At 65.5% G+C, this 114084-nt stretch carries 102 protein-coding genes, 7 tRNA genes, 2 pseudogenes and 1 riboswitch (2 of these 112 running past the window's edge); of the genes and pseudogenes, 49 read left to right on the forward strand and 62 right to left on the reverse strand.

Annotated features, from left to right (window positions below; all coding sequences use genetic code 11):
- Nucleotides 1-1159, reverse strand: the 5' portion of a protein-coding gene (locus tag AC57BR_RS10260) for an aldehyde dehydrogenase family protein (RefSeq protein WP_496360162.1). The gene continues 359 nt to the left of window position 1, outside the view; 1159 of the gene's 1518 nt are visible here — the first part of the coding sequence; the start codon lies at nt 1157-1159; the stop codon falls past the left edge of the window.
- Nucleotides 1160-1588: 429 nt separating this feature from the next.
- Here AC57BR_RS10260 and AC57BR_RS10265 point away from each other — a divergent pair, with 429 nt between their 5' ends.
- From AC57BR_RS10265 to AC57BR_RS10290, 6 genes are all read left to right on the forward strand, one after another.
- Nucleotides 1589-2398, forward strand: coding sequence for an IclR family transcriptional regulator (locus AC57BR_RS10265; protein WP_496360164.1), 810 nt, complete (start codon nt 1589-1591; stop codon nt 2396-2398).
- Nucleotides 2399-2875: 477 nt separating this feature from the next.
- The gene (locus AC57BR_RS10270; protein ID WP_496360166.1) at nt 2876-3700 is read left to right on the forward strand and encodes an SDR family NAD(P)-dependent oxidoreductase; all 825 of its coding nucleotides are present in this window, start codon (nt 2876-2878) and stop codon (nt 3698-3700) included.
- Nucleotides 3701-3736: 36 nt separating this feature from the next.
- Nucleotides 3737-5188: an aldehyde dehydrogenase family protein gene (locus tag AC57BR_RS10275; RefSeq protein ID WP_496360168.1), complete on the forward strand. Its 1452-nt coding sequence runs from the start codon at nt 3737-3739 to the stop codon at nt 5186-5188.
- 31 nt (nt 5189-5219) lie between these two features.
- Complete coding sequence (locus AC57BR_RS10280; RefSeq protein WP_496360170.1) at nt 5220-6011, forward strand: HpcH/HpaI aldolase family protein; 792 nt, start codon at nt 5220-5222, stop codon at nt 6009-6011.
- Nucleotides 6012-6035: 24 nt separating this feature from the next.
- Entirely contained in the window at nt 6036-7022 is a 987-nt protein-coding gene (locus AC57BR_RS10285; RefSeq protein WP_496360172.1) for a ketopantoate reductase family protein, read from the forward strand.
- 162 nt (nt 7023-7184) lie between these two features.
- Nucleotides 7185-7424 (forward strand): hypothetical protein, encoded by a 240-nt coding sequence (locus tag AC57BR_RS10290; protein WP_496360175.1) that lies wholly within the window; start codon nt 7185-7187, stop codon nt 7422-7424.
- A 367-nt stretch (nt 7425-7791) separates the two neighbouring features.
- On the opposite strand, the gene AC57BR_RS10295 is transcribed toward AC57BR_RS10290, so the two are convergent.
- From AC57BR_RS10295 to AC57BR_RS10325, 7 genes are all read right to left on the reverse strand, one after another.
- On the reverse strand, nt 7792-8451 hold the full coding sequence (locus AC57BR_RS10295; protein ID WP_496360176.1) for an SDR family NAD(P)-dependent oxidoreductase: 660 nt from the start codon (nt 8449-8451) through the stop codon (nt 7792-7794).
- A 119-nt stretch (nt 8452-8570) separates the two neighbouring features.
- A complete protein-coding gene (locus tag AC57BR_RS10300) occupies nt 8571-9587 on the reverse strand; it encodes a zinc-dependent alcohol dehydrogenase family protein (RefSeq protein ID WP_496360178.1) in 1017 nt (338 codons plus the stop codon).
- A gap of 144 nt (nt 9588-9731) precedes the next feature.
- Nucleotides 9732-10472 (reverse strand): SDR family NAD(P)-dependent oxidoreductase, encoded by a 741-nt coding sequence (locus tag AC57BR_RS10305; RefSeq protein ID WP_496360179.1) that lies wholly within the window; start codon nt 10470-10472, stop codon nt 9732-9734.
- 122 nt (nt 10473-10594) lie between these two features.
- Nucleotides 10595-12112, reverse strand: a complete 1518-nt coding sequence (locus AC57BR_RS10310; protein ID WP_496360162.1) for an aldehyde dehydrogenase family protein — start codon at nt 12110-12112, stop codon at nt 10595-10597.
- Nucleotides 12113-12348: 236 nt separating this feature from the next.
- Nucleotides 12349-13182, reverse strand: a complete 834-nt coding sequence (locus tag AC57BR_RS10315) for an ABC transporter ATP-binding protein (RefSeq protein WP_496360182.1) — start codon at nt 13180-13182, stop codon at nt 12349-12351.
- A gap of 158 nt (nt 13183-13340) precedes the next feature.
- The gene (locus tag AC57BR_RS10320) at nt 13341-14312 is read right to left on the reverse strand and encodes an ABC transporter substrate-binding protein (protein ID WP_496360184.1); all 972 of its coding nucleotides are present in this window, start codon (nt 14310-14312) and stop codon (nt 13341-13343) included.
- A 143-nt stretch (nt 14313-14455) separates the two neighbouring features.
- The gene (locus AC57BR_RS10325; RefSeq protein WP_496360186.1) at nt 14456-15169 is read right to left on the reverse strand and encodes an ABC transporter permease; all 714 of its coding nucleotides are present in this window, start codon (nt 15167-15169) and stop codon (nt 14456-14458) included.
- A gap of 549 nt (nt 15170-15718) precedes the next feature.
- On the opposite strand from AC57BR_RS10325, the pseudogene AC57BR_RS10330 reads away from it, so the two are divergent.
- Both AC57BR_RS10330 and AC57BR_RS10335 read left to right on the forward strand, forming a co-directional pair.
- A pseudogene (locus tag AC57BR_RS10330) lies at nt 15719-16329 on the forward strand (aldo/keto reductase); the annotation flags it as partial.
- 130 nt (nt 16330-16459) lie between these two features.
- Nucleotides 16460-17332 carry a helix-turn-helix transcriptional regulator gene (locus tag AC57BR_RS10335; RefSeq protein ID WP_496360188.1) on the forward strand — a complete coding sequence of 291 codons (873 nt, stop codon included), beginning with the start codon at nt 16460-16462 and terminating at the stop codon, nt 17330-17332.
- Between the two features lie 1363 nt (nt 17333-18695).
- On the opposite strand, the gene AC57BR_RS10340 is transcribed toward AC57BR_RS10335, so the two are convergent.
- Nucleotides 18696-20018, reverse strand: coding sequence for a serine hydrolase domain-containing protein (locus AC57BR_RS10340; RefSeq protein ID WP_496360190.1), 1323 nt, complete (start codon nt 20016-20018; stop codon nt 18696-18698).
- Nucleotides 20019-20218: 200 nt separating this feature from the next.
- On the opposite strand from AC57BR_RS10340, the pseudogene AC57BR_RS10345 reads away from it, so the two are divergent.
- Nucleotides 20219-20429 (forward strand): annotated as a pseudogene (locus AC57BR_RS10345) (LLM class flavin-dependent oxidoreductase); the annotation flags it as partial.
- Between the two features lie 228 nt (nt 20430-20657).
- On the opposite strand, the gene AC57BR_RS10350 reads toward AC57BR_RS10345, so the two are convergent.
- Together AC57BR_RS10350 and AC57BR_RS10355 are read right to left on the reverse strand one after the other, a co-directional pair.
- Nucleotides 20658-21092 (reverse strand): Dabb family protein, encoded by a 435-nt coding sequence (locus AC57BR_RS10350; RefSeq protein ID WP_496360192.1) that lies wholly within the window; start codon nt 21090-21092, stop codon nt 20658-20660.
- A gap of 272 nt (nt 21093-21364) precedes the next feature.
- Nucleotides 21365-22045: a TetR/AcrR family transcriptional regulator gene (locus AC57BR_RS10355; protein WP_496360194.1), complete on the reverse strand. Its 681-nt coding sequence runs from the start codon at nt 22043-22045 to the stop codon at nt 21365-21367.
- A gap of 470 nt (nt 22046-22515) precedes the next feature.
- Between AC57BR_RS10355 and AC57BR_RS10360 the strand changes: the two genes are divergently transcribed.
- From AC57BR_RS10360 to AC57BR_RS10420, 13 genes are all read left to right on the forward strand, one after another.
- Nucleotides 22516-24909: a GH116 family glycosyl-hydrolase gene (locus tag AC57BR_RS10360; protein WP_496360196.1), complete on the forward strand. Its 2394-nt coding sequence runs from the start codon at nt 22516-22518 to the stop codon at nt 24907-24909.
- 425 nt (nt 24910-25334) lie between these two features.
- A complete protein-coding gene (locus AC57BR_RS10365) occupies nt 25335-26417 on the forward strand; it encodes a Gfo/Idh/MocA family protein (protein ID WP_496360198.1) in 1083 nt (360 codons plus the stop codon).
- Entirely contained in the window at nt 26414-27202 is a 789-nt protein-coding gene (locus AC57BR_RS10370; RefSeq protein ID WP_496360200.1) for a hypothetical protein, read from the forward strand. Before AC57BR_RS10365 ends, AC57BR_RS10370 begins: the two co-directional genes overlap by 4 nt.
- 67 nt (nt 27203-27269) lie before the next feature.
- Nucleotides 27270-28598, forward strand: a complete 1329-nt coding sequence (locus AC57BR_RS10375; RefSeq protein WP_496360202.1) for an ABC transporter substrate-binding protein — start codon at nt 27270-27272, stop codon at nt 28596-28598.
- A 9-nt stretch (nt 28599-28607) separates the two neighbouring features.
- On the forward strand, nt 28608-29567 hold the full coding sequence (locus AC57BR_RS10380; protein WP_496360204.1) for a carbohydrate ABC transporter permease: 960 nt from the start codon (nt 28608-28610) through the stop codon (nt 29565-29567).
- Nucleotides 29567-30451 (forward strand): carbohydrate ABC transporter permease, encoded by an 885-nt coding sequence (locus tag AC57BR_RS10385; RefSeq protein WP_496360206.1) that lies wholly within the window; start codon nt 29567-29569, stop codon nt 30449-30451. Before AC57BR_RS10380 ends, AC57BR_RS10385 begins: the two co-directional genes overlap by 1 nt.
- 42 nt (nt 30452-30493) lie before the next feature.
- Nucleotides 30494-31237, forward strand: coding sequence for a sugar phosphate isomerase/epimerase family protein (locus AC57BR_RS10390; RefSeq protein ID WP_496360208.1), 744 nt, complete (start codon nt 30494-30496; stop codon nt 31235-31237).
- A gap of 327 nt (nt 31238-31564) precedes the next feature.
- A complete protein-coding gene (locus tag AC57BR_RS10395) occupies nt 31565-32485 on the forward strand; it encodes an alpha/beta hydrolase (protein ID WP_496360210.1) in 921 nt (306 codons plus the stop codon).
- Nucleotides 32486-32719: 234 nt separating this feature from the next.
- A complete protein-coding gene (locus tag AC57BR_RS10400; RefSeq protein ID WP_496360212.1) occupies nt 32720-32998 on the forward strand; it encodes a hypothetical protein in 279 nt (92 codons plus the stop codon).
- Between the two features lie 144 nt (nt 32999-33142).
- Nucleotides 33143-34339, forward strand: a complete 1197-nt coding sequence (locus AC57BR_RS10405) for a Gfo/Idh/MocA family protein (RefSeq protein ID WP_496360540.1) — start codon at nt 33143-33145, stop codon at nt 34337-34339.
- A gap of 1 nt (nt 34340) precedes the next feature.
- Nucleotides 34341-35342 carry a sugar phosphate isomerase/epimerase family protein gene (locus AC57BR_RS10410; RefSeq protein WP_496360214.1) on the forward strand — a complete coding sequence of 334 codons (1002 nt, stop codon included), beginning with the start codon at nt 34341-34343 and terminating at the stop codon, nt 35340-35342.
- Between the two features lie 184 nt (nt 35343-35526).
- Nucleotides 35527-36321 carry a polyphosphate--glucose phosphotransferase gene (gene ppgK / locus AC57BR_RS10415; protein ID WP_496360216.1) on the forward strand — a complete coding sequence of 265 codons (795 nt, stop codon included), beginning with the start codon at nt 35527-35529 and terminating at the stop codon, nt 36319-36321.
- 657 nt (nt 36322-36978) lie between these two features.
- The gene (locus tag AC57BR_RS10420) at nt 36979-37119 is read left to right on the forward strand and encodes a hypothetical protein (protein ID WP_496360218.1); all 141 of its coding nucleotides are present in this window, start codon (nt 36979-36981) and stop codon (nt 37117-37119) included.
- Between the two features lie 79 nt (nt 37120-37198).
- Here AC57BR_RS10420 and AC57BR_RS10425 read toward each other — a convergent pair.
- A tRNA-Leu gene (locus tag AC57BR_RS10425) sits at nt 37199-37280 on the reverse strand.
- A 205-nt stretch (nt 37281-37485) separates the two neighbouring features.
- Here AC57BR_RS10425 and AC57BR_RS10430 point away from each other — a divergent pair.
- On the forward strand, nt 37486-38091 hold the full coding sequence (locus tag AC57BR_RS10430) for an ANTAR domain-containing response regulator (RefSeq protein WP_496360220.1): 606 nt from the start codon (nt 37486-37488) through the stop codon (nt 38089-38091).
- A gap of 148 nt (nt 38092-38239) precedes the next feature.
- Here the strand turns inward: AC57BR_RS10430 and pyk are convergent, their stop codons facing one another.
- From pyk to AC57BR_RS10490, 12 genes are all read right to left on the reverse strand, one after another.
- Complete coding sequence (gene pyk, locus AC57BR_RS10435) at nt 38240-39757, reverse strand: pyruvate kinase (protein WP_496360222.1); 1518 nt, start codon at nt 39755-39757, stop codon at nt 38240-38242.
- Between the two features lie 69 nt (nt 39758-39826).
- Nucleotides 39827-41284, reverse strand: a complete 1458-nt coding sequence (locus AC57BR_RS10440) for a glutamate synthase subunit beta (RefSeq protein WP_496360224.1) — start codon at nt 41282-41284, stop codon at nt 39827-39829.
- Nucleotides 41277-45893, reverse strand: a complete 4617-nt coding sequence (gene gltB / locus AC57BR_RS10445) for a glutamate synthase large subunit (RefSeq protein ID WP_496360226.1) — start codon at nt 45891-45893, stop codon at nt 41277-41279. Before gltB ends, AC57BR_RS10440 begins: the two co-directional genes overlap by 8 nt.
- Nucleotides 45894-46158: 265 nt before the next feature.
- Complete coding sequence (gene lgt, locus AC57BR_RS10450; protein WP_496360228.1) at nt 46159-47466, reverse strand: prolipoprotein diacylglyceryl transferase; 1308 nt, start codon at nt 47464-47466, stop codon at nt 46159-46161.
- Nucleotides 47467-47474: 8 nt separating this feature from the next.
- Nucleotides 47475-48308, reverse strand: coding sequence for a tryptophan synthase subunit alpha (gene trpA, locus AC57BR_RS10455; RefSeq protein WP_496360230.1), 834 nt, complete (start codon nt 48306-48308; stop codon nt 47475-47477).
- Nucleotides 48305-49627: a tryptophan synthase subunit beta gene (gene trpB, locus AC57BR_RS10460; RefSeq protein WP_496360232.1), complete on the reverse strand. Its 1323-nt coding sequence runs from the start codon at nt 49625-49627 to the stop codon at nt 48305-48307. The genes trpA and trpB overlap by 4 nt, the downstream gene beginning before the upstream one ends.
- 93 nt (nt 49628-49720) lie before the next feature.
- Nucleotides 49721-50539: an indole-3-glycerol phosphate synthase TrpC gene (gene trpC, locus AC57BR_RS10465; protein WP_496360234.1), complete on the reverse strand. Its 819-nt coding sequence runs from the start codon at nt 50537-50539 to the stop codon at nt 49721-49723.
- A gap of 2 nt (nt 50540-50541) precedes the next feature.
- A complete protein-coding gene (locus AC57BR_RS10470) occupies nt 50542-50826 on the reverse strand; it encodes an HGxxPAAW family protein (RefSeq protein ID WP_496360236.1) in 285 nt (94 codons plus the stop codon).
- A gap of 97 nt (nt 50827-50923) precedes the next feature.
- Nucleotides 50924-51559: a Trp biosynthesis-associated membrane protein gene (locus AC57BR_RS10475; protein WP_496360238.1), complete on the reverse strand. Its 636-nt coding sequence runs from the start codon at nt 51557-51559 to the stop codon at nt 50924-50926.
- Complete coding sequence (locus AC57BR_RS10480) at nt 51559-53136, reverse strand: anthranilate synthase component I (protein ID WP_496360240.1); 1578 nt, start codon at nt 53134-53136, stop codon at nt 51559-51561. The genes AC57BR_RS10475 and AC57BR_RS10480 overlap by 1 nt, the downstream gene beginning before the upstream one ends.
- 89 nt (nt 53137-53225) lie before the next feature.
- The gene (hisI, locus tag AC57BR_RS10485) at nt 53226-53669 is read right to left on the reverse strand and encodes a phosphoribosyl-AMP cyclohydrolase (protein ID WP_496360242.1); all 444 of its coding nucleotides are present in this window, start codon (nt 53667-53669) and stop codon (nt 53226-53228) included.
- A 165-nt stretch (nt 53670-53834) separates the two neighbouring features.
- Complete coding sequence (locus AC57BR_RS10490) at nt 53835-54575, reverse strand: hypothetical protein (RefSeq protein ID WP_496360244.1); 741 nt, start codon at nt 54573-54575, stop codon at nt 53835-53837.
- 278 nt (nt 54576-54853) lie between these two features.
- Here AC57BR_RS10490 and AC57BR_RS10495 point away from each other — a divergent pair, with 278 nt between their 5' ends.
- On the forward strand, nt 54854-55498 hold the full coding sequence (locus tag AC57BR_RS10495; protein ID WP_377953523.1) for a TIGR03085 family metal-binding protein: 645 nt from the start codon (nt 54854-54856) through the stop codon (nt 55496-55498).
- A 92-nt stretch (nt 55499-55590) separates the two neighbouring features.
- Here AC57BR_RS10495 and hisF read toward each other — a convergent pair whose 3' ends face one another.
- The 15 genes from hisF to AC57BR_RS10570 form a co-directional block, all read right to left on the reverse strand.
- Nucleotides 55591-56367, reverse strand: coding sequence for an imidazole glycerol phosphate synthase subunit HisF (gene hisF / locus AC57BR_RS10500; RefSeq protein WP_307027100.1), 777 nt, complete (start codon nt 56365-56367; stop codon nt 55591-55593).
- A 48-nt stretch (nt 56368-56415) separates the two neighbouring features.
- Nucleotides 56416-57276: an ATP phosphoribosyltransferase gene (gene hisG, locus AC57BR_RS10505; protein ID WP_496360247.1), complete on the reverse strand. Its 861-nt coding sequence runs from the start codon at nt 57274-57276 to the stop codon at nt 56416-56418.
- 58 nt (nt 57277-57334) lie between these two features.
- Nucleotides 57335-57598 carry a phosphoribosyl-ATP diphosphatase gene (locus AC57BR_RS10510; protein ID WP_003801526.1) on the reverse strand — a complete coding sequence of 88 codons (264 nt, stop codon included), beginning with the start codon at nt 57596-57598 and terminating at the stop codon, nt 57335-57337.
- Nucleotides 57599-57751: 153 nt separating this feature from the next.
- Nucleotides 57752-58234 (reverse strand): 6,7-dimethyl-8-ribityllumazine synthase, encoded by a 483-nt coding sequence (gene ribH, locus AC57BR_RS10515; protein WP_496360249.1) that lies wholly within the window; start codon nt 58232-58234, stop codon nt 57752-57754.
- A 19-nt stretch (nt 58235-58253) separates the two neighbouring features.
- Entirely contained in the window at nt 58254-58955 is a 702-nt protein-coding gene (ribA, locus tag AC57BR_RS10520) for a GTP cyclohydrolase II (protein ID WP_496360251.1), read from the reverse strand.
- A complete protein-coding gene (ribB, locus tag AC57BR_RS10525) occupies nt 58952-59650 on the reverse strand; it encodes a 3,4-dihydroxy-2-butanone-4-phosphate synthase (protein WP_496360543.1) in 699 nt (232 codons plus the stop codon). The genes ribA and ribB overlap by 4 nt, the downstream gene beginning before the upstream one ends.
- Nucleotides 59651-59676: 26 nt before the next feature.
- Nucleotides 59677-60345: a riboflavin synthase gene (locus tag AC57BR_RS10530; RefSeq protein WP_496360253.1), complete on the reverse strand. Its 669-nt coding sequence runs from the start codon at nt 60343-60345 to the stop codon at nt 59677-59679.
- Nucleotides 60345-61472, reverse strand: a complete 1128-nt coding sequence (gene ribD, locus AC57BR_RS10535) for a bifunctional diaminohydroxyphosphoribosylaminopyrimidine deaminase/5-amino-6-(5-phosphoribosylamino)uracil reductase RibD (RefSeq protein WP_496360545.1) — start codon at nt 61470-61472, stop codon at nt 60345-60347. Before ribD ends, AC57BR_RS10530 begins: the two co-directional genes overlap by 1 nt.
- A gap of 50 nt (nt 61473-61522) precedes the next feature.
- A complete protein-coding gene (pnuC, locus tag AC57BR_RS10540) occupies nt 61523-62233 on the reverse strand; it encodes a nicotinamide riboside transporter PnuC (RefSeq protein ID WP_496360255.1) in 711 nt (236 codons plus the stop codon).
- Between the two features lie 95 nt (nt 62234-62328).
- Nucleotides 62329-62477, reverse strand: a riboswitch (FMN riboswitch).
- A gap of 121 nt (nt 62478-62598) precedes the next feature.
- Nucleotides 62599-63255: a ribulose-phosphate 3-epimerase gene (gene rpe, locus AC57BR_RS10545; protein WP_496360257.1), complete on the reverse strand. Its 657-nt coding sequence runs from the start codon at nt 63253-63255 to the stop codon at nt 62599-62601.
- A gap of 69 nt (nt 63256-63324) precedes the next feature.
- Nucleotides 63325-64926 (reverse strand): RsmB/NOP family class I SAM-dependent RNA methyltransferase, encoded by a 1602-nt coding sequence (locus AC57BR_RS10550; RefSeq protein WP_496360259.1) that lies wholly within the window; start codon nt 64924-64926, stop codon nt 63325-63327.
- Nucleotides 64923-65843, reverse strand: coding sequence for a methionyl-tRNA formyltransferase (gene fmt, locus AC57BR_RS10555; RefSeq protein ID WP_496360261.1), 921 nt, complete (start codon nt 65841-65843; stop codon nt 64923-64925). Before fmt ends, AC57BR_RS10550 begins: the two co-directional genes overlap by 4 nt.
- Nucleotides 65840-66442, reverse strand: coding sequence for a peptide deformylase (gene def / locus AC57BR_RS10560; protein WP_496360263.1), 603 nt, complete (start codon nt 66440-66442; stop codon nt 65840-65842). The genes fmt and def overlap by 4 nt, the downstream gene beginning before the upstream one ends.
- A gap of 117 nt (nt 66443-66559) precedes the next feature.
- Complete coding sequence (locus AC57BR_RS10565) at nt 66560-67405, reverse strand: cytochrome (protein WP_496360265.1); 846 nt, start codon at nt 67403-67405, stop codon at nt 66560-66562.
- Nucleotides 67406-67501: 96 nt separating this feature from the next.
- Nucleotides 67502-67573: transfer RNA gene (locus AC57BR_RS10570), tRNA-Val, on the reverse strand.
- A gap of 308 nt (nt 67574-67881) precedes the next feature.
- Here AC57BR_RS10570 and AC57BR_RS10575 point away from each other — a divergent pair.
- From AC57BR_RS10575 to AC57BR_RS10600, 6 genes are all read left to right on the forward strand, one after another.
- A tRNA-Gly gene (locus AC57BR_RS10575) sits at nt 67882-67954 on the forward strand.
- Between the two features lie 46 nt (nt 67955-68000).
- Nucleotides 68001-68071 (forward strand) — tRNA-Cys (locus tag AC57BR_RS10580).
- Between the two features lie 38 nt (nt 68072-68109).
- Nucleotides 68110-68184 (forward strand) — tRNA-Val (locus tag AC57BR_RS10585).
- A gap of 57 nt (nt 68185-68241) precedes the next feature.
- A tRNA-Gly gene (locus tag AC57BR_RS10590) sits at nt 68242-68314 on the forward strand.
- Between the two features lie 51 nt (nt 68315-68365).
- A tRNA-Val gene (locus AC57BR_RS10595) sits at nt 68366-68437 on the forward strand.
- Between the two features lie 151 nt (nt 68438-68588).
- Nucleotides 68589-68825, forward strand: a complete 237-nt coding sequence (locus AC57BR_RS10600; protein WP_496360267.1) for an antitoxin — start codon at nt 68589-68591, stop codon at nt 68823-68825.
- Between the two features lie 142 nt (nt 68826-68967).
- On the opposite strand, the gene zapE is transcribed toward AC57BR_RS10600, so the two are convergent.
- The gene (zapE, locus tag AC57BR_RS10605) at nt 68968-70005 is read right to left on the reverse strand and encodes a cell division protein ZapE (protein ID WP_496360270.1); all 1038 of its coding nucleotides are present in this window, start codon (nt 70003-70005) and stop codon (nt 68968-68970) included.
- Between the two features lie 218 nt (nt 70006-70223).
- Between zapE and AC57BR_RS10610 the strand changes: the two genes are divergently transcribed.
- The 3 genes from AC57BR_RS10610 to ybaK are packed head-to-tail and all read left to right on the forward strand — an operon-like array spanning nt 70224 to nt 72174.
- Nucleotides 70224-71147, forward strand: coding sequence for a sulfurtransferase (locus AC57BR_RS10610; protein ID WP_496360272.1), 924 nt, complete (start codon nt 70224-70226; stop codon nt 71145-71147).
- Nucleotides 71148-71197: 50 nt separating this feature from the next.
- A complete protein-coding gene (locus AC57BR_RS10615) occupies nt 71198-71656 on the forward strand; it encodes a SufE family protein (RefSeq protein ID WP_496360274.1) in 459 nt (152 codons plus the stop codon).
- Nucleotides 71657-71670: 14 nt separating this feature from the next.
- Nucleotides 71671-72174 carry a Cys-tRNA(Pro) deacylase gene (gene ybaK / locus AC57BR_RS10620; protein ID WP_496360276.1) on the forward strand — a complete coding sequence of 168 codons (504 nt, stop codon included), beginning with the start codon at nt 71671-71673 and terminating at the stop codon, nt 72172-72174.
- On the opposite strand, the gene AC57BR_RS10625 is transcribed toward ybaK, so the two are convergent.
- A complete protein-coding gene (locus tag AC57BR_RS10625; protein WP_496360278.1) occupies nt 72162-73448 on the reverse strand; it encodes an alpha/beta hydrolase family protein in 1287 nt (428 codons plus the stop codon). The genes ybaK and AC57BR_RS10625 overlap by 13 nt on opposite strands.
- A 102-nt stretch (nt 73449-73550) precedes the next feature.
- Here AC57BR_RS10625 and AC57BR_RS10630 point away from each other — a divergent pair, with 102 nt between their 5' ends.
- From AC57BR_RS10630 to AC57BR_RS10685, 12 genes are all read left to right on the forward strand, one after another.
- Nucleotides 73551-74042: a hypothetical protein gene (locus AC57BR_RS10630; RefSeq protein ID WP_496360280.1), complete on the forward strand. Its 492-nt coding sequence runs from the start codon at nt 73551-73553 to the stop codon at nt 74040-74042.
- Nucleotides 74043-74056: 14 nt separating this feature from the next.
- Entirely contained in the window at nt 74057-74515 is a 459-nt protein-coding gene (msrB, locus tag AC57BR_RS10635; RefSeq protein WP_496360282.1) for a peptide-methionine (R)-S-oxide reductase MsrB, read from the forward strand.
- 144 nt (nt 74516-74659) lie between these two features.
- Nucleotides 74660-76063: a DUF6421 family protein gene (locus tag AC57BR_RS10640; RefSeq protein WP_496360284.1), complete on the forward strand. Its 1404-nt coding sequence runs from the start codon at nt 74660-74662 to the stop codon at nt 76061-76063.
- Complete coding sequence (locus AC57BR_RS10645; protein WP_496360286.1) at nt 76060-76926, forward strand: SDR family NAD(P)-dependent oxidoreductase; 867 nt, start codon at nt 76060-76062, stop codon at nt 76924-76926. Before AC57BR_RS10640 ends, AC57BR_RS10645 begins: the two co-directional genes overlap by 4 nt.
- Before the next feature lie 21 nt (nt 76927-76947).
- On the forward strand, nt 76948-78060 hold the full coding sequence (locus AC57BR_RS10650) for a threonine aldolase family protein (RefSeq protein ID WP_496360547.1): 1113 nt from the start codon (nt 76948-76950) through the stop codon (nt 78058-78060).
- A gap of 68 nt (nt 78061-78128) precedes the next feature.
- Nucleotides 78129-78821, forward strand: coding sequence for a DUF3000 domain-containing protein (locus tag AC57BR_RS10655; RefSeq protein ID WP_496360549.1), 693 nt, complete (start codon nt 78129-78131; stop codon nt 78819-78821).
- A 225-nt stretch (nt 78822-79046) separates the two neighbouring features.
- Nucleotides 79047-79901, forward strand: a complete 855-nt coding sequence (efeU, locus tag AC57BR_RS10660; RefSeq protein ID WP_496360288.1) for an iron uptake transporter permease EfeU — start codon at nt 79047-79049, stop codon at nt 79899-79901.
- Nucleotides 79902-80011: 110 nt separating this feature from the next.
- On the forward strand, nt 80012-81208 hold the full coding sequence (efeO, locus tag AC57BR_RS10665; protein WP_496360290.1) for an iron uptake system protein EfeO: 1197 nt from the start codon (nt 80012-80014) through the stop codon (nt 81206-81208).
- Nucleotides 81205-82572, forward strand: a complete 1368-nt coding sequence (efeB, locus tag AC57BR_RS10670; protein ID WP_496360292.1) for an iron uptake transporter deferrochelatase/peroxidase subunit — start codon at nt 81205-81207, stop codon at nt 82570-82572. Before efeO ends, efeB begins: the two co-directional genes overlap by 4 nt.
- 157 nt (nt 82573-82729) lie before the next feature.
- Nucleotides 82730-84064 carry an HRDC domain-containing protein gene (locus tag AC57BR_RS10675; RefSeq protein ID WP_496360294.1) on the forward strand — a complete coding sequence of 445 codons (1335 nt, stop codon included), beginning with the start codon at nt 82730-82732 and terminating at the stop codon, nt 84062-84064.
- Between the two features lie 366 nt (nt 84065-84430).
- Complete coding sequence (locus tag AC57BR_RS10680) at nt 84431-86185, forward strand: HNH endonuclease signature motif containing protein (RefSeq protein WP_496360296.1); 1755 nt, start codon at nt 84431-84433, stop codon at nt 86183-86185.
- A 169-nt stretch (nt 86186-86354) separates the two neighbouring features.
- On the forward strand, nt 86355-88523 hold the full coding sequence (locus tag AC57BR_RS10685; RefSeq protein ID WP_496360298.1) for a 3-hydroxyacyl-CoA dehydrogenase NAD-binding domain-containing protein: 2169 nt from the start codon (nt 86355-86357) through the stop codon (nt 88521-88523).
- Nucleotides 88524-88644: 121 nt separating this feature from the next.
- On the opposite strand, the gene AC57BR_RS10690 is transcribed toward AC57BR_RS10685, so the two are convergent.
- From AC57BR_RS10690 to AC57BR_RS10745, 12 genes are all read right to left on the reverse strand, one after another.
- Nucleotides 88645-90216, reverse strand: a complete 1572-nt coding sequence (locus tag AC57BR_RS10690) for an ABC transporter ATP-binding protein (protein WP_496360300.1) — start codon at nt 90214-90216, stop codon at nt 88645-88647.
- A complete protein-coding gene (locus AC57BR_RS10695) occupies nt 90213-91001 on the reverse strand; it encodes an energy-coupling factor transporter transmembrane component T family protein (RefSeq protein ID WP_496360302.1) in 789 nt (262 codons plus the stop codon). The genes AC57BR_RS10690 and AC57BR_RS10695 overlap by 4 nt, the downstream gene beginning before the upstream one ends.
- A 19-nt stretch (nt 91002-91020) precedes the next feature.
- On the reverse strand, nt 91021-91842 hold the full coding sequence (locus tag AC57BR_RS10700; RefSeq protein ID WP_496360304.1) for an ECF transporter S component: 822 nt from the start codon (nt 91840-91842) through the stop codon (nt 91021-91023).
- A gap of 124 nt (nt 91843-91966) precedes the next feature.
- On the reverse strand, nt 91967-92998 hold the full coding sequence (locus tag AC57BR_RS10705) for a nucleoside hydrolase (protein WP_496360306.1): 1032 nt from the start codon (nt 92996-92998) through the stop codon (nt 91967-91969).
- Nucleotides 92998-93975, reverse strand: a complete 978-nt coding sequence (locus tag AC57BR_RS10710) for an aldo/keto reductase (protein WP_496360308.1) — start codon at nt 93973-93975, stop codon at nt 92998-93000. Before AC57BR_RS10710 ends, AC57BR_RS10705 begins: the two co-directional genes overlap by 1 nt.
- Before the next feature lie 41 nt (nt 93976-94016).
- On the reverse strand, nt 94017-94235 hold the full coding sequence (locus tag AC57BR_RS10715; RefSeq protein ID WP_307101406.1) for a helix-hairpin-helix domain-containing protein: 219 nt from the start codon (nt 94233-94235) through the stop codon (nt 94017-94019).
- Between the two features lie 83 nt (nt 94236-94318).
- Nucleotides 94319-94879, reverse strand: coding sequence for a hypothetical protein (locus AC57BR_RS10720; RefSeq protein ID WP_496360310.1), 561 nt, complete (start codon nt 94877-94879; stop codon nt 94319-94321).
- Entirely contained in the window at nt 94876-95421 is a 546-nt protein-coding gene (locus tag AC57BR_RS10725; RefSeq protein WP_496360312.1) for a DUF402 domain-containing protein, read from the reverse strand. Before AC57BR_RS10725 ends, AC57BR_RS10720 begins: the two co-directional genes overlap by 4 nt.
- Nucleotides 95418-97391, reverse strand: coding sequence for a 1-deoxy-D-xylulose-5-phosphate synthase (gene dxs, locus AC57BR_RS10730; protein ID WP_496360314.1), 1974 nt, complete (start codon nt 97389-97391; stop codon nt 95418-95420). The genes AC57BR_RS10725 and dxs overlap by 4 nt, the downstream gene beginning before the upstream one ends.
- 139 nt (nt 97392-97530) lie before the next feature.
- Nucleotides 97531-100356: an aconitate hydratase gene (locus AC57BR_RS10735; RefSeq protein WP_496360316.1), complete on the reverse strand. Its 2826-nt coding sequence runs from the start codon at nt 100354-100356 to the stop codon at nt 97531-97533.
- 149 nt (nt 100357-100505) lie between these two features.
- On the reverse strand, nt 100506-101867 hold the full coding sequence (locus AC57BR_RS10740) for a class I SAM-dependent RNA methyltransferase (protein ID WP_496360318.1): 1362 nt from the start codon (nt 101865-101867) through the stop codon (nt 100506-100508).
- Nucleotides 101864-103840 (reverse strand): APC family permease, encoded by a 1977-nt coding sequence (locus AC57BR_RS10745; protein ID WP_496360551.1) that lies wholly within the window; start codon nt 103838-103840, stop codon nt 101864-101866. Before AC57BR_RS10745 ends, AC57BR_RS10740 begins: the two co-directional genes overlap by 4 nt.
- A 94-nt stretch (nt 103841-103934) precedes the next feature.
- On the opposite strand from AC57BR_RS10745, the gene AC57BR_RS10750 reads away from it, so the two are divergent.
- Complete coding sequence (locus tag AC57BR_RS10750; protein WP_003801606.1) at nt 103935-104606, forward strand: potassium channel family protein; 672 nt, start codon at nt 103935-103937, stop codon at nt 104604-104606.
- The gene (locus AC57BR_RS10755) at nt 104607-105437 is read left to right on the forward strand and encodes a potassium channel family protein (protein WP_496360321.1); all 831 of its coding nucleotides are present in this window, start codon (nt 104607-104609) and stop codon (nt 105435-105437) included.
- Here the strand turns inward: AC57BR_RS10755 and AC57BR_RS10760 are convergent.
- The 4 genes from AC57BR_RS10760 to dut all read right to left on the reverse strand — a co-directional run bounded on the left by AC57BR_RS10760 (nt 105407) and on the right by dut (nt 107852).
- Nucleotides 105407-106162, reverse strand: a complete 756-nt coding sequence (locus tag AC57BR_RS10760) for a DUF3159 domain-containing protein (RefSeq protein ID WP_496360323.1) — start codon at nt 106160-106162, stop codon at nt 105407-105409. The genes AC57BR_RS10755 and AC57BR_RS10760 overlap by 31 nt on opposite strands.
- The gene (locus tag AC57BR_RS10765; RefSeq protein WP_496360325.1) at nt 106159-106488 is read right to left on the reverse strand and encodes a single stranded DNA-binding domain-containing protein; all 330 of its coding nucleotides are present in this window, start codon (nt 106486-106488) and stop codon (nt 106159-106161) included. The genes AC57BR_RS10760 and AC57BR_RS10765 overlap by 4 nt, the downstream gene beginning before the upstream one ends.
- On the reverse strand, nt 106481-107194 hold the full coding sequence (locus AC57BR_RS10770; protein WP_496360327.1) for a DUF3710 domain-containing protein: 714 nt from the start codon (nt 107192-107194) through the stop codon (nt 106481-106483). Before AC57BR_RS10770 ends, AC57BR_RS10765 begins: the two co-directional genes overlap by 8 nt.
- 73 nt (nt 107195-107267) lie before the next feature.
- Nucleotides 107268-107852 carry a dUTP diphosphatase gene (gene dut, locus AC57BR_RS10775; RefSeq protein WP_496360329.1) on the reverse strand — a complete coding sequence of 195 codons (585 nt, stop codon included), beginning with the start codon at nt 107850-107852 and terminating at the stop codon, nt 107268-107270.
- A 59-nt stretch (nt 107853-107911) separates the two neighbouring features.
- On the opposite strand from dut, the gene AC57BR_RS10780 reads away from it, so the two are divergent.
- The gene (locus tag AC57BR_RS10780) at nt 107912-108400 is read left to right on the forward strand and encodes a DUF3093 domain-containing protein (RefSeq protein WP_496360331.1); all 489 of its coding nucleotides are present in this window, start codon (nt 107912-107914) and stop codon (nt 108398-108400) included.
- Nucleotides 108401-108425: 25 nt separating this feature from the next.
- Here AC57BR_RS10780 and AC57BR_RS10785 read toward each other — a convergent pair whose 3' ends face one another.
- A complete protein-coding gene (locus tag AC57BR_RS10785) occupies nt 108426-108725 on the reverse strand; it encodes a DUF4193 domain-containing protein (RefSeq protein ID WP_496360333.1) in 300 nt (99 codons plus the stop codon).
- 259 nt (nt 108726-108984) lie between these two features.
- Between AC57BR_RS10785 and sepH the strand changes: the two genes are divergently transcribed.
- A complete protein-coding gene (gene sepH, locus AC57BR_RS10790) occupies nt 108985-110511 on the forward strand; it encodes a septation protein SepH (RefSeq protein WP_496360335.1) in 1527 nt (508 codons plus the stop codon).
- Nucleotides 110512-110514: 3 nt separating this feature from the next.
- Here sepH and AC57BR_RS10795 read toward each other — a convergent pair whose 3' ends face one another.
- From AC57BR_RS10795 to AC57BR_RS10810, 4 genes are all read right to left on the reverse strand, one after another.
- Nucleotides 110515-111282, reverse strand: a complete 768-nt coding sequence (locus AC57BR_RS10795) for a thymidine kinase (protein ID WP_496360337.1) — start codon at nt 111280-111282, stop codon at nt 110515-110517.
- On the reverse strand, nt 111275-112558 hold the full coding sequence (locus AC57BR_RS10800) for an alkaline phosphatase family protein (protein ID WP_496360339.1): 1284 nt from the start codon (nt 112556-112558) through the stop codon (nt 111275-111277). The genes AC57BR_RS10795 and AC57BR_RS10800 overlap by 8 nt, the downstream gene beginning before the upstream one ends.
- 1 nt (nt 112559) lies before the next feature.
- Nucleotides 112560-113300 (reverse strand): DUF5998 family protein, encoded by a 741-nt coding sequence (locus AC57BR_RS10805; protein WP_496360341.1) that lies wholly within the window; start codon nt 113298-113300, stop codon nt 112560-112562.
- Nucleotides 113301-113378: 78 nt separating this feature from the next.
- Nucleotides 113379-114084: the 3' portion of a bifunctional acetate--CoA ligase family protein/GNAT family N-acetyltransferase gene (locus AC57BR_RS10810; RefSeq protein ID WP_496360343.1), read on the reverse strand. 1985 nt of this gene lie beyond the right edge of the window; 706 of the gene's 2691 nt are visible here — the last part of the coding sequence; the start codon falls outside the window, past its right edge — the gene reads right to left on this strand; its stop codon occupies nt 113379-113381.

The following is a 114084-nucleotide window of genomic DNA, read 5'->3' on the forward strand; positions in this document are numbered from 1 at the left end:
CCAGGACGGTGGGCTGGTAGAACGCGCCGTTCGCGAGGTCGCCGTCCTCTGCCGGGCCGCCGCCGGCCAGGGCGACCGCGCCGGCGCTGAGCGCGCTTTTGACCAGGGCGTCAACCCGGGCGCGGTGCTGGCGGTTGATGAGCGTGCCCATCTGGGAGGATTCCTTGGTTGGCAGTCCGACGCGGACCGTTTTGGCTTTTTGCCCGAGCCGTTCGGTGACCTCGGCGTACATCGAGGCCGGGACGAAGATCCGGGAACCGGTCACGCAGCTTTGGCCGCTCTTGGCGAAGTTTGAATGCAGCAGCGACGGGATCGCGATGTCCAGATCGGCGTCCGGGAGCAGGATCGCCGGGCTCTTGCCGCCCAGTTCCAGGAACGTCGGCACGATGTTGGTTGCCGATTGGTGGATGATGGCCCGTCCCGAGCCCGGTCCGCCGGTGAAGGCGATCATTCCGATGTCAGGGTGCTCGGTGAGCAGGGGCCCGACCTTGTCTCCGCGGCCGGTGACCACGTTGATGACACCGGCGGGAAGACCGGCTTCCAGGGCGAGTTCGACCATGCGGTAATTCAGCAGCGGGGCTACCTCGGGTGCCTTGATGACAATGCAGTTCCCGGCAACGAGGGCCGGGCCCGCCTTCAGGGCGACGAAGTTCGCGTTGCCGTTGTAGGGGCTGACCCCGGCCACGACCCCGAAAGGCTCATCGAGCCCGTAGGAGAGCCGGCCGGGCAATTGCGCGAACGTGCGGCCTTCGATTTTGTCGGCGATCCCTGCGTAATAGCGAAGCACCCGGGCGCTGTTATCGATGTCGGCCATGGCCTCGCGGCGCAAGTGGCCCACATCGGAGACCTCGAGATCGGCCAGTTCCTCGCGGTGCGCGCTGATCGCATCCGCCCAGGCCGTAAGCATCCTCGCCCGGACCTCGGGCGCGGTACGGCGCCACACCTTCTCATACGCCGTCTTCGCACCGGCGACCACAGCATCAATATCAGCAGGGCCGGCCTCGTGCAGGGAACCGATCACCCGACCCGTGGCAGGATTCAGGAGCTCCATCTCATACCCACCCGACGGGACCACCACCCCGGCCGCGGAAATAAACCCGACCCGGCGCCCTCCCCCACCCACGCTCACATCAAACTCCTCCGACACCTTCGTACTCATACTCAAAAACTCCTTCAAAAAGGGGATCATCCCAAGGTTTAGCAAGGAATGGTCTTGCGTGGCTCCGGACATCAGTTGGTTCCCAGAGGGCTTCTCACCAAGACGTCCATGAAGTGGTCTTTTTTGCTGCTCCCGACCTGCCGATTCAGCCGCATACAAGGCATGCAAGCCGTTCCTCAGCCGTGGCGGCACTCCATCGGTCCGGACACACTTTCTAGGCTTCGGCTGACCGGGTGTTTTACATGTAAAAGATGCTTCCATATATGAAGGCCCTCGTCAATGGTGCGGTGGCGGCCAGGCTTACTTATCCGTGCTTGCGAACTCCCTGTCGAAGTATAAGAAATCCTGTAGAATGGGACTTTATTCACCGCTCGAAATGATGCGGCAGACCAAAGGCTTGCTGCATCGAGAACGATAAGGACTCGCGTCATGAGTGGACCCAGTTCGGTCAGTGGCCCCGGCGAAGTGACCGAGACTGCCGACAGCGTGGGCAGCCTTGCCCGAATGCTGCAAGTCCTGGAGCTGTTCAGCGAAGCTGGCCCCGTCTGGTCGACGGCCGATCTTATCGAGGCGATGGAGACGTCCAGGTCCACGGGCTACCGCTATATCAAGACCCTGCATGACGCCGGCCTGCTCACGACGGTGCGCAACGGCTACTACACCCTAGGCCCGCGAATCATCGAGATGGACCTGCAGATCCGGCAAACCGATCCGCTGCTACTGGCGAGCCATGGGGTTCTTGACGATCTGGTGGAGAATGTCGGCCACTCTGCCCTTTTGCTGACGGCATTTCGGGATTCCGTCCTGTGCATCGGTGAATCGCGCGCCCGGACGAGCCCCGAAAACAGGTTCAGCCGCGGGCAGCGGCGCCCCATGTTCCAAGGTGCAGGATCGAAGGTCATCCTGGCCCACCTCCCTCATCACCGACTTAAGGCCATCTACCCCCGCCATCAGGATGAGATTGAGCGCACCGGACTGGGCGCCACCTGGGGTGAATTCCGCAAGACCCTCGGAGAGATCAAAAAAGACGGATACCTGCTGACCAGGGGCGAATTTAATCCAGGAGTTTATGGCGTCGCGGCGCCCATCCTCACCGACCAGAAGACCGCGGTCGGCAGCGTCGGCGTCGCTTGGGATGAAAACATCCGGGACATCAACGTCGACCAAGCAATACAGGCCGTCAAGCAAGCGGCAGCCACCATCTCCCAACGCCTCGCTGAGAACCAGGGCAGGTCATAACCCGCGCAGTCCGACTCGCCGCCATCCACTGGTCTTCATCATGCGCAAGTGCCCGCGGCGGCTTCCTCGCACCGACTTTCGGGATATTTCCGGAACCGTCGTCCCCGCATTCTCCAACTGAGGCTGATACCGGGCGCCACAAGCTACCAGCGCCCAATTCTTCTGATCGGGCCGGAGGCTGCTGGCGCCTCCCCTGTGTAGGCCAACTGTCGGCCTCGCCCCTTGGATCCGGGATCATTGGGCCAAAAGCAGAGCTTGGGCGGCCATGCCGGATTCCCACTTCCAGAAGGGGTGACGCCCTGAACCCTCCTTGTAGCATCTCTTGACTGAATCCCAAATTACGGGATATTGTTAGCCAAACGCACTCTTGCTCCTCCTGCAGAACTCAGCGGCCTAGCGCGACGTAGGGCCCGCCGTGGCACCGGCGCCCACCGCTTTCTGCAATCCATAATGACAACGACGCCACAAGGACCAACTATGACGACGACACCCCTGACTCACACCCCCCATGACTCCGGCGTCCCGGCGTCGGCACGGGACTTCAGCGTAGAAGGGCGGGTAGTCGTTGTCACCGGCGCCGCCCAAGGCATCGGGCGAGAGCTGGCACGCCAGTACGCCGCCGCCGGGGCGGTTTCCGTTGTGGCCGACCTGGATATTGAGAAGGCTGAATCGGTCGTCAAAGAAATCCACGATGCCGGCGGCACAGGCTTGGCCGTCAAGGTCAACGTCGCCGACGAACCGTCCGTCACAGCAATGGTTAACGCCGTGATCGAAACCTGGGGCCGGATCGATGTACTGATCAACAACGCCTCCATCTTCGCCACGCTGGACAAGGTCCCGTTCGACCAGATCCCCCTGGCACAGTGGGAAAACGTCCTTAAGGTGAACATCACCGGCACCTACCTGTGCGCGCGTGCGGTCGCTGACCATATGCGCAAGGCGGGCTTCGGGCGGATCATCAACGTCTCATCCGACGCGGTCACGCGCGGCACGGTCAACTACCTGCATTACGTCACGTCAAAGTCGGCAGTAATCGGCATGACCAACTCCTTGGCCCGCGAACTGGGCCCCTACGGCATCACCGTGAATTGCATCCGGCCCGGCAGCGTCGCCACCGAAGTCGAACGCACCGTCAATCCCACACAAGAGGTCCGCGAACGCGCCGCTTCCCTGCAGTGCATCCCCCGCGGCATGGTCCCCACCGACCTGGTCGGCATCATGATCTTCCTTGCAACACCGGCATCATCATTTATCACCGGCCAGACCATCGCCTGCGACGGCGGCTACACCCACAGCAGCTAACCCTAAAAGCACAGCCAGCCACAGGAGAACCCGCTCATGAAGCAATACCCGCACCTTTACATTGATGGTCAGTGGACCGAACCGGCAGGCTCCCGGGTAGTGGAGCTGATCGATCCCACCCGCGAGGAGCCCTTCGCCCAGATCACCCTGGGAACGGCCGAGGACGTGGACCGCGCGGTGGCAGCGGCGCAGAAGGCATTCGAGACTTTCTCCACCACTACCGTGGAAGAACGCATCGCGCTGATCGACCGGATCATTGACGTTTACCAATCCCGGATTGATGAGTTCTCCGAGCTAATCGCCCGCGAAGAGGGCATCCCGGTTAACAACCGGGCCCAGGTCACCGGCCCGGCCGAACACATGCGGGTCGCGCGGGACATCCTGCGCGAGTACCCGTTCGAGACCCGTATCGGCGGCGCCATCGTCCGCCGGGAACCCATCGGCGTCTGCGCCCTGATCTCCCCCTGGAACTGGCCCATCCAAACCGGCGTCATCAAACTCATCTACGCCCTGGCCGCCGGGTGCACCATCGTGGCCAAGCCCAGCATCAACTCCGCCGCCAGCGGTGCACTCCTTGCCCAGGTGCTGCACGATGCCAAGATCCCGGCGGGTGTGTTCAACCTCGTCAACGGCACCGGCCGCGAGGTAGGGGATGCTCTGTCCCGCCACCCCGGCGTGGATATGATCTCCTTTACCGGTTCCACCGGCGCCGGCCAACAGGTAGGAGCAGCCGCTGCGGAAACCGTCAAACGGGTCAGCCTTGAACTCGGCGGAAAATCCGCCAACATCGTGCTCCCCGACGCCGACCTCGAAAAAGCCGCCCGCTGGAACATCCAACGCGCCTTCTTCAACGCCGGCCAGTCCTGCCACGCCCCCACCCGCATGCTGGTCCACGAAAGCCAGATCGACCAGATCGCCCCGTTCCTCGTCGACGAAGCACGACGGTTCCGGCTCGGTGATCCGCTCGACACCACCACCACCATGGGCCCGGTCGTCACCGCCGCCCAGTACAAATCCATCCGCGACCTCATCCAAAGCGGCATCAACGAAGGCGCCCAGCTCGTCACCGGTGGCCTCGACCGGCCCGAAGGCCTCGACGTGGGCTACTTCATCCAGCCCACCGTGTTCACCGGCGTCACCCCCGAAATGACCATCGCCCGCGAGGAAATCTTCGGACCAGTCCTCGCCGTCATCCCTTACAAGGATGAGGAAGAAGCCCTTCGCATCGCCAACGACTCCCCCTACGGGCTCGGCGGCTACGTCTTCGGCGAAGCCCGCGACAACGCCCGCCGCGTCGCCAGCCGCCTCCGTGCCGGGCGAGTGAGCTACAACGGCGCAGCCACCGACTCCTACACCCCCATGGGTGGATACAAGCAGTCCGGCATCGGCCGCTCCATGGGTCGGTTCGGGCTCGAGGAATACCTGGAAATCAAGTCTGTCTACGGCTTCGAGGACGAAGCCCAAGCATTGCCGACTCTCTTCGGCTGAAAAAATTAGAGTCGATCAGGAGACGCAAAAAATGAACACCGCAACTGCACCCGTCCTGCGAAACCACGTCAAGGACAAGCTGGCCAAAGGCGAAACCGTATACTCCATGACCGTCCGGTTGGTACGGACCGTGGATATCGCCTCCATCGCCCACACGGCAGGATTCGACTCCGTCTACATCGACATGGAGCACAGCAGCTTTTCCCTGGAAGCCGCAGGGCAGATCTGCATGGCCTGCAACCACCTCGGCGTTACGCCCCTGGTCCGTGTTCCCGGCCTGGACCCGGCCTACATCGCCAGGGTCATGGACTCCGGCGCCATGGGCATCATTGTGCCGGATGTGGAATCGGCCGACCAGGCCCGTGCCCTCGTCCGGGCAGTCAAACATGCACCCCTTGGGGGACGCTCTCTCGCCGGTGCCGCACCCCAACTGAACTACCGGACATACCCGCCCGCCGACGTCGTTCGGGTGCTTGACGAATCCTCCATGGTCGTGGCGATGATCGAATCCCAGACAGGCCTCGACGCGGTCGAAGACATCGCCGCCGTGGACGGGCTCGACATGATCCTGGTCGGAGCGAACGACCTCAGCGTCGGGCTCGGCATCGCGGGGCAAATGGATCACCCCAAAGTGCACGACGCCTACCTGCGGGTCCTTAAGGCCTGCCAGGCGAATGGGGTTTCGGTGGGAATCGGTGGCCTCGGCGGTTGGCCGGACCTGATCCGCCAGTACCTCGAGCTCGGTGCCGGCTACGTATCCACCGGCAACGACATCACTTTCCTCAGCACCGCAGCCAAGCAAAAACGTCAGCAGTTTGCCTAGTCGCGACATCACGGAACAGAGAACATGAAAATCTGCATATACGGAGCGGGAGCTGTCGGCGGGCACATTGCCGGGCGGCTCGCTGGCACTGAAGCCGAGGTCTCGCTGATCGCCCGAGGTGAACAGCTTGCCGCCATCCAGCAAAACGGGCTGCGGGTAGAGACCCGCGACGGAACGCTCCTGTCCCACCCCGTAGCCACCGACCGACCCGCCGACCTTGGCCCCCAAGACATTGTCATCGTCACAGTCAAGGCCCCCGCCCTGCCCACTATCGCCGAGGGCATCAAATCCCTACTTCATGACGACAGCCTCGTGCTGTTCGTCATGAACGGCATCCCCTGGTGGTACTTCCACTCCCACGGCGGAGAGCTGGACGGCACCCAGTTGCGGCGGCTGGATCCCAAGGGAACGCTATGGGACCTCATCGGGCCGGAACGGGCAGTGGGTGCCGTCGCCTACACCGCCTGCACCGTCATCGAACCCGGAGTGGTACGTGCAGAAAACGCACGCAACCGCCTCATCATCGGCCGTCCCGACGGAATTACGGACCCCAGGCTGGGTGCGCTGGCGTCGCTGCTGAATCCCACCGGGCTCGAGGTCAGCGTCACAACCAAGATCCGGGACGCCATCTGGGCCAAACTGGTCATGAACCTGATCGGGGGGTCGCTGGCCACCCTGAGTGCCTCCCCGATGAAGGATGTTCTCAACAAACCCGCGATTGCCGGCACCGCCAAGGCAATGGCAGATGAGGGCGTCGCTGTCGCCCGTGCCCTTGGTTGTGATCCGGGTGATCCGGACGAAGGGTTGGCAAAGCTCGCCACCTCGCGTCACCTGCAAAGCATCGCGCAGGACTTGCTGGCCGGTCGGTCCATGGAAATCGACGGGCTGTTCCGCGTCCCGCTCGACCTCGCCGAACTGGCCCAAGTCCCAACCCCAAACCTTGACCTGATCATCGAACTTGCCACACAGCGCGCACGGGCTGCAGGCCTCTACAACGACACGAGCAGGTGAAAGTGGCGGATGCCAAGCAAGAAATTTCTGGCAACTGTTGGCATCCCGCCGCGCCGGTCGCAAGTCAGCACTATCAAGGACTGTCGAGGGAGAACGTCTCCCGGCCCGCAAGGGAGGGGCGTCCCGCCTGAAAAGATTCAGCCACTGACTCAAGGGACAACAATGGCTCCTGAAGATGAGCAAAAGGACCGGAACGGCAGCAGGTGGAAGCTGGCACCGGGCGAATACATCGAAGTACAGGCACCGCGGTTCGGGACGCGACGGGGTCCCATCGAAGCAGTCATGCGAGACAAGTCCGGCTTCTGGCTGGCGGCTGATGGGGTGGAACCGCGCGTCTTCGTTCCGCTCGGGGAAAAGGAACTAACTATTCGATCCGCACCGCCGACGGATGGCACCGGCTGACGTGTGCGGCTAAGACTTTGCCAGAGCAAGAACAACTTGGCCTCCCGACAACAGTCTTGCCGGGGCCGGCCGTACCTCGCGACCGGCCGGCCTCCGGCGATCTATTTCAGGACCGGAGCCTGGTCCGGAATCCATCCGCCAGGTGCAGGGAGAAGGGAAGACAGCAAAGTGGAAATATCGAGGCAGGCCGCCACGAGCGAACCACCGCCGTTTGATATGTACAGAGCCCAGTTTTGCGATGGAGGCGGAAACAGGGACTGTCCGTTCTGCACGGGCCCGGAAACTGATTAGCGCTCAGCCCAACAAACCGTCTGCCTGGATAGCAATGTCCCGTACTGCAGCCTGTCCCGTGCGACGGCTCTGCTGTTCAGTGTTCGCCTACCGTCTTGCGGAGAATTCCAGGCTCTGTGTGCAGTTCCCAGAGCTGATCCGCCAGGGCGTCTGGAGCGAAAGCCGGGTCACCGCCACCGATTGCCCCGGGGATGATGAGCTGCCTAACCTGGATACCCTCAGACTTTAGCGCCGTGTGCAGCATTGACGCGTAAGCCGACTCACCTGCGAAGGCAGTTGAGGTTCCTGCCACGCGTTCGTTGGGGGTGACGGCACTGGAGCCATTGACAAAGAGTATGGTTCCTCGGCCCAACTCCCGCATTCCGCCAAGGACCTGCTGGACGGCTGCGGCCGGGCCGAGAATTGAAAAAGCGACAGCTGCTGCAAGGTCGTCAGCTGTCGTTTCCAGCACAGGGCGCAGGAACTCCTTCCTCGGAACCGGGCTGTACTGCAGCACTTCGATCGGGTCCAGCTCAGCTGCCGCCCGTTCCAGAGCAGCGTTCAGCGACTGGCGATCCTCCACGTCGGCGGTGAAGCCCTGTGCCTTGATCCCCTCATTGGCGAGGTCGCGCGTGAGGAGATCAACATGCTCCTGCGTGCGCGAAATCAAGGCGACGTCGAAGCCGCCGCGCCCGAAACGCTTCGCCGTGGCGGCGCCCAGTCCCCTGCCTGCACCGATGATTGCGATAGTTGTCATTTTGTCATCCGTTCCTTTGGCTTTGGGCACGCTAGGTCACCAGATTCGAGCAGCACAGCCGCGCGCCCTATTCCCCCGTATGCCGACCAGGCCAACGTCTGTCTCGTTCTCGTCAGGTGCTAGGGGCGCAGGAGCACCTTGATGGCGCGGCGTTCGTCCATGGCTTTGTAGCCTTCGGCTGCCTGGTCAAGCGGCAGTTCGAGGTCAAAGACTTTTCCGGGGTTGATCCGCCCCGTGAGGATGAGGTCGATCAGCTCGGGAAGGTACTCCCGGACGGGAGCGGGCCCGCCGTGGAGGTGGACGTGTGAGAAGAACATTTCCAGGCCTGGCAGTGCGACATCGTGGGCAACGCCGACGTACCCGACGTGGCCGCCCCGGCGTGTTGCGCGGATGGCCTGCATCATGGATTCCTGAGTTCCCACGGCTTCCAGGACCGAATGCGCGCCCAGGCCGCCGGTGAGTTCCTTGATCTTCTCCACGCCTTCGTCGCCGCGCTCCTCCACGATGTCCGTGGCACCGAATTCGCGGGCAAGCGCCTGCCGGTCAGCGTGGCGGGACATGGCGATGATGCGCTCAGCACCCATGTGCTTGGCTGCCACGACACCCAGGAGTCCCACGGCGCCGTCGCCCACTACCGCTACAGTCTTGCCGGGTCCGACTTCCGCGGCCTTGGCGGCGAACCAACCCGTGCCCAGCACATCGGAGGCGGCGAGCAGTGACGGGATCTTATCAGCGTCGGGGTGGCCAGGAGTGGCTACCAAGGTGCCATCGGCCAGGGGAACGCGCATGTACTCCGCCTGCGCGCCACCCACGCCTTGCCGGTGCACACACCCGCTTTGGTAGCCGGAACGGCAAATTTCGCAGGTGTTGTCCGAAGCGAAGAAGGACCCGACGACGAACTGGCCCACTTGAAGGTTGTGCACGTCCGCGCCGATCTCCTCTACGATGCCCACGTACTCGTGGCCCATCGCGACGGGTTCGGTTACAGTGTCGTCACCGCGGTAGGGCCACAGGTCCGACCCGCACACACAAGCGGCGACGAGTTTGATGACGGCGTCCGTGGGTTCCTGGACGGCGGGCCTGTCGCGGTCCTCGACGCGGACGTCGCCGGGTGCGTGGAGAATGGTTGCGCGCATGCTTGGTTACTCCTTGTGTGCTGGCTGAGATGGTTTTCTCCATCAAACAGGCGCCCGGCATCCGTAGCGAGGGCCCTGATGAAACGGGTTATGGCAGACCCCTTTGGAGGGGCCTGCCATCCCATGGAATCGTCGCGATAACGATTAGTGGAAGGACCTGCCGCCATCTGTTGCTAGGGCCGATCCCGTGATGTAGGAGGATTCCGGGGTGGACAGGAAGAGAATGGCCCGGGCGATTTCGATTGGGTCGGCCAGACGGTTGAGCGCGTAGTTTCCAACGTTTCCCCTATGTCCATCGGCCATGGCTGTGTCGACCATGCCAGGACATACCGTGTTCGCCCGGACTGCAGGCGCCAGTTCCGCCGCCAGGGCTTTCGTCAGAGCGATGACGCCGCCCTTGGATGCGGCGTAGGCCGTGTAACCGGGCGAGTTCGGAAGCAGCCCCGCCGCCGAGGCGATCGTGACGACTGTTGGGGACTTTTCCTGCAGAAGCCAAGGTATGCAGCTGCGGACTACGTTGTATGTGCCCGTGAGATTGATATCGATCACCCTGCGCCAGTCCTGCGCCGGCACGTCGACCGCGTGCCCACGAAACATAATGCCAGCGGCGTTAACAACACCGTCAATTCCGCTGAGCGCGGCTGCAGCTTCCGCAACGGCACGGGCGACTGCCTCATCGTCGGTAATGTCGACGGGAAAAGCCGCACCCCCGATTTCTTCAGCGGTGTCGTGCAGCTTCTCCTTGTCACGGTCAAGCAGACCAACTGTCGCTCCCTCACGCGCGAACAGCTGGGCGGTACTTTTTCCGATGCCGGAAGCGGCGCCCGTGATAATGATCCGTCGCCCTATCAGCCGCTCACCACGCGGCTCTACAAGCTCACTCATGTCGTACTCTCCCTTGTTTGTAGTTCTTCATTTCCTCGCGCGCTTGAAAGGCCGCCCGGCAGGTGCTCGGCCTTCTCGCCAAAACACGCCCATACCCGCTATAACCGCCGCAAACAGCGCTGTTAGTTGGTGTAGGGGAGTTCGCGTTCGGTGGTGAGGTCCCAGACGACTGCTTTGCGGCGGGTGTACATCGCGACGGAGTCGAAGCCGTTTTCTTTGCCGAAGCCGCTTTGTTTCATGCCGCCGAAGGGGACGGTGGGGTGGAAGGAGCGGTAGGTGTTGATCCATACCGTTCCCGCGATCAGCTCCTTGGCCAAGTGCTGGATGGTCCGTGCGTCGTTGCCCCAGATCTGGGCGCTGAGGCCGAATTCCGAGGCGTTCGCGCGGGCGATGACTTCGTCGGTGTCGGTGTAGGACAGCACGCTTGCCATCGGGCCGAAGGCCTCCGTGAGGGCTGCGGGGTTGTCATCGGTGACATCGGCCAGGACGGTGGGCTGGTAGAACGCGCCGTTCGCGAGGTCGCCGTCCTCTGCCGGGCCGCCGCCGGCCAGGGCGACCGCGCCGGCGCTGAGCGCGCTTTTGACCAGGGCGTCAACCCGGGCGCGGTGCTGGCGGTTGATGAGCGTGCCCATCTGGGAGGATTCCTTGGTTGGCAGTCCGACGCGGACCGTTTTGGCTTTTTGCCCGAGCCGTTCGGTGACCTCGGCGTACATCGAGGCCGGGACGAAGATCCGGGAACCGGTCACGCAGCTTTGGCCGCTCTTGGCGAAGTTTGAATGCAGCAGCGACGGGATCGCGATGTCCAGATCGGCGTCCGGGAGCAGGATCGCCGGGCTCTTGCCGCCCAGTTCCAGGAACGTCGGCACGATGTTGGTTGCCGATTGGTGGATGATGGCCCGTCCCGAGCCCGGTCCGCCGGTGAAGGCGATCATTCCGATGTCAGGGTGCTCGGTGAGCAGGGGCCCGACCTTGTCTCCGCGGCCGGTGACCACGTTGATGACACCGGCGGGAAGACCGGCTTCCAGGGCGAGTTCGACCATGCGGTAATTCAGCAGCGGGGCTACCTCGGGTGCCTTGATGACAATGCAGTTCCCGGCAACGAGGGCCGGGCCCGCCTTCAGGGCGACGAAGTTCGCGTTGCCGTTGTAGGGGCTGACCCCGGCCACGACCCCGAAAGGCTCATCGAGCCCGTAGGAGAGCCGGCCGGGCAATTGCGCGAACGTGCGGCCTTCGATTTTGTCGGCGATCCCTGCGTAATAGCGAAGCACCCGGGCGCTGTTATCGATGTCGGCCATGGCCTCGCGGCGCAAGTGGCCCACATCGGAGACCTCGAGATCGGCCAGTTCCTCGCGGTGCGCGCTGATCGCATCCGCCCAGGCCGTAAGCATCCTCGCCCGGACCTCGGGCGCGGTACGGCGCCACACCTTCTCATACGCCGTCTTCGCACCGGCGACCACAGCATCAATATCAGCAGGGCCGGCCTCGTGCAGGGAACCGATCACCCGACCCGTGGCAGGATTCAGGAGCTCCATCTCATACCCACCCGACGGGACCACCACCCCGGCCGCGGAAATAAACCCGACCCGGCGCCCTCCCCCACCCACGCTCACATCAAACTCCTCCGACACCTTCGTACTCATACTCAAAAACTCCTTCAAAAAAGGGCAAAAGCCCTGACTCATTCGGGGCAATCACAGCCCTGGATTCGTTTCAGTAGCGCCCTGGTGGGCTCTCTCTTCACTGCTGTCGGACACAGGGGGCGAGGCCCCAATACATGGCGCGGCCCTGCAGCACGTGGGCTGGACGGGACCCCAGTGGACAAGGAGCCGATGCGCTAAGACGACGGCGGTGCCTGCGCGGGCCGGACCGCTACTTCCTACTCGTTTCCTCGTTTGGGAATTTCGATGCCGTGAAGTACTCCCATTCGTTCGAAATGGGTGTAGATCCTGTCGACGTAGGTTCCGAAGTCAGGGGATTCCACGAGTGCGAGGGGACGAGGACGCGGGAGATCGACAACGATCTCATCAACAACCTCGCCTGGAGTCGGGCTCATGACGAAGATCCGGTCGGACAGACCGACGGCTTCTTCAACGCTATGAGTGATGAAGAGCACTGTGGGCCTGTTGCGCAGCCACAGGGCCTCGAGGTCGGCCCTGACCTGGAGACGGGTCAGGGCATCGAGTGCCCCGAACGGTTCGTCAAGGAGGAGTACCGATGGTTCGTGGACGATGGTGCGGATGAGTGACACCCGTTGGCGCATACCACCGGAGAGCTGGCGCGGGTATTTATCTACGGCCTTCTCAATGTGAAGCTGTTTGAACAGCTCCGTCGCCCGGGACCGCAGTTCCTTCTTATCCAGTCCACGTATGTCCGCGTGAATCAGGACATTTTCCATTGCAGTTCTGAAATCCAGCAGGAGGTGGTCCTGGAAGGCGATTCCGATGTCGGTGAAGGGCTTGTTTACCGATGTTCCACCGACCCGGATGTCGCCGTCGGATCGACCCAGCAGTCCGGCAACCATGAGCATGAGGGTGCTCTTGCCGCAACCGGACGGGCCGACGATCGAAATGAATTCTCCGGGCTTGATGTCCATTGAAACGGGCTTGAGCGCCTCAAAAGATTTCCCCGACGGGCTGTTGAACGTTTTGGCGACCCCCTTGATTGAAATGGGCAGACCTGCTGCCCTTGTCTGCAGTGCTGTGTCGTTCACTGGTGTGCCTTTCTCGATCCGCGCAGTAACGGATCTGAATCCTCATTGTTGACCGCGACCCTCAGGGTGAGTTCAGACTGTAGGTTGCTGGCCTGCTCCCATGAACCTTGAGCGGGCCCGGGGCTGCGTCGTAGACGTCCCGGGCCCGGTCAAGAGGGCTACTTGCAGCTCTTCAAGTCGCTGGCCGCGGGCAGGAAGTCGTAGGAGACGGATTTGGCCGTGTCCAACGGAGCCGGGAGCAGCTTGGCTTTGGTCAAGATGTCATTGCTTTGCTGCCAGTGCGCCGGCTCAGCGCGCCCGATGGTGGTTGCGTCTGCAGCGCACAGCAGGGGCAGCAGAAACTTGAGTTCTGCCCGTACGGTGCCGTCGACGGAGTCTGGCAGTAGCTGCTTGACGGCCGCCACCGCGTGTTCGGGATTGTCCCGTGCCGAAGCCCAGCCTTTGAGGCTTGCCGAAACGAACTTCTTCACAGCATCAGGGTTCTTCTCGGCAAAGCTCTGGGTCGTGAATATTGAATGGGCGACAGGCGAGACACCATGCTCGGCGAACGGGAAGTTCTTGAAGTTCGCGTGCTGCTGCTCGAGCGAGACGGCGGTGTCCTGACCGCCGACAATGGCGTCCACGTTCCCTTGGAGCAGTGCCGCCGGCATGGAGGCAAAGGGAACGTTCGATACCGTGACATCCTTCTCGGTTAGGCCATTCGCCTCGAGGAACAAGGGGAACAGGAAAGCGTGGGCGCTACCCTGGGGCACCGCGACCGTTTTGCCCTTAAGGTCCTGGACCGACTTGATCCCCGATGAATCCAGGACCTGCATGGCAATGTTGGTCACCTGATTCACAGTTGCGACGATGACAAGCGGGGCGCCCTTTTCAATCTGCTGACTAATAGGCACTGCGTCCGCGATACCGATGTCTGCCTGACCGTTCGCCACGAGTTGTACTGCTGTGCCGGAGCCGGTGCCCTGCTCAATTTTCGCGTCAATTCCAGCTTCTTTGTACAGGCCATCCGCCTGGGCAACGGCGAAGCCTGCGGTGGAAGCTGACCAGGACCAGTGCATCTGGAAGCGGACTTGGTTCGCATTGCTTCCAGTGCCGCTTGCCGAAGGGCTGGCGCAGCCCGAGAGCAGCATTGCTCCTGCGGCGATCGCAGCTGCCAGCAGCTTGGTAATGCCTCTTTGCATAACGATTCCTTTAGATCTTGTTTGTCAATAGCTTGAAAAGCGGTGAGAGCGGACGCCGGGTTAGCCCGCCGTCTTTGGTGAATATGCGCGGTTTAGGCAGCGCGGCGCTGCCACGGCGTCAGCACCCATTCGACCGCCTCCACAAGGTAATTGAGGATCACTCCGATGACGGTCAGGATGACCAGGATGGCGAACATGTACTCGGTGTCCATGGCACCGCTTGCCCGCAGCAAGGCGTAGCCCAGGCCGCTGTTCGAGCCAAGGAACTCGGCGACAAGGGCACCGGTGATGGCGATGGTCGCCGAAGTCTTGATACCGGAGAAGATCACCGGAAGCGCTGCGGGAAAGCGAAGCGTCCAAAACGTTTGCCAGCGGCTTGCCCCCATAGATCGCGTCAGGTACAGGAGCCTGTCATCAAGAATCCGGAACCCACTGATGCTGGCCATCAGCAAGGGAAAGAAGGTTATCAGCACGACCAGGGCAACCTTGGTGTTGAGGCTGAAGCCCAGCCAAACCAACAGCAGTGGAGCTACGGCGATCTTCGGCACCAACTGCAGGACTATCACCGGCGGGTAAACCAGCTGTTTAGCGGTCTTGGACAAGGCAATGACCAAGCCGAGGGGGATGCCGATGACAATGCTGAGCAAAAGCCCAACGACGAGCACAACAAGAGTGGATTGCGTGTGGACCCAAATGCTCCCCGCGTCCGTGAACAGACGCTTGAAGACGGCAAGGGGTCCGGGAAGAAGATAGGCCGGGATCTTGAACAGCTCCACCGCTGCAGCCCAGACCACCAGGATCGCCACGAACACGAGGGGCGGCAACGAGGACCACGCGATCGAGCCGATTCGCCGTCTCGTAGCGGATGCTTCCTGCGGTTTGCGTGGTGCCATTCCCGACGTTGGCAAACCAACGGCGGATGCTGTCTGGCTCGGCCGGTCGGCCGTGAGGTTTTCCCTCGACATGAACCTTCTCCTCCTTGAGCGGAACAAAAATCGCTGCCGGACAACCCTGCTGCCTTCGAGTGCATAAGTTCGCGAATGGGCTAGGGGAAGCGGCGCCCAGGGGACCCCTGGTGCAGTGATGGCCCCGTCTTGAACGCGAGGAACTATGGGGCACATCACACGCGACTGAAGCGACGATATCCTGCATTATGGGAAAACGTCAATACAAAAATCCTGGGATACGGGATCTATTCCACGAGCAATGGTGCGATTTATTTCCCGTCTAGTCCTCTTGACTCGTAGCGCAGGCAGGGCGGGCGAGGCACGTTCCTGCTAGTTCCCGGAGAGCAGGTACGGTGCAGCCGGGCACCGCTCACAGTTACTCCTAGTCGAATAACATACAGAGGAATTTTGCGTACTATTCCCTTTGGACCGACGGACGCACGGGTGCCCAACATCATCGCTGGCATCATGAGGATCAAAGACCGTTCCGATGAGGAAGTCCGCGCGCTGTACACAGCGGCGCGTGATGCTGGCATCGACTTCTTCGACCACGCCGACTTGTACGGCGGGCAGCGTCACGCGTGTGAGCGCCGGTTTGCCTCAGCCCTGAATCTCAGATCCTCGGAGCGCGAGGAGATCACCCTTCAAACCAAGACGGGCATCGCCGCCGAGGAGTGGCATTACAACTCCTCATACGACCACATCGTGACCTCAGTGCAGGAGTCGTTGGAGGCGCTGGGAACCGACTACGTCGATGTCCTGTTGCTGCATCGCCCCGACGCGATAGTAGAGCCTGAAGAGGTTGCCCGCGCGTTCGATGATCTAGAGTCCAGCAGGAAGGTCCGGGCTTTCGGCGTCTCGAACCACACACCCCGCCAGATCGATCTGCTCAAGCCGTGAGGCAATCGATTGTTGCCAACCAGCTGCAGTTGTCGCTCACCCACTCAACCATCATCACCCATGGTCCAACATCAAACATGGCCGGGGAGCCCGACTCGATAACCCGTGACGGTGGCGGGCCACAAGGTGCCCTAACTAAAGGGGAGGCCATGCAGCGTCCAGGACCACGTCCGTTAAGGAGGGCCCTGCTGTAACGGGTTATGGCAGGGCCCTCCTTAGGGTTTGGGTATTCGTCGTAACGTGTCCTTTATGGATAACCGAGCCGAGGTACGGCAGTTCCTCTTCACACGCCGCGGACGCATAACTCCGCAACAGGCAGGGATCGAACCCTACGGAGGACGGCGCCGCGTTCCCGGGCTCCGCCGGGACGAGGTGGCACGCCTCGCCGGCGTCAGCGTGGACTACTACACCCGGCTAGAGCGGGGAAACCTCACAGGTGTTTCAGACAGCGTGCTGGACGCCATCGCGGGGGCGCTTGAGCTGGACCGCGCAGAGCACGACCACCTCTACGACCTTGCCCGGACCGCCAACATGCCCGGCCGGAAGCGCGCCCCCGCGCCTGTAATGGCGGGCGTGCGCCCCGAGCTGCAGTACCTCCTGGACGCCATCGCCACGGCACCGGCCTTCATCGGCAACAACCGGATGGACATCGTGGCAGCCAACGCCCTCGGCTACGCCCTCTACTCGGACATGTACCGCGGCCCGGCCCGCCCGGCCAACCATTCACGGTTCATCTTCCTGGACCCCAGCGCGCACAACTTCTACACGGACTGGGAGCGAGCAGCAAACACAAACGTAGCCATCCTGCGCCGCGAGGCCGGCCGCAACCCGCACGACAAAGGCATCGCCGAACTCATCGGCGAACTGTCCATGCGCAGCGACGAATTCCGGACGCGCTGGGCCTCCCACAACGTCCGGCGCCACTACGCCGGAACAAAGTTCTTCCAGCACCCTGTGGCGGGCCTGCTGGAACTGAACTACCAGGTCTTGGGGCTGGAGGAGGACCCGGGACACTCCCTCACGGTCTACCCGGCCACCCCCGGCAGTCCCTCGGAGGAAGCACTCAAGCTCCTAGCTTCCTGGGCCGCCACCGAAAACATCGTCGAGCTCGCGCAGATATAGGTCGGCGCTGAGCGACCGCGCCACGCCCTTGACCTTCTCGTATATACGGCGGCCCCGTCGTGACAGCACCAGCACAAGCCGCCCCGTCGAGTCTGCCCATAAAGTCACGACCGCTCCTGGTGGTCCGAAACTATGCCTGGATGTCTACTACCCGTCTGACATCCGGTGCGGCCGCCGCCTCGGCCCGGCGCTACGGACCGTCGAAGTTAAGTTCTTGCTTCTTCTCCAGCTGTCCGCCTGAAGCACACCCCAACCTGACGTCGGGCAGGGAGCCGCCGGGCTGTCGAGGTAAGGCCCGCTTCCTTCGTCTCTGACGGCGGCTTTCAAAACTCCTGGACCGCAACATGACAGGGACACCCCGGCGCATAGCCGGATGTCTGCAGAAAAGTCGCCCAAGAAGACAGAGCCGCACCACAGCCTGACCTAAGGGCGCTTCGGCGGCGCATCATTCCGTCATGCAGTCACCCAACAGGCCGTCAATGAACAACCATGAAAGACCAGCCAGGCAGCAATGCCCCGTTTCAGGACATCGCGACAAAAATCCCGCAGCGTCATGCAGCCGACTCCGACGGCAACCATGAACAGCTATCGACGTAAACCCTCGAGCCATGGAAGAAAGGGCGGTGAGCATCATGGGCTACAACGCAGGCGCAAAGCCCAGCCGTCGGGCACTATCGGACAGCCTGTGGGCGTCCATCGCCACCGATTCCCTACCGTTTGAGCGCAAGTCACGTCATCCTCCCCCAGACCCACCATGGATAAGCAGATCAGCCACCTACAGCCGCTAAGGAGGACCCAGGTGAACATCCAGCAATGCAATAAAGAAGCCCACACCGAATTTTTCTCAAGTCATGTTGGCCGATCCATGAACGCCCATGAACTGGTCCTCTCGACCGCCACCGTCATTCCGCCCTGTGTCACGGTATTCCCCGTGCTCAGCCGGAGTCCGCGTACGACCTTCTTGAGCATTACGTGCCCCGGTAAGCCGAGGACTGGGATTTCAACGAACGTCATAGGGTTCGGAGCTCCTTCGGGCATCCCATGGGCGAAGGAATGGAAGCGCGCTGACCGGGACCCTGCAGACAGGAGGGCCGTGGGGCGATGTCACTGGAGTGTGTGTGAACTGCGGAGCTACATGGGCGGCTCTCTCCCATATGAAGCTCAGGGGAGGCCGGCGACTCGATGCTGAGCCCGAAACCTGAGCTGGTTGATCACGGGGAACGACTGACCGGATTCCCGATCTGAGGGATCTGTGCGTTAGAGGAGGCAGGGCGAGGTTGGGCCAGGCTTGCCTGGTTTTTCCCATGGACAGATATCCTCGGTGCCAAGCCCTCGGGCCCGCCGGCGACGCCGTGTCCGAGGTTCACCGCGTGGCTGGACCTGTCGGCGCTGCACCGTAGAGGTCCCCGATGATGGCCTTGGCGATGGTCGACGCCGGATCCCGTCCGTCCGGTGACGGGGCAAGGTTGGTCCACACTACCAAGGTCACATTGTTCTGCGGATCTCTGCCCATGAAGGTGTTGTAGCCGGGGAGTTCGCCGGTGTGTCCGTAGAGCGGGCCGAACTGGGCCAGTGCCATGCCATACCGCGCCGCGTCTGGGTTGTCCGGGTCGATCGGCGCAAGGCTGTCCATGCGCTTCTTTTGAAGGTCCGGGTTGAGCAGTTTGCCATCGGTGAGGGCCTCGGCCAAGGTCATGAGGTCGCCCGCCGTTGAGACTCCCTGCCCGGCGGCCCACGTCCAAGAAGGGTTGGCGTTTGTGTAGTCATTTGGTTTCAAGGAGCCGTCCTGTGCCTTGGCGATCAGGTCCGCGGGAAGCCTGGTCGTGGAAAGGGTGAGGAGGTTGTCCATGTACATGTAGCCGCGGGAGAAAGGTTTGGGAAGGTCCGAAGAGTCCGACGCCGGGAACGATGTTTGTTTCAGGCCGAGTGGTTCCAGGATCCGGTCGCGCACGATCCGGCCGAAGCCCTTGCCATCTACTTTCTCGGCTATGAGCGCCAGCAGAACCGTGTTGGTGTTCGAATAGTGAAAGCCTTCGCCGGGGCCGAAATAAACGGGGAGCGGCAGGGCGATGGCCACGAGTTGCTCAGGCGTCCAGACCCGTTGCGGCGTGATGTCGAGGGCCTTGCTGAGCTCGTACGACTCCGAGTAGTTGTAGATTCCGCTACGCATGGTCAGGAGTTGTTCGATGGTGATGTTGTCGCCGTTCGGTACGTCAGAGCGGTACTTCGAAACGGGATCCTCAAGCTTGAGTTTGCCTTCCTGCACGAGCTGGAGGATGACGGTCCCCGTCCACGTCTTGGTGACGGAGCCGATGCGGATGTGGTCATCGAGTGAGACAGATGTTGACCCGCCTGCGCTCGTCACGCCGTAGGTGAGGCTGATGTCGCCTTGGGTGGTGCGGAGCATCATGGCCGCTCCCGGTACGAGCAGCTCCTTGGCGAGAGTCCGGAAAGTGTCCTGGACCTTGGCTTTGTCCAGTCCGCCCAGAGTCGCCGGTCCTGTTTTTCCTCCCTCGGTCGTGCCGGTAGGTGAAGCGGCCACCGGTGGCGGTGCAGTGGACGACGCGGGGGCCTGCGTGGGCGTGGACGTGCACCCGGAGGTCGCCAACGCAGTTGCGGTTGCGATGCCGAGTGCGAGGAGGCGGGAGGGGACATGCCAATTGTGATTGGGTCTGCTGCTGGTCACGGTTGACTCCCCGGCGACGCTGATAATTGCGCTCAACCTACTCCAGCGGCGTCGCGAGATCTACCCCTTTCCCGAACGTAATGACATGGGGGCAACAGACGATCACCATTTGACCCTCGGCACCCAGAGCCACGCCTTGGGTAGAGCCCATGACCGTCTTCACACGTCCTTTGCGCAAGCTCTGATTCCTCCCTGTTTGGCTGTTTGATCCGGGAGATCCCGCCCAAGGGTCACCAATCCACGTTGCAGATCATCGAACTTGGCGAGCGGCTCGGATTCGACAGTGCCTGGCTGCGCCACCGCCATCTGCAGTTCGAAATCTCCTCCCCCATCGCGATGGTGGCCGCCCGCAGCCAGCGCACCTCCCGGATCGAGCTGGGAACCTTTGTGACCCCGCTGGGCTGGGAAAACCAACGTGGATCTGCTGGCCGGGGGCGAATAGTCCGAGGCTCATAGGGCTGGACCCAATTTGCCTGTGCCACGAGCCGTGGCACATTTGCCGTGAAGGGCGATGGGAGCACAGTGGACCAAGGCCGGCTGACTAACCGTTGGTAGCGGTCAGGGTTACGGAATCACGGTTATCGGGTCTTTAAAATAGGCGGGGAGTAGCTAAAGAAGAGGATCCAAACCAGCGGTGCTTTATGGCCGATTGGTGGTTGGCGCAGGCTGCAAGTCGAAGACGAGAACGCTACTCTCCTGATCGCTGATGTAGTTCGTGATGAAGGACTTGAAAGCGTGGTGCATCGGGTCATACAGCGCCGGATTGGTGATGAATGGTTCGCCGACGTAATAGTTTCGGTCACCCTGCGAGGCGAAGGACACTATGTAGGCCTGATGGAATCCCTGACCTAGTCCTTCGGGGCTGTTCTGTGGCCCGGACTCGATACTCAGGAGGTAGGGGCGTCCATTCCGCTTGGATGTTTGGAGCTCGTGGAACTTTCGCTCGATTTTCTGTAGGTCCTTTCCGTCGATGTCCTCGCGGTAGCGGAACAGCACGATGTGCCGGATAGTTCCGGGCTCATAGTCAGGGCTTGTCAGCGTTATTTCGCGTTCCTTTTCAGCATCATCCGTCATGTGTGTCCTGTTCGTCTGTTTCTTTTAGGCGGGACGGGTGTTCCTTCCCTGCCTGGGTTAGTGAAGCTAGGTCTGTCCGGGCAGAAGTGTGCCGGCCAGGGCGCAGTTCCTTACTCTCTGCGCTGTGCCATTCCTCCTGGCCGGCAGTGTATGGAGTCGAAAGATCCTGTGGCGGAGAACGGGTACTGATGTCTTGTGGGGTCGCGGCAGGACAGAGCCGTTCAGCCGAACCAGTAACGGAAGCGTTCAGGCGGCAAATTTCAGGTGGATGTTCAAGGTGCGGCAGTGCGTGCGGAGTCCACGCGTTCCAGCCATCTCTCTGTCTCGAGCGCGACTTCCTCGATGCTCTTTCCGGTCCAGCGGGAGATTGTGATGTTCACCTGCGCCTGGAAATTGCTGACAAGGTCAAGGTCGGGATTGAGCAGCCACTGGAGCTCCATTCCGTCCATCAGTGCGATCAAAGAGCGCGACTCCAGATCGATTGCATCATCGGGAAGCGGCAGGATGTCGCCGGCGTCCCGGGCAATGCTCAACTGCCGCTTGAAACCGTGGAGCGAATCTTCGTAGCGCTTGACGATAAAGTCGCGGGCGGGATGGTCTGGGTTTGAGGCCTCAGTGCTTAGGGTCAGGAAAAGTTCGATGAACCCGCGGTGCGTCGTGTGGTAGCGCATGAGCGGAATCAGGGCCCGGATGTGTTCAAGACCCGTATGGGGCCCCTGCCAACGGGACGACTCTTCCTGCCAGTGGCGCAAAACCGCTATCAGCAGCCCTTCCTTGCTGCCGAAGTAGCGGATTAGAGCCGCTCCGGTTACGCCAACTTCCTCGGCTATGTGACGCAATGAGCCCGCGTGATACCCATGCCTGGCGAATATGCGTGCAGCAGCGTCGACGATTTCCTGGCGCCGTTGGAGCCCCTTTTTATACGGGCCTCGGCTCATGAGTGAAGCTGACATACCACCTCTTCCCTTCCTCGGTACCCCATCCTATGGCCCTCTTGCCAAATCAGGAACACCTGTTTATGTTTGGCGAAACCGAATCGCTCGGTTTCTTTTTGGGTGGCCTAGCGCACATCCAGTGAGACAGGTGTTCAGATCAATGAGGAGATGTACATGTCCGCTCTCGAACAGTACGAGATAACAGCCCGATGAAAATGCCAACCTTGTTTAAAAGCCATAGCCGACGCCGGCGGCTAACCGCCGTTGCCGTCGCAGCCGGCATAGCCGCCACAACTATCGCACCAGCCCTAGCGTCGCCGCCGCCCGCGCCCGCCGCGCAACCGGCGGGGCACTCGGCCTTGGGTGAAGCCGCATACCAGCGGCCTCTTGGAGTCATTGGGAGCACCCCATGCAGCACTCACGACTGGCAACGCTGTGCAGGCGATACCTCCGATCCCAATACCTCGCCGTTCCAGCTCGGCAACCCCATGGCTCAGCCCGGGCTCGGTATTCCGCTCGGTGGACTCGGAGCAGGCTCGTTCATGATCAACCAGGCCGGGACCTTCGGTCCGTGGAACATGGGCGGATCCACAAACACGAACTACGAGAAGCGCATCCTGCCCCAGGCCGCCATACACATTCGTGAACAGCAGCCAGGCCATACCGCCACGACCAAGACGCTCGCCGTCAACAGCTCCGAGTTCGGGTCCGTCCTCCCTGCCTGGTCGGCCCTGGACGCTGGGAGCGGGACATACAGCGCGCTCTACCCCTTCGGCCGCATCGACTACGCCGACCCCGTACCCTCCACATCCGTGTCAACAACGTTCTGGACACCCATCGTGGCCGGCAACGACGAATCCTCCTCCCAACCCGTGGCCTACTTCGATGTGGAACTCACGAACGAAACGAGCAAGCCGACGAACGTGTCGACCATGTTCACCTTCCCCAACGCTCCAGCTCACGTGGGCAGCACAATACAGAACACGCCCAGCTCCGTGCCCAGCGTCCGCACAGGCTACACCAGCCACGAGACCGAGGATCACCGTAACAAAATCACCGGTATCACGCTGGGGGCTTCCAGCCCTCGCAACACCGCAGACTCGCAGAACAGCGAGTGGACCACTGCTGTGCGAAGGGAACCCGGACAACGGGTCACCTACGCAACGTCCTGGAACGCCGACGGCGACGGCTCTGACATCTACACCCCCTTCAGTGCAACCGGCAGCCTCCCCAACGCTGCCCTCGACGGCAGCGACTCCGCCAGCGCCCTCGCAGTCGAGATGAACCTGCCGGCCCATAAAACGCAAACCGTTCGCTTCGTCCTGGCCTGGGACTTCCCACAGATCACTTTCGGTACTGCGGGCGACACCTCCTGGATGCGGCGCTACACCTCCTTCTACGGAGCGCGTGAAGACGCGCAAAACAACTACGTCGCGGGCAGCTATCCCGGCAACCAGGGCTTTGCCATCGCTGCGCGGAACCTCGCACGCGCGGACGAGGCAAAGGAAGCGGTGGAACGCTGGTGGAAGCCGGTGGCGTTCGATGACGCGGTGTCGCCCGCGGTCCGCATGGCCGCGCTGAATGAACTCAATCAGCTCACGTTCAACGGCTCCTTCTGGGAAGCCGGCCTCGTCTCCAGTCCACACCAGACCGACGTACCCCGGGTAGGCGCGGCGGTCCCTGGCACCCACCTGTTTCACACGCTCACGGGTGGTGGCTGGGCCGACGCGGGGGAGGTCGACGTCCAGGGTCAGATGGCGATTGCCCTGCGTGAGCTGTTTCCCTCCATCGAAGCCGACTCGGTCCGCGCGATGTCCGAGATGATTGCCCAAGACCCCAACGGCCGAGTGCCCGGCAGCCCGGGCTTCAACCCGCCGATCGACGGCTATATCTGGTGGCAGCTGAGCGCGCCGTGGCTGCTGTGGGAGAAATCTACCGGCCCAGCCGCACCCGAAGATACCTTCTTCGACCGTCCGGTCAAGTACCTCCTCCGCGCGTACGGCGCGTATCGCAGCTGGGGCAACGATTCGCTGTTGCGCGACACATACCCGGCGATGCTGCGCGCGTGGACGCACGACGTCCTACCCCGGATATCGCAGGGAGACACGCTTCCCACCGAGCCGGCCGTCTTCGCCAGCACCTATGACGTGATGGGACAATCCGGCGGAGTGCACGGGGTTTACAACTCCGGCCTGTACATCCTGGCCGCGGACATCATGGCATCCGCTACTCAGGACGCCAAACGGCTCGGGATCCCCGCAGCCTCGACGGTCGATGTCGACGCCCTTAACAACACGCGCGCGGCTTCCCAGGCTGCGTACGAGGCCGCCTTCTGGACCGGGAGCTACTACAAGTTCACCGATGCAGGCGAGAGGTCCTCCGACGTCTTCGTCGACGTGCTGTGGCCTCAGCATGTGGCCGAGCAGCTCGGGCTGGCGGACATTAATCCGCCCGAGCACGTGGCCGCACACCTGACCAACACCTTCGACCATCTCACGCAGGTGAAGGACTCCATGGGGCACATGCTCGGAGCGCCGAACCTAGTCCCCATCGGCGGCAAACCCTACCCGTTGCTGCCCAACCGGCCCAGGGAACTCGGTTTTCAGGCTGCAGAGGTCTGGACCGGGACAAACTTCGAGTTCGCCGGAACGCTCATCCGGGAAGGCCGACGGCTCGGACGCCCCGACTTGGTAGCCGATGGCAACGAGCTCGCGGAGGGTCTGGTGCACCAGATATACAACCCCGCCGCGGCCGCGGGTGGCGCCTTCGCCTTCAACACCCCCGAGGCGTGGAACGGCTACGACACCAGCACCTACCGGGCGGCCTACTACGCGCGAGCCCTGGCCGCCTGGGACACGTACGCATCGGCCCGCCGCCAGTGACAGCGCAGGCCTAACGCGCGTGCACCAACTGAGGACGCAGGGTCAGACCGTGACCCTGCGTCCTCATCACGTCCGTGAGTCACGGTTCCGCCATCGGATGCAGTGTGACCGACGCTTCCTCCCGCCAGTGCCGAACGGCCACTCGATGCCTTGGTTCGACCTACTTGAGGACAGCTGCCCACCGAGGACCAGTTGCGCCCCTACCCGCACGCCCACGGTCGAGCCCGAGGGGGCTCGCCGAGTGGCGGCGTAGCAAGTGAAGCTGACAAGCAACCACTTCCCTTCCTCGGTATCCCGTCCTGTTGGCGTCTTGCCAAATCCAAAACACCTGTTTATATTTAGTGAAAAGTAAACGCATGATGTCTTTTCGGGTGGCGTAGCCCACACACGGCGACTCAGGTGTTCAGATCAATGAGGAGATGTACATGTCCGCTGTCGAACAGCAGGAGCCAACAGCGCCACCGCTTTTAGGCGTCGGAATACTGGGAGCAGGCCCCGTGACGCAGGCAATTCACCTTCCCACCCTGGCAAGACTCACCCAAACGTTCTTTGTGGCACATGTGATGGACGTGGACGAAGGCATTGCTGAATCAGTGGCCGGACGTGTAGGCGCACGCTTTTCCACCAGCGTCGAAGCGCTGCTGGCTGACCCTGAGGTCGAAGTAGTGGTGATCTGCAGCCCCCACCAGTTCCACGCCGAGCAAGTCATCGCCGCATGCCGGGCCGGCAAGCGCGCGATCCTGTGTGAAAAGCCCTTTGCCATGAGCGGTGAAGAAGCGGCCCGAATCTCGGAAGTTTCTGCCGAGACCGGTGTGCCGATCATTGTGGGCGCCATGCACACTTTCGACCCGGGGTGGACAGCAGCGGTGGAAGCCTGGGGCGACCTGGCGGAGACAGCACACACCTTGCGGTCATCAATCGTGTTACCTCCAAATCCCCGATTTGAGGATTTCGCCACCGAGGTCGTAGCCCGTCCGGCCACTCCCCCGGCTCCTGACCTTCGCGATCCAGCCGTTTTGGAGGGCTCGATCCGCGGAGGAGTGATGGGTCTGGCGATCCACGATCTTCCGCTGGTGCGCCGCTTCGTCCCGACGTTCACCGATCTCGAGGTACTTCGCGCCGAGGCCTTGGAGCCGTTCGGCTACCTAATACTCGTCCAGGCGGGTGGCCGAACCATTGATCTTCAGGCCGTCATGTCCGACAGCTGGGAACCTGAATGGACCTTCGAAGCGATGAGTGACACGAAATCCCTGAAGGTGACTTTCACGCCCTCCTACGTGCAGGCCGGATCAGCCGTGGCCGAAATATCTGACGGCGAGAAGACCCAAGTCTTTGGCCCTTTTGATGCCAATGGTTACGAGGGGGAATGGCAGTTCCTTGCGCTCCTGGCACGCGGCGAAGCCAGCCCTCCAAGCGCCGACACTCTTATCCAGGACCTGCAATTCGCACTCGCAACAGCCGACGCGGCGGCGTCGGCAGCACTGAAACGACAAGAGGCCGCAGCATGAGAACCACATTCGACGTCCATGCAGACAACGGGGCCGCGCAGACGGGCGCCGTCGCAGCGGTCATTGCGTCCCTGCCCATGTCCCTTGCGCCGGGACAGGCGGACACGGCGGCGCTGCAGGGCGTGTCCGGCACGAATGGTTGGGAGCATCGAGCCGCCGAAACCATCACCAAAGGTGCCGCCGGGGTCGCGGTGATCGCGCCGGAACCAGGCGACACGCAGTCGCTTGAACGACTGGCGGCCAGCAAGTCGGTACCCGTGGTGCTCGGCTTCCGCTGGGCTTCCAACCCTGCGGTAGCCCAGGCAGCGGAGGTCTACAAACAGGCAGCCCCGGACAGCGCCCTCGTTGAAGTAACCGCCTACATACGCCACAGCATTCCCATCGAGCAGGCGAGGGCCGAACTCCTGGTGCTGGCCGGAAGGCTTCTGGGACCCCTGGATGACGTTCGCACCCTCCGCACCAACAAAAACGGTTTTGCCGTTGCTGCCACCTTCACCGGGTCAGGGGCCCCCCTGAGCATAGCCGCGGTAGTCTCAAACGCTTTGAACAACGACGTGCGTGTGCGGATGCTAACCAAGAACGGTTGCGTCGACCTCTTGATCCCGGCTCCTGACACCGCTCGCCCGGCAACGCTGAAGAGAACCGACCCGCAAGGGGCACTCGTCTCCCCAACCATTTACGAGTCATCCCACCGCGCGACCTGGAAGCGCCTGGCAGCTCTCGCTGCCAGCGGTTCCACTTCATCGGACCTCGCGGAATTCCGAGCCGCGACCGCACATCTCTAGCAGTTCCAATTTATCCACCTCAACGAAGAGCAGGGCCCGGGACACCAGGCCAGAAAAGGAAAGAACAATGACGAATCCCAGCAGCACTAACGCCAAGTCAGTTTCACGCCGCGGTTTCCTCGGGCTCACGGCGGCAGTTGCCGCAGTTCCGCTTCTTGCCGCTTGCGGCCCGGGATCCTCCACAGGCGGCGGTTCAGGCGCCGGTGGCACGGTGAAGTTCTGGGACATGCCATGGGGGCCGGCCGCGTACACGGAGGCAGCCAGAAAAATCACGGAATCGTATGCACCTGAGGGCGGAAAAGCGAAGGCCACCTATCAGCAAATCCCGTGGAACAACTACTATCAGACCTTCTCTTCGGCTATCGCTTCCAAGACGGGGCCTGCAGTATCCACCGGCGCCGGATTCCAAGCCTTCCAGTTCGAAGAGCAGAACCAGATCGCCTACGCCGACAAGGTCATCGATGAACTGAAAAAGAACGGTATGTTCGACGATTTCCTTCCCGGCGTGCTCGAGCCCTTTGCGTCCGACAAGGGCTACATCGCCATTCCCTGGCAGCTGGACCCGCGCGTGTTCTGGTACCGAAAGTCACTCTTCGAGCAGGCGGGAGCTGAACTTCCCAAGGACTGGCCCACACTCCTGGAAGCCGGCAAGAAACTCAAAGCAATCGGGGCGTTCGCCTTCGGTACCGGCGCCGGCGCCGGAAACAACATCGGAACCCAATCCGTAGTCCAGATGCTGCTCAACAATGGCGGCGGCTTGTTTACCAAGGACGGCCAGCCGGATGCCCTCAGTGACCGAAACGTCGAGACCGTGGAGTTCATCCGCGAACTTGCGTCCAACGGCATAGTGGACCCGGCCGCTCTGAGCTACAACGAGGACAGCCTCACCAGCCAGTGGAAGAACAAAAAGATCGCCTTCGGCACCCACTCCCCTGGCCTTCCCCAGCGAGCCGGGGATACCTCAGGTGACATCCTGGTCGCGGATCCGCTAACGGGCCCGCACGGTGACAAAGCAACCCTCACCTACGGCAACAACATCATGATGTACAAGAACACCCCGTCGCAGGAGTCTTCTGAGGCATTCGTCGTCTATTACCTGGGCCAGCTAAAGGAACTGTGGAAGCAGGGCGTGATCGGAGCGATGCCGGTGTTCAAATCCATCACCGAACTTCCCGAGTTCCAGAAGGATGCCAACAACGTGAAGATCATCAAAGACTGGCAGCCGATCTCCAAGACGTTCAGCGCCCAAGGCACTCGGCTCTTCGCCTCCCTGGCAGCCGTTGAGGGTGGCCAGTTCCTTGGCCAGTTCACGCAGACGGTGCTCGGTGGCAAGACAGATGCGAAGACCGCACTGCAGGATCTGCAGACCGGCCTCGAATCAGTGACGAAGAAGTAAGGCTGAAACGTGTCGTCATCCACTGCACGCACCGGCCTGGACCGGGCCCGCCGGGGCGTAGCCCCCGGCGGCCCCGGCCTGCCGGGAAACCGCAAGAGCAAGCTCAGCACCCAGACCCGCCGGACCTTCTTTTGGCTGTTGTTGCCCTCAGTGGTGCTGCTGGTACTCATCTATGCCTATCCCCTCATCTACGCCGGAGTACAAGCCACTCATGACGGTTCCCTGATCGAGACCGGCAAGTTCATCGGGGGGGAGAACTTCGCAAACGTGCTCTCATCCGGGGCGTTCTGGAAGGCTGCCCGCTTCACCGTGCTGTTCACTGTTGTGGGAGTGTTCGGCTCCTGGCTTGTCGGAATGGGTCTGGCCCTGCTGTTGCGTACCAAGATCCCGGCAAACGGAGTCTTTAAGGTACTGCTGCTCCTGCCCTGGGTAGTGCCGATCGTGGTCTCCGCGGCTGCCTGGAACTGGCTGGTGGCAACGCCTGACAGCCCGGTCCCTGCGCTGTTCCGAAGCCTCGGCCTGGGTAGCCCCTTATTTCTGGCCGACCCGACCTTGGCCGCTGTTACCGTCATGATCTTCAAGGTGTGGGTCAGCTTCCCGTTCATGATGATGATGACATCCTCGGCCCTGGCATCAGTGGACACTTCCGTCTACGAAGCTGCCAGCATGGACGGCGCCAGCCGGTGGCAGCAGTTCAGCCAGATCACCCTCCCGCTGATCTCCCGCTCGACCTACATCAGTTGGATCCTCATGACGATCTTTTGTGTCAATGACTTCCCCACCATTTACCTCCTCACCGGCGGCGGTCCCGTCGATGCGACTACCTCGCTCGTGGTTTTGGCTTACCGCACCGTCTTTCAGAACTTCCAGACGGGCCCCGGCGTGGCTATCGCCTTCCTCATGACTCTCACCCTCGTCGTGGTGTCGGTCATTCTCTATCGCCAGATCCGAAAGTCGAGCGTCGAATAATGAGTGCAGTACTGCATCCAACCGCCGAAGTTGGCATGGTTCCGGGAGCTACAGGCAAACCCCCTGTACTTCCTGAAGCCGGTATGCGCGGGCGCTGGTGGAGGTTCGCCCTGATCCTTGCCATCACCGCGATCGTCCTGATCCCAATCATGGTCACGATAGTTCTCTCATTGACGCCAGGACGAACTAGTACCGCCACGGGCCTTACCCTGGAGAACTTCGGCTACATCTTCTCCCAAACGCTCGCCACCACCTGGCTGCAGAACAGCCTGGTCACCGCCTTGGCGACGGTCGTCGTATCAGTAGCCGTGGCAGCACCGGCCGGCTATGTCCTCTCCCGCGGCAGGAGCAAAGCAGTCTCCGGCTACTCGCTGCTCCTGTTTGTGATGCAGTCCCTGCCAATCATCACCTCAGTAGTACCGCTGTTCATCCTGTTCGCCGGGATGGGGCTGGTGGACAACCTTCTGGGCCTGACCATCATCTATGTGGGGTCCACGATGACCGTAGCGACATGGATGATGGCCGCATACTTCGACTCGATCCCGATGAGCCTGGAGGAAGCGGCCTGGATCGATGGCTGCTCGGTCTTCGGGTCCTTTACCAAGGTCGTGCTGCGCAACTCCCTGCCAGGAGTGCTCTCCACAGCGATCTTTTCCTTCCTGCTCGCGTGGAACGACTATCTCGTGGCCATCGTGTTCCTTCGATCAACCGAGATCATCACCCTGCCCCTGGGTGTCCAGTCATTTTTCCAGCAGAACCTCACCGACTGGAGTTCAGTCATGGCCCTCGCCGTCGTGATGATGGTCCCGCCGGTCATCCTCTTCGCCACTCTGAACAAATACTTCAGCGTCGGCGGTATCGGCGGTTCCCTCGCCGGACGCTGACACATGCCACAAGACTCGAAGCACAAAGACGTCAAGGAAAACATGTCCTACTCCCTCCAGCTGTACACGCTGCGCCATTCCCTTCAGGAAGACTTGCCAGGCACGATCAGACAAGTCGCCGCTATCGGCTACACGAAAGTGGAACCCTACAACTTCGTGGCCACCGTCAAAGAGCTCGGTGCCGCTTTGAAGGAAAACGGACTCACGGCTCCTTCCGGCCACGCCCCGCTCTTAAGCCAGGACCAGGATGAGATCTTCGCCGCGGCGAAGGAACTGGGCATCACCACAGTTATCGATCCCTTCCTGCCGGCCGAACACTGGCAGGACCCGGAAACTATTCAGGCCACAGCGGAGAAACTCAACGCCGCCGCCCGGAAAGGGGCCGAGTATGGCATCCGCGTTGGGTACCACAACCATGCCTGGGAACTGGAGAGCACTATCGAGGGCGTCACGGCCCTCGACTACTTCTCCAGCCTGCTGCAGCCGGAAGTTGTCCTTGAAATCGACACGTATTGGGCGGCCGTGGCCGGGCAAAACGCCGCTGATCTGCTGACTCGGCTCGGTGACCGGGTGAAGTTCATCCATATCAAGGACGGCCCGATCAGTACCGATACCACGGCCCAGCTGCCTGCCGGCGAGGGAGCAATGGACGTCCCGGCTATCCTCCGGGCAGCCACATCACTCGAAACAGGCGTAGTCGAATTTGATGACTACACCGGCGACCTCTTCGAAGGCATCAGCCAATCCCTGGCATACCTGTCCAGCATCGAAGAACCGAGCGCATAACCGCTACTCCCCTGGCAGGCCTCCCGCACGTCGCCCGGCATCTGGCACATAGGAACCGTTTAGACGAATCAATACACCCTGGGCTCCGTTGGAGGGCCACGAGAACCAGAGACGCGCGGCTCGCCTCATATGACGTGCTGTTTCGAACGGTCGTTCTTGCCGTGCTGAAGTCCAGGTGCTCCGATTTCCAGCACAAGCTTTGCGCATCTGCCCAGTAAACCCTCCCAGATGCCTCAAGGATCCGGCCTTCCTGGGCGGGCCTCGATGAAGGATTTAGCCGACGGATCCGTGCAGCGTTCAGCGCCAGCGCTCGGAAAGGATAAGACCATGACAGACAACACCGTCAACACCAAGAACGGACAACTCCAGGGGCCGCACGGGGAAATCCCGATCCGCATCTACACACCATCAACGTCCCGCCCCGAGCGGGTCGGCATGGTGTGGTGCCACGGCGGATCGTACATCCACGGCGACCTCGACATGGCCGAGAGCGATTGGGTCGCCACCAGCCTGGCCGAGGCCGGGATCTCCGTCGTAGCCGTAGACTACCGACTCGCCCCGGTCCCTCAGTGGGCTCTGGACCTCGGCGCCGAACCGGGCGCCGGTAACGCCTACTACCCCGTAGCGATCAACGAGATAGAGGCTGTTCTCGCTTGGGCAAACAGAGAACTACATTCGCAGAGTCCGGCCGGCTGGGCACTGGGTGGAGCAAGCGCAGGGGGGACCCTCACAGCAGGATTGACTCTGCGTCTGCGCGATCAGGGCCTCGCCATGCCCTCCAGACTGCTGCTCGCCTACCCACTGCTGCACCCGCAGTTGCCGCAGTTCAGCAGCGAACTGGAGGCCAAGCTCGCCGTGACGACCCCGGCCCCCGGCATCCCCCTAACGCCGGAAGGCGTCGAAGGGCTGACTCTGAACTACGTGAACGGAGACCCCAAGCAGTTGGGCGACCCTTATGCATTCCCTGGTGGGCATGATCTATCCGGCTTTCCACCCACGTTCATCCTTAATTCCGACGTGGACACCATCCGCGCATCCGGCGACGCCTTTGCCGCCGAACTCGCCGGCGCGGGCGTGGACATGTTGACCGTCAGGGAACACGGAACAGAGCACGGACACCTCAACGAACCGACGACAGTCGGTGCCCAGCGCAGCATCCATCGCATGATTGAGTGGCTTACCTCACCGTGGGCCGACGGTCGATCTGCCGATAGCTCGTCGGCGAGCACGGAAGCCTCAGTACGGTGAAGTCCCCGCGCGAACCCTCGCTGAGAAGCAGGCCCGGTTCCGGCCCGTCCTCGAGATCAGTCATCCTATGACCCCTCGCCACCAGGATCTTCCGTCACCAAAGCGGGTCGTCGGCAATCGCTGTCATCCTCACGTTTGGTCGCTCATCGGTGACAACGGGCGTGGCCCAGACCAAAGCAGATGAGATCTCTTCGTCTTTCCCCTGCCATTTTGTTCACCAGCCTAGGAGGGCTCATGTCCTACGACGCCGATCGGCTGCCAACTAACGAGGACAACCTCATCACACACAACGACCTGCCCGATCATCCACCGCTCTCGCTATCCGTTCAGGTTACGACAGAGGACGACCCACAGAGCCTGGACCAGAAAATCAGCGAAGCCGTCGACCGACTGATACCTGCCGCGTTCGAACACAGACACGGCATCCTCGTCACGCAGCAAGACATCGACTTGTACACCGTCCAAGTTGATCCGAGCGTGCCCTGCGGCACCATCAATGAAAAGCGCCACTGAAACAACCAGATCGGCACCGACCACGTGCACTCGGTCGCACCCCCGGCCCTCCCCTATCTCCACCCTCCTGCATCGAAAGGAAGTCTTTTGGACGAGAAATCACACAAGAACACGCCCGTGACCGGTCCCGACATTGAAGGCACCATGCCGTCTCGCTCCGGCCCCCCTGAGCTCCCGCTCGAAAGCCGGCGTACGTTAGGGGTGGCGATGATCGGCTATGCCTTCATGGGAAAGGCCCACTCCAACGCGTGGCGCAACGTGGCCAGCTTCTTCGACGTCCCGGCCTTCGAACAGAAGGTCCTGGTGGGCCGGGACGCCGGCGCCGTGGCAGAGGCAGCGGCCAAGTACGGCTGGGCCGAATCAGCCAGCGACTGGCGCACGGTGATCGCCCGGGATGACATCGACATCGTGGACATCTGCGCTCCGGGCTGGATGCATGCCGAGATCGCCATTGCCGCGCTCGAGGCGGGCAAGCACGTCCTGGTGGAAAAACCCCTGGCGAACACCCTGGCCGAGGCTGAACTCATGACCGCAGCAGCCGCCAAGGCCCGCGCCAACGGCGTGCAATCGATGATCGGCTTCAACTACCGCCGCGTCCCGGCCTTGGCCTTGGCCCGGGAACTGATCGCCGAGGGCCGCCTTGGCACGATCCGGCACGTGCGCGCCGCGTACCTACAGGACTGGCTAACAGATTCAGCATCACCCATGACGTGGCGGCTGCGTAAGGAGACCGCAGGGTCCGGGGCGCTCGGTGACATCGCCTCCCACGCCATCGACCAAATCCAATACCTCACCGGACAAACCATCCTGGAGGCATCCGGGGTGTTGAAGACCTTCGTCACCCAGCGCCCCGGCCCGGAAGGCCTGGAGAACGTCACGGTCGATGACGCTGCGTGGGCTACCTTCTGGCTCACCGGTGACATCGGCGCCTCCGTCGAAGCTTCCCGGGTGGCCACCGGCCAGAAGAACAGCCTCCAGATCGAGGTATACGGCACGAAAGGCGCCCTGACCTTCGACCTGGAAAACCTCAACGAACTCGGCTTCCTGGACGCCACCTCCCCGGTCCGGGAGCAGGGTTTCCGCAGGGTCCTGGTCAACGAACCCCAGCACCCCTACCTGGCGGCGTGGTGGCCGCAAGGGCACATCATCGGCTGGGAGCACACATTCACCCACCAGATCCGCGACTTCCTCACCGCCATCGCCACAGGTGTTGCGCCCTTGCCCTCGTTCGAGGAAGGCCTGCAGGTCCAGCGCGTCCTGGCGGCCGTCGAAGAATCAGCCAACAACAAGAGCACTCTAACCGTCGTGGACGACAACTCTCTTGTCACCGAAGGAGATTGAAATGTCCCGCCCGTATACCCTGTTCACCGGCCAGTGGGCCGATCTGCCCTTCGAGGAAGTCGCCAAACTCGCCTCCGGCTGGGGCTACGACGGCCTGGAAATCGCCGTCTCCGGCGACCACCTGGACGCCTGGCGCTGGGACGAACCCGGCTACGTCGACTCCAAACTCGCCGTGCTGGAAAAGTACAACCTGAAGGTCTGGGCCATCTCCAACCACCTCAAGGGCCAGGCCGTGTGCGATGACCCGATCGACTTCCGCCACGAAGCGATCGTCGGATCCAAGGTCTGGGGCGACGGCGACCCCGAAGGCGTCCGCACCCGCGCCGCCGAGGAAATGAAACACACCGCCCGGCTCGCCAAAGCCCTCGGGGTCGACACCGTCGTCGGGTTCACCGGCTCCTCCATCTGGCAGTACGTCGCGATGTTCCCCCCGGTCCCGGAGAAGGTCATCGACGCCGGCTACCAGGACTTCGCCGACCGCTGGAACCCCATCCTGGACGTCTTCGATGAATGCGGGGTCCGCTTCGCCCACGAAGTCCACCCGAGTGAGATCGCCTACGACTACTGGACCACCGTCCGCACCCTCGAAGCGATCGGCCACCGCGAAGCGTTCGGCCTGAACTGGGACCCCTCCCACTTCATGTGGCAGGGCATCGACCCCGTCTCCTTCATCTGGGACTTCAAGGACCGGATCTACCACGTGGACTGCAAGGACACCAAGCTCCGCCCCACCGGCCGGAACACCGTCCTCGGCTCCCACCTGCCCTGGGGCGAACCCCGCCGCGGCTGGGACTTCGTCTCCGCAGGACGCGGCGACGTCCCCTGGGAATCGTCCTTCCGGGCACTCACCGCGATCGGCTACAACGGACCCATTTCCGTGGAATGGGAGGACGCCGGCATGGACCGCCTGCACGGCGCCCCCGAAGCCCTCGCCGCCCTGAAGAAGTTCGACTTCCCCGCCTCCCAGACCAGCTTCGACGCCGCCTTCAGCAGCAAAGACTAACCGTTGCAAGAACTGCTGACAACGGCTGATGTAGCAAGCGGCGTGGTCACCGATCCTGAAAGCACGCAAGTCGCCGCCATTCGTCTGAAAGCCGCGCAGCTATCACCTCTGCCTCGGTTCGCTGCCACGCAAAGTCCGGACCCGGCAAATCCCTAAAACAGCTAACAGAGGACCAAACATAGGCATGACCTCACTTTCCATGATCGGCATCGACATCGGTGGCACCGGCATTAAGGGCGGCATCACTGACCTCACCACTGGCCGTCTTGAAGGAGATAGGGTCCATATCGCGACCCCAAGTCTGCGCACGCCACATGCCGTCGCCAACGTTGTCGCAGAAGTAGTCCAGGAACTGGAGCAGCGAATGGAAGCGCAAGGGGTGGGTGCACCGGTAGGGGTTACTTACCCCGGGATCGTCCAGCACGGCGTTGCCCGCTCAGCTGCAAACCTGGACCCTTCGTGGGTCGGCTTCGATATTCAAACCCTCTTCACAGACCGTCTTCATCGATTCGTCGAGGTCATCAACGACGCGGACGCTGCTGGCTTGGCGGAAGTGAAATTTGGTGCTGGTAAAGGTGTTACTGGCACAGCCCTGGCAATCACGCTGGGAACAGGCATCGGTTCGGCATTCGTATTCGATGGAAAACTCGTGCCCAACTCTGAACTGGGCCACCTCGAGATCGACGGGTTTGACGCGGAAACCAAGGCCTCGGCCGTCGCCCGCGAGAGAAACAACCTGAACTGGGAGCAATACAGCGAGGTCCTTCAACGCTATTTCTCTCACGTTGAATTCCTCTTCTCCCCCGACTTGTTCATAGTGGGCGGTGGGATCTCAGCTTGCGCCGACCAGTACCTTCCGAAATTGAAACTGAATACCCCGATCTTGCCGGCCAAACTAAGGAACGACGCGGGCATCATCGGCGCTGCCCTTCAGGTAGCTGCACTTCACCCGGATGCGATTGCAGCAAACTGCAATTAAGCCCTTCGTTGTAGCGTGCAGGTTGAAGTACACCCCAACCTGACGTCAGCACGCAGCTGCCGGGCTTTCGGGGTAGAGTTCGATTCCTTCTTTTCTGACGGCGGCTCTCGAAAACTCTTGGATCTCAACGTGACAGGGACACGTTGGTGCATCGCAACAGAGATGTCGGGACAGTTGGGCTGAGGGAGGCCACGCCGGACTGGGATTTCGGACGGCCGCGAACAAGTTCCCTAAAAGACAGAGCCGCACCACAGCCTGACGTACAGTTCCTCATCCGCTAAGGATGGTTCGGCGGGTCATCGTTCCGTCATGCAGTCACCCAACAGGCGGGCAATGAAGAGACATGAGAGACCAGCCAGGCAGCAGGCACAGCGCTTCGGGACACCGCGGCAAAGAATCCACAGCGTCATGTAGTCGACTCCGGCGGCAGCCATGAACAGCTATCGACGGAAAAACCGTCGATCCATGGAAGAAGGGCGGTGTGCATCATGGGCTACAACATAGGGCGACGCCGCCTCGCCGTCAGGCAGCATCGGACAGCCTCTGGGCGTCCGGGCGACCCCGATTCCCGACCAGTTGTGCGCAAGTCACGTCGTCCTCCCGCGAAACCACCATGGATAAGCAGATCAGCCACCTACAGCCGCCAAGGAGGAACTAGTGAACACCCAGCGATGCGATAAAGAAACCCACACCAAATTCTTCTCAGGTCATGTTGGCCGAGCCATAAAGGCCCATGAACTGGTAACGAACAACAACCGGTCCATCCAGGAAGGCAAGGAGGCAACCGGCCAGCAATGAAAAAGGCCCCCGAAGGGGCCACAAGTGAACAAAATGTGCACACTCAGAGGCAGAAAAGCCCCTGAACAGGGGAAACACGTGCCCGAGGTGGGACTCGAACCCACACACCTTTCGATACCGCATTTTGAGTGCGGCGCGTCTGCCAATTCCGCCACTCGGGCGCGGAGTACACGGAGTAACAATCGTAGGCTCACAGCGAAGTGTGATCAACGCAGCCACTACCAGTGCGCGGATTTACTCTACATGCAGATAGGCTAAAACCAGAATCGCGCCACTGCCGTCGCAACAAGCCATGCCGATCCAAGTACAAGCGCGGGGTCCAACTAAGATAGTCATAGTCCCGCCGTACCTTTTCAAGGAGATCCCGTGTCAGAACCGACGGAGTCAAACAAAACGTCCCAGCCGGCGCGCCGCGTAGTTGTGGCCGAAGACGAAACCCTCATCCGCCTGGACATCATCGAAATCCTGCGGGGCGAGGGCTACGACGTCATCGGCGAGGCCGACAACGGAGAGAAGGCCGTGCAGCTGGCCGAGGAGCTCAAGCCGGACCTGGTCCTCATGGACGTCAAGATGCCCGTCATGGACGGCATTTCCGCGGCCGAGAAGATCGTCAAGGCACGCATCGCCCCCGTGGTGCTGCTGACCGCTTTCAGCCAGAAGGAACTTGTGGAGCGCGCCCGCGACGCCGGCGCCATGGCCTACGTGGTGAAGCCGTTCACGCCCGCCGACCTGATCCCCGCCCTGGAGATCGCACTCTCCCGCCATGAGGAGATCAAGGCCCTCGAGAGTGAGGTCAGCGACCTGCAGGAGCAGTTCGCCACCCGCAAGCTCGTGGAACGCGCCAAGAGCCTGCTGACCACCAAGATGGGCCTGACGGAGCCAGAGGCCTTCCGGTGGATCCAGAAGACTTCGATGGACCGCCGCCTCAGCATGCGCGAAGTGGCCGAGACCATCATCAACCAGGTCAATTAGCCAAGAGCTACACCGAAGCGGAAGGACCCCGGCACACCGTGCCGGGGTCCTTCCGTTTCCCCCGAAACCGGAGCCAAAACCGGGAAACAAAAGGGAGGACCCCCGCCACCGGTGAACTGGTCGCGGGAATCCTCCCTTTCAGGTGCAGCTACTCAGCCGGAGCCGATGCAGCCTTGTCCTTCTTCTTCTTCTTTTCCGGCCACGGGCCGAGCTTTTCCTTCTTCTCGGTCGACTCGCCCGTGCGGGACGTGTCGGCGAGGTCGCCCACCTTGTGGACCTTCAGCGAGTTGGTCGAACCCGCCTTTCCTGGAGGGGAACCGGCAGCGATGACCACGAGGTCGCCGTCTTCCACGAGTCCCATGTCCAGCAGGCTGCGGTCCACCTGCGCCGTCATTTCATCCGTGTGGCCCACCGTTGCGACGAGCTGAGGCTGGATGCCCCAGGTCAGCGCCAGCTGGTTCCACACGTGCTCCACCGGAGTGAATGCGAAAACCGGCTTGATCGGGCGGAGGCGGGACAGGCGGCGTGCCGAGTCACCGGACTGCGTGAACGTACAGATGTACTTGGCGTCCAGCTGGTCGGCGATTTCGACGGCGGCACGGGTGATAGCGCCACCACGGGTCTTGGGCTTGGTGCCCAGCGGGGGGACGCGCTCCAGTCCGTGCTCCTCGGTGGACTCGATGATCCGGGCCATGGTCTTGACCGTCTCGATCGGGTACTTGCCCACGCTGGTCTCACCGGAGAGCATGACCGCGTCGGCGCCGTCGAGCACTGCGTTGGCGCAGTCGGAGGCCTCGGCGCGGGTAGGCCGCGGGTTGTCGATCATGGACTCGAGCACCTGGGTGGCCACGATGACCGGCTTGGCCCAGCGGCGTGCCAGTTCGATGGCGCGCTTCTGCACGATCGGCACTTCCTCCAGCGGAAGCTCCACACCGAGGTCGCCACGGGCCACCATGATCGCATCGAACGCGTCGATGATCTCGTGGAGCTGTTCCACGGCCTGGGGCTTTTCGATCTTGGCGATCACCGGAACGCGGCGGCCTTCTTCGTCCATGATCTCGTGGACGCGCTTGATGTCGCCGGCATCACGGACGAACGACAGGGCGACGAGGTCCACGCCGCGGCGGATGGCCCAGCGCAGATCGTCCTCGTCCTTTTCGCTCAGTGCGGGGACGTTGACGGCGACGCCGGGAAGGTTGATGCCCTTGTTGTTGGACACGAACCCGCCGACGGTCACCTGGGCAACGACCTTGACGTCGTCCACCTCAATGGCGCGCAGCGCCACCTTGCCGTCGTCGATCAGCAGGGCGTCGCCCGGGTTGACGTCCTCGGTCAGGCTCTTGAGCGTGGTGGAGCAGATCTCCTTGGTGCCCGGAACGTCCTCAGTGGTGATCGTGAAGGTGTCCCCCACAGCCAGCTCGTGGGGACCGTCGACGAAGCGGCCCAGGCGGATCTTCGGGCCCTGCAGGTCAGCCATGATGGCCACGGCCTTGCCGAGGTCGGCCGCGGCCTTGCGGACATTTTCATAGGTGTTGTCGTGCACGGAGTAGTCGCCGTGGCTCATGTTCATGCGGGCTACATCAACGCCGGCTTCCAGCACCGCGAGGGTGTTTTCATAGCTGGCAATGGCCGGTCCGAAGGTGGCCACAATCTTTGCGCGTCTCATATACCTACCCTATTTGTCACTTGCATTGGTTAAGTTGTCCCGGAGATGAATTTCAGCCCCGGATCGGCGCTACAGGACGGCTATGGCACGGTCCGTCGGAGCGACAGGAGCAGGAAGGATGGTGCTTCCCATCAGGTACTTGTCCACCGCCGCAGCGGCCGCACGGCCTTCGGCAATGGCCCACACGATCAGGGACTGTCCACGGCCGGCGTCGCCTGCCACGAAGACCCCCTCGGTGTTGGTCATGTAGTAGCCGTCGCGGGCCACGTTGCCGCGGCCGTCGAACTCGGCGCTGACCTGCTCGGTGATGCCGGCCGGCTCGGCTCCGGTGAAGCCGAGGGACAGGAACACCAGGTCAGCGGGGATGATCCGCTCGGTGCCGGCCTTGGGGAGGCGCTTGCCGTCCACGAATTCGGTCTCTGCAACCTTGACGCCGGTCAGCTTGCCGTCCTCGCCCACGAATTCCACGGTGGAGGCGAGGTACGTGCGCTCACCGCCTTCCTCGTGGGCGCTGGCCACCTCGAAGAGGGTCGGGAACGTCGGCCACGGCTGGTGGCCGGCGCGTTCCAGCGGCGGCTGCTTGCCGATGGCCAGGGTGGTCACCGACGCTGCCTGGTGGCGGTGCGCCGTGCCGATGCAGTCCGCGCCGGTGTCGCCGCCGCCAAGGATGACGACGTGCTTGCCGCGGGCGTCGATGTGGTTCTCCGGGGACTCCCCCGCCACCACGCGGTTGGAGGGCACCAGGTAATCCATGGCGAAGTGCACGCCGGCAAGGTCGCGGCCCGGGATGGGCAGATCACGCGGAACCGTGGCACCGGTGGCGATGACCACGGCGTCGTAACGGCGGCGCAACTGCTCCCAGGTGACGTCCGTACCGACGGCGACGCCGGTGCGGAAGCGGGTGCCTTCGGCTTTCATCTGCTCAAGCCGGCGGTCCACCTGCTCTTTTTCCATCTTGAAGTCGGGGATGCCGTAGCGCAACAGGCCACCGATCTTGTCGTCGCGTTCGTAAACGGCCACAGTGTGGCCCACGCGGGTCAGCTGCTGTGCAGCCGCCAGTCCGGCAGGGCCGGAACCGACGACGGCGACCGTCTTGCCGGTGAGGCGGTGCGGGGGCAGCGGGTTGACCCAGCCGTTGTCGAAGGCCTCATCGATGATGGAAACCTCGACCTGCTTGATGGTCACGGCGGGCTGGTTGATGCCCAGCACGCAGGACGCCTCGCACGGGGCGGGGCAGAGCCGGCCAGTCCATTCGGGGAAGTTGTTGGTGGCGTGCAGCCGCTCAATCGCTTCCTCGCCCTTGTCCCGCCACATGAGGTCGTTCCACTCGGGAATCAGGTTTCCCAGCGGGCAGCCCTGGTGGCAGAACGGCACGCCGCAGTCCATGCAGCGGCCGGCCTGGCTCTTCAGGACACCCTTTTCCTGGGCCTCGTAGACTTCCTTCCAGTCCATGATGCGGACGGGAACGGGACGGCGCGGCTGGGTTTCACGCTGACGTACTTTCAGAAATCCGCGTGGATCAGCCACCGGTCACCTCCAGGATTCGAGACCAAACTTCTTCGCCGTCGGGGTCAAGGCCCTCTTCGATGGCGTCAAGACGGGTTTGCAGCACTGCGGCGTAGTCGCGCGGCAGCACCTTGGTAATGCGGGCAGCGGTGTCGTCGAAGTTGTCGAGCAGACGCGCAGCCAGCTGGGATTCGGTTTCCTCCACGTGCTTGACCAGCAAGCCGTGGACGATGTCGCGGTCCTCGGCGTCCAGCTCGACGAGCTGGAGTTCGCCGGACTGCAGGGCTTCCTTGTTGACCCGGGCGGTGTCCAGGTCCAGCACGTAGGCCGTGCCGCCGGACATGCCCGCGCCAAAGTTCCGGCCGGTGCGTCCGATGATCAGCGTCTGGCCGCCGGTCATGTACTCACAGCCGTGGTCGCCGATGCCTTCAACAACAGCGGTGGCGCCCGAGTTGCGGACCAGGAAGCGTTCGCCCACCTGGCCGCGCAGGAACAGCTCGCCGCTCGTCGCGCCGTAACCGATCACGTTGCCGGCCACGACGTTCCGCTCGGCCTGGAACACGTTGGAGCGGTCCGGGCGGACGATGATCCGGCCGCCGGAAAGGCCCTTGCCGACGTAGTCGTTCGAGTCGCCGTACATGCGCAGCGTGATGCCGGCAGGCAGGAAGGCGCCCAGCGACTGCCCGGCGGTGCCGTTGAGCGTGATGTCGATGGTGTCCGTCGCCAGCACGTCCGTGCCGAACGTCTTGGTCACGACGTGGCCCAGCATGGTGCCCACCGAACGGTCGGTGTTGATGACGTCAACGGTGATCTTCACCGGGGCACGGTCGGTCAGCGCCTCGGCGGCCATGGTGATGAGCCGCTGGTCGAAGTGCTTGTCCAGCTCGTGGTTCTGGCCGGTCAGGTTCCGCAGCGGGGCGTCGTCGTCGAACTCGAGGCCATGCAGGATCGGATCCAGGTCCAGGCCCTCGGCCTTCCAGTGGCTGATGGCCTCCTGGGTGTCCAGCATTTCGGCGTGGCCGATCGCTTCCTCAATGCTCCGGAAACCAAGCTCCGCGAGGATCTCGCGGACTTCCTCGGCCAGGAACTCGAAGAAGTTCACCACGAACTCCGGCTTGCCGCTGAAGCGGGCGCGCAGCTCGGGGTTCTGTGTGGCAACACCCACCGGGCAGGTGTCCAGGTGGCAGACGCGCATCATGATGCAGCCCTCAACCACCAGCGGCGCGGTGGCGAAACCGAATTCCTCGCCGCCGAGCAGCGCGGCGATGACGACGTCGCGGCCGGTCTTGAGCTGGCCGTCCACCTGCACGACGACGCGGTCGCGCAGGCCGTTGAGCATGAGGGTCTGCTGGGTCTCTGCGAGACCCAGCTCCCACGGCACACCGGCGTGCTTGAGCGAGTTCAGCGGCGAGGCGCCGGTACCGCCGTCGTGCCCGGAAACAAGCACGACGTCGGCCTTGGCCTTGGTAACACCAGCGGCAACTGTGCCGATGCCCACCTCGGAGACGAGCTTGACGTGCACCCGGGCCGAGGGGTTAGCGCGCTTGGCATCGTAGATGAGCTGCGCGAGGTCCTCGATCGAGTAGATGTCGTGGTGCGGGGGCGGGGAGATGAGTCCGACACCGGGGGTCGAGTGGCGCGTCCGGGCAACCCACGGGTACACCTTCTGGGCCATCAGCTGGCCGCCCTCGCCGGGCTTGGCGCCCTGCGCCATCTTGATCTGGATGTCGTCCGCATTGGTCAGGTAGAGGCTCGTGACGCCGAAACGGCCCGAGGCGATCTGCTTGACGGCGGACCGGCGCTCCGGATCCAGCAGGCGGTCCACGTCCTCGCCGCCTTCACCGGTGTTGGACTTGCCGCCCAGCCGGTTCATGGCGATTGCGAGGGTCTCGTGGGCTTCCTTCGAGATGGAGCCGTAGCTCATGGCACCCGTGGAGAAGCGCTTGACGATGCTGGAGACCGGCTCGACTTCCTCGAGCGGCACGGCGGGACGCACACCGTCCTTGAACTTGAGCAGACCGCGCAGGGTCATCAGGTTCTCGGACTGGTCGTCCACGCCCTTGGTGTACGCCTTGAAAATGTCGTAGCGGCGCTCCCGCGTGGCGTGCTGCAGCCGGAAGACCGTCTCCGGGTTGAAGAGGTGCGGCTCGCCATCGCGGCGCCACTGGTACTCACCGCCGCCCAGCAGCGGGCGGTGCGGCTGTTCGATGCCGCCCTCGGGGTAGGCCATCTGGTGCCGCGCGGAGACTTCTGCCGCGATGACGTCCAGGCCCACGCCACCCAGCTGGGAGTGCGTGCCGGCGAAGAATTCATCCACGAGCTCCTGGCCCAGGCCAAGCGCTTCGAAGGTCTGCGCGCCGGTGTAGGACGCCACGGTGGAGATGCCCATCTTGGACATGATCTTCAGGACACCCTTGCCGAGGCCCTTGATCAGGTTGTAGACGCCGTCCTGCGGGGTCACGCCGACCACGTCGCCGGCGGCGATGAGCTGCTCGACGGATTCCATGGCCAGGTACGGGTTCACGGCGGACGCGCCGTAGCCCACGAGGACAGCCACATGGTGCGTCTCGCGGACGTCGCCGGCCTCGACCACCAGGGCGGTCTTGGTGCGGTTTGCACTGCGCAGCAGGTGGTGGTGCACGGCGCTGACAAGCAGCAGGGACGGGATCGGGGCCCACTGGGCGTTCGAGTCGCGGTCGGAGAGGACCACGTACTGCACGCCGCGGTTGATGGCACCGGACACCTGCTCGCAGATTTCGGTGAGCCGGGCGCGCAGCGCGTTCTCGCCGCCCTCGGGGCGGTAGAGGCCGCGGACCTTCATCGCGACCCGGTTGCCTTCGGCGTCCTCGATGTTGGCGATCTTGGCGAGCTGGTCGTTGTTGATCACCGGGAACGGCAGGGAGACCTGCGGCTGGCGCACCTGCTTGGTGTCCAGGAGGTTGCCGTTGGGGCCGATGGCGCAGGTCAGGGAGGTGACCAGCTCCTCACGGATGGCGTCCAGCGGCGGGTTGGTGACCTGCGCAAAGGACTGCACGAAGTAGTCGAAGAGCAGTCGGGGGCGCTTGGACAGCACGGCCACCGGGGTGTCGGAGCCCATGGCGCCCAGCGGTTCGGCGCCGGTGCGGGCCATCGGGCCCAGCAGGATCTTCAGCTCTTCGGTGGTGTAGCCGAAGGTGCGCTGGCGGATGTTCACGGACGCCGCGGTGTGCACCACGTGCTCGCGTTCCGGCAGTTCGTTGAGGTCGATCAGGTTGTCCTTGACCCACTCGGCCCAGGGGTTCGCCGCGGCAACCTCCGCCTTGACTTCCTCATCGCCGATGATGCGGCCGGCCTCGGTGTCCACCAGGAACATCTTGCCCGGCGAGACGCGGCCCTTCTTGACCACCTTGGAGGGTTCGACGTCGATGACGCCCACCTCGGAGGCGAAGACGACCAGGCCGTCTTCGGTGATCCAGTACCGGCCGGGGCGCAGGCCGTTGCGGTCCAGGGTGGCGCCCACGAGGGCGCCGTCGGTGAACGAGACGGCAGCGGGGCCGTCCCAGGGTTCCATCAGGAGGGAGTGGTACTCATAGAACGCACGGCGGGCCGGATCCATCGTGGCGTGGTTTTCCCAGGCCTCGGGGATCATCATCATGATGGCGTGCGTGATGGGGCGCCCGGACAGCCACAGCAGTTCGGCAACCTCGTCGAAGGACGCGGAGTCGGACGCGCCGGGCGTGCAGATCGGGAACAGCTCTTCCGGTGAGTCTCCCAGCAGCGGGTTGGCGAGCTGGGACTGGCGGGCGCGCATCCAGTTCCGGTTGCCCTTGACGGTGTTGATTTCACCGTTGTGGGCGATGGTGCGGAACGGCTGGGCCAGCGGCCAGGACGGGAAGGTGTTGGTGGAGAAGCGCGAGTGGACGATCGCCAGCTTGGTCTTGAAGCGCTTGTCCGAAAGGTCCGGGTAGAACGGCTCCAGCTGGGCCGTGGTCAGCATGCCCTTGTAGACGATGGTCCGGGAGGACAGCGACGGGAAGTACACACCGAACTTGTTCTGGGCGCGCTTGCGGATGCGCCAGGCGCGGCCGTCCAGGTCGTTGCGCTCCAGCTGCTCGCCGGTGGCCGAGGCGAAGAACGGCTGCGAGAAGTACGGCATGCAGGCGCGCGCCATGGCACCGACCAGGTCGGCGACGACGGGAACTTCGCGCCAGCCCAGGACAGTGAGTCCCTCGTCGGCGGCCAGGCCCTCGATGCCGGCTTTGGCGGCGTCGGCCTCACGCTGCTCAGCGGGCAGGAAGGCGGTGCCCACCACATACTGGCCGGGGGCCGGAAGTTCGAATTCGGTGACGGCACGGAAGAACTCGTCCGGCACCTGCATCAGGAGGCCGGCGCCATCACCCGTTCCCTCGTCGGCACCGACGGCACCGCGGTGCTCGAGGTTGCGCAGCGCGGTAAGGGCGGCGTCGACGATGTCGTAGCCGGGCTCGCCGCGCAGGGTGGCGATGATCGCAAGACCGCAGGCGTCCTTCTCCTGCTCCGGGTTGTAGAGCCCGGATGCCTCGGGGAGCGCCGCGAACCGTTTGAACGGCGACATGGCGGCGTCCGGCTGGTTCGGTTCGGACCAGCTGGGGCTTGAAAGAGTTTGGGTCATGGGAGACGTCCTTCCTCCTGATCGTGCGTATGGAAGGGACAACGTTGGCCCCACTCAGAGCGCCACTGTGATGGGCGCAACAAAGTGTTACTGCTTAATGGAAATTGTAGGGCAGGCATGCGTGCTGAACTAACAGTTACGCAAGCATCCGCCCCGGGCTTGACCGGCCAGCAGCTCTATGCTGACCGGAGTTGGCCTGTGCCACGACGCTGTGGTGGTGGGCGCTCCGAGCGGTAACTCTCTGCTGCCCTGGTACCGGTGCCTTCTAGCGTGAGCTGTCGGCCTCCGGCGCGGTTCCGGCGTCTGTGCCACCGGACTTTCCGGTGTTCCGCGACTCCGCGGCGGTTGGGGTGCCGCCGGTGGATGCCGGGACTGCTTCCGTTTGGGCAGAAGCTAGCCCGGAACCGTTTTGGTTATCAGGGAGATTATCACGCGATTCACTATCTGAGACAACAGGGTCCGTATCACGGACCGGATTGCCGGTCACATTCGGGGCGGAAGCGGGGCCCTTTGGCGTGTCCTTGCCCGCCGCCGGACCTGCCGTTCCGGCATCTGACCCTTCAGCAACGGCGGGCTTCCCGCCGTCGGCCTCCCCGGTGACCGCCATCCCGGCGTCGGCGTTCCCGCCGTCGTTCATAGCGGCCACCGCGGGTGCCGGCTCGCGGCCCGGCAGGTAGACGCTCTCCGCGTTGCCGTCCTTGCGCCGGCCCAGCACAATGAACACGGCCAGGGCGGCGACGAACACGAAGATGCTGGTCCAGACGTTCAGGCGGGTGGTGATCCCGAACAGGCTGATCTGTTCGGCATCATCGATCCGCATGGCCTCGATCCAGACCCGGCCCAGGGTGTAGTACATGGCGTACAGCCAGAAGAGCCGGCCGCGGCGGAAGTGGAACCGCCGGTCGAGGGCCAGCAGGATCAGCACACCCGCGATGTTCCAGAGCGATTCATAGAGGAACGTGGGGTGGAAGAGGGTGTCCGCCGGATATCCGGCCGGGAAATTGGCGTTGTCCGCGTCCACCTGGAGTCCCCACGGCAGCGTGGTGGGACCGCCGAAGAGCTCCTGGTTGAAGTAGTTTCCCCACCGGCCGAGGGCCTGCGCCAGCAGCAGCCCCGGGGCGGCGGCATCGATGAAGGCCGTGAGCTTGACCCCTGCACGGCGGCACCCGATCCAGGCGCCGAAGGCACCCAGCACCACGGCACCCCAGATTCCAAGGCCGCCCCGCTGGATCTGTGGAATCAGGGACAGGTCCCCGGTGCCGTCGAAGCCGGGACCGAAGTACGCGTCCGGGGAAGAAAACACATGGTAGAGGCGGCCGCCGATGATGCCGAAGGGGATGGCCCAGATGGCAATGTCCCAGACGCTGCCTTCGGGCGCTCCGCGCCTGGCCCAGCGGACGGATGTCAGCCACAGGCCGACGACGATCCCCGCCAGGATGCACAGGGCGTAGGCGTGGATACGGAGCGATCCCCACGGCAGCGGAATATCGAACCCCGACCAGTCCGGGCTCGGGATGCTTGCAGGCACCATGCCGGCTGGAACCAGGGCTGCTGCGGTGAGGAGCGTCTGCATGGTTGCGGTTACTTCCTGGCCAGTCCGGTACTGAGGTCTTTGGTGAGCTGTGCAACCGCGTCAACGCCGCCGTCGCGCACGGCCGCCACAAGTGCCGAGCCGACGATCACGCCGTCCGCGTAGGCCGCGATCTCGGCGACCTGCTCGGCCGTGGAGACGCCGAGGCCCACGCACACCCGTTCCGCGCCGGCAGCCTTCGCTGCGGCCACGACGCCGGTGGCCGCATCGCTTACCGCCGTGCGGGCACCGGTGACGCCCATGATGGAGACTGCGTAGACGAAGCCACGGCTCGCCTCCACCGTCCGGCGCATGCGCTCGGGCGTGGAGGAGGGCGCCACCAGGAAGACACGGTCCAGGCCGTACTTCTCCGACGCGTCCATCCACTCGGCTGCCTCGTCCGGGATCAGGTCGGGGGTGATGAGCCCTGCTCCCCCGGCCTCGGCCAGGCGGCGCGAGAACTCGTCCACGCCCATGCGGACCACGGGGTTCCAGTACGTCATGACCAGGACGGCGGCGTCGGTTTGGCTGGTGATGCCGGCGACGACGTCAAAGACCTGCCGGACGTGGAAACCTTTGGCGAGGGCCTCGGTGGTGGCTGCCTGGATGACCGGGCCGTCCATGACCGGGTCGGAGTAAGGGATGCCGATCTCGATCAGGTCTGCGCCGTTGCGCGCCAGGGCGATGCCTGCGGCGATGGTCTCCTCGACGCTGGGGTACCCGGCGGGCAGGTAGCCGATCAGGGCCGCACGGCCTTCCGCGCGGGCCTTGTCGATGGCAATGGCCGACTTGCTCGTGGCGGATTTGCTGGTGGCCGAATTGCTGGTGTTATGCGCCGTGGTCATAGCTGCTCCCCTTCCTTGCCGATGGCTGCTTCAGCCGAATCCTTGTCCAGAAGGTCGAACCACTCTGCTGCGGTGGCAACGTCCTTGTCTCCCCTGCCGGACAGGTTCACGATCACGATCTTGTCCGAGGCCCCGGCGGAGCCGCCTTCCGCTGCCAGCCGCTGGCCCACCTTGATGGCGCCGGCCAGGGCGTGGGAGGACTCGATCGCAGGAATGATGCCCTCGGTGCGGCACAGGATCCGGAACGCTTCCATGGCTTCGCTGTCCGTGATCGACTCGTAGCTGACGCGCCCGATGTCGGCCAAGTAGGAGTGCTCGGGTCCGACGCCCGGGTAGTCCAGGCCCGCGGAGATGGAATGTGACTCGATGGTCTGGCCGTCGTCGTCCTGCATCAGGTAGGAACGGGCGCCGTGCAGCACGCCGGGGCGGCCAAGGGTGATGGTGGCCGCGTGGCGGCCGGTCTCGACGCCGTCCCCGCCGGCTTCGAAGCCGTAGATCTTCACGGACGGGTCATCGAGGAAGCCGTGGAAAATGCCGATGGCATTGGAGCCGCCACCGATGCAGGCACAGACGGCGTCGGGCAGGCGCCCGGCCTGCTCGAGGATCTGCGAGCGGGCCTCCTCGCCGATGACTTCGTGGAAGTACCGGACCAGGGCCGGGAACGGGTGTGCGCCCGCTGCCGTGCCCAGCAGGTAATGGGTGTTGCCGACGTTGGCCACCCAGTCCCGGAGGGCTTCGTTGATCGCGTCCTTGAGGGTCTGCGAACCGTTGGTGACGGGGATGACCGTGGCGCCCAGGAGCTCCATCCGCGCCACGTTTAGCGCCTGCCGGCGGCAGTCCTCGGCACCCATGTAGACCACGCATTCGAGGCCCAGCAGGGCGGCAGCGGTGGCGCTTGCCACGCCGTGCTGGCCTGCACCGGTTTCGGCGATGACGCGTGTCTTGCCCATCCGCTTGGCAAGGAGTGCCTGGCCCAGCACGTTGTTGATCTTGTGCGAGCCGGTGTGGTTCAGGTCCTCGCGCTTGAGGAAGATCCGGACGCCGCCGGCGTGCTCGGCAAAGCGCTTAGCCTCGGTCAGGAGCGAGGGCCGGCCGGAGTAGTTCTTGTTCAGGTCCGCGATCTGGGCGATGAACTCGGGATCGGCCTTGGCCTTCTCGAACGTGTCCTCGAGTTCGTCCAGGGCCGCGATCAGTGACTCGGGCATCCAGCGGCCACCGTAGGCGCCGAAGTAGGGTCCCGGGGCGTGGCGCAGCGAGCCTCCCTGCAGGAATGCATCCACCGAGCCCTGGTCAGAGCCGGCTGTTGGCGCGTCGGCCATCAGTCTCACCATCCTGTTCACTTTTCTTATTGATGTCAGGCGCCATCTGTCCGCACGGCGTGCGGACAGACGGCACCAGGGTTGGGTGGGAGTTCAGGCCCGGGCGGCGATGGCCGCGGCCCCGGCCGCTGTGAACTCCGCGATGCGTTCACGCGGGGTGGCGTCGCTGACGAGCGCCTCTCCCACGAGGATGGCGTTGGCGCCGTGCGCCGCGTAGTGCGCGACGTCGTCGGCGTTCCGAACGCCCGACTCCGCCACCACCACAGCACCGGAGGGAATGCTGCCGGCGAGTGAGGCGAAAACGGACCGGTCGACGTCGAGCGTCTTGAGGTTGCGGACGTTGACGCCGATGATCCGGGCGTCGGCGGCCACGGCGCGCTCGACCTCCTCCGGCGTGTGCGTTTCCACCAGCACGTTCATGCCGAGCTCGCGGCTCAGGGCACTGAATTCGCGCAGCTGCTGGTCGGACAGGGCGGCCACGATCAGGAGGATGAGGTCCGCACCGTGGGCGCGGGCTTCCCAGATCTGGTACTCGTCCAGCGTGAAGTCCTTGCGCAGCAGCGGGACGTCCACCCGGGCGCGGACGGCGTCCAGGTCAGCCAGCGAACCGTTGAACCGGCGCTGCTCCGTGAGCACACTGATCACTGCGGCTCCGCCGTCGGCGTACTGCACGGCCAGCGATGCGGGGTCCGCGATGCTGGCGAGGTCGCCCTTGGAGGGGCTGCGGCGCTTGATCTCGGCGATGACCTTCAGCTCGCCGCGGTCCGCGGACGCCCCGCCGAGGGCAGCCCAGGCGTCCCGGGCAGGAGCCACCGCGAGGGCGCGGTCCTTCAGTTCCGCGAGGGACACGAGGCGCTTCCGGTCCTCCATGTCCTCCCTGACACCGGCGTTGATGTCGTCGAGAACAGTCACGATTAGTGGCCGGTGTTCTTGATCTTGCTGCCGCCCACGCCATAGCCGGCCTTGCGCATGATGAAGCCGGCCAGCAGGCCGACGAACATGACCGCGATGCCGGCCCAGAAGATCGGGGTGCTGGCAATGACGAACGCAATGGAGGCGATGAGGGCGCCGATGAGCATGACGATCACGCAGGTCCAGGCGGCCGGGCTGTTGCCGTGGCCCAGGTCAATGCTGTGGTCGATGCCGTGGTGCTCCTTGGGGGCCGCGGGCTTTGTACCGGAAACAGTGGCTTTGCTCATGTGAATCTCCTCAGGATCAATACTGCTTACATTCTGCCATTTTTTGCCGCGGCCTTCGGCATCGCGGCCGGGGTGCGTGGCTGCGTGACCGGCCGGCTCAGGTGGGGTCGTCGCCCCGGGAGAGCCTGTCCCAGCTGTCGATCTCGTCCACGGGACCGGTCTGCTCACCTGCGGGACCGGACGCCGCGGAGTCGTATTTGGTCCGGGATTTCCAGTACCGCCCCGCCGGAACCACCAGCAGGCCGCAAACGGCCAGCAGGGAACCTGCGACGACGGCGAGCACCGGGAAGGCGCTGACGCTTACGTCCGCGCTTCCACCCGAGACACCGGTGGCGGCGGCGATGGATCCCTGGGCCGCGGCAAGGGGATCAGCGAGAACGGTGGCAGCCGCCGTGATGATGCCGGCAGCCGCCAGCACGATGATGGCCGTGATGACCCAGCGTGCGATCTTTCCGGCGATGGAGGCCGCGAGGCCGCCGGCCAGCGCGACCAGGGCCAGGGCCGTGACCGTGGTGGCGGCTTTACTGCCCTGGACCTGGAGACCGCCTTCGCTGCCTGCGCCCTGGCCCAGCTGCTGGGGGTCCAGGTGCACCGTCAGCCAGGTCTGGGTGGTGGTGCCGAAAACCGCCAGCGCCAGGGCCGCGATCAGCAGCACCACCGTGGACTTGCGCGCCCAGCCCGGGACCGTGCTGCGCGTTTTGCCCGGCACGGCGGATCCTGCGGGAACCGCCATCAGGAGTTTGCCCCCGTGACGGAGTCGGGGGCGCTGACGGAGTCCGGCGTGATGTTGTGCAGCGAGCCGGCCGTGTGGACGGCCCGCAGCGGGGCCGCCGCCTTGTTGACGGTTTCCTGCGCCTCGGCCGGGTTGCTCGAGTCCGCCACGATGCCGCCGCCCGCCTGGACGTACGCGCGTCCTTCGCGCAGCAGTGCGGAGCGGATGGCGATGGCCATGTCCATGTCACCGGCGAAGTCCAGGTAGCCCACCACGCCGCCGTAGATGCCGCGGCGGTGCGGCTCGAGTTCATCCAGGAGCCGCAGTGCCCGGGGCTTCGGGGCGCCGGATAGGGTCCCGGCCGGGAAGGTGGCCTTCAGGACGTCGTAGGCTTTCGCCGTCGGAGCCAGGCGTCCGACGACGGTGGAGACCAGGTGCATGATGTGGCTGAAGCGCTCCACCTCCATGAACTGGGTGACGTCCACCGAACCCGCCACGCAGACCTTCGAAAGATCGTTCCGTGACAGGTCCACCAGCATGAGGTGTTCTGCCCGTTCCTTCTGGTCGGCGAGGAGTTCCTCGGCCATTGCCTTGTCCGCGTCCACGGTCTTGCCGCGGGGCCGTGAACCGGCAATGGGGTGCGTGATGACGTCCTCGCCAGTGACGGTCACCAGCGCCTCAGGCGAGGAGCCGACGATCGAGTACTCCCGGCCGGCGGCGTCCTCGAGGCTGAAGATGTACATGTACGGGCTCGGGTTGGTGTTGCGCAGCACCCGGTAGACGTCCAGCGGCGACGCCCCGCACTCCATCTCGAAGCGGCGGGAGATGACCACCTGGAAGACTTCGCCGTCCACGATCGCCTCCTTGCCCCGGTCGAGGGCGGCGAGGTACTCGGGCTCGTGCCAGCGTTCCTGGACGCTGGCGGCAAAATCGAGGGCGGCCGGCTCCAGCACGGACACCGGCTGGAGCACCGGGGTGCTGATGCGGGCCAGCAGTTCCTTCACGCGGGCAACGGCGTCATGCCAGGCCTCGTCGACGCGTTCGGAGCTGTTGTCGAAGTTGATGGCGTTGGCGATGAGCAGCACCGTGCCGTCCATGTTGTCGTGGACGGCCATGTCCGTGACGAGGTTCAGCGCCAGTTCGGGAAGCTGCAGGTCGTCCTCGGGCGGGCTGGTGAGCTTCTCCCAGTGACGGACCGTTTCCCAGCCAAGGAAGCCCACCAGGCCGGAGGTGAAGGGCGGGAGCCCGTCGAACCGGTCGGTGCGCAGCGCCTCGATGGTGTCGCGGATGGCATCAACAGGGTTTCCGTCCACGGGCACACCCGCCGGTGGCTCGCCCAGCCAGTGCGCCTGTCCGTCCTTGGTGGTCAGCGTGGCGCGGGACCGGGAACCGATGAAGGAGTAGCGGGACCAGGCACCGCCGACAGCCGCCGACTCCATGAGGAACGTGCCCGGCTGGCCCTGCGCCAGCTTCCGGTACAGCCCGATGGGCGTTTCGGCGTCCGCCAGCACCTTGAGCCGGACAGGGATGACGCGGCTGTGGGCGGCGAGTTCCCGGAATTCTTCCAGGCCAGGGCTGATGATTCCGAGGTCCTGCATCGCTATTGGTTCTCCGTCTGTTCTTGGTTAATGCCTGGGTGTGCGGGCCTGCTGGCTGCAGGGGCCGGATGGGTGGGAGGGGCGGGCCGCTAGTTGGCCGGGCCTGCCACGACGTCGAAGGCCCGGCCGTCAAAGCAGGTCCGTGTACCGGTGTGGCATGCTGCCCCCACCTGGTCCACCCGCACGAGGAGGGCGTCGCCGTCGCAGTCCAGGGCCACCGACTTGACCCACTGCACATGGCCGGACGTGTCACCCTTGCGCCAATACTCCTGGCGGGACCGCGAATAGAACGTCACGCGGCCGGTGGTCATGGTCCGGTTCAGGGCCTCGTCGTCCATCCAGCCCAGCATGAGGACCTCATTGGTGTCGAACTGCTGCACGATGGCAGCCACGAGTCCGGCCCCGTCCCGCTTCAGCGCCGAGGCAATTTCGGCCGGCAGGGGGCTCCCCGGCAGAAGGCTCTCGCCGACGCCGGAGGAAAGGGCATCGGCGGGAGGGGCGGGGGCGGGGCTGGGGGCGGGCTGCTCAGACATCACGTCAAGTCTAGTGCCCATCCCGGGACGCTGGCACAAACGCCCAGGCGTCCCCTCCCCAGGAGGAGGCACCGCACGGCCCGCAGGGGCTTTGAGCCACCTTCGGACCGTGCGGTCAACTGCTATTCAACGGGGGGAGTATTTTCGTCCGGCCAGGGAACCCGGTCAGGAGGCGGAACGCTTCACAACGACGTCGTCGACGTAGCTGTCGCCCATCTGGCGCGGGTGCTCGGCACCGAACTGGACCCTGCTCAGGGTTGTGGAGGGCAGATTCACCGTCCTGTTGAACACCTGGACAGTCCCGAACCAGATCTGGATGGCGGACCTGGCGCCGTCCGCGCGCACCTGCATCCTGATGTGCTGCCAGGTGTTCAGCGGAACGCTGGCGGCCTGGAGCCTGGTGTAGGTGACGGTGCCGTTCGGATTAGCGACCCGCAGCCACAACTGTCCGTTGGCGTTGTTGCGGAAAACATCCGCCACCCTCGTCGCGCCCGAGAAGAACCGGACGTACGGCACATTGTTGCCGGCAAGGCCGCCAGTGGTGATGTTGACCCAGGCGTCCGCGCTGGCCCGCTTTGTTCCGGCCGCCAGCCCCACATACATTTTCGCTATTGAACCTGATGTGTCAGTGGCACGGATTCTGACCGAGCATGTTCCCGAGTGTGCCTTGGGGCTCGTCACGGCCACAGTTCCGATCCCCGCAACGCTTCTGGTGAACGGCGACAGGGTGTTCCCCTCGAAGTTGGTGGCCGTCACGAGCGTCCCGGTGAAGGTGGTGCTGGTAGGGGCTGCCAGGCCAGTCCGGCATGTCGCCGCCATGGCTGCGTTAGCGGACCCGAAAATCAAACTGCCCGATACAAGCAGCCCGAGGCTGCCGAGTGTGCCCATTTTCTTTAGAGTGCTCATTACTTTTCCTCACGCCACAGATGAAGTTGTCTTGTTCGCTCCACTGCAGCCTTCCGGCTCACCCCCGGAAGCAGACCAAATGCGTCTGACGATGCGCTGGAGCCAGTTGCGTGCACTCCCCCTGCAAATACTTGGTGCATCAGCTTGGAAAAAGCTTGGAGTTTCTTGAAGCATCTTCCGTTTCGGGAAGGGCGCAGCACCGGCGTGAAGAAAGCCACAAATTCACCGATATCAACAGACTGCGCAACTCCACCGGGGACGTGCTAGTTTTCCAAGTGATGCATTTCGTCGATCCGTCCCGAGAAGTCCTGGCCGAGACCCTGCTGGCGGCCGGTCCTGACTCCCCCACGCTCTGCAAGGGCTGGAAGACCAGGGACCTCGCAGCCCACCTTTACCTGCGCGAGCGGAAGGCTGCCGTTGGGCTGGGCCTGATCATCAAGAGCCTGTCCAAGGCTTCGGACAAGGCAACTGCCCGGCTGGCCGGAAAGCTCAGGACGGCCGACGACTACGCCAAGCTCGTGAACTCCTTCCGCGCGGGACCGCCCGCGCTCTCGCCCATGAAGATCAAGGCGCTGGATGAGAGTTCCAACCTCATCGAATACTTCGTCCACACGGAGGATGTCCGGCGTGCCGTCGACCGCTGGGCGCCCCGGGCCCTCGACGAGGAATACTCGGACGCCCTGTGGGACGAGCTGGTCAAGCGCGCCGCCATCCTGTACCGCGGCGTCGATCTGGGCATCGTCCTGGTCAGCCCCTCCGGCCCCCGCCACGTGGCCAAGCGCGCTCCGGTGTCCGTGGCCATCGTCGGGGAGCCCGGCGAACTGCTGATGCACGCCCACGGCCGCACGCGCCATGCGCTGGTGACCTTCGAAGGCCAGCCGGACGCCGTCGCCCTCCTCCAGTCAGCCGAAGTAGGGCTGTAACACAGCAACGCGGGGTCAGTTACCGCCCAATAACCTCGGGTTTTTGGGCGGTAAGTGACCCCGCGTTGCCTGTCCTGAGCCGCGGGCGGGGACTAGCGGACCTCGAAGCCGGCGTCGCGGATTGCGGTCTTGACCTGCGACATCATGTCGTCCGGGCCCCAGTGGAAGATGGACGCGGCGAGGACGGCGTCCGCTCCGGCCTGCACGGCGGGCGGGAAGTGCGCAGGCTCCCCCGCGCCACCGGAGGCGATGATCGGAACCTTGACTGCGGACCGGACCAGCCGGATGAGCTCGAGGTCGAAGCCGTCCTTGGTGCCGTCGGCGTCGATGGAGTTCAGCAGGATTTCGCCGACCCCGCGGTCCGCCGCTTCCTTGGCCCAGGCGATGGCGTCGATTCCGGTGCCCTGGCGGCCACCGTGGGTGGTCACTTCAAAGCCCGACGGCGTGGGCTGGGATCCGGGGCGGACGCGCCGTGCGTCCACGGACAGCACCAGCACCTGGGAACCGAAGTGCCGGGTGATTTCGTCGATGACGTCGGGACGGGCCACGGCCGCGGTGTTGATGGATGCCTTGTCGGCTCCGAAGCGCAGCAGCTTGTCCACCTCGGCCACGCCGCGGACGCCGCCGCCGACGGTCAGCGGGATGAACACCTCCTCGGCGGTGCGGCGGACGACGTCGAACGTCGTTTCCCGGTTGCCGGAGGAGGCGGTCACGTCCAGGAAGGTGAGTTCGTCGGCGCCGGCGTTGTCGTAGCGGTGGGCCAGTTCCACGGGGTCCCCGGCGTCGCGGAGGCCTTCGAAATTGATGCCCTTGACCACGCGGCCGGCATCAACGTCCAGGCAGGGAATAACGCGGACGGCTACAGCCATGACTTCTCCTGTTGTACTGCTGGGGTGTGCGGTGGAAGGAAAACCGGGTCAGATCCGGCAGGCGTGGATGCTGCTGACCAGGATGGCGCGCGCGCCGAGGTCGTACAGCTCGTCCATGATCCGGTTGGTTTCCTTCTTGGGCACCATGGAGCGGACGGCCACCCAGTCGGAATCGCGCAGCGGCGAGACGGTGGGTGATTCCAGGCCGGGGGTGAGGCCGGCGGCCTGCTCCACGAGCTCCTTGCGGATGTCGTAATCCATGAGCACGTACTGGCGCGCCACCAGGACGCCCTGCAGGCGGCGGATCAGGACGTCAATTTCCTTGGCCGTGCCGTTGGCTGCGCCGCCCTCGCCGGTGCGGCGGATGAGGACGGCCTCGGACTTGAGGATCGGATCGCCGAAGATCTCCATGCCGGCGGCCTTGAGGGTGTTGCCCGTTTCGACGACATCGGCGATGGCGTCCGCGACGCCGAGACGAACAGAGGATTCCACTGCACCGTCCAGCCGTACCACCTTCGCCTTGATCCCGCGCTCCGCCAGGTAATCGCGCAGGAGACCGTCATAGCTGGTGGCCAGGCGCTTGCCCTCGAGTTCCTCCACACCGCTGAAGTCGCCGATCGGTCCGGCGAAGCGGAACGTGGAGGCGGCAAAGCCCAGCGGAAGCAGTTCCTCAGCCTCCACCTGCGCGTCCAGCAGCAGGTCGCGGCCGGTGATTCCGACGTCGAGCGTTCCCTGCCCGACGTAAACGGCGATGTCCCGGGGGCGGAGGAAAAAGAACTCGATGTCGTTGTCGGGGTCCACCATGACCAGCTCGCGGCTGTCACGGCGCTGGCGGTAGCCCGCCTCGGAGAGCATGGCGGAGGCGGCTTCGGACAGGGATCCCTTGTTGGGTACGGCTACACGCAGCATTAGGAGGTCTTTCTGGTTTGGAAGTTTGTGTCAGGCAAGCGGGGCCACGCAGAGGCGGCTAGAGATGCTTGTAGACGTCTTCCAGGCTGAGTCCTTTGGCGAGCATCAGGACCTGCAGGTGGTACAGGAGCTGCGAGATCTCCTCGGCGGCGGCTTCGTCGGATTCGTACTCGGCTGCCATCCAGACTTCAGCCGCTTCCTCCACGACTTTCTTGCCGATGCCGTGGATTCCCGACTCCAGTTCGGCGACGGTGCGGGAGCCCTCGGGGCGGGTCGCTGCCTTCTCGCTCAGTTCGGCGAACAGCGTCTCGAAATTCTTCACGCCCTCCAGCCTACTTGCTCGGGGCCGGGGCCCGCCTGTCGGGCGGTTCCATGACGGCGGGGATGTGAGCGATTGCACACGTTTGAATGCTTGCGCCCGCACCCCCGCCACGCCCCGGAACTGGGAAAATATTCTCTAGTAGTGCTTGAGCACTTAGTAGTTTTTGAGCAGCAGTGCCGTGGCCAGTGCCGCTGTGACGGCCTCGTGCCCCTTGTCTTCCGACGATCCGGGCAGTCCGGCCCGGTCCAGGCCCTGCTCTTCGGTGTCGCACGTCAGCACACCGAACCCGACCGGCACGCCGGTGCTGACACTGACATCGGTAAGTCCCGACGTCGCGGCCTGGCAGACGTAGTCAAAGTGCGGCGTTCCGCCGCGGATGACGACACCGAGGGCGACGACGGCATCAAAGTGCGGTGCCAGCCGCGCGGCGGCGACGGGGAGCTCGAAGCTGCCCGGGACGCGCAGCACCGTCGGCTCGTTGATGCCGGCGTCCTTGGCCGCCCGAAGGGCGCCGTCCAGGAGGCCGTCCATGATCTGCGTGTGCCAGCTTGCCGCCACGATCGCCAGCTTCAGCTGCGAGGTTTCCGCGGGGTCGAGGGTGGTGAGGTCAATCTGGGGTGCGCCGTGTCCGCTCATAAAAGTCTTCGTGATCCGTTCAGTCTTGTTCGTGGTCAAAAGTGTCAGTGCCGGTGCGGGGCAGGCCGGCGGTCTCGGTGTCGAGGGTCAGCAAGTGGTCCATGCGGTCCTTTTTGGTCTGCAGGTACCTGAGGTTCTGCTCCCGGGACGGCACCTCGGTGGGTACCATCTCGACGACCTTGACTCCCGCGAGAGCCAGGCGGTTCTGCTTGTCCGGGTTGTTGCTCAGCAGCCGGATCTCGTGCAGGCCCATCTCGGCCAGAATCTGCGCGGCAGCTTTGTAGCAGCGGGCGTCCACGGGCAGTCCCAGCTGCTCGTTGGCCTCAACGGTGTCGAACCCGGCCTCCTGCAGGGCGTAGGCCTTGATCTTGTTGGCCAGCCCGATGCCCCGGCCTTCCTGCCCGCGGAGGTACAGCAGCGTGCCGCCGTTCTCAGCGATCAGCTCCAGGGCGTAGGCGAGCTGCTCGCCGCAGTCACACCGGTAGGAGCCAAAAACATCGCCGGTGAGGCATTCGGAGTGCAGGCGCACCAGCGGCGCCTTGCCGTCCTTGGGCGGGTTCGGGGAGCTGACCGCAAGGTGTTCGGCGCCGGTCACCAGATCGGTCCAGGCCTGCGTCACGAAATCACCGAACGCCGTGGGCAGCTGGACCACCGGGCCGCTGCTCACCGGGTGCGGCTGCCGGCCGTTGCTGCCCGGTTCCGCTGTTTGAAATGCCGTCATCGTGTTTCCCCTTCTCCGGCCGGACTGACTTCCAAAGTGCTCTCCTGTGAAGATACACGGTTGCCAGCTCCCAGATAGGAAACCAGGTCCTCGATCGAAATCAAGGGGCAGCCGTGCTCGGCAGCGAAAACCCGGAGGCCGTCCAGCCGCATCATCTCCCCGTCGTCATACACAACTTCAGCGATCACGCCCACCGGCTCCAGGCCGGCGAGCCGGCAGAGGTCGACGGCCGCTTCGGTGTGGCCGGGGCGTTCACGCACTCCCCCATTAACGGCCCGCAGCGGGAAAATATGCCCGGGGCGGGTCAGGGTGTCTGGGCCGCTGGCCGGATCGGCGATGACGCGGGCGGTGAGGGCCCGGTCGGTGGCGGAGATGCCGGTGCTGACGCCGGTGGCGGCGTCGCAGGACACTGTGTAGGCCGTGCCCTTCGAATCCTGGTTGACCTCCACCATGGGCGGCAGTTCCAGCGCGTCGGCCCGGGCGCCGTCGAGCGGCACGCAGATGACGCCGGAGCTGTACCGGATGGTCCAGCCCATGAGAGCAGGGGTGGCGTGCTGGGCCGCGAAAATGATGTCGCCTTCGTTTTCCCGGTCTTCGTTGTCCACCACCAGCACCGGCCGGCCGGCCGCCATGGCGCGGACAGCGTCCTCAATCGGATCCAGCCTCAGGGGAACAGAGGTCAGGTCGCCGGTAATCGCGGCGTCAAGCTTTGCCGTGCCGTTCACAGCTGAACCCCGCCTTCAGTAACTACGGAAGCCTCCGTGCCGGACTCCGTGCCTTCAGAGCGGAAAGCGAGCAGCCGCTCGGTGTACTTGGCCAGCACGTCGACCTCAAGGTTGACCCTGGCGCCGGCCGGCTTGGCCCCGAGGCCGGTGTCGGCCAGGGTTGTGGGGATGAGGCCCACCTCGAACCAGGGCGCCGTCTCGGCTGCCGGGCTAACCGCGGTGACCGTGAGGGAGACGCCGTCGATGGCGATGGACCCCTTTTCCGCTATGTAGCGGGCAAGCCGCCGGGGCACGCCGAACCGGAGCCGTTCCCAGTTTCCCTTTGGCTCGCGTTCGAGCAGTTCGCCCACGCCGTCCACGTGGCCCTGGACCACGTGGCCGTCAAGGCGCCCGCCGGCGGGGACGCAGCGTTCCAGGTTGACGGGATCGCCTGCCACAAGCTCGCCGATGGTGCTGCGGACGAGTGTCTCGCCCATGACGTCGACGCTGAAGTCCTTGCCTTCGATGGCCGTGGCCGTGAGGCAGACGCCGTTGACGGCGATGGAGCCGCCCAGCGGCAGCCCTTCAGCGGTCCCCGGGGCGTGGAGGCGCAGCGTTGCGCTTGTGTCCCCGTTCCGGTCCACGGAGAGGACCTTTCCCTGTTCGGCGATAATTCCGGTGAACATCAGTAGCCTCCCATGGCTGTGCCCGCTGCGGTGCGGACAGGTAGTGATTTGGTTGATGTGGATTGTCTTGATATCGGCTGCGCCGCTGCGGGCGGGTCTTGGGTCCGGTGGGGCACGGTGGATTCCTCCGGGAGCAGGTGCAGGCGAAGGTCCCGGCCGAGGAACTGGACCGCCCCGCCGGACGCGGCATCCCATTCCCAGCGCTGCGCCTCCGCCAGCGTTCCGATGCCGAGGCCGTTGAGGGCCGGCGTTCCGGAGCCGAGCAGCGTGGGCGCCAGGTAGACGATGAGTTCGTCCACAAGGCCCTCGGCCAGGAAGGCGCTGAGGATCCTCGACCCGCCCTCCACCATGACGTGCCTGGTGCCCGCGGCGAACAGCATGGCCAGGGCCTCCCGTGGGTCCCGGGTCGGAAGGTGCAGGACCTTGCCGTCGTCGCCGCGCACGGCAGCGTCCGCCGGCACGTCGCGAAGTCCCATGACCGCGCGCAGCGGCTGGTTTCCGGTGGCGTCGCCGTTGGCGTCGCGTGCTGTCAGACGGGGGTTGTCCACCAGCACGGTCTGCGTTCCCACGAGGATGGCGTCGATCCGGTTTCGGATGCCGTGGTTGTCCGCCAGGGACTCCGGGCTGGAAATCCACTGGCTGGTTCCGTCCTCGGCCGCAATCCGGCTGTCCAGCGTCTGGGCGATGTGCAGGGTGACGAAGGGTCGCTTCGCCTCGACAGCCTGGAACCAGCGCCGGTTCAGCTCCAGCGCACGCTCGGCGGCCAGCCCACTGCGGACGCTGACTCCCGCCGCCCGCAGGGTGGTGGCCCCGCCGGCGGCGGGGTCATGGGGGTCGTCGACGGCGTACACGACGTTCGCTATTCCGGCGTCGATGATGGCCTGCGCGCACGGTCCCGTGCGGCCCACATGGTTGCACGGCTCCAGGGTGACCACCATGGTGGACCCGTGAAGGTCGACGCCGGCGCTGACCGCCGCCGCTATCGCGTCGGCTTCTGCGTGCGCGGTGCCGGCACCGCGGTGGTATCCCGTCGCCAGCTGGCGGCCGTCAGGTCCGACGACGACGGCACCTACCAGCGGATTGGCCCCCCTGGGGCCCTGGAGGGCCGCTTCCAGGGCAGTGTCCATGGCGGCTGTTTCGGCGGCGGTGAAGGCCGATACCGGCTTCTCGGTAGCAGTCACTTGGACACCGCCGGGTCCGGGAAGGCGCTCTCAACCTTGACGGTGGCGGGGTCCGCCTGGGCCTGCGTCCGGGACGCCCGCCACCAGACGATGAACCCGGCCAGGGTGAAGAAGCCGTAGAACAGGTACATGAAGGCGCTGGCGAAATATCCGGCACTGAAGAGCAGCGGAACGCCCACCACGTCCACGGCAACCCAGATCAGCCAGAACTCTGTCCAGCCGCGGGCCATACCGTAGGTGGCCAGGAGCGAGCCCATGAAGGTCCAGGCGTCTGCCCACACCGGCGGGTAGGAACCCAGGGAGTCGAAGAGTGGAGTGAGGGCGGCGGTGCCAGCCACCAGCGCGAGTACCAGCGCCACGCGGGTCCTGGCACTGGCCCAGGCGGGCGAGATCGCCGTCGAGGATCCTGCCGCCCGGCGGCTTTGCCGCCAGCGTTGCCAACCGTAGACGGCCACCAGGATGAACATGACCTGCCGTCCGGCCTGGCCCCAGAGCGTGGCAGGCGTGGCGGAGCCGAAGACGTTGCCCAGGAAGACCGTCAGGAGCAGAAGGTTGCCCGCGATGCCGGCCGGCCATGCCCAGACCTTGCGCCGCATGCCGCCAAGGGCACTGGCCAGGCCAAAAATGTTTCCCAGCACTTCGCGGAGAATGAGCACCGATCCGCCCACGGGAATCTGTGCCTCGAAGAGCCAACGCAGGATGTCCATGCGTGCGTGTCGTTCCTTCCCTCAAGAGCCGAGATTGCTCCGGGGGTATACGACAGCGAAACGCAGCGGCGTTATGGAACGCCACAAGTACAGCTGTACGTGCTTCTCTCATCCAGACTTTAACTGTCGGTACCGGAATTTCACCAGTTCAACCGTCCGCCGGGCTTCCGTAAAGGAAACGCCGGCTCGCGGGTCGCGGACTGTCACCGCCGGTTCGGACTTACACCGACCCCGGAGCACGTATTGTGTGTTGCTATTCTGACACAACTTGGCGGGTGCCCAGGCTATTCCCGCTGCGAACCGTCATTCTGGCGTCATGGAGGCAGGTTGCGCCCCCATGACGCTTGCCCTTGAGGACTTAAGGCCTAAAGGCTCCCGGCCTTCCGCAGCCGGTCGATGGCTCCGGCGGGGTCGGCGGCGCCATACACCGCGGACCCGGCGACGAAGACGTTCGCTCCGGCTTCCGCGGCACGGACGATGGTTTCCTCGGTAATTCCGCCGTCAACCTGGATGGCAACGTTCACGCCGGATCCCTCGATCGCGGCACGGGCGCGGCGGATCTTGGGCAGCGTGAGGTCCAGGAACGCCTGGCCACCAAAGCCCGGCTCCACCGTCATGATCAGCAGCATGTCCAGCTCCGGAAGCATGTCCAGGTACGGCTCCACTGCAGTAGCGGGCCGCAGCGCCATCCCGGCCTTCGAACCCCGGGCCCGCAACTCCCGGGCCAGCTTCACCGGCGCAATCGACGCCTCGGCATGGAACGTCACGGAAGCAACACCGGCGTCCGCGTAACCGGGAGCCCAGCGGTCGGCGTCGGAAATCATGAGGTGGGCGTCCAGCGGAACTGGGCTGACCGCCTGGATCCGCTGGACCACGGGAAGTCCCAGGGTGAGGTTGGGGACAAAGTGGTTGTCCATCACATCCACGTGCACGGAATCAGCGTTGCTGATTTTCTGCAGCTCGGCTTCGAGGTTCACGAAGTCGGCGGAGAGGATGCTGGGGTTGATGCAGCACTGCGTCATGCGGGGTCCTTTCGCGGGACGGAAGTCCGGGGGTGTGGGATCAGGCGGAAGTCAGCGGTGACTGGGTGCTCAGGACTTGCGGCGGATCAGGGCGAGGAACATTGCGTCCGTGCTGTGGACGTGTGGCCACAGCTGCGCGGTCCCCTCATGGCCCGCGCCCAGGCCGCCGCCCAGGCTGACGGCGTCCAGCACGCTGCCGGCGTCCAGGAGTTCCAGGTCGTCGCGCTTGCGCAGGGCGTCGCTGACCACCGCAGTGGTTTCGGCCGGGTGCGGCGAGCACGTCACGTAGGCCACCACGCCGCCGGGCCGCACGGCCGCCAAGGCAGAGTTCAGCAGGTCGCGCTGCAGCGGCCCCAGGTCGGCAAGGTCCTTGGGCGTGCGGCGCCAGCGGGATTCGGGCCGGCGGCGCAGCGCTCCGAGTCCGCTGCAGGGCACGTCCACGAGCACGCGGTCAAAAGCGGCAGGCCGTTCCGACCCAACCTCCCGGCCGTCGCCGGTCCTGACGGTCCAGACGCCCGAAGGAACGGCGGACAGCGCCTGGCTGACCAGTTTGGCCCGGTGCGGGGCGGGCTCATTGGCGAGGAGCGTGGCTCCGCGTTCGTTCGCCAGCGCGCCCAGCAGGGCGGCCTTGCCGCCGGGTCCGGCGCAGAGATCGAGCCAGGCTTCCCCGGCGGCGTTTTCTCCTGTTACGGCGCCTTCCGCCGCGTTTTCGCCAGGCCCTGCCCCGAGGCTGGCAGCCGCCAGGGCCCTGGCCACCAGCTGGGAGCCGACGTCCTGCACGCGCGTAGTGCCGGACCGGACGGACTCCAGCCGGCCGAGGTCACCCCCGCTGGAGAGGGCGGATCCTTCCACCAGTTCGCCGGGGACGGCACCGTTCTCCAGCGCCTCGTCCAGGCTTCCCAGCCCGGGAAGGGCCACCAGGTTGACCACGGGGGCCGCGTTGTCGGCTTCCAGGAGGTCGTTGATTTCGCCGACCGGGCGCCCGTGTGCCACCAGGGACTGCCGCAGGGCGCGGACGATCCACTCGGGATGGGCGTACCGGACGGAAGCGACTTTGTTCTCGTCCTGCTCGCCGGCAACCAGCTCGTCCAGCCACTCGTCCAGGCTGCGGGCCGCTACCTTCCGGAGCACGGCATTGATCAATGCCGACGGACCGGCGCCGATGACCGCACGGGCCAGGCCAACCGTCTGGTCAAGGGCAGCGTGTGCGGGTACACGCATGGCCAGCAGCTGGTGGACCCCGATGCGGAGGGCATCCAGCACGGCCGGATCCAGCTTGTCCAGGGGCCGGTCCACGCAGCGGCCGAGGATGGCGTCGTACGTGCCCTGGTTCCGCAGCGCGCCATAGCTCAGTTCGGTGGCGAATCCGGCGTCACGCCGGTCGAGGCCGTGCTGCCGGATCCGCGCCGGCAGCACAAGGTTGGCATAGGCGTCCTCGGCCGCGACCGCGCGCAGAACTTCAAACGCCACCAGCCTCGCAGGGTCTGCCCTGCGGGTGCGCTGCGACGGTGCGCTCTCGGTGAAGTTGCGCTGGGGGCCGCGGTTGCGCTCCCTGCCCTGCGCATTGCGCCGGCTGGCACTTCCCCCGCCTGAACCGCCGGTGCCTGAACCGCGCTGGCCGCCGCGGCTGGACCGGCCCTGCCCGGATCCGCTTCTGCCGGAGTCACTCATTGGAATACCACGCTTTCGGGGGATGCCTGGCCGCGCGCCCAGTCGGCGGCGGCCATCATTTTCTTGCCTGCAGGCTGCACCTTGGTGAGTTCGACGGCATGCGAACCCGTGCCCACCAGCACGCTTTTGCCGGCCACAGCCACTTGTCCCGGCTGGACATCGGTGACGTCGGGACGGAGCCGCACCGGCTCAAGCTTCAGCCGCTGGCCATCAAGGGTGGTCCATGCTCCCGGTTCGGGTGTCACGCCGCGCGCCCGCCGGCCCACGGACAGGGCAGGCTCGGACCAGTCGATGCGGCCGTCGTCGATGGTCAGCTTGGGCGCCAGGCTCACCTCCCCCTGCTGGGGAAGCGGCGACGCCGCGCCGGATCCGACGGCGGACAGGGTCTGGGCGAGCAGGACGGCGCCGCTGTGGGACAGCCGTTCAAGCAGCGCCCCGGAGGTGTCCTCCGGGCCAACGGCTTCGGTCAGCGTGCCGATGACAGGTCCCGTGTCGAGTCCCTCCTCGAGCTGAAAGGTCACGGCACCGGTGATCTCGTCGCCGGCGATGACGGCCCGCTGCACAGGGGCCGCGCCGCGCCAGGCCGGCAGCAGTGAGAAGTGCAGGTTGATCCAGCCGTGCCGCGGAATATCGAGGGCCGCGCGGGGCACCAGCCCGCCGTAGGCGACGATCGCGGCTACGTCGGGGCGTGCTTCGGCGATCCGCTCGGTGACGGCTGCGTCCACGCGGGACGCGTGGATGACATCGATGCCGAGCTCGGCGGCCCGGGCAGCAACGGGCGACGGCGTGAGCACGCGCTTACGTCCCACCGGCGCGTCCGGCCGGGTCAGCACCGCGACGATCTCGAAGCCGGCGGCCACCAGCGCATCCAGCGAGGGGACAGCTACGGACGGCGTTCCGGCGAAAAGGACCCTCATCCGGCAGCGCCGAAGCTGCCGGTTCCGGACGCTGCCGCCCCGAAGCTGCCGCCGCCGAAACTGGAGCCGACGGTCTTGGCGCGCTTGGCGGTGGTCTGTTCGGTGATGGAGTCGTAGTTGGCGTTGCGGATGGAGCGCAGGGCGGCCTTGCGGTCCTCACCTTCGAGCCGGTCAGTGAAGAGGATGCCGTCCAGATGGTCGGTCTCATGCTGGAAGCAGCGGGCAAGCATGCCCTCCGCCTCCACCGAGACGGGGTTGCCGTTCACATCGACGCCGGTCACACGGGTGCTGCGGTAGCGGCGGACCGGGAAGCCCAGGCCGGGGATGGAGAGGCATCCCTCCACCTCATCCGGCTGGAAATCTTCGCTGTTTTCCAGCACCGGGTTGATGACGTGGCCTTCAACGCCGCCGATCCGGTAGGTGAAGACCCGGAGACTGACGCCGATCTGGGGCGCGGCCAGGCCTGCGCCCTCAACGTCCTCCATGGTTTCGGTCATGTCGGCAACGAGCCTGGCCAGCTCCGGCCCGAAATCCGTGACAGGGTCGGCAACCGTGCGAAGCACGGGATCGCCGATGATACGGATATTCAGAATTGCCATGTGCAGTCATTTCCTCACGGTGAACGGGTAACGGGATCCAGTCCAGTTTAGTTGCTGCTGCCTGGCCGGCGCAGATGACGGCGGGAGCGGGCCCGGCCAGCCCGAGCGCAGGAAGGGTCAGGAGAACACGGGCGGCGCCAGCGGAAGCAGCGCGGGACCGGCGCTGACCGTGTCCGCTGACATTTCCCACACCCGGCGCAGGGCACAGAACTTCCACCAGTGGTGCTTCAGGACTTCCGGATTGGCGCGGACGGGCCGCACCTCGGTTTCACCGATCGCGACTGCGAGCAGGACCGGCGTGTCGCCGTGCTGCCACGGTTCCCACTCCCCGGCCACGGGATCCACCAGGCTTTCCTCCGCCTTCATGCCGGCAACAAGCTGCATGACCACCTTGTCGTCCAGGGGCTTGACCTGGCCGTCGCGCGTTGTTCCCTTGGTCTTGTAGTCGATGAGGCAGGTGCGTCCGTTGATCTTGGCGACGAGGTCCAGTGTCCCGGCGTATCCCACCGCCTTGTTCCACACGGTGATCTCCGGGGCGATCGGCTCCACGCGGAACAGTTCCCACCACTCATCGAAGCGGGCGGCGAAGGCTTCCTCGCCGTTGGAGGCCAGTGCTTCACGGGCTTCCTTCATCTGGTGCGGCCGGCCGAGGGCACGCAGGGCCACCTGCTCGCAGTAGTGGTGCACCCGGTCCCCGCGCTGCGCCGCCTCGTCCCGGTAGGTTTCGGCCGCCTTGGCCGCCCGGTTCACCGCTTGCCGCACCCGCGCAGGGCTGCCAAGGATCTCCGGCAGCGAGGGATCCTTGGCCAGGCTGCTGGCCCCCATGTAGCCGAACCAGCCGTCCAGTCCATGGGCCTGCTGCCCAATGACGGTGGTGATGGAAGGAACCGTGAACTGCTCCGTGGTGGAGCGGGCGTACATTCGGCCATATTCCGTGGCGTGGGCGAGGAGTGGAGCGGTCATGGTGAGACTCTTTCACGGGGGTCAGACATTGATGCGGAAACAGAAAAGCCCGCCCCTCCCAGTTCTATCTCCTGGGCTGAACGGACTTTCCATCGGTGGGCGATACTGGGTTCGAACCAGTGACCTCTTCGGTGTGAACGAAGCGCGCTACCACTGCGCCAATCGCCCCGATGCATTTGAATGCTAGCGGACGATCGCGGGTTAACGGAAATCGGCGGGTCGACCCATGGAAAAGGTCAGCGGAGCAATGCGTCCAAGGAACGCTCGAGGCCCGGACCCACGACGGGGCCAGCCAGTCCAGGCACCAGAAACTACACGTCTGTAATTCGAAAATTTCCCTAGAATTCAAGGAAGTACGGCTTCCCGGGACGCGCCACCGGTACTCGATTTGGAGTTTCCCGGAACCTCCTATAGAGTTCTTACTCGTTGGAACGCGACGAACTGCCGAATACGGCAAGGAATCGCTGCTCCGAAATGCGGACGTAGCTCAGCTGGTAGAGCACCACCTTGCCAAGGTGGATGTCGCGAGTTCGAATCTCGTCGTCCGCTCGCAGGACACTGTCACGGCATGATTCCCCGGAATCGACGCCTACACGGTGGGTTGGCCGAGAGGCGAGGCAGCGGCCTGCAAAGCCGTATACACGGGTTCGAATCCCGTACCCACCTCGGTGAAAACCATGGTTTCCGGTGATACCGGATGCGATGGGCGATTGGCGCAGCGGTAGCGCGCTTCCCTGACACGGAAGAGGTCACTGGTTCGATCCCAGTATCGCCCACCAGAGCAAGGAGACTTGCTTGTAGTTGAATGTTTGGCCACACGGCTGGATTTCAAAAATGCGGACGTAGCTCAGCTGGTAGAGCACCACCTTGCCAAGGTGGATGTCGCGAGTTCGAATCTCGTCGTCCGCTCTCTTGATCCTTAGGATCCGAACCCAGGATACCGCCGGTCCTACCGGCTCCGGGCGATTGGCGCAGCGGTAGCGCGCTTCCCTGACACGGAAGAGGTCACTGGTTCGATCCCAGTATCGCCCACGAAACAAAGCAGCTCCCCCGGAGCTGCTTTTTTCTTTGCCCTCATGCAGTTTGACAAAGTTTGTCAAGAACTCCTTGGCAGGCAACCGCCTTCGGGGCTAGGATCGAATGCGGAGGAGCGAACTGGCTCCGCGATTGAAGGGAGGTGCTCGTGGGTTTACTTGACGATCTAAAGGGCAAGGCTCAGGGTCTGATCCGCGGCAACGAGCAGGCCATCAAGGACGGCATCAACAAAGCAGGTGATTTTGTCGACTCCAAGACGGGCGGCAAATACACCAGCCAGGTAGATAAGGTCCAGACTGGCGCTTCCACTCTCGTTGACAAAGCCAATGAGAGGCCTACCCAGGGACCGGCGGACAACGTGCCGCCGGCTGAGAAGGCTCCGTAGCCCGGACTTTCCGGGCTTTGCCCCTAAACGTCAAAAGGTGCCGGTCCCGCCGAGAGGCGGCGCCGGCACCTTTCGTTTTCCCGAAAGAATGCTCGCCTGTCTAAAAAGCCCTACAAAAGCAAGTGTCTAAGAACGCCCGCGCCTACGAGGGCTCGTGGTTCTGGCCTTCGCGGGCCAGCGCGGTAAGCCGGGAGACCGCCCTGAAGTACTTCTTCATGTAGCCACCGTTCATCATTTCCTCGGTAAACAGCTTGTCGAACGGAACGCCGCTGGCAAGGATCGGTACATCCTTGTCGTAAAGTCGGTCGGCGAGCACCACAAACCGCAGCGCCACCGCCTGCTCCGTGATGGTTTCCACGTCCCGCCAGACAACGCCGTCCACGCCGTCAATCAACTTGCGGTAACGGCTGGGATGGACACCAGCGAGGTGCGAGATGAGGGTGCCAAAGTCATCTTCGGCAACGGTCTTGCCGTCGAACTCCGCCTTCATGTGGGCGTGGAGTTCGCTGTTCCGCAGCGGTGCCGGCGCGTCCGGGAGGCCACGGTGGCGGAAGTCCTCGCCATCAACCCTGATGACGTCGAACTGGTCCGCCAAAACCTGGATTTCACGCTGGAAATCCACGGCGGCAAACCGGCCGTCACCCAGCGATCCGGGAAGAGTGTTGGAGGTGGCCGCGAGCTTCACGCCGGCGTCGGCGAGTTCCCGCATCAGGCGGGACATCAGGACCGTGTCACCCGGATCGTCCAGTTCAAACTCGTCAATACAAACAAGCTTGTAGGAGCTCAACGCGTCGACGGTCTTCCGAAAGGACAGGGCACCCACCAGGTTGGTGTATTCCACGAAGGTGCCGAAGGCCTTTGGGCCGGGGGCAGCATGCCAGAGCGATGCCAGCAGGTGGGTTTTGCCCACGCCGAATCCGCCGTCGAGGTAAATGCCAGCGCGGGTCGTATCCTTCTTGCCAAAGAGCTTCTTGAACAGTCCCCCGCCGTCCCCGGCGCCGACTCCTCCGGCGAAAGCCTGCAGCGCGTTCACTGCCGCCGCCTGGCTTGGCTGCTTCGGGTCGGGCCGGTAGCTTGCAAAGGACACCTGCCCGAACCTGGGCGACGGGTAGAAACCTTTGAGGAGCTCATCCACCGACACCGCCGGCGTCCGGGTGGCGAGCTTTTCGATCTGTACCAAGGTGGTCCATTCTGCTGGTGATTTGTCCCCAGCAAGAATACCGGCATCGGCCGCCCGCCCGGCGGGCAACGCCTTGCCACCCGCGATGCCGTGAGCAAGCACACATTTCGTCCTGTTAACACACAGGAGCATTCGTACCGGCCCGTGGCTAGTGTTGGACCAGTGACCCGCCGTCCCCCGGCGGTCTGACCTGACCGTTTCAGTGAAAGGCCATACGCATGTCCTACCCCGTTGAACAGAACGAGAAGTTCGGCGCCTACGCGCACCCGGAGCGGCTTGTTTCCACCGAGTGGCTGGCCGCGGCCATCGACGCCGGCGCCCTTAACGACGGCAAGCTCGTTGTGGTGGAGTCCGATGAAGACGTCCTGCTCTACGAAACCGGCCACATTCCCGGCGCGGTCAAGATCGACTGGCACACCGACCTGAACGACGAAGTGACCCGTGACTACGTGGAGGGCGAGGCATTCGCCGCCCTGGCCGCCGCGAAGGGCATTTCCCGCGACGCCACCGTTGTCATCTACGGCGACAAGTCCAACTGGTGGGCCGCCTACGCCCTCTGGGTCTTCAGCCTGTTCGGCCACGAGGACGTCCGCCTGCTCGACGGCGGCCGCGACAAGTGGATCGCCGAAGGCCGTGCGCTGACCACCGACATCCCCTCGCCGGCCGTGGCCGACTACCCCGTGGTGGAGCGCAACGACACCCCCATCCGCGCCTTCAAGGAAGACGTCCTTGCCCACCTTGGCAAGCCGCTGATCGATGTCCGCTCCCCCGAGGAATACACGGGCCAGCGCACCCACATGCCTGCCTACCCCGAGGAAGGCGCACTGCGCGGCGGCCACATTCCCACCGCAGCGTCGATCCCGTGGGCACGGGCAGCAGCAGAGGACGGCACCTACCGCAGCCGCGCCGAGCTTGAGGCGCTCTACCTGGGCGAGGCCGGACTCACCGAGGGCGACGACGTCGTGGCCTACTGCCGCATTGGCGAACGCTCCAGCCACACCTGGTTCGCGCTGAAGTTCCTCCTCGGCTTCGAAACCGTCCGCAACTACGACGGTTCCTGGACGGAATGGGGCAACGCGGTGCGCGTGCCGATTGCCAAGGGCGCGGAACGCGGCTCGGTACCGGCAGTTGCCGCGAGGTAAGCAGGCGTAAAAAAGCGGCGGACGGCGACAACCTGCGTAAGCTGGAAGTGATGAGTACTCAAGCACTTCCCACCGCCTTGGCGGAGATTGTCGACGACTTCCAGGCACTGAGCGAGCCCGAGCGGCTGCAGCTCCTGCTGGAGTTCTCCCGCGGCCTGCCGGATCTGCCGGAGCGCCTGAACGACCACCCAGAGCTGATGGAGCAGGTGGTGGAATGCCAGTCGCCTCTTTTCCTCACCATTGAGACGGAAAAGAACGACGGCGGCTCCCCCGCCTTCCGGTTGTTCTTCAAGGCGCCGCCGGAGGCCCCCACCACCCGTGGCTTCGCCGGAGTGCTCCATGAAGGACTGGACGGCCTCACCGCCGAGGAGATCCTGGCTGTGCCCGATGACATGCCGGAATTGCTCGGCCTGACCCGCGCCATCACGCCGCTGCGGATGCGCGGCATGACGGCGATGCTCGGGCGCATCAAGCGCAAGGTGGCCGCCGCGGCCCGGCTCTACGCCTAGGAGCCGGACCCAGCATGGCGCGAAAAAACACGTCGCAGGGAACGCCTGCCACAGCCGTACTGGCTGCGGCAGGCGTTTCCTTTAACCTGCACCCGTACAGCCATGATCCGGCCGCGTCCAGCTACGGCATGGAAGCAGCCGAGGTCCTGGGGATCGACCCTGCAAGGGTCTTCAAGACCCTGATGGTGGAGGTTGACGGCAAACTGGCGGTCGGCGTCGTTCCCGTCAGCGGAACCCTGGACCTGAAAGCGATAGCTGCGGCGCTGGGCAGCAAGAAAGCCGCCATGGCGGACCCCGCGGCGGCCGAACGGCGCACCGGCTACGTGCTGGGCGGAATTTCACCCCTGGGACAGCGGCAACCCTCCCCCACGGTCATCGACCAAAGCGCCCTCACCCTGGACACGATCCTGGTCTCCGGGGGCCGGCGCGGCCTGGACATCGAACTGGATCCCCGCGACCTCGTGCGCCTCACCAAAGCCGTCACGGCCGCGATCGGAACAGGCCCTCAGACAGGCTGAACGGGATCAGGCTGGCCGGGATCAGGCTGGCCGGGATTCCGGCGTGGGGCCAGTTGCAGCTGCAGCCATGCCCGGACCAGGCCTTCCCAGCGGACCGGATCAGCGTTCCACTCCTTGGCATGCCGCGCCCCCTCGAACGGCTCGAAGGTGACCATGTCCGGGTTCTTTTCGGCGAGCAGGGCAGACGGCTGGTAGGGAACATATTCATCGTCCACGCTGTGGATGATGAGCGTCGGTGTCCGGAGTTCGACGGCCCGCGACACCCAGTCCATTGATTTCAGGTCCACAGGCGCAGCCAGTCCGGTGAGCCGGCGGCCCACCTTGTGACCCATCATCAGCTGGCCGTACCGGCCAACGGCCGACGGGATCCGGTTCAACTCCGCGTGGTGGGCCAGCACGTTCACCCAGTCGATGACGGGTGCGTCAAGGACCATGGCCCGGATGACATGCCGGTGCTCGGACAGGTCCGCCGTCTGCAGGCAGATGGCGCCGCCCATCGACCAGCCAAAGAGAACAACTTCCCGGGCGCCGCGGGACAGGGCAAAGGAGATGGCAGCGTCGATGTCCCTCCACTCCGTCGAACCGAGCCCGTACCGGCCGTCAAACGCGGCCGGCGCCAGGCCGTCGTTCCGGTAGGAAACCAGGAGGTTGGGCAGCCCCAGTTCGTGGACCACCCGGGCTCCACGCAGGCACTCCTGCCGGGTGGCCCCGCGTCCGTGGACCATGATGGCCCAGGTCTCGGCGCCAGCGTCACCCGGGATCAGCCAGCCGGGCGCCGTTCCGCCCTCAACCTCGATGCCGACGTCTTCGGACGCCAACCCGACGTCGGACGGATGCTGGTACGTGGCGCCTCCCCACCAGCCGCGCCCCGCGGTTTCCAGGTTGCCGCTGTAGACGGCCTCTACTTCGCGCAGCACGGTGCGTTCGGCCGGGGAATAGGACAGGATCCTGCCGATCCGGGCGTGCCCGGCACCGGCGTCGAAGAACAGGCTGTACACGCCATTGTGTGTTGTCTCCGGCGTGGCCGCGAGGATGACCTGCAGCTCCATGCCCTCCCTGATGACCGCCAGGACCTCCTGGTCCGCTGGCCGCACGCGGGTGGGAGTGAGGACGCGGCGGGCAAAGTACAGCGCGAGGGCGGACGAGCCGGCACCGAGCAGGGCTGCGGCGGTGCCGCCGGCAATGATTCCCCCGAGTGTCCACTTCGCCCTCAGGGTCATCGCATTGCCCTGGGCAATAGAAGGGGTTGTCAAAGCAGCCTGCGCGGAATCCATGCCACCCATCTTGACGGATCCGGCCCCTTCCGGCACATTCGCGGCCAAACGCATGCAGGCCAAATACATGCGGGCGTTGGCGGGCGGGACTAGGCTGATGCCATGAGCGATCCAATCGTCATTCTCACTGAAGAGCCGCTGGGTGCGGACGACCGCGTGAACATCGAACGCCTGGTGGACGGGGGTGACGCGCCCCTGGTTGTGCTCGTGCCTGCCAATACGGAACGGCATCTGCTGGTGGACTTCCTCGAGAACCTGTCGATGCTGGACATCGCCAAGGCCTTCCGGGAGCTGACCGCCCACACGCCGGACCCTGCAGAGGAACGGGCAGCGGCGGACGCCACGCTGGCCACCTCGGTCAGCGCCCTGGAAGGACTCGGCGGCGGCGTTGCCGGCGAGGTGGTGGCCGGCGGCGCCGTTAACGGCCTCGTGGCCAAGGTCAAGGAACTTGGCGCCGCCCAGGCCGTCGTCATCACCCGGCCGCATGCCGTCTCGGACACCTTCCATACCGATTGGGCCAACAGGGCGCAGGACAAGCTGGGGCTCCCCGTGCTGCATCTTTACGCGGGCTCGGGATTTATCGGGGACTCCTGAGCGTTGGTCCGACTATGAGCACTCCTGAGAAATCCGACCTCACCAACACCGCCGCAACCCCTGCCGCCGGCCGAACCGATGAAGACTGGCGGGAGGAACTGACGCCGGAGGAGTACCACGTGCTGCGCCAGGCGGGCACGGAACGCCCGTACACCGGCGAGTACTGGGACACCCACACCGCCGGCGTCTACAACTGCCGCGCGTGCGGGACCGAACTGTTCACCAGCAAGGAGAAGTTCGATTCACACTGCGGCTGGCCGTCATTCTGGGCCCCGCTGGCCGAAGGGCGCGTGCGCTACATCCACGACCGCACCCTGGGCATGGACCGTGTCGAGGTGCGGTGCGCCAACTGCGATTCCCACCTCGGGCACGTCTTCGAGGGTGAGGGCTACGGAACGCCAACCGACCAGCGTTTCTGCATCAACTCCATCTCACTGAAGCTGGTTCCGGCCGCTGACGGCACCCAGGCCTGAGGCTGCCTGGCGCTGCGCCTAGCGGTTATTTGGACAGCCTCGAGCACCACAGTTTCTTATGCTCGAGCCTTTGATCGATTAGGAAGCCTGTCTGCTTGCTACGCTCGCCGTAGAAGCTCAGATAACCGAAAGGCGAGGCCAGCGATGACCGTAACCGTACACACAGCACCAGCCCGAATCTCCGCAGAACACCCGGAATGGCAGCGCCTCAAGGCCGCCGCTATTGCCCTGCGGGAACTGCAGGTGCAGGACGGCTCCATCCCGGACCAGGCCGCCCATGCGGCTGCCCACGGCCACGTCGAAGCCCTTGTCAGCGCCATCGAAGCGCTGGCACCGGCATTCCCCCACGATTCCCTGTACCTGGACCTCGTGTGCCGCGACTTTGGCCGCTGGGCGGTGGACGGCTTCGGCGTACCGGATTTCCTGGACTCCCTGCTGGCGTTCCAGCCGCAGGCCGACCGCGAGAACGGCCTGCAGCACCTGGTGGTCTTCCCCATGTACACGCAGAACGGCAGCAGCAGCCGGCTCGTGGAGGCTGTCCTCATCGACGTCGTGTGGCCCGACTTCATCGCAGGCCTGGAACAGGGTGATTACTCAAACCGTCTGTTCGTGCCCATCCGGTTTATCGACTTCACCCCCGGGTACGACACCAACTCCGCTGTGCTGTTCCCCGAAACCGTGGGCGTGCGCGCGACACCCAGGTTCACCTGGGGCGCCATTTTCGCGGACCGGGAAGCGGCACGCTTCCGCCGGGTCCTGCGGGCCGCCGCTGACATCACTTCGCTGGAGCTGCCGGCGGGGGCCGCGGAACTCCTCGAGGACCAGGAGCTCACCGAAAAGACCTTCGTCATGTGGGACCTGATCCATGACCGCACGCACATGCGGGGGGACCTGCCGTTCGATCCCTTCATGATCAAACAGCGGATGCCCTTTTTCCTGTACTCCCTCGAGGAACTGCGCTGCGACCTGACGGCCTTCCGGGAATCGGTGAAGATCGAAAAGGACGAGGCAGCGGATCCGGAAGCCCGCCGGCATGCCAAGCTCGTGCAGTACGCCGTCATTTTCGACCGCATTTTCCGGTTCGCCATCACCGGCAGCCGGGTGCGCAACTACGACGGGCTCGGCGGCCAGCTGCTCTTCGCGTGGCTGCACCAGCACCGTGTCCTCCACTGGACCGACAGCCGCCTGACCATCGACTGGGAACACGTCGCCGGCGTCGTGGTGGAACTGGGTGCCCGGATCGAGGAGCTCTACTGGCGCTCCATCGACCGGCCCAAGACCGTCCACTGGCTGGCGGCCTATGAGTTGATCTCGGGCACCGTCACGCCGAATCCGGCTTCCGTCTGGGCCAAGGGGCCGGGCGCCCTCCCCCTCGACGGGCCGCCGCGCGGGCTCACCGACCAGGTCCTGGACGACGAGTTCCCGCTGTCCATGTTCTACGAGGCCCTCGAAAAGAAGATGCGACCAGTCATCGAATCCACCGCGGGCATTACCGGTTCCTCAGACTCTGCGCGGTCGGTGGACGGTCCGGCGGCGACGGCGGCATGACAGACCCCAGCATGGCCGGCGCCGGCCTGACTTACAACAGCCTGACCGACGGCAGGCCGCTGCGCGTGCTGGTTACGGGCGGCAGCGGACCTTCGGGAATCGCGGCCGCCGGCGCCCTGCGGCAGGCGGGCTTTGACGTCTTCACGGTCGGTTCGGACAAGGCGCGCATCGAGGCCGCCGCGGAAACGGCGGGCGGCGCCATCCCCCTCGTGTGCGACCTCGGCGACCTCGCCGCCGTCCGCGAACTGCAGCAGGAGCTCGCGCGCACGGCCGGAAGGATCGACGGCGTCATCCACCTGGTGGGCGGATGGCGAGGCGCGGAGGGCATCACCAGCCAGACCGACGAGGACTGGGATTTCCTGGAGCGCAGCGCTGTCACGACGCTCCGGAACGTGACCCGGGTCTTCTACGACGACCTCGCCGCCTCGCCCTGCGGACGGTTTGCCATGGTGTCCTCGACGGCGGTGGGCAGTCCCGCCGCCGGGGTCGCCAGTTACGTGGCGGCCAAGGCCGCCGCGGAAGCGTGGACCATGGCCGTGGCGGAGGGGTTCCGCCGCGACAGCCAAGCGGACAGCGCCCAGGGCCAGGACGGCCCGGCCGAGGCGAGAGCCGACGGCGCCCAGCACAGCGCCGCCGTCGTCCTCGTGGTGAAGGCGCTGGTGGACGCAGGCATGCGCAGCAAGCAACCGGAACGGAAGTTCCCCGGCTACACCGACGTCGAGCAGCTGGCCGCGGCCGCCGTCGGACTCTTTAGCCAGCCGGCCGCGGACCTGAACGGGCAGCGGCTGCTGCTGGCCCCGGTGCCCGCCGGCGCTGCAACCGCACAGAGTGCTGCAAGTACACAGAGCGCACCAACTACCTAGACTGAAAGCGTGACCAACGAGATGACAACAACAGTTGAAACGGCCGCCAGCGGCACCATGTCCAGGCTGCACGACGCCTCGGTGCGCGGTTTTGCCTCGGACAACTACTCGGGGGTGCATCCTGAGGTGCTGGCTGCGCTGGCCGCCGCCAACGAGGGGCACCAGGTTTCCTACGGCGAAGATGCCTACACGGCCCGCCTGCAGGAGCTGATGGAGGAGCACTTCGGGCCGGGCATCGAGTGCTTCCCCGTCTTCAACGGCACGGGCGCCAACGTGCTGTCCCTGCAGTCGCTCCTCCCGCGCTGGGGTGCGGTGGTCTGCGCATCGACGGCGCATATCAACATGGACGAGAACGGCGCCCCGGAGCGCGTGGGCGGCATGAAGCTGCTGCAGGTGCACACCGCGGACGGCAAACTCACGCCGGAACTCATCGACCGCGAAGCGTGGGGCTGGGGTGACGAGCACCGCGCCCAGCCGCTGGCCGTCTCCATCACCCAGACCACTGAACTGGGCACCTGCTACACGGCGGATGAAGTCAGGGCCATCGCCGAACACGTCCATGCCAAGGGCATGAAGCTGCACATGGACGGGGCACGGCTGGCCAACGCGGCGGCGCACCTGGGCGTTCCCCTGCGAGCCTTCACGCGCGACGCCGGCGTGGACATCCTGTCCTTCGGCGGAACCAAGAACGGGCTGCTGTTCGGCGAGGTGGTGGTGGCCCTGAACCCCGACGCCGCCCAGGGGCTGCTTTTCCTGCGCAAGATGAACATGCAACTGGCCTCCAAGATGCGCTTCATGTCCGCGCAGTTCATCGCCCTCCTCGAAGGTGACCTGTGGCTTCGTTCGGCCTCCCACGCCAACGCCATGGCCGCGAGGCTGCGGGCGGCGGTGGACGACATTGACGGCGTGGAACCCACACAGAAGACGGAATCCAATGGCGTCTTCGCGGTCCTGCCTGAAGGGGTGGCGGACCGGCTCCGGGAGTCCTTCCGCTTCTACGACTGGAACGAGGCCACCCGGGAGGTCCGCTGGATGTGTTCCTTCGACACGAGCGAGGAGGACGTCGATGCGTTCGTGGCGGCCCTCAGGGCCGAAGTCGCCGGGCACGGGTCCGCACCGGCGGCAGCGCAGTAACATGCGTGGGATTGCGTGAGCAGGCGGCGAGCCTGCCGGGACTGGCGGTTTCCAATGCGTACCCTGCCATTGTGAACGCACTTGCCCAGGTTCCCGCGAGTTTCCTGTATGCGCTGGGAACGCTCCGCAAAGCCCGCTGCCGCAGCGAACTGCGCCTCGACGAGATCCCGGCGCCCGCCCGGCTGGCGCCGTTTGCCGTCGCCCTCGGCGCCGAGGTCATAGGTGCCAGCGGCGGCAAGGCCAGCAGCGCCGTGGACCGTCCACCGGTCCACGGTCCGGCCGCGATGGCGCTGGCCCGGTCGGCCGCCGCCGGAGCCTCCGCGGCGTCCACCGCAGACGATGACGACGGCGAGGAACTCGCCACCGGGCGCTTCATCCTGCTGCATGACCCCGACGGGTCCGCCGTGTGGGACGGCGAATTCCGGATCGTCACGTACATCCGCGCACAGCTCGATGCCGAGATGGGCAACGATGAAATGCTCGGCTCGGTGGCCTGGACATGGCTCGTGGACGCACTCGAAACCCACAATGCCCCGTACCGCGCGGCCGGCGGTACGGCCACCCGCGTGCTGTCCGAAAGCTTCGGAACGCTGGCGGACCGGCCGGAATCGATCGACATTGAACTCCGTGCCTCGTGGACTCCGGCCGGCGCCGACGTCCAGGCCCACCTCGAGGCGTGGTCGGACATGGTGTGCACCTTCGCCGGCCTTCCGCCGCTCCCCGACGGCGTCTCCGCACTCCCCCGCCGGCGCCGCAACTAGGGGCTGCCCCGCATAGCGCTGCAGCTGAGCACAGCCCTGCCCCGCGCCTGCTCTACATTGCACTGCCCAGCACGGCTCTCTCCTGCCCAAAACCGTGCTGCCCCAACCGGTGGAGTAATTTCCGCAGTAATTACGGCACGATTCTTTTGCCTAATCGCCTTGGCCGTGTAAAGTCCCGTGCTTAGGTGAGCCTAAGACGGGCTCCCCCGGCAGAAGGTGCTTTACATGACAGCCAACTTCCTCATCGGCCTCCGGGAGGGCCTCGAGGCGACGCTCATCGTCGTCCTGCTGATGGCCTACCTGACCAAGAGCGGCCGGCGTGCGCTGCTCCCCCGATTGTGGGCCGGAGTGGGAATCGCTGTCGCCGTGTCCGTTGGTTTCGGCGCGCTGTTGACCTTCGGCCCGCGTGGCCTCACCTTCGAAGCGCAGGAGGCGATCGGCGGTGGTCTGTCCATCGTCGCCGTCGGCCTGGTCACCTGGATGGTCTTCTGGATGGCCCGCACCGCCCGCACGCTCGGCAGCGAACTGCGCTCCCGCGTTGACTCCGTGGCCGACGGGGCCGCCTGGGGCCTGGTGCTTGTCGCGGCTCTGGCCGTCGGGCGGGAAGGCCTGGAGACGGCCCTGTTCCTGTGGGCCGCGGCACAGGCAAGCGGCGAATCCGGGACCCCGCTGTTCGGCGCCCTGCTGGGCCTCGCAGTGGCAGCAGGGCTCGGGTACCTGCTGCACCGCGGCGTCGTGAAGGTCAACCTGTCCCGCTTCTTCACCTGGACGGGCGTAGCCCTGGTGGTCATCGCCGGCGGCGTCCTCGCCTACGGCGTCCATGACCTGCAGGAGGCCGGCATCCTGCCGGGGCTGCACAGCCTTGCCTTCGACGTCTCAGCCGCCGTCCCGCCGTCGTCTTGGTACGGCACCCTGCTGAAAGGGACCCTGAACTTCTCCCCCGCCACCACGTGGCTGGAGGCAACCGCCTGGGTCCTGTACGCCGTGCCCGTCATGTTCTTCTACCTCCGCGCCAACCTCCGCCCCCGGCTCCGGCCGGCTGCGGAAGCCCCTGCCGCAACTGCCGCCGTCGCTTCCTAACGGACAGCTTCCTGGCCGGCGGCTTCCAGACCGGCAGCACCTGCTTCAACCAAACACCGCCCCCAAACCCCGCCGCATCCCCAACAGCCCGACACCTCCAAGGAATCCACATGCCAGGCTTGACCTCGCCCAAAACCCGCCGCACTGCCGGTGCCCGCCTCGCCGTCGTGGCAGCCACCGCAGTCCTCCCGCTGGCCCTCGCATCCTGCACCGACAACGCAAACGCCAACGCGACCGGCGCAACCGACGGACCCATCCAGGTGACCAGCACCGATACCGAGTGCAAAGTTTCCGCAGCCGTTGCCCCGAGCGGGAACCTGACCTTCGCCGTCAAGAACGACGGCGCCGAGGTCACCGAGTTCTACGTGCTCGCAGAAGACGGCCTGCGGATCGTGGCCGAGGTGGAGAACATCGGCCCCGGGATCACCCGCAACCTGGTGCTCACCGCGCCGGCCGGCAAGTACACCACCGCCTGCAAGCCGGGGATGAAGGGCGACGGCATTCGCGCCGACTTCACCGTCAAGGACTCCGGCAAGCAGACGACCGCTGACGCCGGCCACCAGAAACTGGTGGACACCGGAGTCACCCAGTACACGGCCTACGTCAAGGACCAGACCGAGCAGCTGGTGGCCGGCACCAAGGAATTCGCCGCTGCCTACGCCGCGGGCGACGCCGCCAAGGCGAAGAGCCTGTACGCCGCCACGCGCATGCACTGGGAACGGATCGAGCCCGTGGCCGAGTCCTTCGGGGATCTCGATCCCAAGCTTGATGCCCGTGAGGCTGACCTGGAACCGGGACAGACGTGGACCGGGTGGCACCGTGCGGAGAAGGACCTGTTCCCGCCGGCCGGCTACAAGGCGCTGACCGCTGCCGAGCGCTCGGCAATCTCCAAGCAGCTGGTGGCCGACACCGAGGAACTCAGCACCCGCACCCGCGCCGTAAAGCTCAGCGCGGACAAGCTGGGCAACGGCGCCAAGGAACTCCTGGATGAGGTGGCCCGCGGCAAGGTCACCGGCGAGGAGGAAATCTGGTCGCACACCGATCTCTGGGACTTCCAGGCCAACGTGGACGGCGCCCGGATAGCGTTCGAGAACCTCAAGCCCGCACTTGAGCAGAAGGACTCCGCGCTGGCCAAGGACCTCAACGCTAAATTCAGTGCCCTGCAGGCTGAGCTGAAGACACATGCCAAGGGCGACGGCTTCGCCTACTACAACGAGCTGAGCAAGGACGAAATCCAGCAGCTCAGCGCCCTGGTGGATGCCCTCGGCGAGCCGCTGTCCAAACTCACCGCGGCCGTGGTGCTGTGAGCGGCTGCCCCTTCGGCGGCGGCCAGCAGCCGCCGGCAGATGCGCACTCCGAGTCTTCCGTAGGGTCATCGGAGACGACCGACGGCGTCACTCGCCGCCTGTCCCGGCGCGGACTTCTCGGACTGGCCGGCGTGGGCGGCGCGGGAGCGGTGGCGGGCATCGCCGCCGGCCTGCTCGGCCACGACGCCATCGCGGCCGCGGCAGCGCCGTCGGCCGCCAACGATTCCGTCATCCCCTTCTTCGGCGACCGGCAGGCCGGGATCACCACCGCTGCGCAGGACCGTCTCCACATGGCGGCATTCGACGTCACCACAGAAGACCGCGCGGCGCTGATCGAACTCCTCAAGGACTGGACCGCCGCCGCTGAGGCCATGACCGCCGGCCAGACCACCGGAGCCACCGGCGCCGTCGACGGCCCCTACGACGCCCCGCCGGAGGACACCGGCGAGGCTCTGGACCTGGACGCCGGCCGGCTCACGCTCACGATTGGCTTCGGCGTCTCGCTGTTCGAGAAGGACGGCAAGGCCCGCTTCGGCCTCGGCGGAAAGCGCCCCGATGCCTTGATCGATCTGCCGCACTTCCCCGGCGACGCGCTGGAGCCGGCCCGGACGGGCGGCGACATCGTGGTGCAAGCCTGCGCCGACGATCCCCAGGTGGCCGTGCACGCCATCCGCAACCTGGCCCGCATCGCCTTCGGCAAGGCCCGCGTCCGCTGGTCCCAGCTGGGCTTCGGCCGGACGTCATCGACGTCGCGCGCACAGCAGACCCCGCGCAACCTGTTCGGCTTCAAGGACGGGACCAACAACCTCAAGGCCGAGGACACCGCCCTGCTCGACGAGCACGTGTGGGCCGGCGCCGGATCCCGTGCGGACGAAGCCTGGATGGAGGGTGGCAGCTACCTGGTGGCGCGGCGCATCCGGATGCACATCGAAATCTGGGACCGCACCTCACTCCGCGAACAGGAAGGCCTGATCGGCCGGACCAAGGGAGAAGGTGCACCGCTGTCCGGCGGCAAGGAGTTCACCGCCCCCGACTTCGTCATCAAGGGCAATGACGGCGAGCCCCTCATCGGCATGGACTCCCACGTCCGTCTGGCGCACGCGGACCAGAACGACGGCGTGCGGATGCTCCGCCGCGGCTACAACTACACCGACGGTTCGGACGGGCTGGGCCACCTCGACGCCGGGCTGTTCTTCATCGCTTTCGTCAAGGACCCGCGGACGCACTACGTGCCGATGCAGATGACCATGGCCAAGGAGGACGTCCTCGCCCTGGAATACCTCAAGCACACAGGGTCCGGCCTCTACGCCGTGCCGCCAGGGGTCAAGCAGGGCGGCTTCATTGGGGAGGGCCTCTTCGCCTGAGCTGAGTACACGTGGGCTGCGTTCGCCCAGGCCCTGTTCGCCGGGCCCTGCTTCGTCTATTCACAGTGGCATTGGCAGCGCGCCGCCGTCGGTTCCGACGGCGGCGCGTGCCGTTCCGGACTGCCCTTGGGCCTGCTGCCGGTAAACTAGGGTCATCATGACCCCTCAAAATCCGGATAACACCACAGCCGGCGCTCCGGCTGCTGAAAATACACCCCATATAACGGTGGAAGGCTTTGACAGCCGGGTCCCCGTTGTCATCGATCTCGATTCCCCCCGCGACGGGGTGCCTCTGGTCATCGAAACCCAGGCCGGGCTGGAACGCTGTGCCGCCGCAATTGCAGCGGGCACAGGCCCGGCAGGCGTGGACGCGGAGCGGGCCTCGGGCTTCCGCTACGGGCAGCGCGCATTCCTCGTGCAGATCCGTCGGGAAGGTTCCGGCACCTGGCTGATCGACCCCGAGCCGTTCGGCGACCTGCGGATCATCAACGATGCCCTGCAGGGCGTCGAATGGATCCTGCACGCCGCCAGTCAGGACCTGCCCTGCCTCTCGGAACTGGGCATGTGGCCGGACAAACTTTTCGACACTGAACTGGCAGCCCGCCTGGCAGGCCTTCCCCGCGTCGGCCTCGCGGCCGTAATCGAGCAGCTTCTCGGCTTCGGCCTGGCCAAGGAGCACTCGGCGGCAGACTGGTCCACCCGTCCCCTGCCGGAACCCTGGCTCCGGTACGCAGCGCTCGACGTCGAAGTTCTGACGGAACTGCGCGAGGAACTCATCGAACTGCTCGAAACGGACGGAAAACTCGAATACGCCGAGCAGGAGTTCGCCGCAATCCTGTCCGCAGGGCTCGCAGCGCCCAGAGTGGACCCCTGGCGAAAGACGTCCGGGCTCCACCAGATCAGGGACCGCCGCCAGCTGGCCGCGGTGCGGGAGCTGTGGCTGGAACGCGACGCCCTGGCCCAGAAGCGCGATGTCGCCCCCGGCAGGCTCATTCCCGATTCTGCCCTGGTGGCCGCCGCGAAGGCGATGCCCACGACCGTACCGCAACTGCTCGGCACCAAAGGGTTCCACGGCAGGGCAGCCCAGCGGGAGGCACCCCGCTGGCTGCGGTGCATCGCGACGGCCCGGGCACTCGAAGACCTTCCGCCGCTGCACCTGCCCACGAACGCCCCGCCACCCCCGCGGGTCTGGGCCGACCGCGACCTCGCCGCCGCCGAGCGGCTGCAGACCGCCAGGCCGCTGCTGCAGGAAAAGGCGGACGAGCTCAAGTTGCCGCTCGAAAACCTGCTGACCCCGGACTACCTCCGCCGCGTCGCGTGGCGGCCACCGGCGGACATCAGTGAAGCTGCCATCGCCGAGGAACTGCGCGAGCTGGGCGCGCGGCCGTGGCAGGTAGGGCTGGCAGCGCCGCTGATCACCGCGGCATTCCTCAACCCACAGCCGCTTCCGCCCAAGGAAGCCAGGGAGTCGAAGGAATCCTCCTCCGCATAGGAGGCCGCCTGAGCAACGCTGTGCTGCGTGGGACGCGTTAGTGGGCGGGCGGAACGCCACCAATGGCCGTCAAGCGGCGTGTTCAGGTCAGCACCCAAAGGTGCGACAACGGGGTCGTTCCGCCCGCTTGACTCATTCTGCCCCAGATCCGGCTCGTCATCCAGTGCTCTGATGGGCGGGGCAGCTCGTCCTACCGCTGTGATCCCGCTACCGAGTATCCCCGTCGTCAAGGCAGACACATTCGCGGCGGCGTACGACGGCGGTGCTGGCCGCGCTGTGGGCGTTTTGCTCCCGTCTGTGCCCATCTAAGTGGCAGAACAGGGCGTTCTGAGCGCTGGGAACGCCCTGATCTGCTACCCAGTTTTCATGCAAAAAGTTTTTCGGTCCGGTCCGCACGGGGTGTGCTCTGCTCTTTCGCTGGCTGCTGAGCTGCGTCGGGTGGCTGGTCCGGGTCGGGGTCCACTGCCCGGTGAGGCGGATCCCTTGGGGGATCTGGCGGATGCGTGCCTGGAGGGTCTGGCCGGTGTGGCTGCGATGGAGGCCCGGCTGGCGGCGGTGAAGGTGCACCTCGCCGCCAGGTTCGCCGCGGCGGAGAAGACCATGACTCCGCCTGGCGCGTCCGCGCAGGACCGGACCGTCCGGCAGATGTCGCTGACCGCTGAGGTTGCCGGCGCGCTGACCGTGAGCGAAGGGTCGGCGGCACGGTTTCTAGCCGAGTCGGCCACGTTGAGCACGGACCTGCCGTTGACGCTGGCCGCGCTGGGGTTAGGAACAGTGTCGTGGCAGCACGGGCGGATCATGTGCGATGAAACCGAGGGGCTGGGGCCGGAAGGGGCGGCGGCGTTTGAGGCGCATTTCCTGAACCCGGACGCGCCGGGGTATGCGCGGGGTTGCCCGGCGGGGGAGCTGACGCCGGCGAGGTTCCGGGCGAAGGCGCGGTATTGGCGGGAACGGCATCATCCGGTCAGCATTGAAAAACGCCACCACAAGTGTGTGAAGGACCGGCGGCTGGAGTATTCCCCGGACCGGGACGGCATGGCCTGGCTGTCCGCGTACCTGCCCGCCGACCAGGCCGCCGGGATCTGGAACCGCACCACCAGCGCCGCCCGCGCCATGCAGGGACCAGCCGAAACCCGCACCCTGACCCAGCTCCGCGTTGACGCAGCCGCCGCATGGCTGCTCGGCCCAGGTTTGTGGGTCGGCACCGCGACTAACGACCCGGCCGCAGGAGCCCTGTCCACGGCTGTCCTACCCGCTAACTCTGCGCCGGCCGGCGACGTGCCGTCCCAGAGTCTGCCGGCCGATGATGTCCCATCCGGTACTCTCCCGCCCGGTGGGGTGCCGTCCCCGACGGCGCAGGTCCTGGTCACGGTTCCGGTGTTTTCGCTGCTCGGCCTGTCCGAGGAACCGGCCACGCTTGACGGGCACGGTCCAATCCCGCCGTCCATGGCCTGCCGGCTCGTCGCCAACGGCGCAACATCATTCCTCCGGGTCCTCACCGACCCGCGGGACGGTGCACCGCTGGAGATCGGCCGCACCAGCTACCGGCTGACCAAGCCGATGCGCCAATGGCTGCGGCTCCGCGACGCCAGGTGCACCTTCCCCAACTGCAACAACCACTCCCTGGACAACGACGCCGACCACATCCTCGCCTGGGCAGACGGCGGCGGCACCGGCGTCGCCAACCTCGGCCAGCCCTGCCCCAAACACCACAAGCTGAAGCACTCCACGGCCTGGCAACCAGTCGGCGCCACTCGCGAGAATCCGCCTGGCTGGATCTCGCCGTCGGGCCGGTCCTACAAGGCTGAGGATCAGGACTGGGAACCACCCACGTGGCCAGAACCACCGCTCGGCCAAGATGGGCAGGAACTGCCGTCCGGCCAAGGCTGGCCGGAACGGCAGGTCTGTTCCGAACCGGAAGCTTGGCCGGATCGTCCGAGCGTGTCCGATGGGTTCTTCGGATTCGACGGCCGCCCAAGCCTGGGCGGCTACCAGTGCCCCGAGCCTTCAGAACCTCCCGACAACCCTGACGATATTGAGTGCCTCATGGCTTTCGACGGCCCTGAACCACCGCTGCCAACAGATCCTTGGCCCGACTGGGCATCGTTCAGAGCAGCGTGAGAAGACACAGACAAGGCTCTAGGCTTAGGCCACACGAGTCACGGCGCCACTTGCAGCCAATGTTACTCACGAGTAACGTTGGGTTCACCGGTGCCCGGCCCTTGCTGGTCCTGCTGTCCAGCAATCCCGAGGCGCCTACCGCATGCCAGTCTCAATGAGGAGCCACAGAATGAGCGCCGCAGATTTCCGCAAGCTTGCCGATCTCTTCCCTGATGAGACGGTCACTCATTCCTCCGTGCAGGATATTCAACTCCCGGCAGCCGACGGCCAGGCCAGCCCAGGCGTCCTGGCCCTGATCACCCTGGACAACGGATTGGGCCCGTCCAAACCAACCACGCTTGGCCCCAATACCCTCGTTGAACTGGGCACCATCCTTGAAGGACTCCGCGGGCGGGCGGCCGCGGGCGAGATTGCGGCCGTTGGGGTGACGGGCAAACCGAACTTCTTCGTCGCCGGCGCCGACCTCTCCGCGGTGACAAAGCTGCAGGAGCGGGAGCACGGCCTGTGGATGGCGCAGCTGGGCCACGACGTTTACGCCACGCTGGCCAACCTGGGCGTTCCCAGCTTCGCCTTCATCAACGGCGTGGCCCTTGGCGGCGGACTGGAAATCGCCCTGCAGTCCACTTACCGGACGGTGTCCACCAGTGCCGGGGCGCTGGCACTTCCGGAGGCCTTCCTGGGGCTGGTGCCCGGATGGGGCGGCGTGTATCTACTGCCGCGGCTGATCGGGCCGGAGAATGCGGTGAAGGTGATGATCGAAAACCCGCTGAACAACAACCGCACGCTGTCCGGCCCCGAAGCCTTCAACCTCGGCATCGCGGATGCGCTGTTCGAACCCGAGAATTTCCTCGAGCAGTCGGTCGCCTGGGCTGCGCGCGTTGTCGCCGGCACCGCAGTTTCAGGCACAGCACCGGAACGGCCCGCCACCGTCGATCCTGCCGACCCCGGAGTCGCCGCGCGCTGGGCGGACGCCATCGCTGCCGGCCGCGCCGTCGTCGAAACCAAAACCTCCAATGCTTCCCCCGCGCCGGCAGAGGTGTTGAACATCATGGCGGCGAACCGCACCATGACCCAGGCGGAGTCGGCCGCACTCGAATGCGAAACCCTGGCAGGCCTCATGCAGACGGACGAGTTCCGTGCCACCGTCTACGCCTTCCTTGATCTCGTGCAGAAACGGGCCAAGCGGCCCGCCGGCGCCCCCGGCCGCGAGCTCGCGCGGCCTGTCAGGAAGATCGGCGTGGTGGGCGCGGGCCTGATGGCCAGCCAGCTCGCACTGCTGTTCGCCCGTCAACTCGCTGTTCCCGTGGTCCTGACCGACATCGACCAGAACCGGGTGGACAAGGGCGTCAGTTACGTTCACAACGAATTGGACAAGCTGGTGGCGAAGGGCCGGCTGGACGCCGACGCAGCCACGACGGCCACGGCGCTCGTGACAGGGTCAGTCTCCAAGGAGCCGTTCGCGGACGCCGACTTCGTCATCGAGGCAGTGTTCGAGGAACTGAGCGTCAAGAAGCAGGTGTTCGCCGAGCTGGAGGCCGTCGTCTCACCGGAGTGCATCCTCGCCACCAACACGTCCTCGCTGTCCGTGACCGCCATGGCCGCTGACCTGCAGCACCCCGGGCGCCTGGTGGGCTTCCACTTCTTCAATCCCGTTGCCGTCATGCCGCTGCTGGAAATCGTCCGGGCACCGAAGACCGACGACGCCGTGCTCGCCACGGCTTTCGAACTCGCCCGGGGCCTGAAAAAGACGGCCGTTCTGGTCAAGGACGCCCCCGCGTTCGTGGTCAATCGCATCCTGCTGCGGCTCATGGGCGAAGTCACGGCCGCCTTCGACGAAGGCACGCCCGCCAAGGTTGCGGACGCCGCACTCCGCCCCATGGGGCTTCCCATGACGCCGTTCACCCTCCTCGCCATGGTGGGACTGCCGGTGGCCCAGCATGTCCAGGAATCCCTGCATGCGGCCTTCGGCGACCGTTTCCCGGTCTCGCAGAACCTGCAGAAACTGGTCGACAACAACATCCGTTCCCTGTGGTCGGCGTCAGAAGATGGTGGCCAGGAGATCCCTGCAGCCACCTCGGCCCTGATGTCCTTTGGCAGCACGCCGTCAACCGCAGAGGAAGTGCTGCGCCGGACCCAGGACGCCCTGGCCGAGGAGATCGGGCTGATGCTCGAGGAGGGCGTGGTGGCAGCGCCCCAGGACATCGACCTGTGCATGATCCTGGGTGCCGGCTGGCCGATGTTCCTCGGCGGGATCACCCCCTACCTCGACAGGGTGGGGGCCTCGGAGCGCGTCAACGGCAGGCGGTTCCTGCCCCCGGGTGTGGCATCCCGCTCCTAATGCAAGCGAACGGACACTTGGGCCCCGGCAAGAGGGGCCAAGTCTCCGTTCGCGCCACAAACACGGGTTTTCCGGGCACCGGCCTCGGCAGCAGCAGGGGGCCTCAAGTGTACGTTCGCGCTTAGTGGGGCCGGAGCCGGCCGCCGTCGAGCCTGAGCAGCCTGTGTGCGTGGGCCTTCGCGAACCCGAGGTCGTGCGTCACCATCACGACGGCGGCGCCGCGGCCGGCTGCCGCTGAGACGGCGGCGGTGAACCGCTCCAGGCCATGGGCGTCGAGGGCCACGGTGGGTTCATCAAGCGCGAGCACCGACGGGCCGCGCGCCAGGACTGTGGCGAGGGCCAGCAGCCGCTGGCCGGAGGCCGGCAGCTCATGGGGGTGGGCGTTTTCGCTGGCTTCAAGGCCGACGGCGGCCAGGGCTGCCGTTGCCCGTTCCCGCGCCTCGGCACCGAAAAGGCGGTCCAGCCCGAACAGCACCTCCCGCAGCACAGTCCGCTCGAACAGCTGGTCATGGGGGTGCTGGAAAAGGAGCCCCAGCCGGCGGGCCACCAGACCCGTGGGAACCCCTGCAATGGACGCGCCGGCTACGCGGATCTCACCGCGAAGGGGCCGGTACAGGCCGTTGAAGAGCCGGAGCAGCGTTGACTTGCCGGCACCGTTGGGCCCGGTGACGGCGACGATTTCCCCGGGCATCACCTGCAGGTCCACATCCTCCAGGAGCAGGCCGTCTTCCAAAGGCGCGCTGCCGGACTGTCTTCCGAACCCGAAGGCGACATTCGCCAGCTCCAAAGCCGCAGTGGTTCCAACTGCAGGGTTTCCAACTGCAGGGGTTCCGGCACGAGGCGCTGCCACGGGATGGGGTAGCGCCGCAGGAGGCACCGGTTCCGGGGAAGTAATCACGACGCCGGACTCAGCCAGCGCCGTACCCTGTAGGATTCGGCTCGGCGGCCCCGCCGCCGTCACCTCCCCGTCTTTCAGTACCAGCCAGCGCTCAGCGGCGCGGGTCAGCGCGTCGGCGTGCTGGCTCAGCACCAGTACGGCTGTGCCCCGGGCTGTCTCGGCATGGACCAACTCCATCACGGCCCGGATCCCGGCCTGGTCCAGGGACTCGAGCGGCTCGTCGAGCACCAGGATGCCAGGACCGTCCACCACGGCGCAGCCGACAGCCAGGCGCCGGAGTTCGCCGCCGGATAGAGTTGCGGGATCCCGGTGCAGGAGCCCCTCGAGTCCGGTCCGGCGGGCTATGCCGGCGACGGCGCCAATCATCTCTGCGCGCGGAACTCCGCGGTTTTCCAAGCTGAAGGCGAGTTCCTCCTCCACGGTTCCGCGGACGGCCGACAGCATGGACGCCGCGTCCTGCGGCACATAGCCGACATGCCGTGCCCACGCCCCGGGATCGATCCGCGGGTCATCCGGGGCTCCGGTAAAGGACAGCGGACGGCTGCTGGCCGGAACCCCGGCCACCTCCAGCTGCAGGCTCCCGGCCAGCGTTCCGTCCCGGCCGCCAAGGAGCCAGGCACCAAGGAGTCGTCCCAGCGTGGATTTTCCGCTGCCGGATCCGCCCAGCACCGCCGTCAGCGTGCCGGGCGCGGCGGCCACCTCCACTCCGCGCAGCGCCGGGCTGGCATCGCCGTGGTACGAAAATGAGGCAATGGTGGCCAGCAGCGTGGTTGCGGCAGTCCTGTCCGCGATCATCCCGGGCCATCCCCTGACATGGACAATGCAGAAAGTGCCCCGGCCGGCAGCGATTCAGCGATGCGCCAGCCCACTGCCGCCAGGGAAAGCAGGATGGCCACAATGCGGAAGGCCGCTTGCGCGGCTGAATCGCGGACGTCCGTGTAGCTGGTCCGGGGACCGGCGCTCCTGAACCCCCTGGCGTCCAGGGACTGTGCCCTGATGCCCGCGTCGTGAACCAGGCCCAGCACCAGCGGGACCATCTGCAGCCGGATGGCCGCAGCCCGGCTGCCAATCCCCCGGCCCACCACCAGCCCGCGCGACTCCTGCGCCTGGCGGACCTTGTCCAGCCGCGCGGCGACCAGCGGGGCAAGCAGCAACGTGGACGCCAGCACATATCCCACCTGCGGCGGGACACGGCGGGCAGACAGGGCGGCCACCAGTTGGGAAACCCTGACGCTGAAGGAAAACACCATCAGCACCAGGACGAAGGCGGCGGTGCGGAGCCCCATCTCCAGAGCGAAGGACAACCCCTCGGCTGTGACCCGGGCAGGGCCCCAGCTGGCCAGCACGGTACGGCCCTCCGGGAAGAAGAGGCCATGGATCACCAGCAGGGAAAGCCAGAACGGCACAATGACGGCAGCCGCGGCCACGAGGACCCGCCGCAAGGTGCCTGCGGCGGCGGAAAGCAGAACTGCGCCGACTGCCACGGTGAGGGATACCGCCCAACTGGCAGCCGCCGTCGTAATAACAAGGACGGCGACGGCGGCCGTCAGCGTGGTCAGCGGGTTGAGGCGCGGAGACACCTGGCCGGCGGTTCCGGAGTCAGGAATTCCGCGCCGCCGGCTCCTTGCCGGCCAGGACACGGAAGCGGCGGACGAAGGGGAACTGGAACGTGGTGCGCCGGGGAAGGGCGTAGACCAGCATGGCAGCGATGGCGAAGACGATGGCCTTGTCCATGGGATCGGAGATCAGGGCCTGCTTGGTGATGGCGGCCAGCAGCGTGTCCCCCATGGCCCGGAAGGCGCTGACGATCGCGCCGGTGCCCGCCCCTGAGGTGCCGCCAAAGACGAACGCGGCGATCGGTGCGGACACCACGCCGGCGATGATGCCGGTGACGAAGCCGGCAACGGGGGCCAGGTAAAACCGGCGGAACAGCCCGCACCGTGCAGCCACGCCGGCCAGGAAGCCGATCAGCGCGGCGCCGGCCGCGAAGGGCAGGACCGTCGGGTTGAAGAACGACCACACGATGCTGCTCAGGGCGCCGGTGGCAGCGCCGGCCGCAGGCCCGGCAAGGACGGCGATGAGCACCGTGCCGATGGAGTCGAGATAGAACGGCAGGCCGCTGGTGCCCATGAGCTGTCCCAGCACGATGTTCAGGACCAGGGCCACGGGAATGAGCACCACTGTGGAGGTGGGCAGGGTGGGGAGCACACCCACGATCAGCAGCAGGGCACCGAGGAGGAAACCGCCGAGTGCGACGAGCGAGGAAACGCCGCCGAGCCCGCCCGCAATGTCGGCGGGCTGGGTGAGGACCAGGAAGACGAACGTGGCGGCGATGGCCGCTGCGCCAAACAGTTCGAGGAGCCTCCGGCGGCGGACAGCTTTCCGGTCCGCGGGAGGAAGGGTCAGGGACGGCTGTGACATGGTGGATCCTTAGGCTGAATACGGCGGGTCCCGCACCCGTGGCGTGATCTTCCGCGTGCGCGGAAGCAGGCGCCTATGTCACCTCGGCGCGGCTACCATCCTACCGACCCGCGGGCCCGGCGTGCTACGGCCGTTTCCTCACCGTAGCGGCCAGCGCGCCCACCGAGGAGATCAGCTCGTCGAAGCACTGCGCGGGGTCGTTCGACGTGACGATCCTGGCGTTGAACGGCTCCTTCCAGATGCCCCGGAAGTCGGCGACGGTGGTCCCGACCAGGCGGGGCGCCTCCGTCTCCACGTGCACGGTAGCCAGCCTTGTGCCGTACGGCGTGCGCCCGATGGCCGCAGCGGCGGCGAAGGCATCATGCATGTGTGCGATGAAGCCCTGGTCGTACAGCCGGTGGAACTCCATGTAGAAGCGGATGGCATCCGAGAGGCACGCTACCAGCGGGTTGGCCGAGCGGCTGCGCTGCCCCTCCGGCTGTTCGGGCAGCACAAGTTCCGGTTCGGCCCCGGCCGCCTCGGCGAGCCGCCGCAGGTGTTCGGGCCGCAGCTCGATGCGTTCCGTGGTCTCGAGCGCACACACCACCGGAAGGCACTCCTCCGGAAGGCCGCTGTAGGCGGCGAAGACTTCCGCGGCCGCGTGCGGGTCCACGGAAACGTTCCACTCCGCCGTCGGCGTCGTGTTGCCCTGGTAATTGAAGCAGCCGCCCATGATAACCAGACCCTTGAGCAGTTTGGGCAGGTCAGGTTCCACCCGCAGGGCCAGGGCGAAGTTCGTCAGCGGCCCGGTGATGAGCCCGGTGATCTCACCAGGGCGTGCCCGGGCCGCTTCCACCCACACGTCCACGGCATGCCGCGGTGAAATCTCCTGCTTCGGGGGCGGGAGCTCGGCATAGCCGATCCCCTGCGGGCCGTGGGTTTCCTCCGTGGTGAGCAGCGGAATTTCCAGCGGCACCTCCGCGCCCACGGCAACTTCAATCCCTGCCCGGCCGCAGAGCTCCAGCAGGGCGAGGTTGTTCACTGCCACCTGGCGCGCACCCACGTTGCCCGCGGTGCACGTAATGGCCTCAACCCGGACTTCCGGCCGTGAGAGCAGGTAGACCAGCGCGAGGGCGTCATCGATCCCGGTGTCAACATCCATGAGGATGGACGGCATCAGAACAGGGCCACCTTGGGGGTCTGCGGGAAGATGGCATCCAGTTCGTCGAGTTCGGCCCGGTCCGGCACCCAGGCCACCGCCCCGGCGTTCTGCCTGACCTGTTCCGGACGGGTGGCGCCGGCAATCACGCTGCTGACCGAGGGCTGCGCCGCGAGCCAGGAGAAGGCCACCTGCACTTCAGTCAGGTCGCGGGCGGCGGCGAAGGCGCTGAACGCCTTCAGCTGCTGCCAGTCGGCGTCGTGCACCAGGTTGGTCCGGGTGTGGCTGAGACGTGATCCTTCCGGTGCCTGGTCCTGCGCGTACTTGCCGGTCAGCAGGCCGTTGGCCAGCGGGAAGTAGGGCAGCACGCCCAGCCCGTACGCTTCGGCAGCCGGGGTGACCTCCTGCTCCGCGCGGCGGTCCAGGAGGTTGTAGTGGTTCTGCGCGGAGACAAACCGGGCCCCGCCGCGGGCGCGGGCCACGAATTCGGCCTCGGCGATCTGCCAGCCGGCACGGTTCGAGTGGCCGATGTACCGGACCTTGCCGCTGGTGACGAGGTCGTTCAGCGCGTCGAGGGTCTCCTCGATCGGCGTCTGGGGATCGGGCGTGTGGAACTGGTACAGGTCGATGTAGTCGGTGCCGAGCCGGCGCAGCGAGGCCTCCGCGGCGCGGATGACATAGCGGCGCGATCCGCGGGCGCCGAAGTCCTCGCCGTTGGCCCCGCGCATGTCCATGCCGAACTTGGTGGCCACCACGACGTCGTCGCGCCTGGCCCCCAGAGCCTTGCCGAGCATCGTTTCGCTGAGTCCGGGTTCGCGGCCGTAGGTGTCGGCGACGTCGAAGAGGGTCACCCCGGCGTCGAGGGCGGCATGCACGACGGCGTCCGTCCCCTCCTGCGATTCGGTCACCGTGTTTGCCCGGCCAAGGTTGTTGCAGCCGAGGCCCACGACGGAGACGGTCAGTCCGGATTTTCCAAGACGGCGGTATTCAGTCATGGAATCACCCTATAACGGCGCAGGCGGCAGCTTTCGCCCGCTCAGGCGGAGGCGAAGTCCAGGCCGTGCTCCTCCAGCGCATCCTGGAGCTGGGCCAGGGTCCGCGGGCAGATGCCCGGCAGCGCGGCCAGCTGGCGCCGGCCGAACTGCGCCAGCTGCTCAAGGGACTCCACGCCGGAGTGGGCGAGGATTCTGCGGTCGGGCGAGGCGAGGCCCCGCGGAAGCGGCGTGCGTCCCGGCTGGGCTGACTTCTTCGTCATGACGTTCTGCCTTCCTGGTGCTTTGACTGCTGTAGGTGCTGAACTGCTGTAGGTGCTGAACTGATTTAGAGGGTGAAGCTGGGTTAGAGGGTGAAGCTGGTCACCTGCTTGGGTGAGTGCTTGAGCTTAAGGGCTGAGGGGTCGCTGAAAGGGGCGGCTCCAATGCTCAGCTTGGTGAAGTCCAGGTCCTCGCCGCGGATGCAGACCTTGATCGCGTTTACGGCCTTGTTCACGTCCGGGCAGAGGCAGAAGATGTTGAGCTTGGCGTCGCTGAATTCCGAGCGGTCCACAATGCCCAGGCCGCGCCAGGCCAGGTGGCCGGAAAGTGCGTCCTTCGCCTTTTCCTCCAGGTAGCGGTCGCGGCTGGTGCCCTCCCTGGTCTTGAGTGCGTACTGGGCCACCACCCAGTACTGCTCCTCATCGGGAATCTCGGCGTAGCCGTCCTCGGTGCATGCCATCTCGAAGGCGTCCATCAGGCGGTCGGCGGCCTCGGCGTCCGGCACGTCGGTCTCCTGGGTCTTGCTCTGGTGGCCTACGGCGCCGTGGTTCATGACGAACTGGCCGTAGTCCTCGTCGTACCATGCTTCACGGAACAGCAGGGTCCCCTCGTCGTCGCGCTTGTAGACCCGGATAATTCCGCTCATGCCCGTCCTCTCGTAAACCAGGTGGTGTCGGTGCCGTCGAAGGGAGCATCCTGGCCCTTGACGGCAAGAAACAGGGCGTCGCACTCAGCCTGCATGGCGCGCACCAGCGTCTCAGGGTACTCCATGCGGAGCCGGTGCTCGGCGAACTCGTCCTCGTCGTCGACGAACACGCCGCGCTTCACTGAGCGGATCACGTCGAGGTCCATGTCGATGACATGGAATTCCGTCACGTCTGGCTTGATCCTGCGCCACTCATGGCCGGTGGCCAGGTCGACGTAGACGCGGAAGTCGCCGGGGTAGGTGTCGTCGTAGAAGGTGACCACGAACTCCCCGGTCCGCGGAACCAGGAGCACGGCATCGGATGCCGTGTAGAAGGCGGCGCCGGGGCGGGAGCAGAACTCATTGGCGGGCTGGAAAATCCACCAGCCGTGCCGGTCCTCGCCGAGGTACCTGCCGGGAACCACCCAGTGCGCCGAACCGTCCCATTTGCGGTTCCGGGACACCACCAGTTCGCCTGGCTGAAGGGAATCGGGCTCCCTCACAGTTTGGGCAGGCTTCCGGTGGTGGGGTGTTCCTGGCCCGGGAGCGGACGGGCGAACGGAACCTTGGTCCCCAGGACCTGGGCGACGACGTCGTGGGTGATCTGCTGGGCCGTAAGGCCTACCCGTTCCAGCACTTGGCTCCGGGTGCCGTGGTCCAGGAATTCGACCGGCAGGCCCACCTCGTTCAGGGCGGTATCCACGCCGGCGGCGCGCATCTCCTGGCGGATCCTGGACCCGACTCCCCCGGCCCGGACGCCGTCCTCGATGCAGATGACGAGGCGGTGCCTGGCGGCCAGGGCAATGATGGACTTCCTGACCGGGAGGACCCAGCGCGGATCCACGACGGTGGAGCTGATGCCCTGGGCGCCCAGCCGGTTGGCGACGTTCAGGGCCAGCTCGGACATGGCGCCCACGCTGACGATCAGGACATCGTTCTCGGTGGATCCGGCCGGGCGGCGGGACAGCACGTCCACGCCGTCGGCCAACCGCTCGATGGCCTCGACCTCGGCGCCGACGGTTCCCTTGGAATAGCGGATGACAGTGGGGGCGTCCTCAATGGCGACGGCCTCGCGGAGCTCCTCGCGGAGCCTGGTGGCGTCGCGCGGCGCGGCCAGGTGCAGCCCGGGAACGATCTGGACCATGGCCATGTCCCACATCCCGTGGTGGCTGGCGCCGTCGGGGCCGGTGACGCCGGCGCGGTCCAGGACAACTGTCACGCCGGCCTTGTGCAGGGCGACGTCCATAAGCAGCTGGTCGAAGGCGCGGTTGAGGAAGGTGGCGTAGACGGCCACCACGGGGTGCAGCCCGCCGAAAGCCATGCCCGCCGCGGAGGTGAGCGCGTGCTGCTCGGCGATGCCGACGTCGAACACGCGCTCCGGGTACCGTGCGGCGAACTTGTGCAGCCCGACCGGGATGAGCATGGCGCCGGTGATGCCCACGATGTCCTTGCGCTCATCGGCGATGGCGGCGATTTCATCAGCGAACACCGACGTCCAGGATTTGGCCCCGCCGGCTTCTGCGGGCTCGCCCGTTTCTGGGTCAATGACCCCGACGGCGTGGAACTGGTCCGCTTCGTGCGCGCGGGCAGGCGCGTACCCGTGGCCCTTCTCCGTCATGGCGTGCACGATGACCGGGCCGGCGAAGTTCCTGGCGGTGGAGAGGGCGTGTTCCATGGCCTGGAGGTTATGGCCGTCCACAGGGCCGATGTACTTCATGCCGAGGTCCTCGAACATGCCCTGCGGTGCCCACCAGTCCTTGATGCCCTTTTTCATGGCGTGCAGGCTCTTGTAGGTGAACTGGCCGGCGGGGCCGCCGTTCTGGAGCTTTTTCTTCCACCAGTCCAGGGCGCCTTCGTAGGCAGGTGCCGCGCGGAGGGAGTCGATGGTGGGGCGCAGGGACGCCAGGTAGTCGGCGAAGCCGCCGACGGTCGGGGCGTAGGAGCGGCCGTTGTCGTTCACCACAATCACAACACGGCGCTTCTTGTCCGCGGCGATGTTGTTGATGGCTTCCCAGGCCATGCCGCCGGTGAGGGCGCCGTCCCCGACGACGGCGACGACGTACCGGTCGCCGTCACCGGTCAGCTGGCGGGCGCGGGAAATGCCGTCGGCCCAGGACAGCGAGGATGAAGCATGGGAGCTTTCGACGATGTCGTGCTCGGACTCGGCGCGGTCCGGGTAGCCGGACAGGCCCCCCTGCTGGCGGAGGGTGCTGAAGTCGTGCCGCCCGGTGAGGAGCTTGTGCACGTACGACTGGTGGCCGGTGTCAAAGACGATGCTGTCGCGGGGCGAATCGAAGATCCGGTGCACCGCCATGGTCAGTTCGACGACGCCGAGGTTGGGACCAAGGTGCCCTCCCGTCTGGGAGACGTTGCCGATCAGGAATTCCCTGATCTCGGCGACCAGCTGATCCAGCTGCGCCGCAGACAACTTGCTCAGGTCCTGCGGATTCCGGATGGTCTCCAAGATTCCCAACGGCCCCTCCTTCGGCTGGTAGACATGCCTATTAACTGTAGCGCCTCCGCGCTGGCGGCAACGCAGAAGCCCCGGCCGGTCAGTTGACCGGCCGGGGCCTCATCGCACTGCATACCGGGGCTGGCCCGGCTAAATCCCGCTAGTTAGCGGAGATCTGGCGCAGGACGTACTGCAGGATGCCGCCGTTGCGGTAGTAGTCCGCTTCACCCGGGGTGTCAATGCGGAGCACTGCGTCGAAGGACTTGGTGGATCCGTCCTCGGCGGTGGCGGTGACCTTGAGGGTCTTGGGCGTGGTGCCTTCGTTCAGGGCGGTGACGCCCTCCACAGCGAAGGTTTCCGTGCCCGTCAGGCCCAGCGTGGCAGCGGATTCGCCGGCCGGGAACTGCAGCGGAAGAACGCCCATGCCGATGAGGTTGGAGCGGTGGATTCGCTCGTAGCTCTCAGCAATAACGGCCTTGACGCCCAGCAGTGCCGTGCCCTTGGCTGCCCAGTCACGGGACGAACCGGAGCCGTACTCCTTGCCGGCCAGGACCACCAGCGGGGTGCCGGCTGCCTGGTAGTTCTGTGCGGCGTCGTAGACGTAGGCCTGCGGGCCGTCAGCCTGGGTGAAGTCGCGGGTGAAGCCACCCTCCACGCCGTCCAGGAGCTGGTTCTTGATGCGGATGTTCGCGAACGTGCCGCGGATCATGACCTCGTGGTTGCCACGGCGCGAGCCGTAGGAGTTGAAGTCCTTGCGCTCCACGCCGTTGGCCAGCAGGTACTGGCCGGCGGGGGTGTCCGACTTGAACGAGCCGGCCGGGGAGATGTGGTCGGTCGTGACAGAGTCGCCGAGCTTGAGCAGCACGCGGGCACCGGCGATGTCCTGCACGGGCTCCGGCTGGGCCTTCATGCCCTCGAAGTACGGGGGCTTCCGGACGTACGTGGACTTCTCGTCCCAGGCGAAGGTGTCGCCGGCGGGGGTGTCGAGCGCCTTCCAGCGGTCGTCGCCCTCGAAGACGCCCTCGTAGCCCTTGGCGAACATCTCCTTGTCGATGGAGGAGTCGATGACTTCCTGGACCTCCACCGGGTTGGGCCAGATGTCCTTCAGGAAGACGTCGTTGCCTGCTTCGTCCTTGCCCAGAGGGTCGGTTTCGAAGTCGAAGTCCATGGAACCGGCCAGGGCGTAGGCGATGACCAGCGGCGGGGAGGCCAGGTAGTTCATCTTGACGTCCGGGTTGATGCGGCCTTCGAAGTTGCGGTTGCCCGAGAGCACCGCGCTGACGGCGAGGTCGTTGGCCTGGATGGCCTCGGAGATCTCGGTTTCCAGCGGACCGGAGTTGCCGATGCAGGTGGCGCAGCCGTAGCCCACGATGTAGAAGCCGAGCTTCTCCAGGTACGGGGTCAGGCCCGACTTCTCGTAGTAGTCGGTGACCACCTTGGAACCGGGGGCGACAGAGGTCTTGACCCACGGCTTGGCGGTGAGGCCCTTGTTCACGGCGTTGCGGGCCAGCACGGCGGCGGCAAGCATGACCGACGGGTTGGACGTGTTGGTGCACGAGGTGATCGACGCGATGGTCACCGCTCCGTGGTCCAAGTCGAACTCGCGGCCGTCCTCCATCTTCACGGCGACGGGGCTGGAGGTGCGGCCCTCGGCACCGTGCGCGGCGGAGTACTTCGGCGGAACGCGGTCGCTGTCGGTCACGTGCGTGGCGCCGGTGGTGAACGAGGGCGGGTCGGAAGCCGGGAAGGATTCCTCCAGCGACTCATCCAGCGAGCCGGCGTCGGCGTCGTGGGTGACGTAGTTCTTGAGGTCGTGGCGGAACTCGTCCTTGGCCTCGGTCAGCTCGATGCGGTCCTGCGGACGCTTCGGGCCGGCGATCGACGGAACCACAGTGGAGAGGTCCAGCTCAAGGTACTCGGAGAAGCGCAGTTCGCGGGACGGATCGTGCCAGAGGCCCTGCTCCTTGGCGTATGCCTCCACCAGTGCAACGTTCTCCTCGGGCCGGCCGGTGAGGCGCAGGTAGTCGAGGGTGACGTCGTCGATCGGGAACATGGCAGCCGTGGAGCCGAACTCCGGGCTCATGTTGCCGATGGTGGCGCGGTTGGCCAGCGGCACCGCGGCAACGCCTTCGCCGTAGAACTCCACGAACTTGCCCACAACACCGTGCTTGCGCAGCATCTCGGTGATGGTGAGCACCACGTCGGTGGCGGTGGCACCGGCAGGAATGCTGCCGCTGAGCTTGAAGCCGACCACGCGCGGGATGAGCATGGAAACCGGCTGGCCGAGCATGGCCGCCTCGGCTTCGATGCCGCCGACTCCCCAGCCGAGCACGCCCATGCCGTTCACCATGGTGGTGTGCGAGTCGGTGCCGACGCAGGTGTCGGGGTAGGCGCGCAGGGCGCCGTCAACGGTGCGGGTCATGATGGTGCGGGCCAGGTATTCGATGTTGACCTGGTGCACGATGCCGGTTCCCGGCGGGACAACCTTGAAGTCGTCGAACGCGGTCTGGCCCCAGCGCAGGAACTGGTAGCGCTCACCATTGCGCTGGTATTCGATCTCCATGTTGCGCTCCAGTGCGCCGGAGTTACCGAAAACGTCGATCTGGACGGAGTGGTCAATAACCATCTCGGCCGGAGCAAGCGGGTTCACCCTCTTCGGATCGCCGCCGAGCTCCTTGACTGCCTCGCGCATGGTGGCAAGGTCCACCACGCAGGGAACACCAGTGAAGTCCTGCATGATCACGCGGGCGGGCGTGAACTGGATTTCGGTGTCGGGCTGGGCATTCGGGTCCCATCCTGCCAGGGCGCGAACGTGATCGGCGGTGATGTTCGCGCCGTCCTCGGTCCTTAGCAGGTTTTCAAGCAATACCTTAAGGCTGAACGGAAGGGTTTCTGAACCTTCAACGGAGTTCAACCGGAAAATTTCGTATTCGGTTCCGGCAACATCAAGTTTGCCTTTTGAACCGAAGCTGTCCACAGTGCTCATCGCAGGACTCCTCTCGCAACAGTTTCATCTTTGTCGCGCGGTTGACCGCTTGCTAGTTAGGACACCCTAATTAGTGCCGGTCGCATCAAACTGCATGGTCAGCCGGGAACACGGGCGCGACAGGGGCTACACGGCCCATAGTAGTGGCATCAGCCGCGGGGAGTCAGCAGTGCGACAGTCTCGAGGTGGTGCGTGTGCGGATACAGGTCGAAGGCCCGCAGCCCAGCCAGCTGCCAGCCGCCCTGCTGGAAGTAACCAATGTCGCGTGCGAACGACGACGGGTCGCAGGAAACGTACGCGATTGCCCGGGGTTTCGAGTCAATCAGCTGGCTGACCACGGCCTTGCCCGCGCCGGCGCGCGGCGGGTCGAGAATGAGGGCGTCGAACTGGCGGGGCCGCTGCCGCAGCACCCGTTCCACTTTGCCCTGCACGATCTCCACCTGCGGTGAACCGTGCAGGTTCTTCCGGGCGTCCCGGCTGGTGCCGGGGGCTCCCTCCACCGACAGGACGGACCCGGTCTCCCCCACCGCGTCAGCCAGCGGGGCCGTGAACAGGCCGGCACCGGCATAGAGGTCCGCCACCGCGGCGCCGGGTTCCAGGAATCCGCCGTCGTGCAGGAAGCCGGTGACGGCACCCACCAGGGTTTCCGGTGCGTCGCGGTGGATCTGCCAGAACCCCGCACCCGTAACCCGGTACTCGTGGCCGGCCGCAGATTCCTGCACCCAGGTCCGGCCGCGGAGCTGCAGGGTCTCATTCTTGAGAGGATCGTAACTCGCCACGGACACGTCCGCGGGAAGCTGGGACAGGATGGAGTTCAGCCGTTTGGCGCGGGTCCCGGGGGCGGGGGCCAGCAGCACGAGCGGCCGCGTTCCGTTGGCGGGCGCGGCCACCTCCACCCGCTCGATGCCCTGAAGGTCCACGTCCCAGAGCCGCAGGGCGTTGATCCCGTCGACGGCCAGCGGCATTTCCTGGACGGGAATCACCTGGTCGGAGCGGTGGGCGTGCATGCCGAGCCGGCCGCTCTGGGTGACGCCAAAGCTGGCGCGCGTGCGCCACGCAAGGCCCGGCACGCCGTCGCCCGTATTTTCGGCCTTTACGGTACCGGCGGGTTCCACCTCAGGGGAGAGTTCGACGGCGGCCAGCCGCTTTAGCTGTTCGGCCAGCACCTCCGATTTGAGGCTCCGTTGGCGCTGCAGCGACACGTGGCCAAGTTCGGCGCCGCCGACCGGCGGGCGTCCGTGCGCCCATGAGCTGGCAGAATCGGCGGTCCGCCAGAAGTGCGGCACCCGGTCCGGCGAAGCATCCAGGACCTCCACGACGTCCGCGCGCCAGAACTTGGCCTTCTCTTCGGCGTCGGTGAGCCGGACCCGCACCCGCTCCCCCGGAATGCCATGGCGGACGAAGACCACGCGGCCCTCGTGGCGGGCCACACAGTGTCCGCCGTGGGCCACGGGGCCGACGTCGACAACCAGTTCGAGTCCGGTGGAGGTGGTCTGGGTGTCCGAACTCATTGAATGTCCTGCAGTCTCTTGGCTTCTTCGGATGATTTGAGCTGCCAGGGAACGCTGGCAACCATGACGCCCGGCTCAAAGTGGAGCCGGGTCTTGATGCGGAGGGCTGTCTGGTTGTGCACCAGCTGCTCCCACCATTTACCCACGACGTACTCAGGGATGTAGACCACGATCAGATCGCGGGGCGAATCCCGGCGCATGTTCTTGATGTAGTCCATGATCGGTGTGACCGTCTCGCGGTAGGGGCTGGCCAGGATGGTCAGCGGGACCGGGATCTCCAGTTTCTCCCAGTCGGCGAGGGTGTGCGCTGTTTCCTCGGCGTTGATGTCCACCGTAATGGCGTCCAGCCGCGACGGCCGGGAGGCACGGGCGTAGGCCAGCGCCCGGAGCACGGGCTTGCGGACATGGGACACCAGCAGCACGGCGTGCACGCGGGTGGGCAGGGCACGGGGAGAGGAATCCTCGTCGACCGCCAGTTCCTTGGCCACGTTGTCGTAGTGGGCGCGGATGCTCCACATGATGAGGAACAGCACGACCATGGCGAGCAGGGCAATCCAGGCCCCCTGCTCAAACTTGGTGATCAGCACGATCACCAGCACCAGCGCGGTCATGCCGAAGCCGACCATGTTGATGGTGCGCGACTTGAAAATCCGGCGCCGGACGGCCTTGTCCTTCGCCAGTTTCAGCTCGCGGCCCCAGTGCCGGACCATGCCCAGCTGGCTGGCAGTGAACGAGATGAAAACACCGACGATATACAGCTGGATGAGCTTGGTCACGTCCGCGTTGAACGCAAGGATGAGCACGAGCGCCCCTGCGGCCAGGGCGAGCACGCCGTTGCTGAAGGCGAGCCGGTCGCCGCGGGTGCGCAGCTGCCGGGGCAGGTAGCCGTCCTGGGCAAGGATGGAGCCGAGCACCGGAAAGCCGTTAAAGGCTGTATTGGAGGCAAACACCAGGATGACGCCGGTGGCCGCGACCACTATGTAGAACGGAATGGACCCGGCGCCGAAGATGGTCTGGGCAATCTGGCTGATGGCCGGGTTCTGGATATAGCCCTCGGGCAGCGGCTGGCCGTTGAGCAGGAACTCGGTGGCCGGGTCCAGCACGATATGCACCTTGGTGGCGTTGGCCAGGTAGATGATCCCTGCCAGCATGGCCGAGGCGATGATCCCGAGCAGCAGCAGCGTGGTGGCCGCGTTCTTGCTCTTGGGCTTCTGGAAGTTCGGCACGCCGTTGCTGATGGCTTCCACACCGGTCAGGGCGGCGGCGCCGGAGGAAAAGGCGCGCAGCAGCAGGAATGCGCCGGCGAGGCCCACGAGTCCCTCGTCGAAGCCGGGTGCGGGGACAATCGTGAACGCGGCCGACGGCGCCTGGCCCAGCTGGCCGGTCACGGCCTGGAAAATTCCGACGACGGTCATGCCCAGGATGGAGGCCATGAAGATGTACGTCGGCACCGCGAAAACGCTGCCGGCTTCCTTGATGCCGCGCAGGTTGACGAGCGCCAGGACCACTACGCCGACGGTGGCGATCATGGCCTGCTGTCCGTGGAGCGAAGGGATCGCAGTGGTGAGGTAGGTGGCTGCGGAGGACATGGACACGGCGACAGTCAGGACATAGTCCACCAGCAGGGCGGACGCCACCGTCAGCCCCGCGTACTTGCCCAGGTTTTCGTTGGCGATCTCGTAGTCCCCGCCGCCGGAAGGGTAGGCGTGGACGTTTTGCCGGTAGGACGCCACGACCGTGAGCAGGACCACCATGACGGCGAGGCCCACGAGCGGGGAAATGGTCACCGCGCTCACGCCGGCCAGGGCCAGCGTGAGGAGAATCTCATCTGGGGCATAGGCCACGGAGGACAATGCATCCGAGGCGAAGATGGGCAGCGCGATCCTCTTCGGCAGGAGGGTGTGGGCCATCCTGTCGTTCCGGAAGGGCCTTCCCACCAGCACGCGCTTCACGGCATTCAGAATTGTCAGCACCACACAAAGTTAGTCTGATTCGCACGCGATGTCATGGCAGGTTTCCGGCGGTAGAGTCTTACGGAGCAGTCGGCGAGAGTTGAGGAGAGAACGCGTGGCGCACTTCGTGATCATGGGTTGTGGACGCGTCGGGGCCACCTTGGCGCACACGCTCGAGGATGCCGGCCATTCCGTGGCCATCATCGACCAGGACGACCGCGCCTTCCGCCGCCTCCGCTCGGGCTTCACCGGCCGGAAAGTCACCGGAGTCGGCTTTGACCGCGACACGCTGAAGCAGGCGGGCGTCGCAGATGCCTATGCGTTTGCGGCCGTGTCCAGCGGCGACAACTCCAACATCCTGGCAACCAGGGTGGCGCGCGAGACGTTCCACGTACCGCACGTGGTGGCCCGCATCTACGATCCCGGCCGCGCCGAGATCTACCAGCGCCTGGGCATCCCCACAGTGGCCGCGGTGCGCTGGAGCGCCGACCAGGTCCTGCGCCGCATCCTTCCCGAACAGCACCTTGCCGGGGACTTCCGCGACCCATCCGGCCGCCTCGTGCTGGCCGAACTCGACCTCCACCCGGAATGGGTGGGCCATCCGGTGTCCTCCATCGAAAAGGTGGCCGACGTCCGGGTTGCCTACCTGACCAGGTTCGGCGAGGGAATGCTGCCCGCTGCGGGCACCTCCTACCAGGACGGCGATACGGTGCATGCCATGCTGCGGGTGGACCGCTCATCCGAAGTCGCCCACATCCTCGCCAAAGCACCCGCCAAGGAGTCCTAAGTGAAAGTCGTCATCGTCGGGGCCGGAAGCGTCGGCTCCTCGATCGCCCGTGAGCTGCTGGCCCACAAGCACGAGATCCTGCTCATTGACCTCAAGCCCGAAGTGATCGGGCGCAGCGGCCTGCGCGGGGCGCACTGGCTGGTGGGCGATGCCTGCGAGCTGAGCACCCTGCAGGACGCGAAGCTCGAGGACGCAGACGTGGTGGTATCGGCGACGGGCGATGACAAGGTGAACCTCGTTGTCTCGCTGCTGGCCAAGACCGAGTTCGGCATCGGGCGCACCGTGGGCCGGGTGAACAACCCGAAGAACGACTGGATGTTCAATGACTCCTGGGGTGTGGACGTTGCGGTGAACACGCCGCAGCTCATGACGGCCCTGGTGGAGGAGGCCGTGGAAATCGGCGACCTGGTCCGGCTCCTGACTCTGCAGACGGGCGTGTCTTCCATCGTCGAGTTCACGGTGCCGCATGACTCCCACGCCATCGGGCTGACGGTGGGCGACATCGACTGGCCGGAGGACTCCACGCTGGTGGCCATCCTGCGGGACCAGGCACCGATCACGCCCAGCCGGGACGACGTCATCGACGGTGGCGACGAACTGTTTTTTGTCACCACCATCGCGGCCGAGGACCAGTTGCGCGAACTGCTGTCGCCCAGCTCAAGCGACGGACAGGGTTCAAGCGACGCGCAGGCGTCAGGCGACGGGCGCGCACGGGACGAGGTCCCGGCGTCGGCCGTTTCGTCAGAGGAAGGCGCCCCGGCAACCCCGGCCCGGGCGACTGGAGGCCCGGCGGCCGCAGATCAGCCGGATGACGACGGCTTCGACGGCTGACCGTCAGGCGTTGCCGCCGGCCGCGTAACCAGCCAGGCGATCCACACGCCGAGGATGTACAGCGGCGCACCCATGATGAGCCTGGTGGTGGCCAGCGCCGCCAACCCGTCCGGACCCATCAGGTACAGGGGAACCTGCACCAGCAGGCGCAGCACCAGCACACTGACGATGATCCACGTGCCCAGCCGGTAGGCGCGGACGCGGACCGGGTCCTTGCGCCAGTCCAGGCCTTCATTGCGGATAAACCCGAACAGCAGTCCGGCGATCGGCCAGCGGACGGCGATGGAGATGACCATCGCCACAATGTAGGCCGTGTTCGTCAGGAATCCCGGAAGGTAGAAGTCCTCGGCCTTGCCCGTGGTGTTGGCGAGCCAGGCCGAGATGCCAACACCGACGACGCCGGCCAGCGCCTGGGTCAGCGGGCGGCGCTGCACCAGCCGGACCACGGTAAAAACGGCGGCGGTGCCCAGCGCGGCAATGAGCGACGGCGTCAGCGCGGTGGTGGCGGTGAAGGCGACCAGGAAGACCAGGCCGGGCAGGATGCTCTCTGCGATTCCCTGGTACCCGCCGGCGCTCTTCAGGACGTCGATGCGGCCGTCGTGAGTGCGGTGCAGCCCAGCCTTGGACGCATAGTCCTCGGCCAGCCCCGCAAAACCCGGGTTCTCGGGCGCAGGTTTGGGTTCTTCGCGGCCCGGTCCCGAATCGGGGTTCTCAGGCAAAGTCATTGGTTCTCCTGGCGGGACAGTATCTCGTAGCGGGGGTTGAACATGGTGGGCATACCTTCCTTAACGGTAAGCATGCCGTCGAGCCTGAGTTCCGTCCCGGCGTCGATTCCCGGAATGCGGCGGCGGCCCAGCCAGATGACCCGCAGCCGCCCGCGCCGCTCCGTGACCGGGGCGTCGTGGTCCGAGACGATGGCCGTGAAGGCTGCCACCTCCGACGGGGGCGCGTAGGTCACCGACTCGATAAATCCGTGGCACAGGACGCGCCCGCGCTCGGGCAGCCCGCGGATGGGTACCGCTTGGTCCTGCGGGCCGCCTGCATCAACCAATCTGGGTGATCTCCGGCCCGCGCTCGGGCTGCTCCAGGTCCGGCGCTGCGGGGGGCACGGATCCCGCGGCGTCCTTGGGCAGGCGCAGCTGCAACAGGTCCCTCGGCGGCATGGGGTTCTCGCCCCGGATGACCACGATCTTCCGGAACAGGTCCTCGAGGCCGGCGGCCGCTTCACGGTCCAGCGCGGCCTGGCCGCCGAAAACGCCGCGCAGGAACCAGCGGGGGCCGTCGACGCCGACGAAGCGGGCGACCCGGTAACCCTGGCTGCCGTCCGGGGCGCCGGCCGGGAGCTTGGCCATGAGTTCGACGCCGTAGTCCCCCGGGATCTCCTCAACCTGGCCGCCCTGGCCGCCGACGGACTGCCCGATCTGCTCCCGGATCTCATCCCAGAGCCCTTCGGAACGGGGCGCGGCAAACGCCTGCAGCTGCAGGCTCGACCCCTCGAGGTCCATGGTTACGGCGACGACGCGCTGTGTTGCTTCCTCGACTTCAAGCCGGAGCTGGAGTCCGTCGCGGGGTGCAATGAGCAGGGCGCCGAGGTCCACATAGCCGTCGCGGCTGCTGATCTCGGAGACGTCGAAGGGGCCGTTGGCCCTGCGGTCATCCGCAGCATTCCCGGCCGGATCCGGGGTGCTGTCCTCCTGGACGTCCTCCGGCTCTGCCGATTCGTGCTTCTTGGCTTTCTTGCCCCGCCCAAAAACCATGCGTTGTCTCCTTAGTTGTGATCATGTCGCGCGCCCGGAAGGGCGGGTGTGCAGCCCAGCGGGTGTTGAGCCGCTACGTGCCCGGAACGGCAAACCCGCCTGTGGAGCCGAACCCGCCGGCACCGCGGACAGAGTCGTTCAGCTCACCCACGGCGACGAACTGCGCGTGCTCCACGCGCTGGATCACCATCTGTGCAATTCTATCGCCGCGCCGCAGTTCTATGGCCTGGTCGCGGTCGGTGTTGAGCAGGGTCACCGCGATCTCCCCCCGGTAGCCGGCGTCGACGGTTCCCGGTGCGTTCACGACCGTGAGCCCGTGCTTGGTGGCAAGGCCCGAGCGGGGGTGGATCAGGGCCACAAAGCCATCCGGCAGGGCGATGGATACACCGGTGGGGACGAGCCGCCGCTCGCCCGGCTCGAGCACCACATCTTCGCGGGCCCGCAGGTCCGCACCGGCGTCACCGGGGTGGGCGTACGACGGAGCCTCCAGGCCGTCGTCGAGCATTTTCAGCTGCACCTGCACCGTGGGTGCTCCGAACTCTGCCCTGGGCGGCTGCGCAGCGGCGGCACTCGCGGGGGGCTGCTGCACTGTTGGGATCTGCTGCGCTGCGGGCGCCTGCTGCGCCAGGGATGTCATGGCCGTTGATTCGTCAGTCACAGTCCCTCACTCTATCGCCCGCGCGGCTCCTCCTCATACTGGCCACTAAGCTTGGGGGCATGCCCGAATCAAGCGCCGCCGTCCCCGCCCGCAACCCGTCTTCACCGGACGAAACCGTAATTTTCTCCGAAAAGCTGTGGCCCGGCGCGTGGATCTGGGTGGTTGCAGTGGGCATCGCATCGGCAGGCATCCTGGTCTTCGCCCCCATCAGCATGGCCGCCGGTTTCACGGCAGCGGCTGTGCTGTTCGCCATCGAGGCAGTGCTGCTGGTCCTGTCCACGCCGTCAGTGGCGGTGACCACACGGACCCTGCAGGTGGGCCGGGCCAGCATCGGACGCAACCTGATCGGCGCGGCGGCGGCGTACCGCGGCAAAGAAGCAACGGCAGAGCGCGGCACGCGCCTGAACGGTCTGGCCTATCTCTGCATTCGGGGGTGGATTGACCCGGTGGTCAGGATCGAGATCGCCGACCCGTCGGACCCCACACCGTACTGGCTGACCTCCACGCGGCGTCCGGAAGAACTCGTCGCCGCTCTGACCGGCAAGTAGCCGCGCTTAGCCTTCACAGTCGCGCCTACCCTTCACAATCGCGGCAGTACAGCAGCCCGTTCTTTTCCCGGGCTATCTGGGAGCGGTGCCGGACCAGGAAGCACGAGGCACACGTGAACTCGTCGGCCTGGGCGGGCATAACGCGGACCATGAGCTCCTCGCCGGACAGGTCGGCTCCGGGCAGCTCGTAGCCTTCGGCGAGGTCGGACTCGTCCTCCTCGACCACTGCCGTGGGTTTCTCGGCACGGCGGGTCTTCAGCTCCTCAATCGAGTCCTCGCTGAGGTCCTCTTCGGACTTCCGCGGCGCATCATAATCAGTCGCCATGGCCTGCTGCTCACACTCCGTTGAATCGCTCGAATGATTCATCCGGGACAACGCCGGACGAACCTGGTTTGTGCCCGGTACGCGCTCATTTTTCTCCACGCCGCACGGAAAAGCCATAGCCGGATCCAACGCCTCCCACGGGCCTCCACCGGCCGCCCAAAACTCCCGGAATTTCGCGGCGCGCCCTCCGTCCTAACGGGAAAAGACAGTGCGGGGTGGCAGAGTTTCGAATGATAGTAATGCCAGGGTGGAGGATTGTATGCAGGATCTACGGCTTGTAGGCGTCCACGACGACGGGGAGCATCTCCTGTTAAGCGGCACCGGTAGCGCAATGTTCCGGCTACCGATCAGTGAGGCGCTCAGGCTGGCTGCCAGCCGGCCCTCTGCGCGCCCGTCCGCGGGTGCCCCCGTGGCCATGTCTCCCCGCGACATCCAGGCGAAAATCCGCAGCGGTTCCACTGCTGCCGAGGTTGCCGCCGCATCCGGCATGCCGCAGGAAAAGGTCGAGCGGTACGAAGGGCCGGTCCTGGCCGAACGCGCGTATATTGCGCAGCAGGCCCAGAAAGTGGAGGTCGCCTCCCCCGCCCCGGGGCACGACGTCTACCGTTCGGCTTTCGGCGACAACCCCGCCACCCTCGGCGACATGGTGACCCACCGGCTTACCGCCCACGGTATCCAGTCCTCCACACTGGAATGGGATTCATGGCGCCGTCCGGACGGCACCTGGACCGTAGTGGCCAAGTTTGAAGCCGCCCCCGGCAGCCACGCGAGCATCGGCGAGGAACCTCCCGCGATGTGGACGTTCAATCCCACCCGGAAATCCCTGCAGAACGCGAACCGCTGGGCGCAGCAGCTCAGCGAGCTTGAGCCCCTGGACGGACCTGTGCCGGCCCGCCGGCTTTCGGCGGTGTCCGACAGGCCGTTCGACTTCGAAACCGACGCAGAGGCGGCGGCCCGCACCGGCTTTGCAGCCGGCACGGGAACAGCCACGGAGCAGCAGAAAGACCCGGACGGCCTGCTGGACATGCTGCGTTCGCGGCGCGGCCAGCGGCTCGGCGTGGATGAGGACAGCGACGACGCCCTGGCGCTGCTGCTGGCAAACGGCGTTCCGGCCGCCCACCCTCGGGCAGAGGAGACGCCTGCGGACACTGAGGCCGCATCATCGGCGGACAACCCGGCGCATCCAGGTGATTCAGCCCATCCCGGCACTTCGGCCCATCCCCATAGTTCGGCCCAGGACGGTTCGGAACAGGATCCTGAGTCCGAACTGCAGGAGACCGACGACGACGCCGAGGTTCCGGCGGCGGAGTTCACGCTGGCCCGACGCCGTGACGGCCGACCCTCGATGGTTTCCCGCCTCAACCTGGTGCCCCGGCATGAGGACACTGAGGACGAGTCACTGAAGCTTCACGACGGCGTCAGCACCCACACGCGTGAGATCACCATAGTGCCCGGTCAGCCAGCCTCAGCAAAGCACAGTCCGGCCAAGCCTGAGGATCCGGCCTCACCTGCGGCGCAGTCCCCCGGCCCGGTTACCGGCCGGCCTGCGCCTGCCAACCCGGGGCTGGACGAGCTCCTGGGCCGCGGCAATGCCCGCCGCCGCCTTGAGGGGAACCGGCTTGAGGGGAACCGGCTTGAGGGAAGCCGCGTCGACGGGGCCCGTCCGCAGTCTGGCCAGGGGACGTCCCGCGCCGATCAGGAGGAACCGGAACGCCAGCCATCCCGGCCGAAGCGCTCAAGTGTCCCCAGCTGGGACGAAATCGTCTTCGGGACCCGCGGGGACTGAGTACTAGCTCCAGGCCCCTTTACCGGCACTGGCCCCTCCACTGGCGCTGGTATTTCCACCTGCACCGTGCCATAGGCAGGCGTCCACCTCGAACGGGAGCAACTCGTCCTGCTGGGCGATGATGCTGGCGCCGTGCGCGGTGACCCGGCGCATGAAATGCCGCCGGCACAGCGTTTCGTAGCCCACAACCGGCACATAGCCTGCATCGCCGTCGGGATCGCCGGCCGCAGGATCAATGGCCATGTCCACATCGCCGACCACCACCTGGGCGCCTTCGGTGACCATCACGCCGTCGACCGTCCTGGCGTTATGGGTGGCCCGCCGGCCGCACCAGCACAACGCTTCAACCTGCAGGACCTGCACGCGGTCCGCGAGTTCAATCAGGCGCTGCGAACCCGGGAAGAGGCGGGTCCGGAAGTCCGCGGTGATGCCAAAGGCAAAGACGTCCACCCCGATCTCGTCCACTACGCGCGCCAGCTGCTCCACCTGGGCGGCTGAATAGAACTGTGCCTCGTCGCAGATGAGGTAGTCCACGCGAATCCCCTGGGTGCGGCGGAGCACCACTTCGTCCCAGAAATCCGTGGTGTCGACGACTTCCACGGCCTCGGTCTGCAGCCCCAGGCGGCTGGAGATCCGGGAGTCGCCGGCGCGGTCGTTGCGGCTGAACCGCACGCCGCCGCGGCCGCGGGCGTGGTGGGTGTAGTCCATCTGCAGGGCGAGGGTGGACTTGCCAGAGTCCATGGTTCCGGAGAAAAAGACGAGCTCAGCCACGGGATCCCCGGCGGCCCGCCGTCCTTCCGGAACCTGCGTTGCCTGCGGCTGCCTTACCGGAAGCCTGGAAACTGAGCAGCGGGACTTCGCGTTCGGCCTTGGTCAGGGAACCATGCTGGCCCACAACCTCCATGGCCGTCGGACGTACCCGGCGCGTGTCGTAGAAAGCCAGCGCGTCCCGGGCTGCCACCATCACATGGCCCAGCCGTCCCGTGACCTCGGGCCGCACCGCACCGAAGAGCCCTGCGGCCACGGCTTCCTCCCGGGTGAACGCCCAGATCCGCTCGCCAAAGCGGGCGCGCCAGGCCGCCAGGAGCCGCTCCTTCGCGGCATCGCCGGCGTCGTCCTCCAGGTACAGGTGCACCATGCGCGGTTCCCCGGCGGTGTGGCGGACACCGTCCACGAGGGCGGGGTCGGCGGCGTAATCGATGCGCTGTGATTCAGGAACGTCCAGCATCCCGTGGTCGGCCGTCACCAGCACTGTGGTTCCGGGCGGGAGTGATGCATCAAGGCGCTTGACCGTGGCGTCCAGCTCCTCGAGCTGGTGCTCCCACTGCGGCGACTGTGCGCCGTACCGGTGGCCGGCCTTGTCCAGGTCGTTCACGTAAAAGTACATGAGGGCGGACTCCCCGTCAGCCATCGCTTCGGCAGCCGCCGCAGAGCGGGCGTGCGAAGTGGTGCCGGAGACGAATGCACCGCCGCGCAGCGCTGCCTGGGTCATGGGCGACCCGCCGAACTGCGGCAGGCTGACGGTGGTGACCGCCACGTGTTCGGAAGCACGTTCAAAGACCGTGGGGAACGGCTGCCACAGCTGCGGGTCGACGGCGGCATCCCAGTTGCCCAGCATGTTGACCACCTTGTCCTGCGCCGGATCAAGGACGTCGTAGCCCACCAGTCCGTGCTGGCCGGGCGCGAGTCCGGTGCCAAGGCTGGCCAGGGAGGCTGCGGTGGTGGAAGGGAAGGCGGCATCCAGCCAGACAGGGACGGCCCCCTGGCCCTGCTGCAGGACGCCGCGGAGGAAGGGAGTATGCGCGGTCTTCTGCTTAAGCAGGCTGCGGCCCAGCCCGTCGGCCAGGACTACGCACACGCGCTTGGCCTGCGGGAGGCCCAGCACGTTCTCGAAGCCCGGTACACCAAGGCTGGCTGCGGCGCTGCCCAGCACCTCGGCCACGGAGCGGAGGCCGTAGGCAGGTGCGGCCGGCAACCCGCTTACGGCAGGGCCGGATTCCGTGGTTGCTGGTGCGGAGTCTGAAGCTTGGTTTTCCTGCTCCCGCATCTCAGCGCTTGTGCCCGCGGCTGAGCCGGTTGGCAAAAACGCCCATGCGGGGACGCGGGTGGGTCGCGGACGGCGCATGCCGCACCGGGGTGGGGGATCCGGTGTTCACCGCACGCAGGGCACGGGCAAAAAGCTTGGCATCCTGGACCGCCTGCAGGCCGTCCGCTTCGGCGCTGATGCGCAGGACGATGTCCTCCTGGGCGATGGTGCCGCTGTAGCCATGGTCAGCTTCGCACTGCGGGTCGCCGCAGCTTGCCGGACCCACGTCCAGGCGCTGGCCGCCGGACCAGGCGATGGACAGGGTGACCTCGCGCACCGGGTCCGAAGGCTTGTAGTTCTGCGGCTGGGCGTACATGTAGCTCAGGACCACCGAGCGGATCTGCGACACCGGGACTGATTCAGTGGAAATCTGCGCCACGATCTGTTCGCCCGCCTCGTCGAGCTGCTGGTCGTCCACATGGGTGATCACCAGCATGTCCTCGGTGAGGACCAGGACAGTGATGTGCCGGCGGACCTCGGCACGGTCGAAGTGCGTCTCGAGGTGGACCAGGTGTGCGAGGCAGTCCCGGCCGTCGAGGGCGTCATCCACCACGTCGGCCACCAGCAGCGGATAAAAACCGGCCTGCTGCAGGGCGCCTTCGAGGCTCTGGCCCTGGACGCTGTGGTTGTGTGAGCTGTGCTGGAAAGCCTGCGGGCTGTGGTCGGGCGCTTGAGGCTTCGAGGTGGGAGGCTGGGAGCTCATTTCCCCATTTTCACAGATCGGTGTGGCACATGCTAACCAGGGGGCCACCTTCGCCAGCCCTTCGGCTGCGCCCGCCTCCTAACTCCGCATCGCCCGCCGCGCGCTGTCGGTGCGCTGCGCCGCGTTTCCGATCCGTACGTCGGCAGCCAGGATGAACGCCCCCTGCGGCGTGGCCAGGACCGGATTGAACTCCACAAGGGCTATCTCCGGGTGCGCATCCTTGAGCCGTGCCAACCGCGCGGCCACCTCCTCCAGGGCGGACACATCGACGGCGGGCAGGCCCTGGTAGCCGAACAGCTTCCGGGACGCACGGGGACTGCGGATCAGGTCCCGGAGGTCGGCATCGGACAGCGGCGGCGCCCGGTGCGCCCAGTCGTCCAGCAGGTTGACGGCGTCGCCGGCCAGCCCGAAGGACACCACCGGCCCCAGCAGGGGGTCCTCGATGGCGCGCAGGGTGCAGGCCTGGCCCACCGGGGCCATGGTCTGGACCTCCAGCGACGCCGAGCCGTAAGGCTCCAGCGCCCGGCGCATCTGGAGGATGTTCAGCCGGAGGGAGTCCGCGTCCTGGATATCCAGCCGCACCCCGCCCAGGTCAAGGCGGTGGCGCAGCGTGGGATCGGTGGTCTTCAGTGCCACGGGCCAGCCGAGCCTCTCTGCCGCCGCCACGGCTTCATCCTCGGTGTCGAAGCCTTCCGAGGGCATCACCCTGATCCCGTAATGCGCCAGCAGACGGGCGGCGTCTGCTGGCTCGAGTTGCTTGAGCTGCTCGCCGCGGACATCGGCC

The organism is Arthrobacter sp. BGA-UO-ETr-C19 (assembly GCF_059568005.1).

Excerpts from the sequence above, each read along its gene's own strand:
- AC57BR_RS10265 (WP_496360164.1), top strand. The coding sequence starts at position 1,589 with ATGAGTGGACCCAGTTCGGTCAGTGGCCCCGGCGAAGTGACCGAGACT.
- AC57BR_RS10270 (WP_496360166.1), top strand. The coding sequence starts at position 2,876 with ATGACGACGACACCCCTGACTCACACCCCCCATGACTCCGGCGTCCCG.
- AC57BR_RS10275 (WP_496360168.1), top strand. The coding sequence starts at position 3,737 with ATGAAGCAATACCCGCACCTTTACATTGATGGTCAGTGGACCGAACCG.
- AC57BR_RS10280 (WP_496360170.1), top strand. The coding sequence starts at position 5,220 with ATGAACACCGCAACTGCACCCGTCCTGCGAAACCACGTCAAGGACAAG.
- AC57BR_RS10285 (WP_496360172.1), top strand. The coding sequence starts at position 6,036 with ATGAAAATCTGCATATACGGAGCGGGAGCTGTCGGCGGGCACATTGCC.
- AC57BR_RS10290 (WP_496360175.1), top strand. The coding sequence starts at position 7,185 with ATGGCTCCTGAAGATGAGCAAAAGGACCGGAACGGCAGCAGGTGGAAG.
- AC57BR_RS10295 (WP_496360176.1), bottom strand. The coding sequence starts at position 8,451 with ATGACAACTATCGCAATCATCGGTGCAGGCAGGGGACTGGGCGCCGCC.
- AC57BR_RS10300 (WP_496360178.1), bottom strand. The coding sequence starts at position 9,587 with ATGCGCGCAACCATTCTCCACGCACCCGGCGACGTCCGCGTCGAGGAC.
- AC57BR_RS10305 (WP_496360179.1), bottom strand. The coding sequence starts at position 10,472 with ATGAGTGAGCTTGTAGAGCCGCGTGGTGAGCGGCTGATAGGGCGACGG.
- AC57BR_RS10310 (WP_496360162.1), bottom strand. The coding sequence starts at position 12,112 with ATGAGTACGAAGGTGTCGGAGGAGTTTGATGTGAGCGTGGGTGGGGGA.
- AC57BR_RS10320 (WP_496360184.1), bottom strand. The coding sequence starts at position 14,312 with ATGCTGCTCTCGGGCTGCGCCAGCCCTTCGGCAAGCGGCACTGGAAGC.
- AC57BR_RS10335 (WP_496360188.1), top strand. The coding sequence starts at position 16,460 with ATGGATAACCGAGCCGAGGTACGGCAGTTCCTCTTCACACGCCGCGGA.
- AC57BR_RS10350 (WP_496360192.1), bottom strand. The coding sequence starts at position 21,092 with ATGACGGATGATGCTGAAAAGGAACGCGAAATAACGCTGACAAGCCCT.
- AC57BR_RS10355 (WP_496360194.1), bottom strand. The coding sequence starts at position 22,045 with ATGTCAGCTTCACTCATGAGCCGAGGCCCGTATAAAAAGGGGCTCCAA.
- AC57BR_RS10360 (WP_496360196.1), top strand. The coding sequence starts at position 22,516 with ATGGCTCAGCCCGGGCTCGGTATTCCGCTCGGTGGACTCGGAGCAGGC.
- AC57BR_RS10365 (WP_496360198.1), top strand. The coding sequence starts at position 25,335 with ATGTCCGCTGTCGAACAGCAGGAGCCAACAGCGCCACCGCTTTTAGGC.
- AC57BR_RS10370 (WP_496360200.1), top strand. The coding sequence starts at position 26,414 with ATGAGAACCACATTCGACGTCCATGCAGACAACGGGGCCGCGCAGACG.
- AC57BR_RS10375 (WP_496360202.1), top strand. The coding sequence starts at position 27,270 with ATGACGAATCCCAGCAGCACTAACGCCAAGTCAGTTTCACGCCGCGGT.
- AC57BR_RS10385 (WP_496360206.1), top strand. The coding sequence starts at position 29,567 with ATGAGTGCAGTACTGCATCCAACCGCCGAAGTTGGCATGGTTCCGGGA.
- AC57BR_RS10390 (WP_496360208.1), top strand. The coding sequence starts at position 30,494 with ATGTCCTACTCCCTCCAGCTGTACACGCTGCGCCATTCCCTTCAGGAA.
- AC57BR_RS10395 (WP_496360210.1), top strand. The coding sequence starts at position 31,565 with ATGACAGACAACACCGTCAACACCAAGAACGGACAACTCCAGGGGCCG.
- AC57BR_RS10400 (WP_496360212.1), top strand. The coding sequence starts at position 32,720 with ATGTCCTACGACGCCGATCGGCTGCCAACTAACGAGGACAACCTCATC.
- AC57BR_RS10405 (WP_496360540.1), top strand. The coding sequence starts at position 33,143 with ATGCCGTCTCGCTCCGGCCCCCCTGAGCTCCCGCTCGAAAGCCGGCGT.
- AC57BR_RS10410 (WP_496360214.1), top strand. The coding sequence starts at position 34,341 with ATGTCCCGCCCGTATACCCTGTTCACCGGCCAGTGGGCCGATCTGCCC.
- ppgK (WP_496360216.1), top strand. The coding sequence starts at position 35,527 with ATGACCTCACTTTCCATGATCGGCATCGACATCGGTGGCACCGGCATT.
- pyk (WP_496360222.1), bottom strand. The coding sequence starts at position 39,757 with ATGAGACGCGCAAAGATTGTGGCCACCTTCGGACCGGCCATTGCCAGC.
- gltB (WP_496360226.1), bottom strand. The coding sequence starts at position 45,893 with ATGACCCAAACTCTTTCAAGCCCCAGCTGGTCCGAACCGAACCAGCCG.
- lgt (WP_496360228.1), bottom strand. The coding sequence starts at position 47,466 with ATGCAGACGCTCCTCACCGCAGCAGCCCTGGTTCCAGCCGGCATGGTG.
- trpA (WP_496360230.1), bottom strand. The coding sequence starts at position 48,308 with ATGACCACGGCGCATAACACCAGCAATTCGGCCACCAGCAAATCCGCC.
- trpB (WP_496360232.1), bottom strand. The coding sequence starts at position 49,627 with ATGGCCGACGCGCCAACAGCCGGCTCTGACCAGGGCTCGGTGGATGCA.
- AC57BR_RS10470 (WP_496360236.1), bottom strand. The coding sequence starts at position 50,826 with ATGAGCAAAGCCACTGTTTCCGGTACAAAGCCCGCGGCCCCCAAGGAG.
- AC57BR_RS10475 (WP_496360238.1), bottom strand. The coding sequence starts at position 51,559 with ATGGCGGTTCCCGCAGGATCCGCCGTGCCGGGCAAAACGCGCAGCACG.
- AC57BR_RS10480 (WP_496360240.1), bottom strand. The coding sequence starts at position 53,136 with ATGCAGGACCTCGGAATCATCAGCCCTGGCCTGGAAGAATTCCGGGAA.
- hisI (WP_496360242.1), bottom strand. The coding sequence starts at position 53,669 with ATGTCTGAGCAGCCCGCCCCCAGCCCCGCCCCCGCCCCTCCCGCCGAT.
- AC57BR_RS10490 (WP_496360244.1), bottom strand. The coding sequence starts at position 54,575 with ATGAGCACTCTAAAGAAAATGGGCACACTCGGCAGCCTCGGGCTGCTT.
- AC57BR_RS10495 (WP_377953523.1), top strand. The coding sequence starts at position 54,854 with ATGCATTTCGTCGATCCGTCCCGAGAAGTCCTGGCCGAGACCCTGCTG.
- hisF (WP_307027100.1), bottom strand. The coding sequence starts at position 56,367 with ATGGCTGTAGCCGTCCGCGTTATTCCCTGCCTGGACGTTGATGCCGGC.
- hisG (WP_496360247.1), bottom strand. The coding sequence starts at position 57,276 with ATGCTGCGTGTAGCCGTACCCAACAAGGGATCCCTGTCCGAAGCCGCC.
- ribH (WP_496360249.1), bottom strand. The coding sequence starts at position 58,234 with ATGAGCGGACACGGCGCACCCCAGATTGACCTCACCACCCTCGACCCC.
- ribA (WP_496360251.1), bottom strand. The coding sequence starts at position 58,955 with ATGACGGCATTTCAAACAGCGGAACCGGGCAGCAACGGCCGGCAGCCG.
- AC57BR_RS10530 (WP_496360253.1), bottom strand. The coding sequence starts at position 60,345 with ATGTTCACCGGAATTATCGCCGAACAGGGAAAGGTCCTCTCCGTGGAC.
- ribD (WP_496360545.1), bottom strand. The coding sequence starts at position 61,472 with ATGGACACTGCCCTGGAAGCGGCCCTCCAGGGCCCCAGGGGGGCCAAT.
- pnuC (WP_496360255.1), bottom strand. The coding sequence starts at position 62,233 with ATGGACATCCTGCGTTGGCTCTTCGAGGCACAGATTCCCGTGGGCGGA.
- rpe (WP_496360257.1), bottom strand. The coding sequence starts at position 63,255 with ATGACGCAGTGCTGCATCAACCCCAGCATCCTCTCCGCCGACTTCGTG.
- AC57BR_RS10550 (WP_496360259.1), bottom strand. The coding sequence starts at position 64,926 with ATGAGTGACTCCGGCAGAAGCGGATCCGGGCAGGGCCGGTCCAGCCGC.
- fmt (WP_496360261.1), bottom strand. The coding sequence starts at position 65,843 with ATGAGGGTCCTTTTCGCCGGAACGCCGTCCGTAGCTGTCCCCTCGCTG.
- def (WP_496360263.1), bottom strand. The coding sequence starts at position 66,442 with ATGGCAATTCTGAATATCCGTATCATCGGCGATCCCGTGCTTCGCACG.
- AC57BR_RS10565 (WP_496360265.1), bottom strand. The coding sequence starts at position 67,405 with ATGACCGCTCCACTCCTCGCCCACGCCACGGAATATGGCCGAATGTAC.
- AC57BR_RS10610 (WP_496360272.1), top strand. The coding sequence starts at position 70,224 with ATGTCCTACCCCGTTGAACAGAACGAGAAGTTCGGCGCCTACGCGCAC.
- AC57BR_RS10615 (WP_496360274.1), top strand. The coding sequence starts at position 71,198 with ATGAGTACTCAAGCACTTCCCACCGCCTTGGCGGAGATTGTCGACGAC.
- ybaK (WP_496360276.1), top strand. The coding sequence starts at position 71,671 with ATGGCGCGAAAAAACACGTCGCAGGGAACGCCTGCCACAGCCGTACTG.
- AC57BR_RS10625 (WP_496360278.1), bottom strand. The coding sequence starts at position 73,448 with ATGGATTCCGCGCAGGCTGCTTTGACAACCCCTTCTATTGCCCAGGGC.
- AC57BR_RS10630 (WP_496360280.1), top strand. The coding sequence starts at position 73,551 with ATGAGCGATCCAATCGTCATTCTCACTGAAGAGCCGCTGGGTGCGGAC.
- msrB (WP_496360282.1), top strand. The coding sequence starts at position 74,057 with ATGAGCACTCCTGAGAAATCCGACCTCACCAACACCGCCGCAACCCCT.
- AC57BR_RS10640 (WP_496360284.1), top strand. The coding sequence starts at position 74,660 with ATGACCGTAACCGTACACACAGCACCAGCCCGAATCTCCGCAGAACAC.
- AC57BR_RS10645 (WP_496360286.1), top strand. The coding sequence starts at position 76,060 with ATGACAGACCCCAGCATGGCCGGCGCCGGCCTGACTTACAACAGCCTG.
- AC57BR_RS10650 (WP_496360547.1), top strand. The coding sequence starts at position 76,948 with ATGACAACAACAGTTGAAACGGCCGCCAGCGGCACCATGTCCAGGCTG.
- efeU (WP_496360288.1), top strand. The coding sequence starts at position 79,047 with ATGACAGCCAACTTCCTCATCGGCCTCCGGGAGGGCCTCGAGGCGACG.
- efeO (WP_496360290.1), top strand. The coding sequence starts at position 80,012 with ATGCCAGGCTTGACCTCGCCCAAAACCCGCCGCACTGCCGGTGCCCGC.
- AC57BR_RS10675 (WP_496360294.1), top strand. The coding sequence starts at position 82,730 with ATGACCCCTCAAAATCCGGATAACACCACAGCCGGCGCTCCGGCTGCT.
- AC57BR_RS10680 (WP_496360296.1), top strand. The coding sequence starts at position 84,431 with ATGCAAAAAGTTTTTCGGTCCGGTCCGCACGGGGTGTGCTCTGCTCTT.
- AC57BR_RS10685 (WP_496360298.1), top strand. The coding sequence starts at position 86,355 with ATGAGCGCCGCAGATTTCCGCAAGCTTGCCGATCTCTTCCCTGATGAG.
- AC57BR_RS10690 (WP_496360300.1), bottom strand. The coding sequence starts at position 90,216 with ATGATCGCGGACAGGACTGCCGCAACCACGCTGCTGGCCACCATTGCC.
- AC57BR_RS10700 (WP_496360304.1), bottom strand. The coding sequence starts at position 91,842 with ATGTCACAGCCGTCCCTGACCCTTCCTCCCGCGGACCGGAAAGCTGTC.
- AC57BR_RS10705 (WP_496360306.1), bottom strand. The coding sequence starts at position 92,998 with ATGCCGTCCATCCTCATGGATGTTGACACCGGGATCGATGACGCCCTC.
- AC57BR_RS10710 (WP_496360308.1), bottom strand. The coding sequence starts at position 93,975 with ATGACTGAATACCGCCGTCTTGGAAAATCCGGACTGACCGTCTCCGTC.
- AC57BR_RS10715 (WP_307101406.1), bottom strand. The coding sequence starts at position 94,235 with ATGACGAAGAAGTCAGCCCAGCCGGGACGCACGCCGCTTCCGCGGGGC.
- AC57BR_RS10720 (WP_496360310.1), bottom strand. The coding sequence starts at position 94,879 with ATGAGCGGAATTATCCGGGTCTACAAGCGCGACGACGAGGGGACCCTG.
- AC57BR_RS10735 (WP_496360316.1), bottom strand. The coding sequence starts at position 100,356 with ATGAGCACTGTGGACAGCTTCGGTTCAAAAGGCAAACTTGATGTTGCC.
- AC57BR_RS10740 (WP_496360318.1), bottom strand. The coding sequence starts at position 101,867 with ATGAGTTCGGACACCCAGACCACCTCCACCGGACTCGAACTGGTTGTC.
- AC57BR_RS10760 (WP_496360323.1), bottom strand. The coding sequence starts at position 106,162 with ATGACTTTGCCTGAGAACCCCGATTCGGGACCGGGCCGCGAAGAACCC.
- AC57BR_RS10770 (WP_496360327.1), bottom strand. The coding sequence starts at position 107,194 with ATGGTTTTTGGGCGGGGCAAGAAAGCCAAGAAGCACGAATCGGCAGAG.
- AC57BR_RS10780 (WP_496360331.1), top strand. The coding sequence starts at position 107,912 with ATGCCCGAATCAAGCGCCGCCGTCCCCGCCCGCAACCCGTCTTCACCG.
- AC57BR_RS10785 (WP_496360333.1), bottom strand. The coding sequence starts at position 108,725 with ATGGCGACTGATTATGATGCGCCGCGGAAGTCCGAAGAGGACCTCAGC.
- sepH (WP_496360335.1), top strand. The coding sequence starts at position 108,985 with ATGCAGGATCTACGGCTTGTAGGCGTCCACGACGACGGGGAGCATCTC.
- AC57BR_RS10800 (WP_496360339.1), bottom strand. The coding sequence starts at position 112,558 with ATGCGGGAGCAGGAAAACCAAGCTTCAGACTCCGCACCAGCAACCACG.
- AC57BR_RS10805 (WP_496360341.1), bottom strand. The coding sequence starts at position 113,300 with ATGAGCTCCCAGCCTCCCACCTCGAAGCCTCAAGCGCCCGACCACAGC.